Raw genomic sequence first — 115,343 nt, 5'->3', positions numbered from 1 at the left:
CCGGTGGCGAGGAGATGCGTACGTGCACCTCCACCGCACCCGCCTCGCGCAGCATCCGAACGATCGCCCGCTGGGTGTTGCCACGGACGATGGAGTCGTCGACCACCACCAGGCGCTTGCCCCGTACGTTCTCCCGCAGCGGGTTGAGCTTGAGCCGGATGCCGAGCTGACGCAGGGTCTGCGACGGCTGGATGAAGGTACGCCCGACGTACGGGTTCTTCATCAGGCCGGCGCCGTAGGTGATGCCGGACTCCTCGGCGTAGCCGATAGCTGCCGGCGTGCCCGATTCGGGCACCGGGATCACCAGGTCGGCGTCGACCGGGTGCTCCTTGGCCAGTTGACGCCCGATCTGCATCCGGGCGGCGTGCACGTTGCGACCGGCGATGGTGGCGTCCGGCCGCGCGATGTAGACGTATTCGAAGAGGCAGCCCTTGGGCTCAGGGGCCCCGAACCGGCTGGACCTCAGCCCTTCCGCGTCGATCGCGATCAGCTCACCCGGCTCGACCTCGCGGACCACGCTGGCGCCGACGATGTCCAACGCCGCCGTCTCACTGGCCACCACCCAGCCGCGCTCCAGCCGGCCGAGCACCAGCGGGCGTACGCCATGCGAGTCACGGGCGGCGTAGAGGGTCGACTCGTCCATGAAGACGAAGCTGAACGCGCCGCGCAGTCGCGGCAGGACCTCCAGCGCGGCGGCCTCGACCGACAGATCGGGCCGGCTGGCCAGCAACGTGGTGACGAGTGAGGTGTCGTTGGTGGACCCGTCGGAGCTCAGCCCACGCTCGGCCACCTCACGCTGCAACTCGGTGGTGTTGACCAGGTTTCCGTTGTGGGCCAGCGCGATCGTCGTGCCCGACGTGGTCGCCCGGATGGTCGGCTGGGCGTTCTCCCAGGTCGAGGCGCCGGTCGTGGAGTAACGCGTGTGCCCGATGGCGACATGCCCGCGCAGGCTGGCCAAGGTCGGCTCGTCGAACACCTGGGCCACCAGGCCGAGGTCCTTGTAGACCACCACGCCGGAGCCGTCGCTGACCGCGATGCCGGCCGCCTCCTGACCTCGGTGCTGCAAGGCGTAGAGACCGAAGTAGGTCAGGTTGGCGACCTCCTCCCCGGGGGCCCAGACGCCGAAGACACCGCAGGCGTCCTGGGGACCGGGTCGTTGGGGATCAAGGTCGTGGCTCAGCCGGCCGTCGCCTCGGGGCACCTGCCGCTCCCTCTTGCTGGTCTGGACTGGCCTGACGGACCCACGGGGTTGTTCCGCACTCCTCGGCCGGGACCACACTGTCGTCGCCTGACAGTGTACGCGAATCCATGTCGCCACATACAGTCACACTGTCACCGCTTTGTGTCATCCAGTCTCACCTGTCACTCCAGTTCGAGCGGCAGATACCCGGACAGGTCCGCACGCGTACCGCTCGCCTTGACGCGACCCTCCGTGACCGCCCGCGCCCAATCGAGTCGCCCCGTCGCCAACCTGAGCCAGGTTTCCGGATCCATCTCCACCGTGTTCGCCGGAGTACCGCGGGTGTGTCGCGGCCCCGGAACGCACTGAACTGCACCGTAAGGTGGGACACGCACCTCCACCGATCGGCCGGGCACACGGTCCGCGAGGAGGGTCAACATGGCCCTGACCGCCGCGCGGAGCACCGTCCGTTCGGGCGTACGCCCCTCATCGAACGCCGACAGCGCCGCCGAGATCGAGGCGGACTTAATGTACGGAGAGGACACGACGGGACGATACGGCGTGACCGCTCTGGCCGTCACGCTGGCCCTGGGTCGCGCCGATCCAGCCAGACAAGGCATAGTTGCCGACGGCGTATTCGTACCGTGATGTTCCCGCCCGACAACCGCCGGGTCAGGGGAGGTCAGTCCGGAAGGCGGTGGACGTGTCAACACACCGACGAGCCTGGCACAAGCGGGCCGGTGTGGTCGTGGCGCTGACGATCAGCGCCCTGCTCGCCGTCCCAGCCACACCCGCCATCGCCGCCCCCAGCGTGAACAACGTGTCCGCCTCCCCGAGCAGGGTCGAGGCCGGTAAGACCACAGTCGTTCGCTACTCGATCCGCGTCACAGACGATAATCCCGCCGACGTCACGGTGAGCTCCAACAACCCCAAGCTCACCTGCGTCGACGGATGCAGCCAGGGTGGCCTGAACGAGAACGGCAACTTCCAGGCGACCTTCCAGCTGGCGGGGGACGCGGCCGACGGGCAGGCCACGATCACGGTCAAGGCCGTGGACGCCACCGGCGAACAGAGCCGGAGCACGAATGTCACCCTGGTCGGCGCGGCAGCCCCGCCGCCACCGCCGACGACGCAGGCACCGCAGACGGTGCGGTCGATCTCCGGCAAGGTCGTCAACCAGGCCGGTGAGGCGGTTGCGGGGGCGTACGTCCTGCTCAAGGACAGCGCCGGCAAGCAACGGGACACCAGCACCAACGGCGACGGCAACTTCCGATTCACCGGCAGCAGCGACAACCCGATCGCGCCCGGGCGGATCGACATCGGCGCGAGCGCGAACAACCAGACGGGACTCGTGAGCTTCACCGCCAACGCCGGGCAGAGCATCACCGGACGACGGATCACCCTCCCGATCGCGGCCGCCTCGGAGAGCCCGAGCGCCAGCCCGTCGGCGAGCGAGTCGGCGGTGCCGACCGAGGATCCGTTCGAGGAGGAACTCGGCGAGGAGGAAACCCCCGCCGAGAGCGCCGCCGCCCAGGCCCCGGCCTCCAACGAGGACTCCGGCGGCTTCGGCAACTGGCTGCTCATTCTGCTGGGCGGCCTGTTCGTGGCCGTCGGTGTCGGCACGATCGTGCTGCTCTGGATGAAGCGCAAGGAGAACGAGGACGGCGAGCCCGACGGTGATGTTCCCGCCGGTGCTCCGGCCGGCGCGGTCCCGGCGGCCCGCGGCTCCTTCGCCGGTGCGGACGACCAGACCAGGGTGGTGAACCGGGTGGGCGCCGCGCCGGACCCGACAATGGTCGGCGGCCCCGGACTGGCAAACGCGCCGACGATGATGCACCAGCCGGTCGTGGACGACGTGCCGCCGGACCCGTACGGCGCACCGCCGCAGCCCTACGGTGCCGCGAGTGGGCCGGGCGGCTGGTCCGGTGCTGGTGGCGGCTACGGCGACGAGCCGGGCGGTTACGGCGCATCCGGCTACGGCAACGCCCCCTCGTCGGGTGGCGGCTACGGCAACGCTCCGTCCTCCGGCAGCGGGTACGGAACCGGCCCGTCGTCCGGCGGTGGCTACGGCAGCCGCGACTACGGCGCCGGCAACGCCGGCCCGGACTACCCCCCGGCCGGTGGAGCCGCCGGCTACGGCGACCGGTACGACGAGCCGACCGGCCGCTACAAGGGCGAGGAGACCACCTACCCGGCTCCCGCCGACCCGTACGCCACCGGCATGTACCAGCCGGAGGCCGCGCCGGGCTACGGCCAGGGCGAGCCGGGCGGATACGGGCGAGGTGAGGCCGGCTACGGCCAGAGTGATCCGACCCGGGGCTACGGCCAAGGCGAGCCGGCCGGCTACGGCCAGAGCGAACCGACCCGCGGCTACGGCGATGGTGAGCCGGGCGGCGGCTACGGACAGGCCGACCCGAACCACGGCTACCCTCCGGCTCAGTCCGGCGGTGGCTACGGCGCGGCACCGGGCGGCGGATACGGCCAGGAGTCCGGGCATCAGCGCGGCGGCTACGACAACACCAGCTACGACAGCTCGTACGGTCAGGGCGGGTACGGCGGCCCGGCCGGCGGGTACGGCCAGGACGCGCCCGGACATGGTGGCTACGACCAGGGCGGTTACGGAACCGACCCGGCCGGAGGCGGCTACGGCCAGGAGCCGCCACGCCAGCGCGGCTACGACGGTGGCTACGACCAGGGTGGCTACGGCCAGGGCGGCGGATACGGCGACCCGGCACAGGCCGGCCATGCTCGGCCCGACGCCGCACCCCAGGACCGCAGCGGTCGTCGCCTGGACTGGCTGGACGACTAGTCGGACGCAAGGCGGCAGTGGGTGAACGCCCGCTGCCGCACATCGCGCCGGGCGCGACAGTCGGCTGTGGACAGCAGTGGTCAGGCTGCGGTGAAGACGCCCTGACGGAGCAGCGGAACGACGGTGGAGGCGTCGAGGCGTACCGCGATCTCGACGTCCTCGGCGAAGCCGCCCTCGATCAGCTCCCGACCGGAGACACAGCCACGGATCGCCGCCGGTACGTCCGGAATGCTGGCCAGCGCGGCCAGTGCCACGGCCGCCTCCACGGAGAGACCACCGGGTGCACCGGAGAGGGCGTCGAGCACGCTGGCCGCACCGAGCTGGTCCTCCACCGACGGGCGCAACGAGCCGTCCGCCCACCGCTCACCGGCGGCCACCACGCCGATCGGGGCGGTCGTCGAGCCGTACCCCTGGTCGATCAGCCAACGCCCGACGGCGCGGGCGTTGCGCAGGTTGGCCGCGACCACCGGTAGCCCGGTGGCGCTGGCGGCGGCGCTGATGGCCGACCCGTTGGGCGACGGCAGCACCAGGTCACGCACCACAGGTGCCTGGCTCAGCGCGGCCGGCGACAGCGACCACGGGTGTTCGCGGGTGACCTGTCGGCGGCCGGTCGCGGCCACCGCACCGACTCGACGCGCGTAGGCGGCGGCCTGCTCACCCCAGGGAAAGGGGTGTACGCGCATGCCCCGCCCCACCGCGACCTCGACGGTGGTGGTGAACGACAACACGTCCACCACCACCAGTGCCACGCAGACCCGGCTGAGTTCGGCCGCGCCCGCCAGCCCTCAGTCGAACCGGACGCCCGATCCGGGTTGGGCGAACACGGCCGCGGCCAACGCCTCAGCGCTCGTCGGGCTGCTCGGTGTCACCCTGCTGCGGAGCCTCCACCCCGGCGGAGCTGACCGGCGGCGCCGGGTCCGCGGTCTCGGCCGACTCGACACGTTCGGTACGCACCGGCGGGACGGCCCGACCAGCCGACCGGTCCGGCGTCTGCTCGGTCGTCTCCGGGGCCGACTCGGCCTGCTCGCCGTCGACGGCCTGCTCGTCGTCGGTGGCTGGCTCGTCGGTCGGTGCCAGTCCGGTCGACTCGACGGCGAAGCCGGTCGGCTCGACGGCACTGTCGGTCGGCGAGTCGGCGTCCAGGTCGGTGGTCGGCACGTCGACGACGTCCTCGACCTCCGCCGGTGCGGTCACCTCGAACGGCTGCACGCCGCCGAAGAGGGCCGGCAGCGTGCCGGTGTGCGCCTCGCGCAACTCGTCCAGGCCGATCCGGAACTGACCGTGCACCTCCAGCGCACCGCCCGTCGGGTCGGTGACGCCGATCAGCTCCCACGGCACGCCGTGCTCACCGCAGAGCGCGGTGAACGCCTTCTCGTGGCCGCGTGGCACCGAGACGAGCACCCGACCGGCGGACTCGCTGAACAGGAACACGAACGGCATCGAGGTGCCCTCGAAACGCTCCGGCACCGCGATCCGGGCCCCGACGCCGTGCCGCAGGCAGGACTCCACCAGGCTCTGGGCGAGACCGCCGTCGGAGAGGTCGTGCGCGGAGCTGAGGTGCCCGACCCGGGCGGCGTCGGCCAGCAGACCGGCGAGTTGCTTCTCCCGCGCCAGGTCGACCTGCGGGGGTACCCCACCGAGGTGCTGGTGGGTCACCCAGGCCCACTCCGAGCCGGAGAGTTCCACGTGCGTCTCGCCGAGCAGGAAGATCTGATCGTGGTCGCCGCCGGGACGCGGCACGAAGCCGGACGCCACCCGGTCGGCCACGTTGTCCAGCACGCCGAGCACACCGACGACCGGCGTCGGGTGGATGGCCGCCGCCCCGGTCTGGTTGTAGAAGCTGACGTTGCCGCCGGTCACCGGGATGCCCAGTTCGGCGCAGCCGTCGGCCAGGCCGCGTACGGCCTCGGCGAACTGCCACATCACGCCCGGGTCCTCCGGCGAGCCGAAGTTCAGGCAGTCGGTGACCGCGATCGGGGTCGCGCCGGTGACCGCCACGTTCCGGTACGCCTCGGCCAGCGCCAGCTTGGCGCCCTGGTACGGGTCGAGCCGGGCGTACCGGCCGTTGCCGTCCACCGACAGCGCCACGCCCAGCCCGGTGCGCTCGTCGATGCGGATCACGCCCGAGTCCTCCGGCTGGGCGAGCACGGTGTTGCCCAGCACGTAGCGGTCGTACTGCTCGGTCACCCAGGTCTTGTCGCAGAGGTTGGGTGACGCGATCATGCGCAGCACGGTCTCGCGCAGCGTGTCCGGGTCGTTCGGCCGGGGCAGCGTCTCCGCCCGGTCGGCCTGGAGCAGGATCAGGTCCGCCGGCTCGCGCATCGGACGGGCGTAGACCGGCCCGTCGTCCACCAGCGAGCCCGGCGGTACGTCCACCACCAGGTGGTCCCGCCAGGTGATGCGCAGCCGACCCGGCGCACCGTCCGGCTCCGGGGCGGTCACCTCGCCGATCGCGGTGGCCCAGACGCCCCACTTCTCGGCCGTCTTGAGCACCGCCTCCAGCTTCTCCGGCGCGACGACCAGCAGCATCCGCTCCTGGGACTCGCTGGCCAGGATCTCGTGCGGCTCCATCGAGGGCTCGCGCAGCGGTACCCGCTCCAGCCACACCCGCATGCCGGTGCCGGCGGAGGCCGCCGTCTCGGTCAGGGCGCAGGTCAGACCGGCGCCACCGAGGTCCTGGATGCCGACGACCAGCTCGGCGTCGTACAGCTCCAGGCATGCCTCGATCAGCAGCTTCTCCATGAACGGGTCGCCCACCTGCACCGACGGGCGGCGCTTCTCGCTGCCCTCGGTGAAGGTCGCGCTGGCGAGCACCGACACGCCGCCGATGCCGTCCCGGCCGGTCTTGGCGCCCATCAGCACCACCACGTTGCCGGGGCCGGTGGCGTCCTTCTTCTGGAGCCGCTCGACCGGCAGCACGCCGAGGCAGAGCGCGTTGACCAGCGGGTTGCCCTGGTAGCAGGGGTCGAAGACCACCTCACCACCGATGTTGGGCAGGCCGAGGCAGTTGCCGTAACCACCGACACCGGCGACCACACCGGGCAGCACCCGGGCGGTGTCGGGGTGGTCGGCGGCACCGAAGCGCAGCGGGTCCATCACCGCCACCGGACGCGCGCCCATGGCGAGGATGTCGCGGACGATGCCGCCGACACCGGTCGCCGCACCCTGGTACGGCTCGACGAAGCTCGGGTGGTTGTGCGACTCGACCTTGAAGGTCACGGCGAGTTCGTCGGAGATCCGTACGACACCGGCGTTCTCGCCGATGCCGGCGAGCAGCCGGTCGCTCGGTGGCGCCTTCTCGCCGAACTGCCGCAGGTGCACCTTGCTGGACTTGTAGGAGCAGTGCTCGCTCCACATGATCGAGTACATCGCCAGCTCGGACTGGGTCGGCCGGCGGCCCAGGATCTGCCGGATGCGGTCGTACTCGTCGTCGCGGAGCCCCAGTTCGGCGTACGGCTGGAGTTCTTCCGGGGTGCTGGCGGCACGGGGCACGGTGTCTGTCCCATCGGCCCAGTCGGTGGCCTCCGCGACGGCGGCGTGCCGGGCCGGGGCGGCCGACGGAACGGCAGCCGCCTGCGACTGCGCCGGGACCGCCTCCGGGTCCTCCCGTACCGGGTCCGGATGCGTGGTCATGACGTCTCCTTGTTGCGCTCGCCGCCCGACGGGCGGGTGAGCCGACCGATGATCCCGCCGCGGACGGTCACGCCGGGGCCCCCACCAGGTGCTTGAGCACCGAGGTGAAGAAGCCGATGCCGTCGAGGGAGGGGCCGGTGAGCGCCTCCACCGCGTGCTCGGGATGCGGCATGATGCCGACCACGTTGCCGGCCTGGTTGGTGATCGCGGCGATGTCCCGCTGCGACCCGTTGGGGTTGCCGCCGACGTAGCGCGCGACGACCCGACCCTCGGCCTCAAGCGCGTCCAGCGTGGCCGGGTCGGCGACGTAGCAACCCTCGCCGTTCTTGACCGGGATCAGCACCTCCTGACCCGGCTGGAACGCGTTCGTCCAGGCGGTGCCGGTCGCCTCGATGCGCAGGATCTGATCGCGGTTACGGAAGTGCAGGTGCTGGTTGCGGGTGAGCGCCCCGGGCAGCAGGTGGGCCTCGCAGAGGATCTGGAAGCCGTTGCAGATGCCCAGCACGGGCATACCCGCACCGGCGGCGTCGACCACCTTCTCCATCACCGGCGCGAACCGGGCGATGGCACCGCAACGCAGGTAGTCGCCGTAGGAGAAGCCACCGGGCAGGACGACCGCGTCCACCCCGTGCAACTCCGGCTCACCGTGCCAGAGGCGGACCGGTTCGGCACCGGCGATCCGTACGGCTCGGGCCGCGTCCCCGTCGTCCAGCGAACCGGGGAACGTCACCACACCGATCCGGGCGGTCACGGCCGGGCTTCCACGGGCTCGTCGGCCTCGACCAGGCGGACCGTGAAGTCCTCGATGACCGGGTTCGCGAGCAGCTTGTCGGCGATCTCCCGGGCCCGGTCCAGGTCCGGTTCACCGGTGAAGTCGATCTCGATCCGCCTGCCGATCCGTACCGAGGCGACGTCGTTGACGCCGAGCCGGGGCAGCGCGTTTGCGACGGCCTGGCCCTGAGGATCGAGGATCTCGGGCTTGAGCATGACGTCGACGACGACGCGAGGCACTGGGCACTCCTGACTGTGTACGCAGTTGGGTGCCGACCCACAACGGGCGAGCGCAGCCAGCCTACCTGGCAGATGCCGCGCCAGCCGCACCGGCCGGACGCCGCCGGAGTGCCGCTCGACCCTACCTGTTCGGGCCGAACGCCACCGATACAGGTTCGTTGCGATCTCGATACGGCTTTGTTGCCGGCCGACCCCGGTCGGCCCGGTTCACGACCAGCGCAGCGGGGCGCGCCACCGGTCGCGCGTCCGACCGGCCACGGGAAATCCAACTGTTACATCGAGTTGTTCCAATGAACCTCTTGTGAAACACCCTACCGGGCCCTACGGTACATCGTCAGATGTCGATTTAGCGACGTCCCGGGTGGCGGATAACCCCCGTCCGCCGCCACAGGTCGGCCCGGCGAACCCGGGTCATGTGCACCCCGAAGGAGCCCTCCGATGCGCATCAGATCCCTGATCGCGGTCTTCGCCACCGCCATGGCCGGCGTGCTCGGCGCCAGCTCCGGCGCCGTCGCCTCGCCCGTCACCCCCTACATCATCGGCGGCGGCACCGTCTCCTCCGCGCCGTGGGCCGCCGCGGTCTTCAGCAACGGCTCGTTCACCTGCTCCGGCACGATCATCGCGTCGCAGTGGGTGCTCACCGCGCGGCACTGCCTCGGCGGCACGATGTCGGTACGGGTCGGCAGCGTCAACCGCTCCTCCGGCGGCGTCACCCGCACGGTCAGCGCCACCTACAGCCGGTACGACCTGGCGCTGATGCGGCTGTCCAGCTCGGTGAGCACCAGCTACGTCACGCTGGCCTCCAGCAACCCGCCGATCAACTCGACGAACTCGATCTACGGCTGGGGCATGACCTGCTACAGCGGCTGCTCGGCGTCGACCCAGCTCAAGACCGCGAGCGTCCGGGTCACCAGCACGAGCGTGACCGACGCGTACGGCGGGCAGGCGATCCGGAGCACCCGGATCAACGGCAACGCGTGGCGCGGCGACTCGGGCGGCCCGCAGTTCTACAACGGCCAGCAGGTCGGGGTGGCCTCCACCGCCGACGGCCAGAGCATCCAGAACTACGGCAGCGTCGCGTACAACCGTGCCTGGATCCGCTCCGTTTCCGGCGTCTGACGGTTAGCGCCCCCCGGCGGCGCGGATGGTGGGCACTGCGCCTGCCGTCCGCGCCGCGCGGTTTTTCATCATCCGGGCAGGTGAACAGGGCTCACGTTGTGTCGCAGCCACGCCTGCCAGCATCGGAAACGTGCTGGTCGTGACGACGGATCTACTTCCCGGCTATGAGATCCGCCAGATCCTCGGCGAGGTGGTCTCCTCCATGGCCAGGACGCGCAATCCGTACCGCGAAGGGGTGAAGAACCTGCGCGGTGGCGCGTACGACCCGATGGCGCCGGACAACCTCACCCGCTGGCGTACCGACTCGGTCGCCCGCCTCGGCGAGGAGGCCCGGCGGCTCGGCGCGAACGCCGTGGTGGGGATGCGGTTCGACAGCCGCGACTGCGGCGAGATGTGGATGGAGATCTGCGCCTACGGCACCGCCGTGATCGTGGTGCCCAAAGTGCCCGACGTCATGCCTCCCGACCAGCCCCTGGTGGCCGCGGAAACCGCCCAGGACCCGGCCTTCGCCGAGGAACCCGGCGCCATCGCCGAACCGGCGAGCGCGCCCAACCTCTCCACCGCCGCCGAAACCCCCACCCGCGACTAACCCCCCACCACCACCCCCATTGCCGTGTTGATCAAGAAGTTTTCGCCTTCTCACCCGGCGTAGCGCGACCAAAACTTCTTGATCAACGCGGCAATGGGGGTGGGGTGGGGTTAGAGGATGGGGGGTGGGGAGTAGGTGGCGGCGTGGGGGTGGGACTGGACGATCTTGGCGATTCTCGCGGTGACTGCCTGGATCTGGGCGGGGGCGGCGCCGACGAAGGCGGCCCGGTCGGCGACCAGGGCGTCGATCTCGGCGCGGGTGAGGTTGAGGCGGGTGTCGGCGGCGAGGCGGTCGAAGAGGTCGTTGTCGGGGGTGCCCTTCTCGCGCATGGCCAGCGCCACCGCGACCGCGTGCTCCTTGATCGCCTCGTGGGCGGTTTCCCGGCCCACCCCCCGACGGACGGCTGCCACCAGGATCTTCGTGGTGGCCAGGAACGGTAGGAACCGCTCCAACTCCCGGTTGATCACCGCCGGGTACGCGCCGAACTCGTCCAGCACGGTAAGGAACGTCTGGAACAGCCCGTCGGCGGCGAAGAAGGCGTCCGGCAGGGCCACCCGGCGCACCACCGAGCACGAGACGTCCCCCTCGTTCCACTGGTCACCGGCCAGCTCGCCGACCATCGACAGGTAGCCCCGGATGATCACCGCGAAGCCGTTGACCCGCTCGGACGAGCGGGTGTTCATCTTGTGCGGCATCGCGCTGGAGCCGACCTGGCCCGGCTTGAACCCTTCGGTCGCCAGCTCCTGACCGACCATCAACCGGATCGTGGTGGCCAGCGACGACGGTGCCGCGGCGGTCTGCGCCAACGCGGCGAGCACGTCGAAGTCGAGCGACCGGGGGTAAACCTGCCCGACGCTGCTCAGCACCCGACTGAAGCCCAGGTGCTCGGCGATCCGACGCTCCAACTCGGCGACCTTGTCCGCGTCACCGTCGAACAGGTCGAGTTGGTCGGCGGCGGTACCCACCGGCCCCTTGATGCCCCGCAGTGGGTACCGGGCGATCAGGTCCTCCAACCGCTCGTACGCGATCATCAGCTCCTCGGCGACCGACGCGAAGCGCTTGCCCAGCGTGGTGGCCTGCGCCGCCACGTTGTGCGACCGCCCGGCCATCACCACGTCGGCGTACTCGTGGGCGTGCCCGGCCAGCCGGGCCAGCGTCGCCACCACCCGGTCCCGGATCAGCTCCAACGAGCGGCGCACCTGGAGCTGCTCGACGTTCTCGGTGAGGTCCCGGGAGGTCATCCCCTTGTGCACGTGCTCGTGCCCGGCGAGCGCGCTGAACTCCTCGATCCGGGCCTTCACGTCGTGCCGGGTGACCCGCTCCCGCTGCGCGATCGAGGCCAGGTCCACCTCGTCGAGCACCCGCTCGTACGCCTCGACCACCCCGTCCGGCACCGGCACCCCGAGGTCACGCTGGGCCCGGAGCACAGCCAGCCAGAGCCGGCGTTCCAGGCGTACCTTCTCCTCCGGCGACCAGAGGGCGACCAGCTCGGGCGAGGCGTACCGGTGGGCGAGCACGTTCGGGATCGTCGTCACGGGCACATTCTTCCGTACGCGCCCACGGCCGGGCACATCGTGGGTTCCGCGCCAGGGCGCCTCCATCGCCGGGGTCAGGACCGTCTCGTTGTTGCGATCCTCGCCCGCTCCGGAGAGCGGGTGCAGCCCCGTCGCATAGCGGCGGGTTTGCGCGCGTAGAGCGACTCGTTGCGATCCTCACCCGCTCCGGAGAGCGGGTGCAGCTGATCCGGGCACTGCCGTTCCAAGTGGGTGACGTGGTGTTGCGATCCTCACCCGCTCCGGAGAGCGGGTGCAGCCACGAGCTGCGTTACCGACAGGATCTCGCTCCAAGCTGTTGCGATCCTCACCCGCTCCGGAGAGCGGGTGCAGCGGTTTCCGACCTGGAAATATAGCTTGTGGTCGCTGACGAACGAGTCCACTCGCCAACCCATATGCCCGCTTTGCCGACAAATTTCATGTCGGAACCTCCCAGGGGTTCGTGCACACCGGAGGTTCCTAGATCATTAAGGACCCGGAGTCGCGCTACTGCTCAATGCGTTGTGCGCATGTTGAAGCAGAGCAAAGGACGCGAAGCGAAGACAGCAGACCCCGGCCGCATGACGGAGCGTGAACAAGCCCCTGCCACCGCTTCCGCAGAGCTACCCGCCGGCCGGAAGGGGAAGCGGTGCACCGGCGGGAAAAGGTTTACGGCTGGTGGTCAGCGTTCCAGGATGGCGGTGACGCCCTGGCCACCGGCGGCGCAGATGGAGATGAGGCCGCGTCCGCTGCCCTTGGTGGCGAGCAGCTTGGCCAGGGTGGCGACGATCCGACCGCCGGTGGCCGCGAACGGGTGACCGGCGGCCAGCGAGGAACCGTTCACGTTGAGCTTGTCGGTGTCGATGGCACCGAGCGGGGCGTCCAGGCCGAGCCGCTCCTTGCAGAACTCCGGTGACTCCCAGGCGGCCAGGGTCGCCAGCACCTGGGAGGCGAACGCCTCGTGGATCTCGTAGTAGTCGAAGTCCTGGAGGGTGAGCCCGGCCCGGGTGAGCAGCCGGGGCACCGCGTACGCGGGTGCCATCAGCAGACCCTCGTCGCCGTGCACGAAGTCCACCGCGCCCGTCTCCGACCAGGAGAACCAGGCCGACACCGGCAGGTTGTGCTCCCGCGCCCACTCCTCGCTGGCCAGCAGCACGGTGGAGGCGCCGTCGGTCAACGGTGACGAGTTGCCGGCGGTCATGGTGGCCCGTTCGGCGTCCGGTCCCTTGGCACCGAAGACCGGCCGCAGCGCGCCCAACTTCTCCAGGGTGGTGTCGGGCCGGAGGTTCTGGTCGCGGGTCAGCCCCAGGTAGGGGGTCATCAGGTCGTCGAAGAATCCCCGGTCGTACGCGGCGGCGAGCCGCTGGTGCGACCGCAGTGCCAGTTCGTCCTGGGCCTGCCGGTCGATGTTCCAGCGCAGCGCGGTCTGTGCGGCGTGCTCACCCATGGAGAGGCCGGTTCGCGGCTCGGCGTTACGAGGGATCTCCGGCTTGAACGGCTGGGCCGGGCGCAGCTTCGCGGCGATCTTCAGCCGCTCGCCGAGGGTCCGCGCGGAGTTGAGCTTGAGCAGCGTGCGACGCATGTCCTCGTTGACGGCGAGCGGCGCGTCGGAGGTGGTGTCGACGCCACCGGCGATGCCGACGTCGAGCTGCCCGAGGGCGATCTTGTTGGCGACGAGGATGACCGCCTCCAGGCCGGTGCCGCAGGCCTGCTGGATGTCGTACGCCGGGGTACGCGGGTCGAGCTTCGAGCCGAGCACCACCTCACGGGTCAGGTTGAAGTCCTTCGAGTGCTTGAGCACGGCCCCGGCGACGACCTCGCCGACCCGCTGCCCGGCCAGGCCGAACCGGGCGATCAGCCCGTCCAGTGCCGCGCCGAGCATGTCGGCGTTGGAGGCGCTGGCGTAACGCGAGTTGGAGCGGGCGAAGGGGATCCGGTTGCCGCCGATGACCGCGACCCGTCGAACGTTCTGCACGATCCGTCTCCTCGAAGTCTCGCCCGCAGTTTCACCTGGTTGGCATCAGGATGGGCGGGAGGTGGTCCGCCGCCCTGCTGCCAGTCTCTCTTACTCGCCAGTAGGCTACGCCTATGACCGACAGGTATGCGAGCTTCGTCCAGACGGGTGCCGGGCGGGCGCTGGTCAAGCGCCTCGGGCTGCCCGATCCGCCGCGACTGCGCCGGCACACGCCCGGCGAGCCGATCCTGCCCGGGCTGGTCCTGCTCGGTGCCGCCGAGGGCGGGCGGCTCACCGAGCCGGTCGGAAAGGCGCTGGCCGCCGCCGGGCTCGCCCTGCGCGATCCGGCCACCGCCGTGCCCGATCCGGCCACCGGTCGTACGCCGGAGAGCGCCGCCCTCGTCTTCGACGCTACCGGCATCACCGACTCGACCCAGCTGCGTCAGCTGTACGACTTCTTCCACCCGCAGGCTCGGGCCGTGCAGCCCAGCGGCCGGGTGATCGTGCTGGGCACGCCACCGGCGGAGTGCGGCACGCCGCGTGAGGCGACCGCCCAGCGGGCGTTGGAGGGGCTGACCCGCAGCATCGGCAAGGAGTTCGGCCGGGGCATCACCGCGCAGCTGGTGTACGTCACCCGGGAGGCGGACGCGGGCACCTGGACCAGCCTGGAGGCGACCCTGCGGTTCCTGCTGTCCGGTCGCTCCGCGTACGTATCGGGGCAGGTGATCCGGGTCGGTGCCGGCCAGGCCACCGCACCGGCCGACTGGGAACGCCCGCTGGACGGGCAGGTGGTGCTGGTCACCGGCGCCGCCCGGGGCATCGGCGCGGCGTTGGCCCGGGTGCTGGCCCGCGACGGCGCGACGGTGCTGGCGCTGGACATCCCGGCCGCCGGGGACGAGCTGGCCGCGGTGGCCAACGAGATCGGCGGCAGCGCCATCCAGCTCGACCTGACCGCCGCCGACGCGCCGAGCCGCCTCGCCGAGCACCTGGCCAGTCGGCACGGCCGGGTGGACGTGGTGGTGCACAACGCCGGCATCACCCGGGACAAGACCCTCGGCCGGATGGACGCCGACCGGTGGGACCAGGTCATCGACGTCAACCTGTCCAGCCAGGAGCGGATCAACGACCTGCTGCTGGAGCGGGGGCTGATCCCGGCGGGTGGACGGCTCATCGGTGTCTCCTCGATCGCCGGGATCGCCGGCAACCGGGGCCAGACCAACTACGCCACCAGTAAGGCCGGGGTCATCGGGCTGGTCGAATCGCTCGCCCCGGCGCTGCGGGAGCGGCAGATCAGCGTCAACGCGGTCGCGCCCGGATTCATCGAGACCCGGCTGACCGCCCGGATCCCGTTGATGCTGCGGGAGGCCGGACGCCGGATGAACAGCCTCGCGCAGGGCGGGCTGCCGGTGGACGTCGCGGAGACCATCGGTTGGCTGGCCTGGCCGGCGTCCGGCGCGGTCAGCGGCAACGTGGTCCGGGTCTGCGGCCAGAGCCTGCTGGGGGCGTGATGGCCGGACGCAGGAACGGCGAGGAACCGGCCGACGACCTGTCGGTCGGCGAGCTGATCGACGGTCCGACCGAGCCCCTGACACCCGAGATGTTGAACGCCGCCCGGCTTCAGGAGCCGGCCGAGCGGGCCCGGGTGGAGCTGCCGAGGCTGCCAGCGGCCGGTCCGTTGTACCGTCGTGCGCTGCTGAACGCGCTGCCCGGGGTGCGTGGCCGACGTGCTGTCGGGGTGCCGGCGGTCGAGTTGGCCGTGGGCGCGGTGGCGGTGGATCCGGAGCGGCTGGCCGACTACGACCGGGTCTGCGGGTTCCGGCTGGCCGACCGGCTGCCCGCCACCTTCCCCCACGTCATGGGCTTTCCGTTGGCGTTGCGCCTGATCACCATGCCGGAGTTCCCGATCCCGCTGACCGGGGTGGTGCACGTCGGCAACCGGATCACAGTGCGTCGGCCGGTCACCGTCACCGACCGGCTGGACTTCACCACCTGGGCGGAGAACCTGCGCCCACACGACCGGGGTCGGCAGGTGGACGTCGTACTCGTCGGGTCGATCGACGGCGAGGAGGTGTGGCGCGGCGTCTCGACGTACCTCGGGCGGGAGCGCACCTCTGGCGGCGGTGAGCGGCGCGACCCGGCCGACCGCCCCGCGCCACCGGCCGTCACCGCCCGCTGGCAGGTCACGCCCCGGGTGGGTACGGACTACGCGAGGGTCTCCGGCGACCACAACCCGATCCACACCTCACGGCTGGGGGCCCGGCTGCTCGGTTTTCCCCGGCCCATCGCCCACGGCATGTGGAGCAAGGCGCGGTGTCTCGCGGCGTTGGAGAGCCGCCTGCCGGACAGCTACACGGTGGACGTGGCGTTCAAGCTGCCGGTGCCGCTGCCCAGCACGGTGGCTTTCAGCGCCACGGCGGCCCCACCCGGCTGGGATTTCCACCTGCATGACCGGCGTGGTCGCCCACATCTGGTGGGCACCATCAGGTGAGCGGGGCCGGGCACTTGCCCGGCCCTCTCTTTTGGGCTAGGTTCTTCTCAGCTTGAGATGTTCTCCGAATGAGAGTGATTGAACGTGAACGAGCAGGAGTTCCTCGCCGCCTACGACCCGGGTGCCTACCCGTCGGTCGCGGTCACCGTCGACGTCGTCGCCCTGACCATTCGCGACGGCGTTCTGCACCTGCTGCTGATCCGGCGCGGCGAGCAGCCGTACGCCGGGCGCTGGGCGCTCCCCGGCGGATTCGTCCGGCCGGACGAGGACCTGTCCGCAGCCGCCCGGCGGGAGCTGGCCGAGGAGACCGGTCTCGACGGCGAGCCACTGCGCCGCGTCCACGTCGAGCAACTGGCCTCCTACGGTGCGCCCGACCGTGACCCCCGGATGCGGGTCGTCTCGGTCGCCCACCTCGCCTTCGCTCCCGACCTGCCGGACGCGACGGCCGGCACCGACGCCGCCGAGGCGACCTGGGTGCCGGTCACCGAGCTGGACAACCGCCAACTCGCCTTCGACCACGGCCAGATCGTCACCGACGGGCTGGAGCGGGCCCGTTCCAAGCTGGAGTACACCCCGCTGGCCACCCGGTTCCTCGCACCCGAGTTCACCATCGCCGAGCTGCGGGCGGTCTACGAGACGGTCTGGGGGGATCAGCTGCACGCCGGCAACTTCCACCGCAAGGTGCTCTCGGTGCCGGGGTTCGTGGAGAGCACCGGCGCCAGCACCGAGCGCGGCGGCAGCCGGGGCGGCCCCCGGTCCCGGCTCTACCGCGCCGGGGACGCCCGGCTGCTGCACCCCGCGCTGCTGCGCCCGGCGCGGGAGGAGGCGGTGCGATGACCACCGACGAGGCGATCCGCCTGGTCACCACCGCCCGCGACGACGACGAGCTGTTCGGCGTCGACGCGCCGGAGCGGCGCTACCGGGAACTCGTCGTCGCCCTGCACCCCGACCGGCTGGGTTGGGTGGGTCCGGGGATCCGAGCCGCCGCGATCGACGCGTTCCACCGGGTCACCACCCGCTGGCGGGCCCGGCGGGTGACCGTGCTGCGCGGTTACCGGTGCACTCGGCCCGCGTACTCCGGTGATCTCGCCGACCTGTACGACGTCGGCGCGGACCGGCTGCTCAAGCTGCCCCGGGACGCGGCCGACAACGACCTGATGGCCCGCGAGCAACGTGCCCTGCGCACGCTCGCCGAGCGGGCGGACCCGCGCTGGCTGCCGTATGTGCCCCGGCTGGTCGACACCTTCACCCACCGCGACGCCGACACCGGGGCGGAGCGACGGGTCACCGTGCTCGGCACCGCGCCCGGTCTGCACAGCCTGGTCGAGGTGAAACAGGCGTACCCGGAAGGGCTCGACGCCCGTGACGTGGCGTGGATGTGGCGACGGCTGCTGGTCGCCCTCGGCCTGGCACACCGGGCGGGCCTGGTGCACGGTGCGGTGCTGCCGTCGCACGTGCTCATCGACCCCGACGCCCACGGCCTGGTGCTGGTCGACTGGTGCTTCTCCACCGAGCCCGGCGACACCGTGCCGGCGATGGTGCCCGATCACGACACCTGGTATCCGCAGGAGGTCCTCGACCGTGGCCCGGCCGGGCCGGGCACCGACATCTTCATGGCCACCCGCTGCATGACCTGGCTGATGAGCCGCCGCGCGCCGCGTCAACTGCTCGACTTCGCCCAGGGCTGTCGGCAGCGGTTCCTGCGGTTCCGCCCCGACGACGCCTGGCTGCTGCTGCGCGAACTCGACGAGGTGCTGCACCGGCTCTACGGACCGCGCACCTTCCGACCCTTCACCCTCAACCCCTAAGGAGGCTGCCATGGGCAGCGGAGCATGGTCCACCGATGTGTACGACGCCGCCGACCGGTACCGCCGGGCCACCGGCACCAGTGCCTTCTCCTACAGCGACAGCGGAGCCCGGGTGGTGCACCCCGCGCTGGATCCGCGCGGCGTGGTGCGGGAGAGCCGGGACAGCGCGGAACACCCGCACGCCACCCCCGTCGCGGTCCTCTTCGACGTGACCGGCTCGATGGGGCACGTACCCCGCGTTCTCCAGGCCAAGCTGCCGCAGCTGCTGGGGCTGCTGCTCCGACAGGGGTACGCCCGCGACCCGCAGATCATGTTCGGCGCGATCGGCGACGCCACCTGTGACCGGGTGCCGTTGCAGGTGGGGCAGTTCGAATCCGACAACCGGATGGACGACGACCTCGGCCGGATCGTGTTGGAGGGCGGCGGTGGCGGCCAGATGCAGGAGTCGTACGAGTTGGCGCTCTACTTCATGGCTCGGCACACGGTCACCGACAGCTGGGAGAAGCGCGGCCGGCGCGGCTACCTCTTCGTCATCGGCGACGAGTTGGCGTACCCGAAGGTGAAGTCCGGCGAGGTGGCCCGGCTCATCGACGACGACCTGCGCGAGGACGTGCCGTTGCGGCGGATCGTCGACGAGGTCACCCGCCGGTGGGACACCTACTACCTGCTGCCCAGCGGCAGCCACTACTCGGGCAACCGCAAGGTGCTCGACTTCTGGCGCGACCTGCTCGGCCAGCAGGCGCTGGAACTGGACGACCTGGACGCGGTCTGCGAGACCATCGCGCTCACCATCGGTCTCGGCGAGCAGGCCATCGACCTCGACCAGGGTCTGCGGGACCTGGACCGGGCCGGTTCGGCCGCCACCGGCACCGTCTCGAAGGCACTCGCCCGGTTGACCGGACGGTCCCGGACCGAGGTGTCGAGGCTGCCCGCCAACCGGACCAGCGGTCGCGGAGTCATCCGGCTGTGAACGGCGTACGGGTGGCCCCGCGGCACGTGATCGTGGTCGACCTCGGGTACGGCGACGCGGGCAAGGGCACGGTCGTGGACTGGCTCTGCGCCACCCGGCCGGTGCGGACGGTGGTGCGGTTCAACGGGGGTGCGCAGGCGGCACACAACGTCGTGCTGCGCGACGGCCGACACCACACGTTCGCCCAGTTCGGGGCCGGCACCTTCCATCCCGGGGTGCGGAGCCACCTGTCCCGGCACGTGGTGGTGGACCCGCTGGCGCTGGCCGTCGAGGCGGACCACCTCGCCACCGTCGGGGTGCCCGACGCGTTCGACCGGTTGACCGTGGACGGGGAGGCCCTGCTGGCCACCCCGTACCACCGGGCCGCGAACCGGGCCCGGGAGCTGGCCCGTGGAGCCGACCGGCACGGTTCCTGCGGGCTGGGGGTGGGCGAGGCCGTCGCGTACGGTCTCGCCCACCCCGACCAGGCGCCCCGGGTGGCGGACTGCCGCGACCCGGAGCTGTTGCGCCGTCGGCTGACCGCGCTACGCGACCGGCTCAGCGCCGAACTCGGCCCGCTGGACGCCCCGCCGGTCGCCGACTGCCTGCCCGCGTACCTGGCCTTCGCCGAACGGGTGGAGATCGTCGACCGGAGTTGGCTCGCCGGGGAACTGCGGGCCGGGACGTGCGTCTTCGAGGGCGCGCAGGGGGTGCTGCTGGACGAGTGGCACGGCTTCCACCCGTACACGACGTGGAGCACCACCACCACCGCGAACGCCGAAGGGCTGCTGGCCGAGGCCGGTCTGGCGGGGTCGGCGACCCGGCTCGGCGTGCTCCGGACGGTCACCCCCCGACACGGCCCGGGACCGTTGGTCACCGAGGACCCGACGCTCGGGCTGGCCGAACCGCACAACGCGACGAACCCGTGGCAGGGCCGCTTCCGGTTCGGTCACTTCGACGCCGTGGCCCACGGGTACGCCCTGGCGGCCACCGGTGGGGTCGACGGCCTCGCGCTGACCCACCTCGATCTCGTCGACCAGGGTCTCGACCTGCGGATCTGCCGCCGCTACACCGATCTGGACACGCTGCTGCCGGGCCCACCCGGAGACCTTGACCGGCAGGCCGCGCTCACCGCCCGCCTACTGCGGACCAGACCGGTGTACGACGCGGCACCGCCCGCCGACTGGCCCACGGCCGTGGCGCAGGCGTTGGGCGTGCCCGTCGTGCTCACCTCCCACGGGCCGACGGCACCGGACAAGCGGGTACGCGGCGGCCTGCTCGACTCCGTGCACCCAGCCGACGGTGCGGCGGCCCGACCGACCAGGGCAATAGGCGTAAGACCCCATTAGCGGCGATCCGTCCGTCCCGCCCCGACGTGTCCGCCCGACCGCGAGCATGGATCCATGGAGGCCGCCCTTGACCTGCTCCGGCACACGCTCACCTCACCGTGGGTGTATCTGCTGCTGCTCGGGCTCACCGCGGTCGACGCGGTCCTTCCGCTGGTACCGGCCGAGGCGGCGGTCATCACCGTCACCGTCCTCGCCACCGGAGGGGAGCCCAACCTGGTGATGGTGCTCGTGGCGACCACGCTCGGCGCGGTGCTCGGTGACCATGCCTCCTACGCCATCGGGCGAGGCGGCGGATCGCGGCCGCTCGACCGCTCCCCGGCTGACAGCCGACGTCGGGCCGGATCGCAGTGGGCGCGACGGGCGGTGTGCCGACACGGCGGCATCATCCTGACCTCCGCCCGGTTCCTGCCCGGCGGGCGGACGGCGGTCACCCTGACCATGGGCGCGGTGCGCTACCCGCTGCGCCCGTTCCTGCTGTACGACCTGGTCGGTGCCGCGACGTGGGCGCTCTACTGCGTGCTGCTCGGCCTCTTCGGCGGGCTCGCCTTCGAACGCGAACCGCTGTACGGGATCCTGACCGGGATCGGCCTGTCGATCGTGGTCACCGTGCTGTTGCAGGTGGCACGCCACCTGCGGCGTCGCGCCAACCGACCCTGAGGCTCGGGTGTGGTCACCGCTCGGGCGGGTGCCAGGTGACGCCGTGCAGCAGTTGCTCCGCGCCGAGCCAGGCGACGTTCATCATCCGGGTGGCGGTCTTCTCCGGGTCGGCCTCCGGATGAGCGGCCAGCCAGTCGGCCAGTGACTCGCTGGCACCGACCAACGCGTACGCGACGAGCTCCAGTTCACCGCCGGCCACCTCGTGCCCCTCGGCACGCAGCGCGTGGTCGAGCATCCCGGCGACCACCTCCACCAGTCGGGCCCGCATCACGGCCAACTCCTGGGCGAAGGGCTGCTCGGCTCGGGCCTGCCGGTAGAGCACCGCCCAGCCGTCCCGGTGCGCGCCGACGAAGCCGAAGAACGCCCGCAACGCACGCCAGAGCCGCTCGTCGGCGGGTAGATCCGGGGCGGCGGCACCGGCGATGGCCTCCATCATCCGGGTGCTCTCCCGGTGCAGGCAGGCGACGAAGAGTTCCTCCTTGGTGCCCAGGTACGCGTACACCATGGGTTTGGAGATGCCGGCCACCTCGGCGATCTCGTCCATGCTGGCGCCGTGGTAGCCGCGTCGGGAGAAGACCCGCACCGCGGAGTCGAGCATCTGTTGCTCCCGTACGGCACGCGGGAGGCGCTTGAAGGCGGGACCGGTGGACACCTTGCGAGCATACCTACCCATGCGTAGGGTTACGCACGAGTAGCCATTGTCCGAGAGGTGCTTTGCCATGACTGACTTCGACCCGGCCAACTTCGCCGACCTCGGCCCGAAGGAGTTCGCCCAGCTCGTCAAGAAGACTCCGGATAGCAAGTTGGCCGAGGTGATGTCGGGCGACCTGCGCGGCAAGATCCTCGACGAGATCTTCGGGCGGATGCCGCAGTTGTTCCGCGCCGACCGGGCCGGCTCCACCAACGCGGTGATCCACTGGAACATCACCGGTGCTCCCGACGGCGGCAACGACACCTACGAAGAGGTCATCGCCGACGGCACCTGCACGGTCAACCAGCCCCCGCAGCACGACCCCCGGCTGAGCCTGACCCTGGGCCCGGTCGAGTTCCTGAAGATCGTCTCCGGCAGCGCCAACCCGGTCATGATGTTCATGACCGGCAAGCTCAAGGCCAAGGGTGACCTGGGCCTGGCCGCCAACATCGCGAACCTCTTCGACATCCCCAAGGCCTGACATGGTCGAGTTCTCGCTCGACCTGAACGAGGAACAGCGGGATCTGCGTGACTGGGTGCACGGCTTCGCCCGCGAGGTCGTGCGCCCGGCCGCGGCCGAGTGGGACACCCGTGAGGAGACGCCCTGGCCGATCATCCAGGAGGCGGCGAAGGTCGGGCTCTACGGCTTCGAGTTCCTCGCCACCTGCTGGGCCGACCCCACCGGGCTGTCCCTGCCGATCGCCAGCGAGGAACTGTTCTGGGGCGACGCCGGCATCGGGTTGAGCATCTTCGGCACCTCCCTCGCGGTCGCCGCCATCTACGGCTCGGGCACCCCGGACCAACTCGTCGAATGGGTGCCGCAGTGCTTCGGTGACGCCGACTCCCCGGCCGTCGCCGCCTTCTGCACCACCGAGCCGGAGGCCGGCTCCGACGTCGCCGCCATGCGTACCCGGGCCACCTACGACGAGGCCACCGACGAGTGGGTGTTGCGCGGACAGAAGGCGTACGCCACCAACGGTGGGATCGCCGGGGTGCACGTGGTGACCGCCTCGGTCGAACCCGAACTGGGCTCGCGCGGACAGGCCGCGTTCGTCGTACCGCCGGGCACCCAGGGGCTCAACGCCACCCGCAAGCTGCGCAAGCTCGGCCTGCGCGCCTCGCACACCGCCGACGTCTTCCTCGACGACGTCCGGGTGCCGGGCCGCTGCCTGCTCGGCGGCAAGGAGGCGCTGGACGAACGCCTGGCCCGCGCCCGCTCCGGGCAGCGCGCCTCCGGGCAGGCCGCGATGCGTACGTTCGAGCTGTCCCGACCCACCGTCGGCGCGCAGGCGCTCGGCGTGGCCCGAGCCGCCTACGAGTACGCCCTGGACTACGCGAAGGAGCGGGTCCAGTTCGGTCGTCCGATCATCACCAACCAGGCGGTCGCGTTCACGCTGGCCGACATGCGGATGGAGATCGACGCCGCTCGCCTGCTGGTGTGGCGGGCCTCCTGGATGGGCCGCAACAACCGGCCGTTCACCGCCGGTGAGGGCTCGATGTCCAAGCTCAAGGCGGGCGAGGTGGCCGTCTCGGTGACCGAGAAGGCGGTCCAGATGCTCGGTGGTGCCGGTTTCCTGCGGGACCACCCGGTCGAGCGCTGGTACCGCGACGCCAAGATCTACACCATCTTCGAGGGCACCTCGGAGATCCAGCGACTGGTCATCTCCCGGGCGATCTCCGGGATGCAGATCCGCTGACCGCCGGGAGGTACGCGGGCATGGACCTGCCGTTCATCGTCACCACGCTGACTCGGCGGGGCCTGCTCGCCCCGGGCCGCCCCATCCGCGTCGCCTCCCAGCTCAACGCATTGCGGAAATGGGGCTGGAGCCTCGCCGGTGAGCTGCGCCAGGCGGCGGCCCGGGATCCGGGCCGGGTCGCGGTGATCGACGACCGGGGCAACGAGCTGACGTACGCCGAACTGCTCGACCGGTCCATGCGGCTGGCCCGCGCGCTGCGCGCCGGACTCGGCGTCCAGCCCGGCGACCGGGTCGCCGTGCTCTGCCGCAACCACCCCGGCCTGATCGAGACCGTCGTCGCCGCCACCCTGCTGGGCGCCGACGCCGTGCTGGCCAACACCGGGCTCTCCCCGGCGCAGTTGGAGACCGTGGCGCAGGAACAACGGCTGCGGGTTCTGGTGCACGACGACGAGTTCACCGAACAAACCCTCGGGCTGCCGGCGGAGCTGCACCGTCTCGACGAGCAGGCCCGCGAGGACCTGATCGCCACCGCCCTCCCCGGCGAACTCCACCCGCCCGAGCGGGACGGCAGGATCATCGTGCTCACCTCGGGCACCACCGGTGCGCCGAAGGGTGCCCGACGGCCCACCCCGAACGGCTTCGGCCCGCTGGTGTCCATCATCGACCGCATCCCGCTGCACGTACGGGACCGGGTGCTGATCGCCGCGCCCATCTTCCACACCTGGGGGTACGCCGCCCTCCAGGTCTGCTTCGCCCTGCGGGCCACCATCGTGCTGCACCGTCGCTTCGACCCGGCCGCCACGCTGCGCGACCTGACCCGGCACCGCTGTCAGGCACTGTTCGCGGTGCCGGTGATGCTGCAACGGCTGATGGAGACGCCACCACCGGAACCCCGGCCGCCGCTGAAGGTGGTCGCCGTGAGCGGCTCCGCGCTGCCCGGCGGTCTACCGGCGGCGTTCATGGACACCTACGGTGACGTGCTCTACAACCTGTACGGCTCGACCGAGGCATCCTGGGCCTCCATCGCCACCCCGGCCGACCTGCGCCAGGCGCCCACCACCGCCGGGCGGCCACCACACGGCACCCGACTGGAGATCCGCGACGACGACGGTCGACCGGTCACCGTCGGCCGGGTCGGTCGGATCCTCGTCGGCAACGAGATGCTCTTCGAGGGCTACACCTCCGGAGCCGACCGGGAACGCCACGACGGCCTGCTGGACACCGGCGACCTCGGCCGGATCAACCCCGACGGGCTGCTCTTCGTCGACGGCCGGGCGGACGACATGATCGTCTCCGGCGGCGAGAACGTCTTCCCCGCCGAAGTGGAACAGCTGCTCACCCAGCTCCCCCAGGTACGCGAGGCCGCCGTCATCGGCGTACCGGACGCCGACTACGGCCAACGCCTCGCCGCGTTCGTCGGGCTGTATCCCGGCGAGAGACTCGACGCCGAGGCGATCCGCGAGTACGTCCGGCGTTATCTCGCCCGGTTCTCCGTGCCCCGCGACATCGTCTTCGTCAAGTACCTGCCCCGTAACGCCACCGGCAAGGTGCTCACCCGCGAGCTGCGCCGCTACATCGGCTGAGTACCGCGCTGGTGGTAGGCGGCCGTCGGGACTACCGCGACGGGTTGACCCGAGGATCAAACCCGCACCGGATGATTCGCCGCGCCACCGTCCCTAGCGTGTTGGTCGGTGTCCCGGTACGTCGGCGGTGTCGCGGCGAGGTCCAAGCGGCGATCTGGCAAGACGGAATCGGGCCTGGATACCGGTTCGCCGTCTCCCGGCCCGATCCGCCCGCCGCTGTCGCCGGTGGGCGGCCCGGACGACGTTTCCGGACACCGCATCAGGTGGCACCCTGCCCTGCCCGGTGCTACACGGGGGCACCGGGCAGGGTGCCGCATCCGTCGCATCGAGAAGGGTCTGTGCGTGTCAACGGGGAACTGGCTGGACGCCAGGGCGGGCGGAGCACGGTTGTCGAGGCGGGGCGTACTGGTCGGGGGTGGCCTGCTGGTCGGGGGTGGCCTGCTGCTCGCCGGTTGTGGCGGCCGGGAGCGTCCGTCCATCGAGAGCAGGGACGTCGGCTCCGACAGGGACCGGAACAAGCGCCGGCTACGGGAGATCCTCGACCGGCAGACCGAGGCGGTGAAGAACAAGGACGAGAAGGCGTACCTCGCCGACCTGGACAGCTCCAACAGCGACCTGGTCGAGCACGAGCGGATGGTGTTCGCCAACCTGCGCCAGTTCGAGTTCGCCGAGTTCGGCTACAACACCCGTCGGGTGGCCGCCCACGGCGACTACACCTTCGGGCCGGTGTTCCGGATCACCCAGTTGACCGCAGACGAGAGCCCGGTGGGTGCGGCACCGGCAGAGACCTTCCGGTACCGGCTTGCGCCGAAGGACGGCCGGCTGGTGATCGCCGAGATCACGCCGGCGAGCCCGGGTGACCAGAAGGACGCGCTGCTCAGCGGTCCGCCGGCCGACGAGGCGTGGAACATGACCCCGCTGCGGGTGGTGCAGGCCGCCGACAACGTCTGGTTGGTCGGCGACGACAGCGTGCCGGATCTGGAAAAGTTCGCCGCAGCCGCAGCCGCCGAAGCGGCCATCGTGAGAAGGCTGTGGGAGGGCCGGGCCCGCTTCCCCGGCGACGTGATGTACCTGACCCGGGACGACGACAACTATCGGCGGTGGTTCAGCCTCGGCAAGTCGTCGAACTTCCTGCCGGAGATCAGCGGCTTCCAGACGTCACGGACAGGTGTCCGCCAGAACGGCCAGGTCTACTCGGACCAACGCGCCGGCGCCGCCATCTTGATCAATCTGAAGAACATCAGGGACTACTACTCGGGTGAGGACCCCCGGGTCACCATGCACCACGAACTGGCGCACTCGGTGACCGCTCAGCTGCGGGCCACGCCCTCCATCATCTCGGACCTGGGTTCGCCGACCTGGGCGGTCGAGGGCTTCGCCACCTGGGCGACCGGCGTGCGATGGCCGTCGGAGGCGAGCAGATACCGCAGCCAGCTGAGGAACGGCCTGGGCTCGTTCAAGGGCCTGCCGTCCTCGAAGGACTTCTACGGCGCGAAGCGCAGCTTGAACTACCTGTTGGGCTGGTCGGTCTTCGCCTACATCGCCCAGATCAAGGGGCGGGAGGCGGCCGTCGAGTTCTACGCCCAGGTCATCCCGCTCAATGACACGCTGGAGCCGTTCGTGGAGCTACCGATCTTCGACGGCATCTGCGAACGGACGCTCGGCACCTCGGCGGGCGCCTTCCTGGAGGGTTGGCAGCGTTTCGTGCGCAGGGGGGCAGGGGCATGACCGGTCCCGCCGTCTCGCCACCCGGTGGCACCACACCGTCCGACCCGCCACCCGGTTCGCCGGCTGGCCTCCCCGCGACGACGCGGGTACGGAGCTGGCGCCGGGTGCTCATGGTCGCGGCGATCGTCGGTTTGCTCGGCGCACTGGTCGCCGGGGTCGGTGCCTACCTGCCCACCAACCGGTATCAGGCCACCGCGACCACCGTGCCCTGCCGCCGCGTCGTCTGTATCCCGGTCCTCAAGGCCAGTGCCGTGATCGACGCGCTGAAGGCCAAGGGACACCCCTGTGAGCAGGAGCGGGACCACCACTGGAAATGCGAACTGATGGTCGGCACCCTCACCTTCGAGACCACGATCGAGGAGGTCGAGGGGTTGATCTCCGACGTGAGCGTGCTGGTCGTACGCCCGCCCGACGAGGAGCCGACGGAGGCGGTCATGGACTACCTGCTGTGGCTCGCGGCACTGCCCTACACCGCCGACGAGGCGCTGACCGAGGAGATCAACGACTGGGTGGTCGATCGGATCGAGGCCGACGAGGACGCCGAGGCGGAGATCGGTGGCTACAACTATTACGTCGTCACGAGCAATCCGGGGTCCATCCGCCTCCGGGTCATCGGAGCCCTGCGATGAACCAACGACCACCCGTGCACTACTCACCCGACGGCAGGTACTGGTGGGACGGCATCGCCTGGCGTCCGGTCGCCTCCGGCATTCCGGCTCCGCCTGCGCCACCGGCCGCCGGCCCGGCTGTGTCGCCCGCACCGCTTGTGCCGCCGGTCCCACCTCCCCCGCCGGTCCAGCCCGCGATGTCGGTTCCCGGGCCCCCGATGCCGATTTGGCCTCCGGTCCGGTCCACCGGCCCAGGCAAAGCGGTGACCGTGCTGGTGACCGTCGCCGCGCTGCTGGCCGGCATGCTCGGTGGCGGCGCCGTCGGGGCGCTGGCTGGCACAGTCACCGGCACACCGCCGGGCAGCAGCGAGCCACCGCCGATGCCCGAGAACTTCCCCGAGGGGGACAACCGTTACCTGCCGGGCGTCACCGTCACGCTGATCGCGAAGCAGTGGCTGGAGCGGGCAAACTCGTGGACCTGCGCGGCGGAACCGGACCCCGACCTGGAGCGCGGCAAGTACGAGACCCGGTGCGAGGCACCGGGCGCGGACATCTCTGTTTACGCCGTCATCAATCATGACGACGACGCGAAGGTGACGGGCATCTGGGTCGCCTGCCGCTACCGCACCGGCTCGCGGATGTGCCGCAGCCTCTTCGAGAAGTTCGCCGACGCACTCCTGCAGTCGCAGCGAGAGTTGATCAAGCCGGCCACCGAATGGGCGAAGAAGAACGTCGACCGGGACAGCGCAGCCGTCTTCGGTGGCATCCGGATGGAGATATCCCTGTCGCCGCACGAGATGCAGGCCACCCCGTGGGTGTGAGTGTCCGGTCGATCGGATCGTCCTCGGCATCAGTCCGATCGACGCCCGGGTGTCACCAGACCGGTCTCGTACGCGAGGACGACCGCCTGCGCCCGGCTCGCCAGGTCGAGCTTGCCCATGGTCCGGTTCAGATGGGTCTTCACCGTGGCCTCGGAGATGACGAGATGCTCGGCGATCTCGGTGTTCGACATGCCGCGGCCCACCATCTGGAGCACCTCGCGTTCCCGCGCGGTCAACGCGCGCAGCTCCCGCTTCGGCGCGGGCACCGGGCCGGGCTCGGGCAGCGGCCGGTTCACGTACGTCTCGACCAGCCGCCGCAGGATGCTCGGCGCGAACAGCATCGTTCCGGTCGCCACCGCGTTCACCGCGTCGACCAGCCGCTCCGGTGGCGTGTCCTTCAACAGGAAACCGGACGCCCCGGCGCGCAGCGCCTCGTAGACGTACTCGTCCAAATCGAACGTGGTCAGGATGAGCACCTTCGGAGCCCGATCGGCCGCCGACGTGACGATCCGTTCGGTGGCGGCGATGCCGCCCATCCCCGGCATCCGCACGTCCATCAGGACGACATCTGGTGCGGTGCTCGCGGCCAGCCGGACCGCCTCCTCCCCACTGCCGGCCTCGCCCACCACGGCGATTCCGGGCGTTGCCCGCAACAGTGCGGCGAGCCCGCTGCGGATGAGGACCTGGTCGTCCACCACGAGCACCCGAGTCATCCGCTCATTGTGGACGACGGTGCGAACCGGCATCGTCACCGCCGGTCGGCACCTCGGCGTGGGACTCCGGCGGCGACGGCGTGGGCAGGGTCAGCTGGACGGTGAAGCCGCGCTCGTCCTGCTCGACCCGCACCGTGCCGCCGTACTGCCGGGCGCGCTCGGCCATCCCGAGCAGACCGCGACCCCCGCCGGTCGTCGCCGGGCGCGGCAACCGGCGGGGCCGGTGCCGGGGCCCCTCGTCGGCCACGGTGGCGACGAACCGGTCAGCCTGGTGGTCGAGGGTGACGGTGGTCGCGCCACCCGAGTGGTTCAGGACGTTCGTCAGCGCCTCCTGGAGGAACCGGAACGCGCACAGGTCGGGGCCGGGCGGCAGGGCGCGGGGGATGCCGGTCACCACGGTCCGGACGGGCACCCCGGCAGCCCGGATCCGGGCGATCAGTTCGTCGAGGCGGGCCAGCCCCGGCGCGGGCTGCTCCGGCTCGGGCCGGTCGGTCATCTCGGGCTGCCCCGGACGCAGGACACCCAGCATGCCGCGCATCTCGGTGAGTGCCTCGCCGACGGTGTCCACCACGGTACGCAACGCCGAACGCGCGGTCGGCGGGTCGGAGGTCAGGACGTACCAGGCGAGCCCCGCCTGGACTGACACCACCGACAGGTGATGCGCGACGACGTCGTGCAGGTCCCGGGCGATCCGCAGCCGCTCGTCGCTCACCGCCCGCCGGGCCAGTTCCTGCCGGTCACGGCGCAACTCCTCGGTCAACGCCGCGAGTTGCTGACCACGCTCGTTGAGACGCCGGGCCGCGCTGCCCAGATAGCAGACGACCGCCGGCCACACCAGACTCTGCGTGAGCGCGGCGAGGAGCGAGCCCTGCCGGTCGAGCAGACCGCCGTACATCCAGACCACGGCTGGCGCCGACGCGGCGGCGACGGTCGGGCCGGTCGGCCGGACGGCGGCGACCGTGTAGAGCGCCAGCAGAGCACCGGAGCTGTTCACCACCGGGTGGTAGCCCAGGGTGATGTATCCCGCCCAGACCGTGCAGAACAGCAACAGTACGGTCACCGGCGCCCGGCGGCGACCCACCAGGGTCAGGGTCGCCAGGCAGGTCAGCGTCCACGCCAGGACGTCGAAGTCGCGGTACAGCCCGGTGGAGTCACCGGCTCCGATACCGAGGCTGACCGCGCCGGTGGCCGCCGCGAGCGTGCCGTCGAGCAGCCACGGATGGCGGCCACCGAGCCTCCGCAGGCGCGCGTACGCCGTCGACCACCGCCCCCCGGCCGACGGCGGGTGCGGTGGTCCGCCCTCCACCGGGTCGCCTGGAAACCCCTCGTGGCGCTGCCGCATCCGGGCACGGTAACCGGTTCCGGTCACCTGCTCGCCTACACCGGTCACCCGGCGGGAGGGGGCCGGGTTGCTCGGTACGCCGGGCCACGCGTTTGTTAGGAAGGGCCCCCTGCTCTACCGGAGGCGTTAATAAGGTGCCCTTCCTTTCCCGATGGCGGCGGCTACGCCGCTGACGCGGTCGGCGAGGAGGCCCAGGGCGCCGACGGCCCGGTCGACCGGGTCGTCGCCGGATCCGCCGAGCGCCTTCGAGCGCTGGAAGGCCGCCTTGACCTCGGCCCAGCGGGCGGCCTGCTCCGGGGTCAGCCGGCCGCGCAGCTCGGCGAGCTTGAGCAGGTTCGCCTCCGCGCCCGCTGCCAAGGTCTGCGCCTCACCCAGGTAGTGGTCGTCGATCACCGCCTCCAGTTCCTCGTCGGTGAGCACCGGGACGATTCGCTCGGCGAGCTTGTTCATGTTCCGGTACGACCCCTGGAGCTGGAACGGCGGTTCGGTGCGGGCATCGTCGGACTGCGCCGCCGAGGCGATGTACGCCTGGTTGTTGGCCAGCACCACCTGCTGCACCCGCAGCAGCTTGCGCAGCACCGAGACGACCTGCTCCAGTTCCACCGGCTCGTACGGATGGGACAGCTGGTCGGCGCGGGCCGACTCGTCGCCACGGGCCATCCGCACCAGCAGCTCCAGGTCGGCGCGGTCCCGGCCGGAGAGCGGTGCCAGCAGCGGGTTCGAGGTCAGCGCGTTCTCGATGTAACTGAGCGCGAAGACCTCCTCCCGGCCGGAGAGCACGTCGCCGAGGTTCCACACGTCGGCCCGGTTGGCCAGCATGTCCGGCACCCGGAAACGTCGCCCCGACTCGGTGTAGGGGTTGCCCGCCATGCAGACCGCGAACCGCTTGCCGCGCAGGTCGTACGTGCGGGTACGGCCCTCCCACACCCCCTCCATCCGGCGCTGCCCGTCGCAGAGCGAGATGAACTTCTGCAGCAGCTCCGGGTTGGTGTGCTGGATGTCGTCCAGGTAGAGCAGCACGTTGTTGCCGAGTTCCAGCGCGAAGGAGATCTTCTCGACCTCCTGCCGCGCGGTGGCGTCGGGCGCTTCCGCCGGGTCCAGCGAGGTGACCTTCGAGCCCAGAGCCGGCCCGTTGACCTTGACGAAGACGAGGCCGAGCCGACTGGCCACGTACTCCATCAGGGTGGTCTTGCCGTAGCCGGGCGGTGAGATCAACAGCAGCAGGCCCGACTGGTCGACCCGCTTGCCGTCGCCGGTCGCGCCGAGCTGACGGGCCAGGTTGTCACCGATCAGCGGCAGGTACACCTCGTCGAGCAGCCGGTTGCGGACGAAGGCGTTCATCACCTTCGGCCGGTACTCGTCCAGCCGCAGCCGGTCCCGTTCGACCTCGACCAGCGCGTTGCGTCGCCGCTGGTAGTCCCGGTACGCCGGCACCAGTTCGGTGCGGAACGCCCGGGTCCGGGACAGCGTCTCGTCGAGTCGTACGTCCAGCGTGGAGCCCTCGATGCGCGGGTGGGCGCCGAGCAGGCCGCCGACCGTCTCCGTCATCGTCGCCGCGCTGTCCTCACGGGCCAGGTCGGGGCCGCACAGCTCGACGGCGATCGCCTCCGGCAGGTCGTAACCGGACAGGTCACCCTCGGCGGTGGCCAGGAAGGCGGTCAGCCACGCCTCGATCAGCTGGTACCGACCGGCCAGGTCGTCACCGAGCGCCCGGAGATCCTCGTCGAACTCCCGCGAGGAGCGCGACTGCGGGCCGCCCAGCGCCCGGCGGAACCGGTCCAGCAGCGTACGCGCGCCGCTGCCGGTGACGAACCGTACCGGCGGTGCGGCGAGTTCCTGGAACAGGTACTCACCGGCGAGCGCGGTGCCACCGGACGGCACCGGAATCCCGGCATCGCGCAGGAACACCTCGATCGCCTCGCCCAGCTGGCGGCAGAGCAGGTCGGCGGCGTCCGCGCCGTCCGGGCGACCGAACCGGGCCCGAGCCCGGGCCAGCGAGGCGGCCCGCGCCGTCCACGTCGACCGGGCCTGCTCGTCGGTGGCGTACCGCCAGAAGAGCTGGGCGGCAGCGCGGTCAGCGGGCGGGTAGCGCAGCAGCCCGGCACCGGCGTGCAGGCGAAGCAGCACCCGCAGGATCTCCGCCGCGTCGTGATCGTGCACGCCGCGCTCGTAGCCCTCGTCGTAGCGGGTCTCGGCGATGCCCCGGACCAGGTTCCGCAACCCGTCGCCGTCGACCGCCGCCGCGTGCAGCGTGTCCAGGTCCAGCCCGTCGCGGGCCGCCTCGGCGGCAGCGAGGATCGCAGTGGCCAGGTACTCGGCGCGATACACCTGCGCCGACTCGGAGACCAGCAGCTGGTCCCAGAACCGTCGGGTCTGCTGGAACTCCTCGTCGCGTACCGGGGCGCGGTAGTCGGTGCCGGTCACCGCCACCACCATCCGGCCCTCGGCCGGCACCACCGCCACGTCGATCGGCTGGGTGTTCACCGCGAAGCGGTGCCGACCCAGCCGGATCGTCTCACCGCCGTCGGCGTACAGGTCGAGACGGTCGCGCAGGCCACGCCCGGCCTCCTGGCGGGCCGCCCGCACCCGGCCGTCCAGCTCCTCGGCCCGCACCGTGTCGCCGAGGGTACGCAGCTCCTCGACCACCGCGCGCAGCTTGTCCACCATCGGATCGGCGGCGAAGTAGGTGTTGATCTCGTCGAGCGACCCGAGGGTGCCGGCCCGCCGGTGCACACTGACCAGGATCCGTTCGGCGGAGGTGACGAGCCGGTCGGCGCGGCGGGCCCGCTCGTCCAACAACGCCTGCTTGCGGGAGGAGAACGCCTCGTAGATGTCGGTCCGCCGGGTGGCCAGCTCGGCGAGGAAGTCGTCGAACTCGCCGAACCGGGACTCCAGCTCCTCCACCCGCAGCAGCAACCGGCCCAGTTGCTCGTCGCAGCGCTCGGCGGTGTCCGCAGCGGCCAGCGCACCGGTCACCGCCTGCCCGAGCAGGGCGAACTCGGCGGCGAAACCGGCCCGGCCCTCGGCGGCGGCCAACTCCTGGCGGCGCTTGTCCAGCACGGCGCGAGCCCGGTTGACCGCGCCCAACACCTCACCGACGCGGCCCAGGATGCCGGTCCGGACGGTCGCGTCGGCGATGTCCAACCCGCCGACCACGTCGGTGATGGTCTGCAACCCGTCGGTACGGGCGGCCAGTTCGTCGCGGACGGTGGCCGCCTCGGCGACCGTGCCGATCGTGGCCGCCTTGGTGGAGAGCTGCTCCACCTCCTGCTGGTATCCGCTGAGTGCCTCGTCGCGCCGCAGGAACTCCACCGCCCGGCGGCCGGCCACCGCCAGTTCCTCGTCCAGCCGCTCGGCCAGCTCGTCGATCCGGCCGTGGTCGACGTACCGCAGCTCACGCAGCGTCTCCAGGTGCCCCCGGGCGCGCCGCAGCCCGCCCAGCTGGTTGACCCAGTCGTCGGCGGTCAGCGGTGCCTCACCCCGGGCCCGGCGGGCCAGCGAGGCGATCTGCTCGGCGCTGTCGTCCAGGGCGGCGCGGGCCCGCTCGGTGAGCGTACGAACCTTCTCGTGCTCCTCCAGCACGGCGGCTGCGGTGCGGCGCAGCCCGGTCAGCGGCGTGGCCAGGTCACCGAGTTCGTCCTCGCCGAGCCAGTGGTAGTGGTCGACGATCCGGGCACAGGCGGCGATCAACGCCTCGTAGACCCCGGCGGTGGCGGTGCCGTCGACCATCCGGGCCGCCGACAGGCAGTCCGAGATGCCGCGTACCAGGTCGGCGTTGCCGACTCGCTCCAGCGGCCCGGTGCCGGCCGGCTGCGCCGCCGCGTACGCGTCCGAGACGTACGGCGTCTGCCAGACCTGCATCGGGTGCACCCGGGTCGGTTCCTCGGAGACCGCCCGGAACACCACCAACGTGCCGTCGTCGAACAGCGAGAAGCCGTGGCACGGAATCGGTGCGGCGACCTCCTTGCGGATCGCGTTGTACGGCAGCAGCAGGGTGCGCCCGTCGGCGCGGGCGTGGAAGACGTAGAGCACGTCCTCGCCGTTGGGCGAGCGGACCAGCCGCTCGAACTCCAGGTCCGACACGTCGGTGTCGAAGGTCCTGGTGACGCCGGTCGCCAGGTGGTAGCCGCCCGGGAAGATGATGCCGTGGTCCTCCGGCAACCGCTGGCAGGCGACACCGATGCCGTCGAGCCGGACCACCTCCCGGGTGAGCGTGTTGAACACCAGGTGCCGCCACTGCGTCTCCTTGTACGGCCGCAGCCGCAGCAGGATCAGCGGCCCCACCCGGGCCCAGTGGACGTCGGCGTCGGCGAGGCTCTGCAACGGCTCGTCCACCGGCTCGCTGTAGATGCCCTCGCCGACCTCGGTGTTGTTCTCCACCTTCACGGTCAGCGTGCCGCCGACCGTCTCCACGAAGACCTCGCCGTCGATGGAGATGTGCGGGTGCCGGCCGAGGACGTGGTCCTCGCGGGTCGTCTCGATCCACTCGAAGTCGTGCGACGGCGGAAAGACGTGGTCCCGCTCGCCCCGGCTGTCCAGGTACTCGGGTGTGCCGTCGACGCCGACCCGCCACCGCAGCACCCGGATGTCCTCGGTGCGCGGCCCGGTCTGGAACACCGCCAGCAGCCGCCCGTCGACCCGCCGCAGCTGCAACAGGCGGGCCTGGCGGTAGTAGCGGTACAGCTCACCGAAGTCCCGGACGAACTGCGGGTGGCGGAGCAGCCCGGGCAGCTCGTCGTGGCCCGCCGGGTCGAACCGGAACCCGGCCGTCTGCGTCCCATCCGACTCACCGGACTGGCCCGGCTCCCGGCTGAACCGGTGCAGGGAGAAGACGTCATCGACGGAGGTCTCCGGCTTCAACCCGATGAAGACGTTGTAGCCGAACAGCATCAACCCGCCCACCGAGACGATGTCCCGGGGTACGCAGTTGTGCTCCGTACGGATCCGCTCGGTGCTCAGCAGCCGCAGTTCGGTGCTGCCGAAGACCTCCAGTCGGCGGGCGTTGAGCGCCTCCGCCCGCCGGGCCAGTTCGGCCGCCTGGGTGGCGAGCCGTCGGCGCAGCACCTCATAGCTACCGTCGTCCGGTCCCGGCCGGGTACCGACGTCCGCCGCTCCCGGCCCGGTCGGATCCGGGGCGGCCGGCGCCGGTCCGGCGTCGCCGGGCGTACGCCCGACAGCGGCCGGACCGGCGGTCGGCTCACTCACCGGCGGACTGCCGTGGGCCGGCCAGCGCGGCTACCGGGGTTTCCGCCACCCCGAGGCGCTGCGCCGCCTTCAGCAGTTCCTGGAGCTTGCCCTTGTCCGCGCTACCGGAGCGCATCTGCTGCATCAGGAAGGCCGACAGGGTGAGGTTCTGCAGGCCGGCGGTGTCGATCGAGCCGACCATGCGGGCCAGGTCGTCGGTGAAGCTGGCGCTGCCGTCCAGCCACGGCTGGGCCAGGCTCTTCGCCACGTCCGAGTGGGCCACGAACCCGTCCACGCTCTTGCCGAACGAGATGGAGCTGAGCAGCCTGTCGAAGAAGACGCTGTCCCCGCCGACGATGTCGATGTTCGCCTTCTCCAGGCCGGTGGCGACCAGCTTGGCCTGCGCCTCGGCGACCTGACGCTGGGTGTCCAGCCCGGCCAGCCGGACCTCCTTCTCCAGCTCCAGGCGCAGCCGGTACTCCTCGTGCTCCCGGGTCGCCTCGTCCAGCGCGGCCATCGCGGCGGCCTTCTCGGTGAGACCCTCGGCCTCGCCCTTCAGCTTCTCGCGCACCGCCTCGGCGGCGGCCACGGCCTTCTCCCGCTCGACCGCAGCCTCTGCGCGGCCGACCTTCTCGATCGCCTCGGCGCTGCGCTCCTGGACCTGCACGTCGGCCAGACCGGCCGCTGCCGCCTCGGCCTGGGCGCCCTCGGCCAGCCGGATCTTCGCCCGGGTGTCCAGCTCGGCGGCCTGCTGCCGGGCCTCGGCCAGCACCAGTTCCTCGCGGGCCCGGTGCTTCGCCGCCGCCTCGGCGGCCTCCGCGGCCTTGATGTCCTTGACCAGGTTCTCCTGCGCCTCGGCCTCGGCCTGGATGACCAGCGCCTGGCGGGTCCGCTCGGCCTCCTCGACCACCCGCAGCCGCTTGATGTTCTCCTCCTGCTCGGCCACGGTCTTCTCCACCGCGATCCGCTCCCGGACCACCTCGGCGATGGCCCGCTTCTCGGCCTCGACCTCCTTGTCCTTGGCGATCGTGCTCAGCTCGGTCTCCCGGTCCCGGCTGATGACCTCCAGCAGGCGGTCCTTCTCGATCCGCTCGGTCTCGATGGCGATGACCCGCTCGCGGTTCTTCTCCGCGACCGCGATCTCCCGCGCCCGGTTCTCGTGCTGGATACCGAGCTGCTCGTCGGTACGGATGTTCGCGGTCTCGGCGCGCAGCCGCTCCTCGGCGCGTACCCGGGTGATCTCGGCTTCCTCGCGGGCCCGCACGGTCTCGATCTCGCGCTGCTGCTTGGCCTCGGCGTCCGCCTGCCGCCGCTCAAGCTCCAGGATCGCCTCCCGGGCGTCGACGTTCTGCCGGGTGATCTCCTTCTCCTCGCTGCGGCGGAACTCGTTGGTCCGCACGTGCTCCAGCGCGGTCAGCTCGGTGATCTTCCGGATGCCCTGGGCGTCGAGGATGTTCTTCGGGTCGAGCTGCGACATCGGCGTCTGCTCCAGGAAGTCGATCGCCGCGTCTTCCAGGCTGTAGCCGTTGAGGTCGGTGCCGATCACCCGGATGATCTGGTCCCGGAACTCGTCGCGCTTGGTGTAGAGGTCCACGAAGTCGAGCTGCTTGCCGACCGTCTTGAGCGCCTCGGAGAACTTCGCGTTGAACAGCTCCTGGAGCGTCTCCCGGTCGCTGGCCCGCGCGGTGCCGATCGCCTGCGCCACCTTGATGACGTCCTCGACGGTCTTGTTGACCCGGACGAAGAAGGTGATCCGGATGTCGGCCCGGATGTTGTCGCGGCAGATCAGACCCTCGTTGCCGGTCCGTTCGATGTCGATCGTCTTGACCGAGATGTCCATGATCTCGGCCTTGTGCAGGACCGGCAGCACGACCGCGCCGGTGAAGGTCACGTCTACCCGTCGGACCTTCGAGACGATCAGGGCCTTGCCCTGCTCGACCTTGCGGAACAGCCGACTGATCATGAACACCACGCCGAGCGCGACGAGTAGGACGACGGCGAGGAGTACGCCTATACCGGTGGTGATGACATCCATGGGTTGGGCGCGCGTGCGGTGACGACCGGCCAGCGGGCCGGGCGGGACGCCGCGCATCCTCCTTTCGGGGGGCGGCAAGGGGCGGACCGACGGAAGGGGTTTGACCGGCAGCCCGTAGCGGGTCGGTGGTGAGCTATTCGGGGATGTGTCTCATCGGGTCGAAGGCGGGTCCGGCGGGCATCACCCAGAAGAACTCACCGTCGGTGTCGTAGTCGTAGATCAGCGCGGAGCTGCCGGCCGGCATCTTTTCGTCACCCGGTTGTCGGATCTGCACCACGGCCGAAGAACCATCGGCCGCGGTCACCTCCGCCTGACCGAAGTCGGCGGTCACCGTACCGGTCCGCACGACGCAGAGGCGACCGACGAAGGCGTGCCGAGTGGCGTCCGTCTCAGTGGGAAAGAGCCGGCTCAACGGCGCGGCGACCAGGCGGGTCACCAGCCACGCGCAGGCGGCGGCGGCCAGCAGGACACCGACCGACACGGCGATGCGGGTGCCGGAGCCCAGGCCGAGGCCGTCGAGCAGGACGGTGCCGGCCAGGCTGACGAACCAGGCCACCGCCACGAGCAGGGAGAAGATGATCGCACTGGGCACTCCGCCCAGGCCGAGACCGGCCAGCACGGTGCCCGGCACCCCGTCGACGTCGAGGTCGTCGCCGAGATCCAGGACACCCGTCAGCACCAGCAGCCAGTAACCGACGACGACCACCAGAAGGAAGCTGAACAGGACGGTGGGGAAACTGAGCGCCGCACCGAGGAAACCGGTCACCGCGTTCTCCTCCCCGTCCCGATGGGTCCTGGCCAGCCAACGGCACGATGATCGTGACATGGGCTGTCAATGCCCGTGGGTGGCCGATCGGTTGGTCCGGGCGACCTGACCAGCCAAGATCGAACACGATACCCTCAGCGGAGGTTGGCCTTGATCAGGGCATCCAGCGCCGCCGCCCGGACCTCGGCCTCGGTCGCTGTCACCGCCATGAACCAGCTGCACCCGTCCGGTGCCCACGCCGACAGGTAGGCGGTGGACGTCGCCGGTTCGTCGGTGGCCAGGATCTGCGCACCGGACGGCACGCTCACCTCGCGCGGCGTGCCGGGCAGGCCCTGCGGTGCTTCGAAGTCGAACACCACCACCACCCGGGTCACCGGGCCGGTTCCCTCGTACGCCGACCGGATGCCCGCCGGAACGACCTCGGGCCGAGGCATCCGCAGCACCGCCTCCGTAGCGTCGACCCGCCGCAGACCGGGCGGCAGGCCCCGCAGCTCGGGCATGACCGGGCTGGCCGACGGCTCGGCGACAGTGCGCGGGGGATCGCCGTACCACTCGGTCACGGCCATGAACACCGCCAGCCCGACGACCGCGCACGAGGCGAGCGCGGCGGCGGTGGCCCAAACCCGTCGGCGACGACGCAGCCGGGCCCGCACCGCCGGCAGCGGATCCCCGGTGGGCGGCCCGGTGTCGGCCGTCCAGAACTCGCGCAACGTGTCCCGGATGTCGGTCACCCCGCCACCTCCCGTTCCGCACGTACCCGGGTGACCGGCAGCTCGGCCCGCAGGGTGCCGAGGGCGCGATCGCGCAGCGACCGGACGGTCGCCGGGCGACGCCCCGTCGCCGCCGCGATCGACTCGTCGTCCAAGTTGTCGAGGTAGGTCATGACCAGCACCACCCGCTGCATCGGGGGAAGCCCGGCGAGCAGCCCGCGTAGGTGATCGTGGTCTGCCTGGCCGTACTCCCCGGCCGCCGCCGACGGTGGAGCGGCCCCGGCCGACCGCAGCCGGCGGACGACCGCCCGCAGCCGGCTCACCTGCAGCCGGACCATCGTGACCTTCGCGTACGCGAGCAGACCGCCCTCGGCCACGAGCCGGTGCCACCTGGTCGCCATCCGCACGTACGCCTGGTGGAGGAGCGCCTCGGCCTGCTCCGGGTCTGCGGTGACCGCGCGTGCGTACCGCCTCAGCACCGGTGCGGAATCGCGTACGAACGTCTCGAACTCGTCGGCGTCCATGCCACCTCCTCACCGGTAAGTAACGCCACCACCGGTGCGTCGAGTTGCAGTCCGGCCCGACGGGATTTCCCCGACGGGCGGTACAACTCGCGACAGTGCGGAGATGAGCACCATCAGCGCCGAGCGGACGGACCCTGCGGCCTCCCCCTCGACCCGGGCAGACCGTAGCAACGATCAGGGTCGGCCCATCACCCCGAAAGGCATACGAGTCAATGTCGGCATGCGACGCCTATGTACGCACAGCACGGCCACCCCACCGATTCGTGGTGAAGCAACCAAAGTGGACCGTCGGGTACCGGCTTCGGCCGAACCGGCCAGGCACCCGTCCTGGTCAGCGGGGAACGGTGATCCGGCCGTCGACCGCGGCGGCGGCGATGTCCCGGCGGTAGTGCGAACCGTCGAGGGTGATTCCGGAGACGATCCGGTAGGCGGCGTCCCGGGCAGCGGCCAGGTCTCCGCCGGTGGCCGTACCACAGAGGACCCGGCCTCCGGCGGAGATCAGGGCACCGTCGGCGGCCCGGCGCGCGGTGCCGGCGTGGATCACGCCAGGCTGCTCGCCCCCGCTGATCACATCACCGGTACGCGGCCCAGCCGGGTAACCCTCGGCCGCGACCACCACCGTCACCGCGGCACCGGAACGCCAGCGCAGCGGCGGGTGGTCGGCCAGCGTGCCGGTGGCGGCGGCATGCAGCAGCCCGCCCAACGGCGTCTCCAGCAACGCGAGCACCACCTGGGTCTCCGGGTCGCCGAAGCGGGCATTGAACTCGATCACCCGGGGGCCGTCGGCGGTGATCGCCAGCCCGACGTAGAGCAGCCCGGCGAAGGGGGTGCCACGACGGCGCATCTCGGCCAGCGTCGGGTGCACCGTGTCGCGCATGACCTCGTCCACCAGACCGGGCGGTGCCCACGGCAGTGGCGCGTACGCCCCCATGCCGCCGGTGTTCGGCCCGCTGTCGCCGTCGCCGACCCGCTTGAAGTCCTGCGCTGGCAGCAGCGGCACCGCCGATTCGCCGTCGGTCACCACGAACAGCGACACCTCGGGACCGGCGAGGTACTCCTCGACGACGACTCGGCCGCAGGCGCGGGCGTGCGCCTCAGCCGTCGCGCGGTCGTCGGTGACCACCACGCCCTTCCCGGCGGCGAGTCCGTCGTTCTTCACCACGTACGGCGGGGCGAATTCGTCCAGGGCGGCGGCCGTGCTCGCCTCGTCGGTGCAGGTGTGGGCGCGTGCCGTGGGAACACCGGCGGCAGTCATCACCTCCTTGGCGAAGGTCTTCGAGCCCTCCAGCCGGGCGGCCTCAGCCGACGGGCCGAAGACCGCGATGCCCTTGGCTCGGATCGCGTCGGCCACCCCGGCGACCAGCGGCGCCTCGGGCCCGACGACCACCAGGTCCGCGCTCACGTCGACGGCGAGCCCTGCCACCGCCACCGGGTCCACCAGGTCGACGGCTCGCAGTTCCGCCACCGCCGCGATCCCCGGGTTACCCGGTGCCGCGATCAACGCCTCGACGGACGGATCGTCGGCCAACCTCAGCGCGAGCGCATGCTCCCGCCCGCCGCTACCAAGAAGAAGAACCCGCACGCCGAGTCATCCTACCGACCGCCCCGCCAACCCTGTTGATCAAGAAGTTTTCGTCTCGAAAAGGGCGTCCGCGCGACCAAAAGCTCTTGGTCATCTACGCAGGGCGCGGCGTACGGTCTCCGGCACGTAATCGTTTCGGAGCGTGTCGGACCAGGTGAACCGGAGGATCCGCCAACCGGCGTTGACCAGGCGGTTCTGCCTGACCCGGTCCTCGAAGACCGCCTGCGGCGTGCCATGCGGGGCCGCGCCGTCCGCCTCGGCGATCACCCTGGGTCCACGCCAGCCCAGATCGCCGATGCCGAGCAGGTACCCGTCGTCGTCGCGCACCTCCAACTGGAGGACATCGGGCGGGACACCTCCGTCGACGCACCGCAGACGGGTACGGGTCTCCAGCGGGGACTGCGCCCGACCGTCGGCCTCGGTCAGCCGCTGCCGCGCCGCCACCGCTCCCCGGCGGCCGGTGAGCAGCGCCGGGATCGCCGCGAGGTCGGCCTCGGTGAGAAGCCGCCGGTTGAGCGCCGAATCCAGGACACATACCGCCGGGTACCGGCCCACCCGGAGGATGACGTCGGCGACTGTTCGTACGGCACTGGTGACCGGGATCCCGGCGACCGTGCCCACGTCAGCCGGCCCGAGCGTGAGCTGGTGCACCACCAGATCGGGATCGCTGCGGCGCTGCGGTCGAGGGTGGTCCGGCGGTACTGACACGTGGATCGTGGACGTGACCCTGAGGCCGGCGATGCCGTGCAGTTCGGCGGCCGTGTCGAGGACCGCCACCGCCTCGGGGCCCAGGCTGTCCACCGCCGCGCCGATCCGTGCCCGACGATGACGGAGCACGTCCTGCACCGGCCCTGGTACGAAGCGCCCACGCGCCATTCTCGTCCAGCGGCCCGACCTGAGCAGATGCCGGATCTGGTCACGGGTGTAGCCGGCGGACAACGCCTGCGCCGCCGTCACCACCCCGCCTTGGTCGGACGCCAGCCGACCCAACACCTCAGACGCATTCATCCACCCACTCTGTCCACCACCGCCCCCACCCCGCAGCCCATGTGGACAACCACCCACCCCGCCGCAACCCCGCCGTGTTGATCAAGAAGTTTTGGTCAAATCAGCGCGATTTCTAGACCAAAACTTCTTGATCAACAAGGAGGTGGGGGTGGGTGGGGGCTGTTAGGGGAGGAGGGGGTGGCGGGTTACGTTTTCTTCGCGGCCGGGGCCTACGCCCACGACGCTGACCCGGGTGCCGGTGAGTTCCTCGATGCGGGCGATGTAGCGGCGGGCGTTCTCGGGGAGGTCCGCGTCGGTCCGCGCCTTGGTGATGTCCTCCCACCAGCCGGGGTGCTCCTCGTAGACCGGCACGGCGTGGTGGAAGTCCGTCTGGGTCATCGGCATGTCGTCGACCCGCTTGCCGTTGATCTCGTAACCGACGCAGATCGGCACGGTCGGCAGCCCGGTGAGCACGTCCAGCTTGGTGATCACGAGATCGGTGACGCCGTTGAGCCGGCAGGCGTACCTGGCGACGACCGCGTCGAACCAGCCGCACCGGCGTTCCCGCCCGGTGGTCGTGCCGTACTCGTGGCCGACCTTGCGCAGGTGCTGACCGTTGTCGTCGAACAGCTCGGTGGGGAACGGCCCGGAACCGACCCGCGTGGTGTACGCCTTGCTCACCGCGATCACCTTCGTGATCGCGGTCGGCGGGATGCCGGCACCCACACACGCCCCACCGGCCGTCGGGTTCGACGAGGTGACGAAGGGATAGGTGCCGTGGTCCATGTCGAGCATGGTGGCCTGGGCACCCTCCAGCAGCACGATGTCGCCACGGTCCAGCGCGTCCCAGAGCAGCGCTCGGGTCTCCGCGATGTACGGCCGCAGCCGCTCCGCGTACGCCAGGTACTCCTCGATGGTGGCGTCGACGTCGATCGCCTTGCGGTTGTAGACCTTGAACAGCACCTGGTTCTTCTCGCGCAGTGCGAGTTCCAGCTTCTTGCGCAGGATGCCCGGGTCCAGCAGGTCCTGCACCCGGATGCCCATCCGGGCCACCTTGTCGCCGTACGCGGGACCGATGCCCCGGCCGGTGGTGCCGATCCGGGCGCTGCCCAGATACCGCTCAACCACCCGGTCCAGCGCCCGGTGGTGCGGCATGATCAGGTGCGCGTCGCCGGAGATCCGCAGCCGGGAGACGTCCACGCCCCGCTCGGCCAGGCCGTCGATCTCACTGAGCAGCACCTTCGGGTCGACCACCACGCCGTTGCCGATGACGATCACGGCGTTCGGGGAGAGCGCCCCCGACGGCATCAGGTGCAGGGCGTACTTCTGCCCGTCCGGGGTGATCACCGTGTGGCCGGCGTTGTTGCCGCCGGAGAAGCGGACGACGTAGTCGACCCGCTCACCGAGCTGGTCGGTAACCTTGCCCTTGCCCTCGTCGCCCCACTGAGCACCGATGAGCACGATCGCTGGCATCTTCTCGCCTCCAGAAGGCTCGGGTGCCAGATGGCGACCGGTCAGCGAGCCCGGGGTGTCAGGTTAACAAGTAGTGACGGCACGACCGGCAGGGGTCGTGTCAGGAACAGCAGGAGGAGCTACCCGTGTACGACGTGGTGCTGCTCGCCCTCGGCTCCGAGCGGGACGCTCCGGGGGCCGGGTGTGGCAGCGGCGGAGCCTGCTGTGGGGGTGGCACGGACACCGCCACAGATCGCGAGGAACGCTGCGAGACTCCGCGCGTACCGGTGCTGACCTGCTCCGATGCGCTGACCGCCCGAGGGGCCCGGGTCGAGACGGTGACCGCCCGCTCGGACGCGGAGATCGACGAGGTGCTGACCCGGCTGGACGGGCCGCCTCGACCGGACGGCCTCACCTGGCCCGACGCCGACGCCAAGACCCGGCTCGTGGTCGCCGTGGCCGGTGACGCACAGTTGCGCGCCGTATTACGCCGCATGGTCCGGCGGTACGCTCCGCCGCCCAGCCGCCGCCCGACCGACCTGGCCGACAACCGGACAGTGCCGGACCTGCCGGCGGTCGGCGTACTGCCACTCGACCCGGCGCGCGGCACGACGCGCCGCGACCTCGCCGCCCAGCTCGGGCTGCCCCGCGACCCGGCGGCCGTGGCCGCCGCCGTGCTGGACGGCACACCGCGCCGGTTGGATCTGCTGCGTCACGACGGCGGCTCGGTGACGTTGGACGGCGCGCTGCTCGGCGCCGCCGGTGAGGACGGCACCCCGCTGCCCTGGCGTGGCCGGGTGGAGGTGGACGACGCCGTGTTGTCGCACGGTGACGAACCGCTGCTCGCCTGCGCGATCGGCAACGCGGGCGGATACGCCCGGCTCGACGACGTGACGTTGCTGGCCGGACCCGACCCGACCGACGGGCTGGTGGAGGTGGCGGTGGCGGTGCCGGTGGTCACCCGGTCACGGTTGGGTCGACGCCGGGTACGCCTGGAGGTCCGGCGGGCCCGGGGCCGGGCCGCGTCGGTGCTACCTCGCGACGAGGCGGCGCTGCCGTACCTGGACGACGGGGTGACGGGACAGCTGACGCGTAAGCGGTCCTGGTGGACCGAGCCGGGCGCCTGGGCGGTCTGGGCGGCCTGACCTGCCCCGGCCGGCGCACCCCGGGCCCGGGTCGGCCCCGGGGCCTATCCTCGTCAGGAGGAATGGGGAGGACACCGTGGTGGACGACAACGCCGACCGGGTGCACGTGCCCGGTCAGCCAGGGATGCCGGAACGGGACATCGAACCCCTCTGGCCACCGGAGCAGATCGACGGCTTCGGCGCGCCCGGGTGGGATGCTCCGCCACCGGTTCCACCGACCGTGCCGCCTCCGCCGGCACAGCCGTCGCCCGGCCAGCCGACCGCTCCGTCACCGAGCCCAGGACCGGCCTATCCGCCCCCGGCAGCCGGGCCCACGCAGCCACCGGAACGGCCGACACACGCGCCCGGTGCTGCCCGGCCGCCCTCGGCCACGGACTATCCGTCGTTGACCGCGCCGAACGCCGCCGGTTGGGAACCGGCACCGCAGCCCGGGCCCGCCCAGGTCGACCTGGACCTGCCCTTCACCCTGGACCGGCCGACGGCCGCCCCGCCCGCCCGCGACGGCGGGTCGGTCGACCCGCAGGACCGGCCGGACGATGCGGCGACCACCGCCGAAACCGATGCCGGTACGGCACCTGGGCACCGCCCGCAGACGGAGTCGCCGTGGGCGCATCCGCCGCAGCGTTCCGGCTCCGAGCCTGCCGCTGCGGCGGAAAACCCTCAGCAGCAGGCGCCCCCGCCTGCCGAGACCGCGACCGGGACGGCCCGCCCCACCTGGGCCGCACCGGCCCAGCCGCTACCTCCGATTCCGCAGCCACTGCCGCCGACGCCCCAGCAGTCCGGCCCGTACCCGTTCGCGGCATCGCCGTCACCGCACGGCAGCGCGCCGGTGCCACAACCCGGCGCTCCGCTGCCGCCCGTGAGGCCCGAGCCGGTGCCGCCCGTCTCCCCGCCCGCCGGCCCACCACCGGCGGACGCCCAGCCCGCCACACCGCCCCAGAGCGAGTCGGCTGCCGCGCCGCCGGACCTGGCAGCGCCGCCCGGCCCGTTCCCGCCACAGCCGGCCTGGAACCCCGCGCCCTGGCAGCAGAGCCCGCCGCCGGCCGTGCCACCGGCACCTCCGCAGCCCTACCCGGCGACGAACCCCGTGTCCCGGGTGCCACCGGCGTACGCGGACCCGGCCTGGACCCCGGAGGCCGGTACCGCGCCCACCGCCGAGGACTTCGCCCGCCGTCGGCAGGTGCGCCCGGCCGAGCCGGTCGCGACGACAGGGATCCGTGCCGTGGTCAACAAGACCGGCCTGGTGAAGCTGCCGCCCGGGCGGCAGGAGTTGGAACGCAAGCGGGACATCGAGATGGTGCGCCGCAACTTCGGCGGGCTGCGGCAGGTGACCGTGGTCAACCCGAAGGGCGGCGCCGGCAAGACCGTCGCCATCCTGCTGCTCGCCATGACCTTCGGTCAGAACCGTGGCGGATACGTGCTGGCCTGGGACAACAACGAGACCCAGGGCACCCTGGGGATGCGCGCCCAGCAGGACTTCCACTCCCGTACGGTGCGCGACCTGCTACGGGATCTCGGCCAGTTCCACGGTGCCCAGGGGCGGGTCGGTGACCTGTCCCAGTACGTCCGCTCGCAGGGCGAGGGAATGTTCGACGTGCTCGCCTCCGACGAGTCGGCCACCGGCGGTGAGATGCTCACCGCCGCCGCCTTCGGTGAGATCCGCGAGGTGGTCAGCCGGTTCTACAAGCTGATCTTCGTGGACACCGGGAACAACGTCCGGGCGCAGAACTGGCAGGCCGCCATGGATGCCACCGACCAACTGGTGGTCACCATGTCCGCCCGTAACGACTCGGCGGAGACGGCCGCCCGGATGCTCGACCACCTGGAGCAGAGCGGGCGGCAACGGCTGGTCCGGCAGGCGGTCACGGTGGTCTCCATGCCGCCGTCGCGCAAGGAGATCGACCTGCCCGCGATCCAGGAGCACTTCGCCGCCCGCACCCGCGCGGTGCTGCTCGCCCCGTACGAACGCCTCATCGACACCGGCGAGCCACTGCGGTACGCGCAGCTCTCCACCGCCACCCGCGACGCCTGGCTGAAGATCGCCGCCTCGGTGGCCGAGGGCCTCTGAGCGTCAGTTGCTGGCCAACGCGTCGGCGGCGGCGGGATCGCAGTCACGCAGGAACTGCGCGCAACGGGCTGCCTCGTCCGCCTCGGCGATCGCGTCCGCCGCCCGGGACAGCACGTAGAGGCAGCGCAGGAAGCCACGGTTCGGTTCGTGCGACCACGGCACCGGCCCGTGCCCCTTCCAACCGTTGCGCCGAAGCTGGTCCAGACCACGGTGGTAGCCGGTGCGGGCGTACGCGTACGCCGGCACGACCTGGCCCTGCTCGAACGCTCGGGCGGCCAGCGCCGCCCACGCCGCGCTGTGCGTCGGGAACCGGGCCGCCACCTCGGCGAAAGCCTCGTCGCTGCCGGTCTGCTCGGCGCCGGCCAGGGCGGAGTCGGCCTCGACGTGCGCGGGCAGGAGCGTGGCGGGCGGCTCAGGTAGGAGGTTCTGCATCGCCCCATTCAACCCGCTTCGCACAGCGGACCGCGAGGGGGCCCCCGCCGAGCCGGTCGGCTGAACGGCCGAGAGGTCGCTCACGCCTGCGGCCCATGCCGTCCTCCGGCCCCATCCACTACAACTATGGATCCGGAGCCTCCCCAGGAACCGGAACGCGGGAGCCCGGCCAGGCCGCCGGGCTCCCGCGCCAAGATCGGCGTCGCCCGGGGTCCGCTCCACGGCGGTTGCGGCGGCCCGGCAGGATGGCCCGATGCCGACTCCACCCCCCGCGGACGTCATCGAGCCGCACACCTGGACAGACGAGATCCAGACCCGGGCGGAGTTCGACCGGCGGCTGGCCACCGGCAGCTTGGTCGGGCTCACCGTGCAGGGGCTCCGCCTGGATCTGGCACCGGTACCCGACCTCACCGAGGTCGAGGTGGCCGGGACACTCTTCGTCGGCTGCCGCTTCGCCTCCCGGCAGGTCGGCGCCGACCTGGTCCGCCGGGGCGCCAACGTGGTGCCGCCGTTCTCCAAACTGCCGTACCCGACCCAGCCGTCCCACCTCTACACCCCGGAGGACCTCGCCGCCGGCTTCGCCGAGGGCGGTTTCGCGGCGATGTACGACAGCCGGGTGTACGCGCACTTCCGCGCGCACGGCGGGGCGATGCCCGATGTCCGGGAGGCGCTCGGCCAGCGGCTGCACGACCACGGGGTGGACAACGCCCTCGCCGACGCCACTCGCGCCTGGCTGGCCACCCACGGGCCGCAGTCGGTCGTCGGGGTGATGGGTGGGCACGCGGTCCGCCGTGGCAGTGAGGCGTACCGGATGGCCGCGGTGCTGGGCTGGGAACTCGCCCGGGCGCACCGGCTGGTGGTCACCGGCGGCGGGCCGGGCGTGATGGAGGCCGCCAACCTGGGCGCGTACCTGTCGACCCGGCCGACCGAAGACCTCACCGCCGCCATCGACCTGCTCGCCACCGCGCCGGACTACACCGATCACGACCGCTACACCGCCGTGGCGCTGCGAGTACGGGAACGGTACGGGCGGTCGGTCACGCCGCCGGTGAACGGCACCGAGCCGGTGACCGCCTACCGGGCGGACTCGGCCGCGCTGGCCACCGGCGACCTGGACTGGGCGGGCTGCGGAGGACTCGCCGTGCCGACCTGGCTGTACGGCCACGAGCCGGCGAACCTGTTCGCGGGCCGGATCGCCAAGTACTTCTCCAACGCCATCCGGGAGGACACCATCCTGCGGCTGGCCCGGGGCGGCATCGTCTTCGCCCCCGGCCGGGCGGGAACCGTGCAGGAGGTGTTTCAGGCCGCCACCAAGACCTTCTACGGCACCGACGGGGCGAGTGGCGCGTACGTCTTCCTGGACCGCGCGTACTGGACCGAGGAACTGCCGGTGGAGTCGCTGCTGCGTCCACTGTTGGCCAGCTCGCCGTTCGGCGACCTGTCGGACACCGTGCACCTGACCGACGACGTCCACGAGGCCGTCCGCCTGCTGACGGCGTAAGGAAGGGCACCTTGTTAACGCCTGGTGTATAGGAAGGGCCCCCTATTAGCAAGAACGCGACGGGCGGCCGGCCCAAGTCGGGCCGGCCGCCCGTCCGGGCGACGTCAGTACGTCACTTGGTCATCGTGGTGCCGGTGGAGCGCAGGTGCTCGCAGGCCTCCGCCACGCGGGCGGCCATGCCTGCCTCGGCGGCCTTACCCCACACCCGGGGGTCGTACATCTTCTTGTTGCCGACCTCGCCGTCGACCTTGAGCACGCCGTCGTAGTTGCGGAACATGTGGTCCGCCGCCGGACGGGTGAAGGCGTACTGGGTGTCGGTGTCGATGTTCATCTTCACCACGCCGTAGTCGAGCGCCTCGCGGATCTCCGAGAGCAGCGAGCCCGAACCGCCGTGGAAGACCAGGCTGAGCGGCTTCTCCTTGCCGTACTTGGCGCCGACCGCCTCCTGGATGTTGTTCAGGATCTCGGGGCGGAGCTTGACATTGCCCGGCTTGTAGACGCCGTGCACGTTGCCGAAGGTCAGCGCCGCCATGTAGCGGCCCTTCTCGCCCAGGCCGAGCGCCTCGACCATGGCCAGACCGTCCTCGACGGTGGTGTAGAGCTTGTCGTTGATGGCGTTCTCGACGCCATCCTCCTCACCGCCGACGACACCGACCTCGATCTCCAGGACGATCTTGCCCTTGGCGGCCTCGTCGAGCAGCTGGGCCGCGATCTCCAGGTTCTCCGCCACCGGCACGGCCGAGCCGTCCCACATGTGCGACTGGAACAGCGGCTCCTCGCCCCGCTTGACCCGCTCCTGGGAGATGGCCATCAGCGGACGGACGAACTTGTCCAGCTTGTCCTTCGGGCAGTGGTCGGTGTGCAGGGCGATGTTGACCGGGTACTTCTTGGCCACCTCGTGCGCGTACGCCGCGAAGGCCACCGCGCCGGTGACCATGTCCTTGACCGAGGGGCCCGAAAGGTACTCCGCACCACCGGTGGAGACCTGGATGATGCCGTCGCTCTCCGCGTCGGCGAAGCCCTTGAGCGCCGCGTTCAGCGTCTGCGAGGACGTCACGTTGATCGCCGGGTACGCGTACCGGCCGGCCTTGGCGCGATCCAGCATCTCGGCGTAAGCCTCGGGGGAAGCGATGGGCATGTCGAACGCTCCTTACTTGCCGCTGTCGGCCGTACGGCCGCTGTTCTCCGTAGGGGCACGGCCGTGCGGGCCGCCTGTTCTACCTTGATGCGCCGGACCGCGCTGTCCTCCGCGGGGAAGTATCCCGTAGCGGAGCCGGACGGACACAACCGGGCCGGTTCACCGCCGGTCCGCGGTATCCGGCACCACCACACTGATCAGCCAGGTGACCACCGCCATCACGATGGCGCCCCAGAAGGCCGCCCAGAAGCCGCGCACGTCGAAGGGCAGCCCGATCGCCCCGGCGATCCAGTCCGTCAGCAGGAACAACAGGGCGTTGACCACCAACGCGAACAGGCCGAGAGTCAGCAGGTAGAAGACGCAGCCCACGACCCTGATGACCGGCTTGAGTACCGCGTTGACCAGGCCAAAGATCAACGCCACGACGAGCAGGGTGAACGCCGTGTCGTAACCGGTGCGGCCGGTCACCTCGACCCCGGGCACGACCAGCGTGGTGATCCACAGTGCGATGGCGGTCGTCGCCAGTCGGATGAGGAAGCCCACGGCACCATCCTGGCACCGGTGACGCTCGCCGGTGGGCCGATTCGGCCGACTCGCTCACCGCGACGGCGTACCCTCGGCGGCTGCGTGGCGGCCGGTTCCCAGCACCGCGCCAGCACACCCCGTACGGTGGATGGGTACCTGTACGCCGACATCCCGGAGGCATCGAATGGGCCAGCCAGACGAGGACTTCGCCCCCGGCGACCACCTCAGCCCGGAGGAACGTGATCTGGAGGCCGAGCCGGCGGACGCCGTCGAGCAGGCCGCCGTGGTCGACCCGAGCCAGGTCGAGGTCGAGCCGCACCGCGGCCTGGAGGTCGACGACTGGGACGCCATGGAGCAGGCTCGCGTGGTCGGCGCCGACGAGGACGACTACCGCTGACGCACCGATAGATCAACCTTTCGGTCGGAGTTCGTCCCCTACGGCCGGCATGGACAGCGAAGATCTTAAAGGTTTCTTAATATCCGGGGGCTTCACCCGCACCCTTTCGGGAGGAACCCCTTCATGCTCGACCACTCCGCTCGGCGTCGGCTGGCCGGGCTGGCTGTGGCAGGCGCGCTGATCGCCGCCGTCGCCACCCCTGCCGCCCCCGCCGCTGCCGAGGAGTCCCAGGTTTCACTGGGCGTCTACTTCGGCGACACCACCATAGCCGCCGGCTCGGCTGGGAAGATCGACAGCCCGATCCTGTTCGCCTCGTCCACGGTGATGGTGCACGACCTGACCGTGCGCTACGACTTCACCAGCCTCGCCGGCAAGGCGACGGTCACGCCCGAGAGCGACTTCAACTTCTGCTCGACGCCCGAGCCGAACGTCCTGGTCTGCACGGATCCGTTCGAGGTCGAGCTGTACGAGGGTGGCTTCGGCGGTAGCTACTCGGTGGTCATCGCGCCGACCAAGGACGCGAAGGACGGCGACGAGGGCACCGTCAAGGTGAGCCTCAGCGCCACCGGCTACTCGCCCGTCACCCACGAGGCGCGGGTGCGGATCGGCGAGGGCGTCGACCTGGCCGCCGGCCCGTCGACGAAGCGCTCCGGCAAGCCGGGCTCGACGTTCACCGTGCCGCTGCGGATCGGCAACCCCGGGAACACCGTCGTCGAGGGCGCCGTCGCCGTCTTCCACAACGACTACGGGATCCAGCCCGCCAAGCAGTACTCCAACTGCACCTACGAGGGCACCTTCCTGCGCGCCTGTCACTTCGACCGGCCGCTTGAGCCCCGCACCAGCTATGTCGCCACCCTCGCCTACCGGATCGCCAAGGACTCGTTCGCGCCGGGCTCCCACTACGGCGAGATCCTCTGGCTGACCCCGGCCGAATTCGAGGACTACGAGGCGTACGTGACGCGTCGCGGTGCCACGTTCGGCAAGCCGGGCACCGGCGGCCGACTCTGGCTGGACGAGGCCGGGCCGAGCCTGGCCGCGCGTACCTTCCAGGCGGACACCGAGCCGGACAACAACTGGTCGCACCTGTCGGTGACGGTCACCGGCAAGAACAGCACCGACCTCGAAGCGATCGGTGCCGAGATCTCCGGCGCGCAGGGCGACGAGGTCGAGGCCGTCGTCGGGTTCCGCAACAACGGCCCGGCCACCCTGGACAACGGCCGCTCCGGCTCCTCGGTCACCAACCTGGCCGTCGAGGTGCCGAACGGCACCAGCGCGGTACGGGTGCCGGAGAACTGTTTCCCGGTGCGCGGTGAGAACGACTGGGGTGCGCCGGGAGAGCCGGGCGGACGCACGTACCGCTGCTACACCAGTTGGTTCATCAAGGCCGGTGACGAGGAGGCCCTGACGTTCGGGTTCCGGATCGACAAGGTCATCCCGGACGCCACCGGCGAAGTCAAGGTCAACGTCCCGTGCCACTGCGACGGCGGCTTCTACGCCGACCTGAAGCCGGCCAACGACGTCGCCAAGCTCGTCGTCAACCCGAGTGGCGGCCAGGGCGGCGACGGCGGCAGCGACGACGGTGGTGAGCTGCCGATCACCGGCGCCAACACCGCCCTGATCGCGGGCGTCGGTGCCGTGCTGCTCGCCGCCGGTGCCGCGGGCTTCCTGCTGGCCCGCCGTCGCCGTACCCACTTCACCGCGTAGCCCGTACGACAACCGACAGCACGACCGGTGCCCCGCCGACACGCCTCGGCGGGGCACCACCCTTTTCGACACCCCACGCCACTTACCCACTCGCCGCCGTTTCCAGACCCGCCGCAGACCTGGCACCACCGCCGCCAGCCGGACCTCGACAGGTCTGCGGGGCAGCACCACCCGCGCAGGGATCAAGCCTGACCGCCCGGAGCGGGTGGTGCTGCCCCGCAGACCCCGCCGCAACCGTCGAAAAACAGGACGGCGCAAGATCGAAAGAGCTGACACCATGGGCGGGTGCTGCTCACCCTCACCACCACGCACCAGCCGGCGACGGATCTCGGTCACCTGCTGATCAAGCACCCCGACCGGGTGCACACCTTCGACGTGCCCGTCGGCACCGCGCACGTCTTCTATCCGGAGGCAGACGAGCAGCGCTGCACGGCCGCGCTCCTGCTCGACGTCGACCCGCTGAAACTGGCCGCCGCCCGGGGTCGCGGCCGGAAGTCGACCACGACGCCGGAGAGTTTCACTCTCGGGCGGTACGTCAACGACCGGCCGTACGCCGCGTCCAGCCTGCTCGCCTCGGCGCTGTCGAAGGTGTACCGCTCGGCGCTGCGGGGTGCGTCCAAGGAGCGTCCCGAGTTGGCCGCCCGAGGCATCCCGCTGGAGGTCCGGGTTCCGGTGCTGCGCTGCCGTGGCGGCGCCGACGTGGCCACCCGGGTGTTCGGCCCGCTCGGTTGGGCGGTCACCGCCACCGCCATCCCGCTCGATGAGCTGCACCCGCAGTGGGGCGACAGCCGCTACATCGACCTGACCCTCACCGGCACGCTGCGGGTGGCCGACGCGCTCAACCATCTGTACGTGCTGCTGCCCGTGCTGGACGACGCGAAGCACTACTGGGTGGCCCCGGACGAGGTGGACAAGCTGCTGCGGGCCGGCTCAGGCTGGTTGGCCGACCATCCCGAGCGTGGACTGATCATCCGCCGCTACCTGGCGCACCGGCGGGCGTTGGCAGGTCAGGCACTCCAGCGGCTGGACGCTCAGCGACCCACCGACGAGCCGACCGTCGACGACGCGGTGGCGGACCCGGCACCGGCCGAGTCGACACCCCGGGCTCCGCTGGCCGCCCTGCGTCGGGAGGCGGTACACGCCGCGCTTGTCGACGCGGGCGCCCACCGGGTGCTGGACCTGGGCTGCGGTGGCGGTGCGCTGCTGGCCACGCTGATCGGTGACCGCCGGTTCACCGAGATCGTCGGCACCGATGTCTCCACCCAGGCCCTCTCCATGGCCGCCCGGCGGCTGCGGTTGGACCGGCTGCCGGAACGCCAACGCACCCGCGTCACGCTCCAGCAGTCCGCCCTCACCTATCGCGACGATCGGTTGCGCGGGTACGACGCGGCGGTGCTGATGGAGGTCATTGAGCACGTCGACCCGCCCCGGCTGCCGGCTCTGGAGGACGCTGTCTTCGGCTACGCCCGACCTACGACGGTCGTGGTGACCACGCCGAACGTGGAGCACAACGTGCGCTACGAGGGGTTGCCGGCGGGCACGTTCCGACATGCCGACCACCGCTTCGAGTGGACCCGCGCCGAATTCGGCGAATGGGTCCGGCGGGTGGGCGCCACATACGGCTACTCGGCCGTGGTGCACGGCGTCGGTACGGACGACCCGGAGGTCGGAGCCCCCACCCAGCTGGCCGTGTTCACCCGTGCGGAGGCACCCCGATGACCGTCCTCGACATTCCCGAACTGGCGCTGGTGGCACTGGTTGGCATCTCCGGCTCCGGCAAGTCGACGTTCGCCAGCCGCCATTTCATGCCCAGCCAGGTCCTCTCCTCCGACGCCTTCCGGGCGATGGTCGCCGACGACGAGAACGACCAGTCCGCCTCGGCGGAGGCCTTCGACGCACTGCACTACATCGCGGGCAAGCGGCTGCGCGCTGGACGGCTCACCGTGGTCGACGCGACCAATCTCCAGCCACACGCCCGAGCCGCCCTGGTCCGGGTGGCCCGCGAACACGACGTGCTGCCGGTGGCGATCGTGCTGGACGTGCCGGAGACGCTGGCCTGGGAGCGTACCGAGGCCCGGTCCGACCGCACCTTCGGCCGGCAGGTGCTGACCCGGATGTCCCGGGACCTGCGGCGCACCTACTCCCAGCTGGCGCGGGAGGGCTTCCGCAAGGTGCACGTGCTGCGCGGTGTCGACGAGATCGAGGCCGCCGAGATCCGCTACGAGCGGCTGTTCAACGACCGGCGCGAGCTGACCGGTCCGTTCGACATCGTCGGTGACGTGCACGGTTGCCGGGCCGAACTCGAGGCGCTGTTGACCCGGTTGGGCTGGCAGCTGCACCACGACGACGCCGGACGGGCGGTGGACGCGACGCATCCGTCGGGGCGTACCGCCGTGTTCGTCGGCGACCTGGTGGACCGCGGACCGGACTCGCCCGGGGTACTTCGCCTGGTGATGGGCATGGTCACCGCCGGGCACGCGCTCTGCGTGCCCGGTAACCACGAGCAGAAGCTGCTGCGGAAGCTGCGCGGCCGCAACGTGAAGGTGGCCCACGGTCTGGCCGAGACGTTGGCGCAGCTGGCGGCGGAGCCGACCGAGTTCACCGCCGAGGTGGCCACCTTCGTCGACGGACTGGTCAGCCACTACGTGCTCGACGGCGGCCGGCTGGTGGTGGCGCACGCCGGGTTGAAGGAGGAGTACCAGGGCCGGGCGTCCGGGCGGGTGCGCGCGTTCGCGTTGTACGGCGAGACCACCGGCGAGACCGACGAGTACGGCCTGCCGGTGCGCTACCCGTGGGCCCGGGAGTACCGCGGTTCGGCCATGGTCGTCTACGGCCACACCCCCACTCCGGAGCCGGAATGGGTGAACAACACCATCTGCATCGACACCGGCTGCGTCTTCGGCGGTCAGCTGACCGCCCTGCGCTACCCGGAGCGGGAACTGGTGGCGGTGCCGGCGGAGCGCGAGTGGTACGCCCCGGTCCGGCCGCTGACCGCCGCGCCGACCCGGCCCGACGAGGTGCTGGAGCTGACCGACGTGTCCGGTCGGCGGCACGTGGAGCACGCGTACGGTTCGCTGACCGTGCCGGCGGAGAACGCCGCAGCGGCGCTGGAGGTGATGAGCCGCTTCGCGGTCGACCCGCGTCGGCTGGTGTGGCTGCCGCCGACCATGGCGCCCTGCTCGACGTCCGAGTTGGACGGCTACCTGGAGCATCCGGCGGAGGCGTTCGCCGACTACCGGGCGGCCGGCGTGGACCGGGTCGTCTGCGAGGAGAAGCACATGGGCTCCCGGGCCGTGGTGCTGGTCTGCCGGGAGCGGGACGGTGGCCCGTTCGGGCCGGGCGGCGGGGTGGTGCACACCCGGACCGGTCGGCCGTTCTTCGGTGAGCCGCTCGACACCGAGCTGCTGGACCGGGTACGCGCGGCGGTGACAGGTGCCGGGCTCTGGGACGAGCTGGCCACCGACTGGCTGCTGCTCGACTGTGAGCTGCTGCCGTGGTCGGCGAAGGCCGCCGGCCTGATCCGCGAGCAGTACGCGGGGGTCGGCGCGGCTGGCCGGGCCGTCCTGCCGGTGGCATTGGCGACGCTGGACGCGGCCATCGGTCGCGGGCTGGACGTGACCGAAGTACGGGACCGGACCGCGCGCCGCCACGACAACGTGTCGGCCTACACAGCGGCGTACCGGGCGTACGTGGGACCGACCGATGGGCTGCGCGGCGTGCGACTCGCGCCGTTCGCGGTGCTCGCCGGGGCGAAAGCCAGCCACAGCGACCGGGATCACGGCTGGCACCTGGCGTTGGCCGATCGGCTCTGCGCGGCCGACCCTGAGTTCTTCACGCCTACCCGGCGTCGGATCGTCGAACTGTCCGACGACGGCTCGGTACGGGAGGCGACCGACTGGTGGCTGGCGCTGACCGCAGCCGGCGGCGAGGGCATGGTCGTCAAGCCGTACGCGGGCCCGGCCGCCCGTAGCGAGCGTGGCTCGCTGCTCCAGCCGGGGATCAAGTGCCGGGGCCGGGAGTACCTGCGGATCATCTACGGTCCGGAGTACACCGAACCGGAGCAACTGGCCGCCCTGCGGCGCCGTTCCCTGGGCCGCAAGCGGGGCCTGGCGCTGCGCGAACACGCGCTCGGCCTGGCCGCCCTGGACGCTCTGGTCGACGGTGCCCCGCTGTGGCGTCGGCACGAGCTGGTCTTCGCCATCCTGGCCTGCGAATCGGAGCCGGTCGACCCGCGGCTGTGACCTGGCCGGGCGGGCGGAGACGACCCCGGTAGCCTGAGTGACCGTGGCGGTCGCCACACGGGCCAGCGATCGAGCGATTCACGGAACGGAATCTTCATGGCATTGGGCGAACGAGTAGGCCACGTCCTGCGCGGCACGGCCATCGGTGTGGCCGAGGCCGTGCCGGGCATCAGCGGCGGCACGATCGCGCTGGTGACCGGCGTCTACGAGCGGCTCATCGCGTCCGCCGGGCATGTGGTGAACACGGTGCGGTACGCGGTCTCCGACATCCCGCGTGGACGCGGCTGGACGCGGGCGGGACACCAGCTACGGCAGGTGCACTGGGAGGTGGTGATCCCGCTGCTGATCGGTATGCTGCCCGGCCTGCTGATCGCGGCGAAGGTGCTCGAACCGCTGCTGGTCGACTATCCGGAGCAGACCAGGGGGCTCTTCTTCGGGCTGGTCCTCGCCTCGGTGCTGGTGCCGATCTCGATGATCGGCAAGCCGTGGCGCGGGCTGGAGGTGGCCGCGCTGGTCACCGCCGGAGTGGCGGCGTTCCTGATGACCGGGTTGCCACAGGCCACCATCGAGCCGCACCCGCTGGTCGTGCTCGTCGCGGCGGCGGTCGCGGTCTGCGCCCTGGTGCTGCCCGGGATCTCCGGGTCGTTCCTGCTGCTGACCGTCGGCCTGTACGAACCGACCATCAGTGCCGTCAACGACCGCGACTTCGGTTACCTGGCCATCTTCGCGACCGGCATGGTCATCGGGCTGTCCCTCTTCGTCAAGCTGCTTCAGTGGCTGCTTGAGCGCCACCGCCGGATGACCCTGGCGGTGATGACCGGCGTGATCCTGGGCAGCCTGCGGGCCCTGTGGCCGTGGCAGTCCGAGGACCGCGACCTGCACGCACCGGGCGACCACGTCGTGTCCATCGTGGCCCTGGCGCTGCTGGGCGTCGCGGTGGTCTCGGCAATGATCATCGCCGAGCGTCGCCGGTTGCGCCGGGCCACCCGGGACCTCACCGAGGAGACGTACGAGACGCCGCACGTCGGCTGACACCCACCGCTTGGTGGCTGCCCTGCCGGGCGGCCACCAAGCGGTTCTGGTTCAGCGAGCCTTCTTGGTGGCCCGCTTACGCGGCGGAGTCAGCAGGTCGGCGATCGTGGCGATCGCACTCGGTACCAGGCGGTAGTAGGCCCACACACCGCGCTTCTCCCGCTCCAGCAAGCCGGCCTCGGTGAGGATGCGGAGGTGGTGGCTGACCGTCGGCTGGGAGAGTCCGAGCGGCGCGGTGAGGTCACACACGCACGCCTCCCCCTCGGGTGCCGACTGGATCAGGCTGAGCAGCCGCAGCCGAGCGGGATCGGCAAGGGCCTTGAGGACCCCCGCCAGACGCTCGGCGTCGGCGCGTTCGATCGGCTCGCCGGCAAGCGGCGAGATCTGAGGCATAGTCATTTCGGCCAACGCAGTTCCCACGTATTCCATCCTTCCACCAGCAGCATCGATCCGCCTGCATATCAGCAGATCCGAATAGGCAGACTTTTACGCCACAAGGCCGAGGTCAGCCAACGTATAGGCCGCCCGATAGGGCAATCCGGCGGCTCGCACCGCGTCGCCGGCGCCACGATCAACGATAACCGCCACCCCCACGACCTCGGCTCCCGCCTCGCGAAGGGCCTCGACCGCGGTCAACACGCTTTCCCCGGTTGTGGAGGTGTCCTCTACCGCGAGCACTCGACGCCCCGCCACCTCAGGGCCTTCGATTCGACGTTGCAGCCCGTGTGTCTTGCCCGCCTTGCGGACCACGAACGCGTCCAGCGAACGCCCGGCGGCGTGCAACATCGCGCAGGCGATCGGGTCGGCCCCCAGGGTCAGGCCACCCACCGCGTCGTACGACCAGTCGGCGGTCAGCTCCCGCATCACCCGTCCCACCAACGGTGCCGCCCGGTGATGCAGCGTGACGCGACGCAGATCTACATACCAGTCGGCCTCCCGCCCCGAGGAGAGCACCACCCGCCCATGGACCACAGCCAGGTCGGAGATGAATTTACGCAGGTCGTCGTGGTCCCCCATGGCGATAGAGGGTACTGCGCAAGTCTGTGTGCCGGGTGTGCGGGCCACCCCGGTCAACCCTTCCGGGGGACAGATGAGTGGCGATGTCCGGTTACGCTACGTCGATCATATTGGCGGATCGAGTGACGTCACCGCCACCGTCGCGTCGGAGCCGCCTCAGCGACGGTCGCGGCCGATGCGTCCACGGGTGTCCCGGGAGACCACCTCCAGCAGCCGACGCGGAGCGTGCCGCATCCCCGCCACCGCCAGCTTGTACTTCCACGACGGAACGCTCACCAGCTTGCCTTTGCGCAGGTCACGCAGGGCTTCGTCGACCACATCGGTCGCGTCGAGCCACATCCAGTCGGGGGTTTTCGACATGTCGATGCCGGCGCGTTGGTGGAATTCGGTACGGGTGTAGCCCGGGCAGAGCGCCATCACGCGTACGCCGAACGGGCGGGCGGACTGCCCGACGGACTCACTGAAGTTGGTGACCCACGCCTTGCTGGCCGAGTACGTCGAACCGGGCATCACCGCGCCGAAGCCGGCCACGGAAGAGACATTAATCACTGCCCCGCTGCGTCGTTCGGTCATCGTGGCCAGCGCGGCCAGGGTCAGCCGCAGCACCGCCTGCACGTTCAACCGCAGCAGCCGGGTCTCGTCCTCGACGGTCGAGCGGAGGAACGGCTTGTTCAGGCTGATGCCGGCGTTGTTGACCAGCAGCTCGACGGGCGGCCCGTCGGCCAGCCGTCGTTCGACAGCGGCGCAACCGTCGTCGGTGGACAGATCGGCGCTGACGATCTCGGTCTGTACGCCGTGCCAGCCGGTCAACTCGGCGGCCTGGTCCGCCAGCCGCGCCGAGTCCCGGGCGACCAGCACCAGATGCCATCCGTCGGAGGCGAGCCGGGTGGCGAACGCCGCCCCGATGCCGGCCGTCGCGCCGGTGATCAGCGCCCATCGATCGCTGGTCGTCCGGTCGGGCGTCACGGGCGTCATCACCTCGGTGGTACGGGGGCGGGTGCGCCCCGGAACAGCGGTCAGGGTTGGTGCGGCGGCGTCGCCGGTGGGTCTCCGAAGGGTGGGTTGGGTGGCTGGTACGCGAATACCGGTGGCCGGGGTGCGGGCGGTCGCCGGAACCAGGCGTTGGCCGCAGGCATCGCCACCAGCACGGCTACCACAAGGTAACCGAGCACCTGGGCGATCGAAAGGGCGACGGTGAGCGGAATCCACCAGGACGGGTGGGCGTCCGACGAGAGGTTGAGCAACTCGGCGGTGTCGTGGTCGCCCTGGAACTCCAGGGGCACTGCGCGCTGGACGATGAGCATGACCAGCCCACCACACCCACAGAACACGCCCAACCCGGCGACCACCCAGGTCACCACCCGTGCGGCAGGCCGACCGGCGGCCACTCCCAACGCCAGGCTGACCAGGAGCAGGCCGGCGAAGATGCTCAGCACCGCCGACACCACGACCGAGGCCCGCAGCAACGCGGCCAACGCGTCGACCTGGCCGGAGTCGACATCGGTACCGGCCGTCGAGCGGAACCGGTCCACCGTGCCCTGGACGGACGCGAGCCCGAGCACCGCGTACGTGAGTGCGCCGAGCCCCATCACCGCCAGAGTCGCCGCAGCCAACGTGACCGCAACCGGCCGGCGGGCCGGTGCCTGTTCGGGGTACGACACGACGAGTCCCTCCGGTAGGCGTCGGAAGCAACCTACTCGGAGGGACCGTCGCGGTCGTGCCTGACGCGGGTGTCGACGTCCGTCGGCCTGGACACCGGCACCCGCCGCCGGACCGAGTCAGCTGGGGCGATCGGTGGGCGGCTGCCCGCCGGGCTGGTCCGGGCCGCCGGACGGCGGCGTCTGACCGCCCTGGTCACCGGCCGGAGGCTGACCCCCGGTGGCCGGGTACCCGGGATCGGCCGGCTGCTGCGGGGTGCCCGGGTAGCCGGGGGCCGACGGGTAGCCGGGCTGGCTCGGGTACGCGGCGCCGGGAGTCGGCGGCTCCCACTGCTGCGTCGGCTTACGGAAGAACTCGTTGGCCTTCGGCAGCGCCAGCAGGATCAGCGCGACCAGCAGCGCGATCAGGCTGATCACCCCGAGGAGGATGCTGACCGGCGTGATCCAACTCGGCAGCGCGTCCTCCAGTCGGCGCTGGATCTCCTCGCCACTGGGCATGTCACCACTGCTGTCACCGGGCGTGCTGAGGTTGCCGGCGAGTCCGCTGAGCAGGTTCAAGCCGGTGCAGCAGAAGAGGATGCCACCGACGATCCAGGTCGCGATCCGGGAGCCGTTCTTGCCCCGCAGGTTCAGCAGTCCCAGGCCGGCCGTCGCGAAGGCCATCACCAGCAGGAAGATCACGGTGACGACGGTGATCACGACGGTGATGTCGGCGACGTTCTGCGCGCCCTCGACGGTGGAGTCCCGGTAGGCGTCCTCCATCACCTCGCGCACGGTGCCGATGGTGGACAGCGAGATGATCACGCTGATCAGTTGACAGAGCGCGAACAACAACAGCAGGTAGGTGGATATCGTCACCACGCCCGGCCGTGGCCGGGTCGGGGTGTTCTGAGGGTCGACCATGGTTCTCCCTTCCTGGAACGCGCTTCACCGTATCGGCAACCAGCCAGTCCGGCACGGTGCGACGCCGAGTGGTGGGCGCAGCCCAGCCACCCGGTCGATTGGGACGTCAGTGTCGGCTCTGCGGGTGGACGGTCACCTCGTCGCTGTCGAGCCGCTCCCCTCGGGCCATCTCCCAGCCCGCCTCGCCGTACGCCTCGAAGGTGAGCCGCGCCCCGCCCGGGCCCCGGTAGTCGTGGTAGCGCATGGTGCCGCTCGGTGCCAGCGCAGCGACCTCGGACGCGGTGTACCGGGCCTGACCGGACTCGTGCCAGCTGTAGCGCAGGTCGCCGAACTCCACCACCGGCGCGCCCGGCGTGACGGTGGCGTCGCGTGGTGCCGTCTCCCACAACACCAACTCGAACCCGGGGCTCTCCGCCACCGAGAGTCGCCGTCGGCCACCATGCTCGTCCAGGTCGTCGAGGAGGTGTTGGGCCCACCGCCACTCGCCCTCCACCAGGCGGATGGAGCCCTGCACGGCGTACGTGGTGTCGCCGATCTCCACGATGTCGCCGACCTCGATCCGGCGCGGATCGGGTCGCGGCCCGCCACCGTGGCGCTGCCGCCCGGCCACCGACGCCCCTGACCGGTTGCGCCACCAGCGCAGCGCGAACCCGACCACGGCCAACCCGACCAGGCAGCCGGCCGCCAGGTACGCCGATGTGCCGTCCACCAGGTCACCTCCCGAACAGTTCAGCGGGGACGTCGACCATGATCCGGGCAGGTCACGCCGTTCGCCAACCGGCTACCGGTCCGCCTGACCCGGTCCGCCGGAGGTGGCACCCCCCGGCTCGCCACCGTCGGTGGCAGTCGGACCGTCGGACGCCGGTGTGTCCTGGGCGGTCGGCGCAGCCGCCGGGGGATGCCCGGCCGGATCCGGGCCGCCCACGGCACCGGGCGCGACATACCCGGGCACCGCATACCCCGCGCCGGGCACCCCATACCCCGGCGGCGGATACCCCGGCGGCGACGGGAAGCCAGGCGGTGGAAAGCCAGGCGGTGGGTAGGCCGACGGTGCTGGGTAGCCGGGCGGCATCGGGTAGCCGGGCGGCGTGGGAGCAACGGGAGGGGCCATGAGCATGGGGTAGCCGACCAGGTAGGTGTTCGGGATGTCGCCGCCGGTGGGCCAGGCCGCCACCGGCCCGGTGCGGGGCACGAACCAGCGGTGGGCCGGAGGCAGCGCCAACAGCAGCACCACCGCGGCCGTGAGCAGGAACACCAGCAGCACGCCGAGTCCCGCCAGCGGCAAGAGGACGTCGAACGAGTCCCGTTGGCTGTAGAGCGCCTCGGAGAAGTCCGACTCCGGCCAGATGTCGTTGTCCGGCGGCGGCATGCCCTCCGGGTACGACTCGTCGATGTACGGCGCCTCGGCCATCGTGATCATCACGCCGGCCGGGATCAGGAACGCGCCGATGCATCCCTGGGCGACGCAGAGCAGCAGTTGCACGCCACCGGCCACGAAGACCATCGTCCGGGCGGTGTTGCTACCGGCGCGTACCCGGGGTGCGGTCAGGCCCAGCCAGAGCGCCAGCAACAGGGCGGGCAGCCCGAACACCGTCGCCATCACGACGCCGCCCCAGCGCTCTGCGCTTACCTCGTCGGGGTCTGCGGAGGGCACCCGCTGCACGGCGCGGTCGATCGCGGCGTCCCACCGGACCGCCTCGACCACCACCAGGGCGACCAGGCCGAGCAGGATCAGCACGGCCGCGAGTTGCAGCCAGAAGGCCACCGTCACGGTGCCGGGACGGGGCGGGCGGGGCGAGGGAACGGCTGCCGACGATTCGGCGGTCGCGGTCATAGCCCGGACGGTACGGTCCGCAGGCAAGCACCGGCAGCACCGTTCGGGCTGACCCGACCGGTGGTCGGATCATGCTCCGGCGAGCCGCTCGGCGGCGTACTCCCCAACGGTGGTGCTGCCCATCACGCATCCGCTGATGGTTCGCACCTGCGCCAAATCCCCGCGCAACGACGTCCAGGCCGCCCGCCCGGTCGCCGGATCCAGCAGTTCCAGCAGGGTGGCGGCGTACACGCGACCGGCGGGACCGCCGGTGGTGAGCAGCCGGTCGAGCAGGTCGCGTACGGACGCCGGGTGGTCGGTCACGGCCGCCGCCACCCGTTGGTACGCCTCGGTCTCGGGCAACAACCGGCCTGCGATTCCGACCCCGCCGAACGCCACCGTGGTGGCCTGACCGAGATCGGTGACCGCCTTCGCCAGCTCCGATTCCTTCTTGCGCCGAGTCCCGAACATGTCTCCATCCTCACCCCGCAGCCCTGCCGCCGCTCGTCGGAGGCGGGGCTGCGGGGGACGGACGGGTCAGCTGGCCGTGACCGACAGGCCGTCCTTGCCGTCCCGGAGGTCGACCCGCACCGTGTCGCCGTCGCGGACGTCGCCGGCGAGCAGGGCCCTGGCGAGCTGGTCGCCGATCGCCGACTGGACGAGGCGCCGCAGCGGGCGAGCGCCGTAGATCGGGTCGTACCCGTGCTCGGCGAGCCATCCACGGGCGGCGTCGGTGACCTCCAGCGTCAACCGACGGTCCGCGAGACGCTGCCGCAACCGCTCCAGCTGAATGTCCACGATGGCCCGCAGGTCGTCACCGTGCAGGGCGGCGAAGACCACGATGTCGTCGAGCCGGTTGAGGAACTCCGGCTTGAAGTGCGACCGGACCACCGCCAGGACCGCCTCGCGGCGCTGCTCCTCGGCCAACGTCAGATCGCTGATCACCGCCGAGCCGAGGTTCGAGGTGAGGATGAGGATGGCGTTACGGAAGTCGACCGTACGCCCCTGACCGTCGGTGAGCCGGCCGTCGTCGAGCACCTGGAGCAGGATGTCGAAGACGTCCGGGTGGGCCTTCTCCACCTCGTCCAGCAGGATCACCGAGTAGGGCCGACGGCGTACCGCCTCGGTGAGCTGACCGCCCTCCTCGTAGCCCACGTAACCGGGCGGGGCACCGACCAGGCGGGCCACGGAGTGCTTCTCGCCGTACTCGCTCATGTCGATGCGGACCATCGCCCGCTCGTCGTCGAAGAGGAACTCGGCGAGCGCCTTGGCCAGCTCGGTCTTGCCGACACCGGTCGGGCCGAGGAAGAGGAAGCTGCCGGTCGGGCGATCCGGGTCGGCGACTCCGGCGCGCGCCCGGCGGACGGCGTCCGAGACCGCGGCGACCGCCTCGCGCTGGCCGACCACCCGGCCGGTCAGCGACTCCTCCATGCGCAGCAGCTTGGCGGTCTCTCCCTCCAGCAGCCGACCGGCGGGAATGCCGGTCCAGGAGGCGACCACGGCGGCGATGTCGTCCGCGCCGACCTCCTCCTTCAGCATCGCTCCGGCCGACTGGAGCCGGGCCAGTTCCTCCTCGGCGGTGGCCAGCTCGGCCTGCAGCGCCGGAATCCGGCCGTACCGCAGCTCGGCGGCGCGTTCCAGCTCGCCGTCGCGCTCGGCCCGCTCGGCCTCACCACCGAGCCGCTCCAGCTCCTCCTTGGCGGTGGAGAGCTTGGTGATGTGGCTCTTCTCCAGCTGCCAGCGCTCGGAGAGGGCGGTGAGCTGCTCCCGCTTGTCGGCCAGTTCCCGGCGCAGTCGCTCCAGGCGCTCGGCGGACGCGGCGTCCGGCTCCTTGGCCAGCGCCATCTCCTCGATTTCCAGCCGACGCACCGCCCGCTCGATCTCGTCCACCTCGACCGGGCGTGAGTCGATCTCCATGCGCAGCCGGGAGGCGGACTCGTCCACCAGGTCGATCGCCTTGTCGGGCAGGAAACGGTCGGTGATGTACCGGTCGGACAGGGCGGCGGCGGCGACCAGGGCGGCATCGGTGATGCGTACGCCGTGGTGCACCTCGTAGCGCTCCTTGAGCCCACGCAGGATGCCGATGGTGTCCTCCACGGTGGGCTCACCGACCAGCACCGGCTGGAAGCGGCGCTCCAGCGCCGGGTCCTTCTCGATGTGCTCGCGGTACTCGTCCAGCGTGGTGGCGCCCACCATGCGCAGCTCGCCACGGGCCAGCATCGGCTTGAGCATGTTGCCGGCGTCCATCGAGCCCTCGCCCTTGCCGGCACCCACGACGGTGTGCAACTCGTCGAGGAAGGTGATGACCTGCCCGTCCGAGTTCTTGATCTCCTCCAGGACGGACTTCAGCCGCTCCTCGAACTGCCCCCGGTACGACGCACCGGCGACCATGGCCCCGAGGTCGAGCGAGACCAGCTTCTTGTCGCGCAGCGACTCCGGCACGTCGCCGGCCACGATCCGCTGGGCCAGGCCCTCGACGATCGCGGTTTTACCGACGCCGGGCTCACCGATCAGCACCGGGTTGTTCTTGGTACGCCGGGACAGCACCTGGATCACTCGGCGGATCTCGGAATCCCGGCCGATCACCGGGTCGATCTTGCCGTCGCGGGCGCTCGCGGTCAGGTCGACGCCGTACTTGCTCAGCGCCTGGTAGGTCTGCTCCGGATCGGCGCTGGTCACCCGGCGGTCCCCGCCGCGTACCGTCGGGAAGGCCGCCACCAGGCTCTCCTCGGTGGCACCGACGGCCCTGAGCGCGGCGGACACGGCACCGCCGACCCGGGCCAGCCCGGCGAGCAGGTGCTCGGTTGAGGTGTACTCGTCGCCCAGCGGACGGGCGATCTGCTCGGCGGCGCCGATGGCGTTGACGAACTCGCGGGCCAGCGTCGGCTCGGCGATGCTGGAACCGCGTGCGGCGGGCAACGCGTCGACGGCCCGCTGTGTGGTCCGGCGCAGCTCGGCCGGGTCGGCCCCGACGGCGCGCAACAGGCCGGCAGCGGTCGAACCCTCGGTGTCCAGCAGCGACAACAGCAGATGCCACGGTTCGACGGTCGCGTGCCCGCGCTGGTTCGCCAGGGCGACGGCACCGGTGATGGTCTCGCGGCTGCGGGTGGTGAGGCGTTCGGTGTTCATGGGCTCCCCTGGATCGGTGTGTCCACTGGTACCGACAGAACCAGAGTTGAGTCTATTCCACTCAACTCAACCGGTGTGATCTACACCACCAGTTGACACACTCAGTCGCTCACCAGGTGGATCCCCACCCAGTCCCGCTGGGTGTAGCGACCCGCACCGAGCAGCACACTGCCCGGTGCCGCCGCGAACAGGGTGCCGTCGGCCAGCACCCTCAGCGAGTGCTCGGCGGTGACCGGCCAGGGCAGGTCCACATACCGACCGCCGATGACCGCGCCCGCACCCCGCGGGCCGATCACCGCTGCCGTGCCGCCACCCAGCGGCACCACTCGCCCCTCGTCAGGGTGCCCCTCGGTCGGCACCCGGGACCAGTTGGCCATGCCGCTACGCCGCCACAACACCGGGAAGGACCTCGGATCGGGTCGCTCGCCGATCAGCCACATGTCGTCCCGCGTCACCGCCGCGCGCAGCACGCCGATCTCCCCCTCGGGCGGCAGGGTCACCCCCTCCCAGGTGCTGCCGTCCAACGTCGTGGCGACCGCCGGTCCGCCGTCCTCGGTCAGCCCGGTCACGACGACCGGGTGGTAGGTCGAACTCAGCACGTTGGCGCTACTGTCCAGCACCGTCTGCACCACGGGCACCGGCGGCTGGGTGGGCAACGGGCGCAGCTTCCCGGCGTCCCAGCGCCCCACCTTCCCCGTCCCTTCGATGAGCTGGATCGTCCCCTGGGCCTGCTGCCACTCGGCCGGAGCGGCCTCTCCCGGGCTGCGCCGGAAGGTCTCGCCGCCGTCGACCGAGGTCCACCAGCCGTGCGGCTCGGCCCAGAGGGCGAGCATGCCGATCGTGGCGTACAACTGCTGGTTGTCCGCCACCGGTCTGGGATGGCGCAGTCGTTGCCAGGAGCGCCCGCCGTCGCGGGTCGACCAGAGCAGGGCGGGGCAGTCCGAGCCACCGGGCGGACGGCCGTCACAGGTGGCGAACAGGGCGTACCCGCGCTCGGCGTCGACGAACTCGACGTACGCCGGGTCGTACCGCTCGGGGACCGCCAGCCTGGTGACGCGGGTCTCCACGACGACGCTGCTCTCGGACGGCGTCGGGGAGGCACTGTCCGACGGCGTCGGCTCCGGTCCCGGCGGAGTGCGCCGGATGTCGCCGATCGAACAGCCGGCGAGTGTCACCACCAGCGCGGACACGAGCAGAATGCGGAGCCGACGAGAAATTCGGCCGCCGTCGCCAGCCCCAGCACATGCGGGCACGCGACAGTGACGGCCGTGCCGTGGATCGGCGTACATCACGCCATGATGACTGAATCCGAACGGCGAGCGGGGGGCGTAGCGCCAGCCGCACGGCCGCTGTGACGCCTCGGCCGAAGGTGGCGGACGTCGGCCTGCTCGACCGTCCGGTGGAGCCCGGTCGACCAATAGATGCCGAATTGCTTCCCGCAGGGGCTACCGGTACTCACCAGTACCGCGTTAACGTGTCGCCCCAGCAGCCAGGGTTCGCGGTGGGCGGACGCCCCCGCGGGCGAAATGCGGAAGGTTGGCCGGTGAGCGTGCAGGAGTCAGCGTTCCACGGCTTCGCCAACCCCGTCGACCCGACCCCGGCGGAGTTGCGAGCGTGGGCCTATCACCCTGATTCGGTCCCGTTGACGTCGATGCCACCCGACTGGGACCTGCTCGTCTCCGGTGACCGGTTGGTGATGACGCTGTTCGACCTCGCCATGGACCCGCACTGTCCGGCTCGTCGCTTCGCGCTGCACTGCCTCTACATCTACGCCGCCGACGGAATCCGGACGAACTTCCGGGCACACCCGAAGCGCCGCTTCCGCAAGCTCGTCGACCAGGCCGAGCGCAACGGGGACGAGATGATGCGTACCTGGGCGCACAACAGCCGGGTCCTGCTGACCCGCCCGGAGCTGTTCGTGTACCGGGAGTGGTGCGAGGGCGGCCTGGTGCGGGAGAACCGCCGGCTCTGACCTGCCGAACGGGCCGGGACCCCCCGTGGCTCCCGGCCCGCACGTCGGCGGATCCTCAGCGCGCCCCGCCCCGTTCGCTGGGCAGCTCGTCGGCGTCACGGCCGACCGAACCGCCTTCCGCGGCATCCTGATCGCCGCTGAACCTGCCGGCCCGGATCTGGTCGGCGAAGCGTCCCTCGGTGATCCGGTCGAACCGGTTCTGGATGGCCTCCGCCAGGTCGTCGAGGCGTTGCTCCATCTCTTCGGCCACCAACTTCGCCGATTCCGTCATGGCTCCCCCCGCCACCGGAGTCCGGATTGAGATGGTTTGTACCTGATTTCTGAAGGCTAGTCGAGACAACCTGTCCCGCGCTCGGATTCGCCGAAAACACGAAGACGCGACACGGGGTGTGGCTCCCTCGGGCGGGCGCCACACCCCGTGTCGACAGTGCCGACGTCAGCGTCCGGAGCTGCGTCGGGGACGCCAGACCACCAGGGCGGTCGAGGTCTGGTTGGTGGGCACGAGGTCACGGCCGGGGAAGCGGGCCAGCGACTCCAACTCGGCGATCCGGCGGTACGCGGCGTCGAGTTCGGCCTCCATCTGGGCCACCCGCTGCTGCGCCTGCTCCAGCAGGCGTTCCAGCCCGATGATCCGTTTGATCCCGGCGAGGTTGACGCCGTCGTCCTGGCTGAGCCGCTGCACCTCGCGCAGCAGCACCACGTCCCGGACGCTGTAGCGCCGCCCGCCACCGGCCGCCCGACCGGCCTGCACCAGGCCGAGCCGGTCGTACTGGCGCAACGTCTGTGGATGCATCCCCGCCATCCGCGCCGCAACCGAGATCATCAGCACCTTGGCCTCGTATGCCGGGTCATCCGCTCCGACGGCCCCGTCCATCCCGCTCACCTCCGCACCGCTTCACCGCTCAACCGAATCGACGCACCCGCGCGTCGAGATGTTCCCGGGCCGCCGGCGGAGTCTGCTCGGCGAACGTTTCCAGGGCAGCCCGTGCCTCGTCGGAGATCCGCGCCGGCACCACCACGTCGAGGGTGACCAGCAGGTCGCCGCTCTGCCCGTCCCGACGGCTGACGCCCTTGCCCCGGGCACGCAGGACGCGACCGCTCGGCGTACCGGGCGGCACCCGCAGGGTCACCGCGCCGTCCAACGTCGGCACCCGCAGATCGGTGCCGAGGACAGCCTCCGCGAACGTGATCGGCACAGTCAGGGTGAGATCGTCACCGGTGCGTCCGAAGACCTCGTCCGGCCGCACCTTCACGTGCACGAACAGGTCACCCGCCGGCCCGCCGCGTTCACCCGGCTCGCCTCGCCCGGCCAACCTGATCCGCTGGCCGTCGGCCACCCCGGCGGGGAAGCGTACGTTGAGTGTCCGGGTCTTGGTGACCCCGCCGGTGCCCCGGCACTCCGGGCACTTCTCGTCCACCACCGTGCCCACACCCTGGCAGTTGCGGCAGGGCTCGGAGAAGCTGAAGGCACCCTGGTTCCGGGTGGTGACCCCGGCACCGTGGCAGACCGGGCAGGTGCGGGGCGACGTCCCTGGCTTGGCGCCGTTGCCGTGGCAGGTTTCGCAGACACCCGGTGCCCGCAGCGTCAGGGGGAGGGTCACGCCGCGTACCGCGTCGTCGAAGTCGAGCACCACCTCGGTCTCGACATCGCGGCCCCGGGCCGGACCCGGTGCGCCGCCGCCCCCACCGGAGAAGATCGAGCTGAACAGGTCGGAGATGTTGCCACCGGCGAACCGCCCGCCACCCGCCTGTGCACCGCCGAACAGGTCGGAGACGTCGAACGGGGCACCGCCCGGCCGACCCGCCTGGCGGGCACCGCGCCGGAACGCCCCCGAGCCGAACAGGGAGCGCATCTCGTCGTACTCGCGACGCTTCGCGTCGTCGCCGAGCACCGCGTACGCCTCGGACACCGCCTTGAAGCGTTCCTCGGCCTTGGGGTCACCGGGATTGTGGTCCGGGTGTGACTCGCGGGCCAGCTTGCGGTACGCCTTCTTGATCTCATCAGACGGCGCGGTCTTCGACACGCCCAGGACCGCGTAGTAGTCCTTCTCGATCCAGTCCTTCGAACTCACCCGTACACCTCCTCCCCGCCTGCGGGCCCGGTCCGCCCCGCCCACCGGGTATCGGCGAGCGGGGCGGCCGGGTCACTGTCGTGCACTACTCCGGATCGGCGACCGCGACCATCGCGGGCCGCAGCAGTCGTTCACCGACCTGGTAGCCCCGACGCATGACCTGCACGCAGGTCGGCTCGGTCACGTCAGGCGAGGTCTGGTGGGCCACCGCCTCGTGCCGCGTCGGGTCGAACGGGTCGCCCTGCTCACCGAACGGGGTCAACCCGAACTTGCCCAACGTGGTGATCAACTGCTCGGCCACCGAGCCGAACGGGCCGACCAGGTCGCCGTGCTCCCGGGCCCGGTCGAGATCGTCCAGGATCGGCAGCAGAGCGGCGAGGACGGACGCGGTGGCCTGCTCGGTGACCAGGCCACGGTCGCGCTCGACCCGCTTGCGGTAGTTGGCGTACTCGGCCGAGACCCGCTGCACGTCGCGGGTGCGCTCGTCCAACTCGGCGCGGACGGCCGCCAACTCGGCCCCCAGCCCACCGTCGGCCGACGCCTCGCCGACCGGCCGCGCCGGCGAGTCCACCACCGGCGGGCCGTCGGCGGACGGCTCGTTCAGCGCGCTCGCCTCCACCTCGATCGAGTCGACCACGACCTCGGCCTCCTCGACCAGGCCCTCCGCCGACACGTCCGGTCCGGCGTCGGCCGCCGTACCGTCGGGCTCCCGGATCTGGCTGATCTTGCGGTTGTTGCGGATGACGACCTTCGGTGTGTCGTCGGCGGCCGGCTCGGACGCCGAGCCATCCGGCGTCGACCCGGTGTCAGCCGAGTCGGCGTCTCGTGGCTTCTCCGTCATACGACTACCTCATCCCTTTGCCGTGAGCTCGGTGACCAGGACTGTCACTTCTTGTCCTCGTCCACGATCTCCGCATCGACCACGTCGTCCGCACCGGGTCGCGCGCCGCCGGCCTGCGCCCCACCGGCCGCACCGGCCGCTCCGGCACCGGCCTCGCCGCCGGCCTGGGACTGCTCGGCCTGCTGGGCGTAGAGCAGCGAACCGGCCTCCTGGGAGACCTGCGCGAGCTGCTCGTGCGCCGACTTGATCTTCTCGATGTCGCTGCCACCGAGCGCGCCCCGCAGCTCACCGAGGGCCTCGTTGAGCTTCTCGCGGTTCTCGGCCGGGAGCTTCTCGCCGTTCTCGGCGAGGAACTTCTCGGTCTGCCACTGGAGGGCCTCGGCCACGTTGCGGGTCTCGGCCTCCTCGCGGCGGCGCTTGTCCTCCTCCGCGTGCTCCTCGGCGTCGCGGCGCATCCGCTCGATGTCGTCCTTCGGCAGCGAGGAGCCGCCGGTGATCGTCATCTTCTGTTCCTTGCCGGTGCCCAGGTCCTTGGCGTGGACGTTGACGATGCCGTTCGCGTCGATGTCGAAGGTGACCTCGATCTGCGGCACGCCGCGCGGGGCCGGCGGGAGGCCGGTCAGCTCGAAGGTGCCGAGCTTCTTGTTGTACGCGGCGATCTCGCGCTCGCCCTGGAAGACCTGGATCAGCACCGACGGCTGGTTGTCATCGGCGGTGGTGAACACCTCGGACCGCTTGGTCGGGATCGTGGTGTTGCGCTCGATGAGCTTGGTGAAGATGCCGCCCTTGGTCTCGATGCCCAGGCTCAGCGGGGTCACGTCGAGCAGCAGGACGTCCTTGACCTCGCCCTTGAGCACACCGGCCTGGAGAGCGGCGCCCACGGCGACGACCTCGTCCGGGTTGACGCCCTTGTTGGGCTCCCGGCCGGTGAGCTGCTTGACCAGCTCGGTCACGGCCGGCATCCGGGTCGAGCCACCGACGAGGATGACGTGCTCGACGTCGGAGACCTTGATGCCCGCGTCCTTGACGGCCTGCTCGAACGGGCCCTTGCAGCGGTCCAGCAGGTCCTGCGTCATCCGCTGGAACTCGGCCCGGGTGAGCGTCACGTCCAGGTGCAGGGGGCCGGACGCCCCGGCGGTGATGTACGGCAGGTTGATGTTGCTGGTGGTGGCGGCGGACAGCTCGATCTTGGCCTTCTCGGCCGCCTCCTTGAGCCGCTGCATCGCCATCTTGTCCTGCGACAGGTCGATGCCGTGCTCGCCCCGGAAGGTCTTCACCAGGTGGTCGATGATCCGCTGGTCCCAGTCGTCACCACCGAGCAGGTTGTCACCGCTGGTCGACTTGACCTCGATGACACCCTCGGCCAGCTCCAGCAGGGACACGTCGAAGGTGCCGCCACCGAGGTCGAAGACCAGGACGGTCTGCTCCTTGGAGCCCTTGTCCAGCCCGTACGCCAGGGCCGCCGCGGTCGGCTCGTTCACGATCCGCAGCACGTTGAAGCCGGCGATCTCACCGGCCTCCTTGGTGGCCTGACGCTGGCCGTCGTTGAAGTAGGCCGGGACGGTGATCACCGCGTCGGTGATCTGCTCGCCCAGGTAGGCCTCGGCGTCCCGCTTGAGCTTCATCAGCGTCCGGGCCGAGATCTCCTGCGGGGTGTACTTCTTCCCGTCGATGTCCACGGACCAGTTGGTGCCGATCTCCCGCTTGACCGAGCGGATCGTCCGGTCCGGGTTCGTCACCGCCTGGCGCTTGGCTACCTCACCGACGAGCACCTCGCCGTTACGGGCGAACGCGACGATCGACGGGGTCGTCCGCGAGCCCTCAGCGTTGGCGATGACGGTAGGCTCACCGCCCTCCAGAACGCTGACGCAGGAGTTCGTCGTGCCGAGGTCGATACCGACCGCACGTGCCATCTTCGCTTCCTCGCTTCGTTACGTTGAGCAGGTGACGGGCCCTCCCGTCGCGCTGCGCGGCAGGTGCCGCCCACAGCGACCCCACCTCAAGTTGAGTGGACTTGACTCAATAGTGCCACGCCCCCGGAAATCGTCAAGTCAAGGTTGAGTCGAACCGACGCAACCCGGCAGTCCTACTGACTGGTTGTCTTACTTGTGTCGGTCGGGCACGCTTTAGCGGTGACGACGCACGGCGATTTCGCCTCACCTCCCGGCGCGCCCGCCGTCGCAGCCCGCACCGGACATACCGGCGCCGGGGAGGACCGACCCGCGGTCACCGGGGACGACACCCTGCCGGACGCCCTGACTGGCCTGCGTGCCGCGATCGGGGCGGCCCGGTTCCCACTGGCCCTACCCTCGGCCGAGCCTGCGACGCGTACCGTCGCCTCCCTCGCCAACCAGCTCGACGACTACCTCCTGCCCCGCCTGGCCCGCCTCGACGCACCACTGCTCGTGGTGGTCGGCGGGTCCACCGGTGCCGGCAAGTCGACACTTGTCAACAGTCTGGTGCAGGCCCGGGTCAGCGCTGCCGGGGTGCTGCGACCCACCACCCGATCCCCGGTCCTGGTCTGCAACCCGGCCGACTCCGCCTGGTTCCGTCGGGGGGAGTTGCTGCCCGGTCTGACCCGCACCAACCAGCCCGGCGACGATCCCCGCACCCTGCACCTGGTCACCGCCCCGGCGCTTCCCCCGGGGCTGGCGTTCCTGGACGCCCCCGACATCGACTCGGTGGTCGACGCCAACCGGGCGCTGGCCAGCCAACTGCTCGCCGCCGCCGACCTCTGGCTCTTCGTCACCACCGCAGCCCGCTACGCCGACGCCGTCCCCTGGGAACTGCTGCACGGCGCGCGGGCCAGAGGCGCGGTGCTCGCCCTGGTGCTCAACCGGGTGCCCGCCGAGGCGACCGACGAGGTGGCCACCCACCTGGCCGAGATGCTCGCCGAACAGGGCCTCGACTCGGCACCGCTGTTCGTACTGCCGGAGACCTGGGTCGACGGGCAGGGCCTGCTACCGGGCCGGAGCACCGCACCGCTGGCCGACTGGTTCGCCCGGCTCGCCGCCGACGCGGACGCCCGCTCGGCCGTGGTCCGCCAGACGCTGGGTGGCGCGCTGGCCCTCCTGCAACCCACCATCGAGAGCCTCGCCGCCGCAATCGACGAGCAGGTCGCCACCGCCGACGCGATGGACGATCGGGTACGCGCGGCGTACCGGGCCGCGAACCGGACCGTCGAGCAGGGGCTACGCGACGGACGGCTGCTCCGCGGCGAAGTCCTCGCCCGCTGGCAGGAGTTGGTCGGCACCAGCGACATCTTCCGCACCCTCGAGGCGCGCATAGGCCGCCTACGGGACCGCGTGGTGGCCGCGTTCTCCCGCCGCCCGGCCCCCGCCGTGGAGCTGCGGGAGGCACTCGAATCGCAACTGGTCACGCTGTTGCGCGGCGTAGCCGCGGAGGCTGCGGAGCACGCGTACACCGGGTGGAAGGCACACCCGGCGGGCGCTGCCCTGCTCGACCCTGACCTGGCTCACCACTCCGCCGACCTGCCACAGCGGGCCGAGCGACTGGTCCGGGACTGGCAGCGCGGCGTGCTGGAGCTGGTCCGGGCCGAGGGCGGCGACCGACGCTTCGTGGCCCGGACGGCCGCGTACGCGGTCAACGCGACCGGGCTCGCCGTGATGATCGCGGTCTTCGCCTCCACCGCCTTCATCCCGACCGGGCTGGAGGTCGCCACCGGGGCCGGCACCACCCTCGCCGGACAGGCGGTGCTCCAGGCGATCTTCGGCGACCAGGCCGTACGTACTCTCGCTCGGAAGGCCCGGGAGGACCTGTTGGGGCGGGTGGCGGTGCTGCTGGACGAGGAGGCCACCCGCTACCTCGCGCGGACCAGACAGGCCCGACCGGCGGCCGACACCGCCACAGCCCTGCGCCAGGCGGCCGAACGGGTGGAGGCGGCCCGATTGCACAGCGGCTTCGCCGAAGCCGCTGGCGCGCTCAGCGTCCAGACCACGGGTCTCGACGCCCCGGCGGCCGACGGGGAACAGCCGTGACCGGCATGGGCGGACGCCTCCGGGAGGCGTTGCGGATCGCCGACGGGCGGGTGGACGCGGACCAGCTGGTCGCCCGGCTGGAGGCGGTACGGCGGTTCCTCGGCATCGTCGACGGCCACCTGCCGGACACTCCGCTGGTGCCGGCACGCACCCTGGTCGAACGGGCCGGCACCCGACTGGCGCTGTCGCGCGATCACACCGTGGTTGCGTTGGCCGGCTCCACCGGCAGCGGCAAGTCGAGCCTGTTCAACGCCATGGCCCGGATGGACCTCTCACCCGTCGGGGTACGCCGACCCACCACCGGCGTCACCCACGCCTGCGTCTGGGGCCCGCTCGACGGCGGCAACCGACTGCTCGACTGGCTCGGCGTGCTGCCCCGCCACCGATTCATCCGGGAGAGCCTGCTCGACGGCGACGACGAGTCGACCCTGCACGGGCTGATCCTGCTCGACCTGCCGGACTTCGACTCCGTCCAGCACGCGCACCGGCTGGAGGTGGACCGGCTACTCGGCCTGGTGGACCTGGTGGTCTGGGTGGTCGACCCGCAGAAGTACGCCGACCGGGTGATGCACCGCGGCTACCTCCGCGATTTCCACCGGCATCGGGACGTCACCGTCGTCGTGCTCAACCAGACCGACCGGCTGCCCCCCGCCGAGGTGCCCCGGGTGCTGGCCGACCTGCGCCGCCTGCTCGACGCGGACGGGCTCGACGGGGTGCCCCTGGTGGCGACCAACATCGCCGAGCCGGACGGCCCGGAGGGGTTGCGACGAGCACTGGAACGCACCGTCGCCGAACGGCAGGCGGCGCTGCGTCGTCTCTCCGGTGACGTGGACGCCGTCGTCGCCGCGCTGGACGAGATGGTCGGTGAGCCCCGCACCGCGCTCGCCGCAGACGATCCCGCAGTCGCCGCGCTGGAACGTGCGCTGGGTGCGGCGGCAGGGGTGCCCACCGTCGTCGAGGCGGTCGAGCAGGCGTACCGGCACCGCGCGGCGGCGGCCACCGACTGGCCGCTGCTGCGGCTCTGGCGGCGGCTACGCGCCGACCCGCTGCGCCGCCTGCACCTGCCCGAACGACGGGCGGGCACAGATCCGGAGGAGAGCCTGGTGGCCGCGACCTCCGTACCGGAGCCCAGCGCGGCCGACAAATCGGCGCTGGCGCTGGCCCTGCGGACGGTGGCGGAGCAGGCCGGTGCCGGGCTGCCGAACGCCTGGCCGGACGCGATGGCCGCAGCGGCCCGGTCCCGCCTCGGCGACCTGCCGGACGCCCTGGACGGCGCGCTCGCCACCACCGACCTCGGGATGGATCGCCCTCGCACCTGGTGGCGGCTGGTCGGCGGGGTGCAGTGGCTGGTGACGCTTGCCTCGGTGGTCGGGTTGGGCTGGCTGCTCCTCGGCTACCTGGTACGCGCGCTGGGCCTACCGGAACTGCGCCACCCGATGGTCGGTGAGGTGCCGGTACCGACCCTGCTGCTGCTCGGTGGAGTGTTGACCGGGTTGCTCCTCGCCGCGCTGACCCGTCCGTTGGTGCGCTGGGCCGCCCGGCAGGCCCGCCGACGGGCCGAGGCGCACCTGGTCCGAGCCATCGCGAGCGTCGGCGAACAGTACGTGCTCAACCCGGTTCGTGCCGTGATCGCCGCGCACGCTGACGCGCGTACCGTCCTGGAGGTCGCCCGACACCGCTGAACCGGCCCGCCGAACGTTCCTGGACGCCACGCGATCGGCGTAGGGTCGGGTCATGGCCACGCCAGAAACCCCTTACGACGCGGTGCTGCACGCCGCCCGCGACGTGACCAAGCTCGACTCGGCCTTCGATGCCGAGATGCTCGGCGCGGCACTGCTGGGCAGCGTGTACGAGGTCGCCGAGACGGATCGGGAGGGGGCGGTCCGGGACTTCGTCGGCGGCTTCCTCGCCGCCACCTCGCGACGGCGGGCGGTCGCCGCGACGACCGTCCGGGCCATCTTCGCCGCCCTGGTACCCGACGCGGTCGGCGCGGACCGGGTCCGACCCGGCGCGACCGCACCGGCCTGGTCCGGACAGCTCGGCAAGGTGCACCTCACCGGCACCTGGGCGTACGGCGACGTGTACGGAGACCAGACCTCCTACCTGGCCACATTCGCCTACGACGACGCCACGGGAGGGCCGGAACACGCCCTCGTGGCCTTGATCGACCACAACATCGGCATCACCAAGGACGTCTTCGTCGGCGGGCCGGCAGACCGGATCCTGGACCAGGTCCGGCAGTTGTGCGCCGAGGACGAGCTGACCTGGTTCCGGGAGGAGAGCCCGACCCGGATGCGTGGCGAGGTGAGCCGGCACCTGGCCGTCACCGATCACCTGGGGCAGCTGCCCGGTGCCGCCTCGCTGGCCACCGACCGGGCGCTGGTCGGGGCCCGGCTGGCGATCCTGCCGGCCGCGACCGCGCCACCGCCCCGGCGGGCCGACGACCCGCTGCCCGACGCCGAACGAGCTGCGGAGATCCGCCGCTTCCTGGCCTCACCGGACGCGGCTCGGGCCGGACTGGACGCGGTCGAGGACGCCGAGCTGGCCTCCCTGCACTTCTGTCTGGGTCTGCTGCTCGACCACGCGGCCACCTTCCCCGACGCCGATCCGCTGCGGTGGAGCCCGACCGTCGCCGGCCTCTTCCTGCTCGACTGGGTGCACCGCCGGGCGGTGCTCGACATGGACGACGCGGCGATGCTGCCCCGGGTGCTGCGCGCCTGGGCCGGGTACGCGGCACATCGACGCGGGCTGCCCGAGTCGGCCGCCACCGCCACGGACTCCGCGATCGAGGAGATGGTGCCGGAGTTCGTCCGGCTCTACGCGACCGGCGAGCGGCGCAGCCCGGCCACCGCCGCAGTGGCGCAGTTGATGGCGGACGGCGTCGACCCGGACGACCCGGCTGCCCTGGACGCCTGGATCGAGGCCAACCGACACCGCCTCGCCGACGACGGCTGAGCAGGCTACGGGTCAGCCGTCGGTATCGGTCGCACCAGGGTCAGCGATCGGTGTCGGTCGAACCGGTGGCGGGCAGGCACCGGTCGCGCAGCCGGATCCGGGCCCGGAGACGGGCGCTGCCGTTGCGTTCCGGCGCGCCGGGCAGCACCGGCTCGGTGATCGCGCTGGTCGGCGAGGCGTCCGACGTGGGATCGACGTCAGCCGGGGCCGTCGGACTCACCGAAGCGGTCGGCACGGCAGGCCCGGACGGTGAACTCGACGCGGTCGGGTCGCTCGTCGGGGACGGGTCACTCGACGCGGTCGGGTCGACGGACGCCGAGGGATCGCCGGACGGGCTCGGCTCCGTGGTCGGCGGTTCGCTCGACGGAACCGGATCGGCGGCGTCGCTCGGATCGGCCGAGGCGGTCGGCGGGTCCGGGTCGTCGGTCGGCGAAGGCGGACCGCTCGTCGGGGTCGGATCGCCGGTCGGCGAGGGTGAGCCGCTCGTCGGGTTCGGCGACGGCGTCGGGGTGCGGGTCGGGGTCGGTGCCGGACGCGGGGCCGGGGTGCTGCTCGGTGGCCGGGGAGCCGGTACGGTCGTCGGCGCGCCGGGACGGCGGACCGGAGCGTGTTCGACAGGTGTGCCGGCGGTCGTCAGCCGTGGCGCCGGCACCACCGGGCTGACCGGCGACGCGGCCGGCTCGACCGAGGGCACCGAGGTCGTGGTGGCGGGCACAGCGGTGGGCGGCGGCGGAAGCACCACCGGACCGACGGAGGGGGTCGGGATGAACGGCGTACCGCTGTCCGGCAACGCCGTGCTGCCGACCGTCGCGGAGCCGGTGCTGATGGCGGCGAGGACCGGCATCGAGGCCGTGCCGGCGAGCAGCGCCACCGTCAGCAGATAGCCCCGGCTGGGTCCGGCGGTACGCACCGCCCGGTGCGCGCCCACCACGCGGCGGTAGCCGGATGCCCGGTGCCGTCCGAGGAACGGAGTCCCGGGACCTTCACCTGGTTCGGACACCACGCACTCCTCGTCGTCGCCCTGGACCGGGGAAACCGACGGAGACCCCGGCGGGCCGACCGACAGCCGACTCAGGCCCGCGCGATCAGCCTGGGGCAGTTACTCTGCGTCAGCCAACCCCACACCGCGTGTCGACACGCGTATCTGGCCGAATGGTGACGAACCATCACCGGATCGGTCGCGCGTCGCTCGACCCGACACTCCGGCATTTCAGGTAACGAAGCGGGCCGCCACCAGGACGCGGGGCAGGCAGGGTGTGGGACGCCTCACCTCTGATGCGAGACTGGACGGTACGGCGGCAGCGCAGCCGCGACCTCCGCGCACCCACGCGGTAGGCGCGACTGGGCGCCGGCGCTCCCGAACCGGGTTCGGCCAGAATCCGGCTCATGCCGCGCGGCAACCCCTACCGGGGTCAGGCGCGGCCGCCAGGAACCATCCCGGCACCAGCCGGGGCGGGCGCACGAGTCGCGCGGCCGGGTAACCCCCCGGTGCCGACGCAGACACGACAGGGAGAGACGGATGGCAAAGGGCGACCCCGGGGCACCGGCCCGCGGCCGACGAGCCGCGCCCCGATCCAGGAAGGCCACGACCGGCGATCCGGAGTTGGTGCAGCTGCTCACGCCGTCGGGCGAGCGGATCGAGAGCGTCACCGGTCCGGACGGCACCGAGTACCGTGTCGACTTCACCGACGAGGAGTACCGCGGCCTCTACCGCGACCTGGTTCTCGTCCGGAAGTTGGATGCCGAGGCGACCGCCCTGCAACGGCAGGGCGAACTGGGCCTGTGGGCCAGCCTGCTGGGCCAGGAGGCCGCGCAGGTCGGTTCCGGTCGGGCGCTGCGCGCACAGGACATGGCCTTCCCGACCTACCGGGAGCACGGCGTGCTCTACTGCCGTGGCATCGACCCGATCATGCCGTTGGGCCTGTTCCGCGGCGTCGACCAGGGCGGCTGGGACCCGAACGAGTTCAAGTTCAACATGTACACGATCGTGATCGGGGCGCAGACCCTGCACGCGACCGGGTACGCCATGGGCGTCGCGATGGACGGCAAGACCGGCACCGACGACGGCGAGGCGGTCATCGCCTACTTCGGTGACGGTGCCACCAGCCAGGGCGACGTCAACGAGGCCTTCGTCTGGGCCAGCGTCTTCAACGCCCCGCTGGTGTTCTTCTGCCAGAACAACCAGTACGCCATCTCCGAGCCACTGGAGCGGCAGACCCGGGTTCCGCTGTACCGGCGGGCCGCCGGCTTCGGCTTCCCCGGCGTACGGGTGGACGGCAACGACGTGCTGGCCACGTACGCGGTGGCCCGGCACGCCCTGGACAACGCCCGGCAAGGGCAGGGCCCCAGCCTGATCGAGGCGTACACCTACCGGATGGGGGCACACACCACCTCCGACGACCCGACCCGCTACCGCATCGCCAGCGAGGTCGAGGCCTGGCAGGCCAAGGACCCGATCGCCCGGATGAAGGTGTTCCTGGAGCGCGAGCAGCTCGCCGATGCCGATTTCTTCGCCGACGTCGACGAGCAGGCCCGCCGGGAGGCGCTCGACCTGCGCGAGCGGGTGCTGGCCATGCCGAACCCGGCACCGGTCACCATGTTCGACCACGTCTACCCCAACGGGTCGCCGCTGCTCGATGAGCAGCGCGCACAGTTCACCAAGTACTTCGACTCGTTCGAGGGGAGCGCGCACTGATGGCCACGGAGACGCTCACCCTCGGCAAGGCCCTCAACATCGGCCTGCGTAAGGCCCTGGAGAACGACCCCAAGGTCGTCATCATGGGCGAGGACGTCGGCAAGCTCGGCGGGGTCTTCCGGATCACCGACGGGTTGCAGAAGGACTTCGGTGACCAGCGGGTGATCGACACCCCGCTGGCCGAGTCCGGCATCATCGGCACCGCGGTCGGCCTGGCCATCCGGGGCTACCGGCCGATCTGCGAGATCCAGTTCGACGGCTTCGTCTACCCGGCGTACGACCAGATCGTGTCGCAGGTGGCGAAGATGCACTACCGCTCGGGCGGCAAGCTGCGCATCCCGTTGGTCATCCGGATTCCCTTCGGTGGCGGCATCGGCGCGGTGGAGCACCACTCGGAGTCACCCGAGGCGTACTTCGCGCACACCGCCGGGCTCAAGGTGGTCTCCTGCGCCAGCCCGCAGGACGCCTACGTGATGATCCAGCAGGCCATCGCCTCCGACGACCCGATCGTGTTCCTGGAGCCCAAGCGGCGCTACTGGGAGAAGGGGCCGGTCGACCTCGACGCTCCGCTGTCCGAGGCGTACCCGCTGCACGCCGCCCGGATCGCGCGGGCCGGTACCGACGCCACCCTGCTCGCGTACGGCCCGATGGTGCGTACCTGCCTCGACGCGGCGACCGCCGCCGCCGAGGACGGGCGGAACCTGGAGGTCATCGACCTGCGTACGCTCTCCCCACTGGACCTGGGTGTGGTGTACGAGTCGGTGCGGCGTACCGGCCGCGCGGTGGTGGTGCACGAGGCACCGTCCAACGTGGGTCTGGGCGCGGAGATCGCGGCCCGGGTCACCGAGGAGTGCTTCTACTCCCTGGAGTCGCCGGTGCTGCGAGTGACCGGCTTCGACACCCCCTACCCGGCCGCCCGGGTGGAGGAGGAGTACCTTCCCGACCTCGATCGGGTGCTGGACGCTGTCGACCGCACCTTCGGCTGGTGAGCGGCATGTCGCGGATCAAGGAGTTCAACCTGCCCGACCTGGGCGAGGGCCTGACCGAGGGCGAGATCCTCGCCTGGCTGGTCAAGGTGGGCGACACGATCGAGTTGAACCAGCCGATCGTCGAGGTGGAGACGGCCAAGGCGGCCGTGGAGATTCCGGCGAAGTGGGCCGGCCAGGTCCAGGCGATCTTCCATCCGGAGGGCGCCACAGTCGAGGTCGGTACCCCGATCATCGCGATCGACACCGACCCGGGCGCCGGTCCGGTCGAGCAGTCCACCACCGGTGCATCCGCCACCGACCTGCCCACCCCGTCGGCGGCGTCGTTGGCCGCCGTGGAGGTCGCGCCGACCGAGGGCGCGGTCGAGCCGGGCCTGATCGGCGGTCCCGCCCCGGGTGGCCGCACCGCCGTTCTCGTCGGCTACGGGCCGCGTACCACGGCGGCGAAGCGTCGCCCCCGCAAGAGCTCCGCCCCGGCACCGACCGCACCGGTGCGGGTCGTGCCGGCACCGGTCCAGGCCACCGTGCCCGGCAACGGCCGAAGCAACGGGGTGCTGGCCAAGCCGCCGGTGCGCAAGCTCGCCAAGGACCTCGGCGTCGACCTGAGCACGCTGACCGGCTCCGGCCCGTCGGGCTCGATCACCCGGGAGGACGTCCAGCGGGCGGCGGCCCCTGCGGCCACCGCCCCGGCGACGGTCACCACCGTGGCCGGTTCGACCGCGAGCTTCGGCACGGACCGCGAGCAACGCATTCCGGTCAAGGGAGTACGCAGGCTCACCGCCGAGAACATGTCCCGCTCGGCCTTCACCGCTCCGCACGTCACCGAGTTCCTGACCGTGGACGTGACCCGGGCGATGAAGGCGCTGGACCGGCTGCGCGAGCGGCGGGAGTGGCGTGACGTACGGGTCTCGCCACTGCTGCTGGTCGCCAAGGCGGTGCTGCTGGCGGTCCGGCGGCACCCGATGGTCAACTCCAGCTGGGCCGGCGACGAGATCATCGTCAAGGACTACGTCAACCTGGGCATCGCGGCGGCCACCGAACGTGGCCTGATCGTGCCGAACATCAAGGACGCCGGCCGGTTGCCCCTGCGCGAGCTGGCGGACGCGATGACCGACCTGGTGCAGACGGCCAAGGCCGGGAAGACCTCACCGGCCGACATGTCCGGTGGCACCCTGACGATCACGAACGTCGGGGTGTTCGGAGTCGACACCGGAACTCCGATCCTGCCGCCGGGTGAGTCGGCGATCCTGGCCTTCGGCGCGGTCCGCCAACAGCCCTGGGTCCACAAGGGCAAGGTCAAGCCGCGCCTGGTCACCACGCTCGGTCTCTCCTTCGACCACCGGATCATCGACGGCGAGTTGGGGTCGAAGTTCCTGCGCGACGTGGGTGACTTCCTCACCGATCCGGAGGCGGCGCTGCTCGCCTGGACCTGACACCTCACGACGGCGACGGCCGGTGTGCAGGGGGTTGCTCCCCGGCACACCGGCCGTTTCCGTTGGTCGAAGGAAAAGTGTGGCCGCTGCCACCCCTGGCCGAAGATTCGTAGGCTGGTGGCCCAACTCACCTACTAATCGGTGGCAATCTACGGTGCGCTGCGCTTCAATGGAGAGGACGACGGGACGACAACCGAATAGTCCAGGAGGAGAACCCCCATGAGCATGATCGAGCGAATCCGCAACCGCCGCGACGCCAACCGCCGCGCCCGCGCCATCGAGCGGGCCCTGCGTTCCGCCAGTTCGCCCGCGGTCCGTGACGAGATCCTCGCCATCGCCCAGCGTCACATGCACTGACGCCACACGACGTTATCCGCCTCCTCCAGATCGACGACCCGCCCGGTGTACCGGGCGGGTCGTCGGCGTTACGACCGGGCGTTGACACCGGGATACCGCCCCGCCGCAGCGCCCGGTACGGTGGGGCTCGGTCGTCGTCCGTGCTCGGGGACAGACCGAGGCGACAGAAGCACCTCGACACCGCCCGGCGACGGACAGTGACAATCGAGCTCCCCGGAAGCCCACCAGCGGCTACCGGGTTACGGTGCGGGGAGCCGGCACGGCCGGTACGCCGGCACCGCCGGCTGTCCTGCCGAGACCATCGGCAACGGCGGCCGACATGTGATGGAGGAGGCGCACACATGACGTCCGAGGGCCCGCACCGCCCCGGCCAGGAGCCGGACGAGGTGCCGCCGGGCGGCAGCGGACCGGCACCGTACGGCGACCGACCAGCTCAGCAGGGCAACGGGTACGACGCATCCGCCCCCGACCTCGGTTGGGCCCCACCGCCACCCGCCCGGCCGGACACATCCGCACCAGCCTGGGCGAACCAGCCGGGCAACGCGTGGGGCAGCGCCCAGGCGACCCGGCAGGCAGAAGCCACGCCCGGCGGTTGGGACCAGCCCGCCGGTAACCAACCGGCCTGGGCGTCCCCCGGCGACCAGCCGCAGCAGCCCGGCCCGGGATGGGCCCCGGGCGCACCGCCCACATCGGATCAACCTGCCTGGGCAAACGGCGCCCAGGCCGGGCCTGCCTGGGCCAACGGTCCCGCCACTGGAGACAACGGGCAGTCTCCGGACTGGTCGTCGAACCAGCCCGCCGCGAGTCAGCCCGACTGGGCTGCCAACCAGCCCGCCGCGCGACAGCCCGACTGGAACGGCGGACAGTCCGCACCGGAGCAGTCGGCACCCAACGGGTGGGCCGGTGCGCAGCAGCCGGACTGGGCCAACCCACCGCGCCCCGACCAGCAGGCTCCCGACTGGGCTTCGGCCCCAGGGCAACCCGAGCCCGCCCAGCCCGCCTGGGCACAGGCCGACCAGCCGATGCCCACCCGCGAGCCGGTGGCCCGGGCCAGTGCCCAGGTGCCGATTCCCGACGCGGGTCAGCAGCAGCGGCCCACCGACGGGCCGTCCCGTACCGAGGCATGGCCGTCCGAGCAACCGGAACAGCCCGGCTGGGCGACCGGCCAGCGCCGAGAGCCCGCCGCCGGTGGCTGGGGCGGCGAGCAGCAGGCCGAGGGCTGGCAGCCGGGCGGTGACCGACCGGCACAGCCCGAGTGGGCCACGCCGCCACGGGAGGAGCCGACCGGCTGGGCCGGTGGCAACCCGGCGCAGCCGTCCTGGACTCCGTCGGCCGAGCCGCTCCCCTCCCGCAACGCCGCCGACCGGCCCTCCACGCCCGACATTCAGCCGTGGGCGCCAGGTGAGGCGTGGGGCCAGGCAGCGGCGGAGCCTGGCACGCCTCGGACCAACCCCGAGGCCGACGCCGGTCGGTCCGATGCTGCCCCGGTCTACCAGCCCGCACCGGCACCGGGCATCTCTCCGGCGAACAAGGTGCCGTTGCCGCCGCAAGAGCCACGAGTGCCGGGTGCCAGCCTGGCCGCCACACCACCGGCGGATTTCGCCCCGCCCGCGCCGCACACCGACGAACCCGCCAGCCCAGCGGCCGACCAGGCGGCTGGCTGGGGCCAGCCGGAGACCCGGTCCGACGATCCGCAGTCCCCGGCCATCCCGGCGCCGCGCACCTCACCGGAGGCCGAGGGCCGAGCCACCCCGGGCGCTGGCAGCGGCGTCGCGGCGAGCGCCTCCGTGCCGCTGTCCAGTCGGGTCATGCCCCCGGCGGACCACGCGGTTCGGCCGACCGGCTCACCCGCACCACAACCCCGGGTGTACGGCCGACCGGCCCGGACCGAGCACACCGAGGAGCCACCCCAGGAGCACGGCGAACAGCCGCTGGTGCCCCGCTTCGACCAGAGCCCGGGTCGGTTCGACTTCAACCAGGGTCCGGAGCGCAGCGACCAGGGCCCGGAGCGGTTCGAACCGGCACCGGAGCCCCACTTCCCCGACCGGGAAGCACCAATGGGTGGGCCCAACGCCTTCGCGGGTTCGGCCGCCCCGGCCTCACCGGCCGCCCCACCCGCCTTCCCGCCCGGGATTCCGTCCTTCGTGGACGCCCCGGCCACCAACCGTCCGGTCAACGGGGTACGCCCGCACGCGGACCCGCCGGCCGACCCGTTCGCGGGCACGCCGCGTGACCCGTTCGGCGGCCCGGGTAACGACCCGTTCGGTGGGCCGCCCGAGCACCCGGGCGGCACCTACGGCTCTCCCGTCCGCTCGGAGCCGGGTGGCGAGCACAACCCGGCGTTCCCCCCGCCGCCGCAGTCCGCGCCGCCGTGGAGCCCGGGGCCGGGTGCCGGGGCAGACGATGGGGAGCAGGGCCGCTTCGACGCGTTCAAGCCGGTCGCCGAGCCGACGCCGGAGGCACCGACGCCCAAGGTACGCAACGGCCGGGTGCTCGCCGCGGTGCTGGTCGCCGCCGTGCTCATCCTGGCGATCCCGCTCGGCCTGCTGATGCTCCTCGGCATGATCGGCGGATCGGACGACGCGAACGCCTTCGACCCGCCGGTCGGTTCCTGCGTCAAGCGCTCCGGCAACACCGCCGTGGCCGCCGACTGCGCCGAACCGGAGGCGTTCAGCGTGGTGTCCAAGGTCGAGTCGAAGGACAAGTGTCCCGATCCGGCCATGCCGCACGTCGACCTCCGGGGTGCCACCGCCAACCCGGTGCTCTGCCTCAAGGAGGCGGCCGCCGGCTGAGCCCGTGTGATCGTCGGCGGGGTCACGGGCGACCGTGGCCCCGCCTCGTTCTGTCCGACGAACCGCGACGAGATTCCACGGCGATGTCGGGTACGCCTCTCCGACCTGCCTTCAAGCCGGTTGCCCGCCGCTGGTAGGGCACGATGGGGTCATGAGTGCACGTGTACGGGCTCCCGAGCTTCGAGGTCGGGCCTGGTTGAACACCGGCGGACGAGAGCTGACCCTCGCCGACCTGCGCGGCAAGATCGTCATCGCCGATTTCTGGACCTTCTGCTGCATCAACTGCCTGCACGTCCTGGACGAGCTGCGTCCCCTGGAGCAGAAGTACGCCGACGTGCTGGTGGTGATCGGCGTGCACTCGCCGAAGTTCGAGCACGAGAAGGACCCGGACGCGCTGGCCGCCGCCGTGGAGCGGTACGGCGTACACCACCCCGTGCTCGACGACCCCGAGCTGGACATGTGGCAGCAGTACGCGGCCCGCGCCTGGCCGACCCTCGCGGTGATCGACCCCGAGGGATACGTGGTCGCCACCATGGCGGGCGAGGGCCACGCGGACGGGCTGGCCCGGCTGATCGACGAGCTGATCGCCACGCACGAGGCGAAGGGCACCCTGCACCGGGGAGACGGTCCGTACGTCCCGCCCGCAGAGCCGGAGACCACGCTCCGCTTCCCGGGTAAGGCGGTGGCCCTGCCCGACGGCAACCTGTTGGTCTCCGACTCGACGCGGCACCGCCTGGTCGAGTTGGGCACCGACGGGGACACCGTCGTGCGTACCATCGGCTCCGGCGAGCGGGGTCGGACCGACGGCTCCGCCGCTGCCGCGACCTTCTCCGAGCCTCAGGGGTTGTGCCTGCTGCCGCAACAGGTGGCCGAGGTCGCCGGTTACGACCTGGTGGTCGCCGACACCGTCAACCATCTGTTGCGGGGAGTACGGCTGTCCACCGGCGAGGTGCACACCGTCGCGGGCAGCGGGCGGCAGTGGCGCTCGACGGTCGACGACCACGCGCACGACGCCCTCTCGGTCGACCTCTCCTCGCCCTGGGACCTCGCCTGGTACGACGACAAGATCATCATTGCCATGGCGGGTATCCACCAGCTCTGGTGGTTCGACCCGATCAAGCGCACCGCCGGGATGTACGCCGGCACCACAGTGGAGGCGCTGCGTGACGGGCCGCTGGCGCAGGCGTGGCTGGCCCAGCCGTCCGGGCTCGCCGTCGCCACCGACGGCAGCCGGCTCTGGGTGGCCGACAGCGAGACCAGCGCCATCCGCTACGTCGAGAACGGCGTCCTGGGTACCGCCGTCGGTCAGGGCCTGTTCGACTTCGGCCACGTGGACGGCCCGGCGGCGAACGCTCTGCTTCAGCATCCGCTCGGGGTCTGCGCCCTGCCCGACGGCTCGGTGCTGATCGCCGACACGTACAACGGCGCGGTGCGCCGCTACAACCCGGCCGACGATCAGGTCGCCACCGTCGCCACCGGGCTGGCCGAGCCGAGCGACCTGGTCCTCACCGCCGACGGCGCGGTGCTGGTGGTGGAGTCGGCGGCGCACCGGATCACCCGGCTGGCTCCCGGTGCGCTGTCGGCGGCGGGTGCGGAGACCGTCGACGGTCCCCGGCACCGCACCGAGCGCAAGCCGACGGATCTGGCCGTGGGCGAGGTCGTCCTGGATGTCGTCTTCACCCCGGCACCCGGACAGAAGCTGGACGACACCTTCGGGCCGTCGACTCGGCTCGTCGTCTCGGCGTCCCCGCCGGAGCTGCTGGTCGAGGGTGCCGGCACCGGCACGGAGCTGTCCCGCCGTCTGGTGATCGACGGTTCGGTGTCCGGCGGGGTGCTTCAGGTGACCGCCCAGGCGGCGACCTGTGACGCCGATGTGGAGCACGCGGCCTGCCACCTGACCCGGCAGGACTGGGGCGTACCGGTGCGGGTGGTCGACGGCGGTGCCGCGCGGCTGCCGTTGGTCCTGCGGGGCATGGACGCGGGCTGAGGACCCGCTCTCAGCTGAACGGGGTGGGGGTGACGCCGGCGTCGAGGAGCGCGGCGCGGACGAGTTCCGCGGCGGCCACCGCGCCGGGACTGTCGCCGTGCAGGCACACCGACTCCACCGCGCACGGGACCGTGCTGCCGTCGACGGTCACCACGACCCGCTCGGTGGCCATCCGTACCGCCCGGCGCGCCACCTCCTGCGGGTCGGTGACCAGTGCGTCCGGTGCGGTGCGCGGCACCAGGCGGCCGTTGGGCAGGTAGTTGCGGTCGGCGAACCCCTCGGCCACCACCCGGATGCCGGCGCCCTGAGCGAGCTGGGCCAGCACGGATCCGGGTGGGCAGAGGACCGGCAGCTCCGGGTCGTAGTCGTCGAGCGCGGCCACCAGGGCCGCTGCGGGCATCTCCTCGCTGGCCGCCGCGTGGTAGAGCGCGCCGTGCGGCTTGAGGTAGCGGACCCGGGTCCGGTACGCCCGGCAGAAGGCGTCGAGCGCGCCGAGCTGGTAGAGCACCTCGTCGCGTAGTTCGGCGAACTCGTACGCGATGTGCCGCCGACCGAAGCCGGCCAGGTCCCGATATCCGACCTGGGCTCCGACGGCGACGCCCCGCTCCGTTGCGGCGGCACAGACCCGGCGCATGGTGGCCGGGTCTCCGGCGTGGAAGCCGCAGGCGACGTTGGCGGAGGTGACCAGGTTCAGCAGGGCCTGGTCATCGCCGAGACGCCAGATGCCGAAACCCTCACCGAGGTCAGCGTTGAGGTCCATGGAACCTGACCGTAGTGCCTGGCCCGGCCTGCGCGAGCGGCGTCACGTCGTCCACCACCGCGATGACCGGGTATCCGCCGGTGGTCGGGTGGTCGGCGAGGAAGACCAGTGGCTGACCGTCCGCCGGCACCTGCACCGCACCGAGGACGAGCCCTTCGCTGGGCAGTTCCCCGGGCACCGCGCGGGGTAGCGGTGCGCCGCTGAGGCGTACGCCGACCCGGTTGCTCAACGGACTCACCTGGTACGCCGTACCGAGCAGCGTCTTCAGCGCCGCCGGGGTGAACCAGTCGTGCCGGGGTCCGAGCCGGACGGTGAGCGACAGCTCTGCGGGGGCTGCCACGGGCACGGTGACGTCGACCGGGGCGGGTGGTCCGGCGGGGGTGCCGAGCGGCAGCAGGTCGCCGTCGCGCAGTGGGGCCGGTCCGATCCCGGCGAGGGTGTCGGTGGCGCGGCTGCCGAGCACCGGCGCGACGGCGATCCCGCCGGCCACCGCGAGCCAGCAGCGCAGGCCCCGTCGGGCGGGACCGATGCGCAGCACCGCCCCGCCCGGTACGGCCAGCGGACGCCCGGTGTCGCCGGGACGGTGGCCGACCCGTACGTCGGCCTCGGCGCCCACCACGGCGACGGTGGTGGCCCGGGTGGGGCGCAGCTCGCAGCCGGTCAGGGTGATTTCCAGTCCGGCGGCGGTCTCCGGGTTGCCGACGAGACGGTTGGCCAGCCGCAGGGCCGCCGGGTCGAGCGCACCGGATCGGGGTACGCCGAGATGCGCCCAACCGGGTCGGCCGAGATCCTGCACGGTGGTCAACGCCCCGGCCCGGAGCACCTCGACCTGGCCGGTCACTGCTGCACCAGCCGGACCCGGGTGCCGGGGCTGAGCAGTGCCGGTGGGTCCGCGGTCACGTCGAACAGGGTTACTTCGGTCCGTCCGACCAGCATCCAGCCGCCGGGGGAGGCGGAGGGGTAGATCCCCGCGTACCGCCCGGCCAGGGCCACCGACCCGGCCGGTACCCGGGGACGGGGCGTCGGCAGCCGAGGCACCGTCAGTTCGGCGGGCAGCCCGGTGAGGTACCCGAAGCCGGGTGCGAAACCGCAGAACGCGACCTGGAACTCGGTCTCCCGTAGGCGGCTCACGACGTGCGGTACGTCTGTGCGCCAGTGTTCCGCCACCCGGTGCAGGTCCGCTCCGTCGAAGGTCACCGGTATCCGGACGAGGTGGGCGGCGGTGGCACCGGGCTCGGCCGCCTCGGTGTCGGCGGACGGTGCGACGGTCCAGCCGGCGATCCGGGCGGCGGTGGCCGACGGATCCGCGACGCCGTCGAGCAGCACGGTGGTGGCCGCCGGAACGATCTCGACGGCGGACAGTTCGCCCAGCTCGCGCCGTCGCCACAGTTCCGCCCGCCACGCCTCGACGATGGCGCTCACGTCGGTGTCACGGCGGGGCGCGGCGGGGGGATCGGTCTCCTCCGGCAGGGTGAGGTCGAGCAGGAGGGCGTGCGTGCCGACCCGTCTGATCCGCATTCCGCTATCTTCTCGTAAACGCCTCCGCTGCCGCGTCGTCCGCTGGTCGCGGGGGCGTGACCAGATGCACTACCCGAAAGTAACCTACGCTGCCGTAACCTATTGACGTGACCACCTCAGCACGCCCCCGGCTCAAGCCGGTCGACATCGGGAAACCCCGGATGCGCGGCTGGCTGCACACGTACGCCTTCTTCGTCGCCCTGGTCTGCGGCATCGTGCTCTGCTCGATCGCCGCCACCCGTCCCGGCTGGACCCCGCTGATCAGTGCGGCCGTCTACAGCTTCACCGTCTGCGGTCTCTTCGGCACCAGCGCGCTGTACCACCGTCGGGTGTGGTCCCCGCGCGGCTACGCGGTCATGCGCCGGATGGACCACTCGATGATCTTCCTGTTCATCGCCGGCACGTACACGCCGTTCTGCCTGCTGCTGCTGGAGACCCGGGCCGCCGTCATAATGCTGTCGATCGTCTGGGGTGGCGCGCTGGGAGGGGTGGCGCTGAAGCTGATCTGGCCGCACGCCAACCGGTGGGTCTCCGCCCCGCTGTATCTCGCCCTGGGCTGGGTGTCCGTGGCGATGCTGCCCGACATCCTCCGCCAGGGCGGGGTCACCGCGCTGGTGCTGCTCGCCGTCGGTGGCGCGATCTACACCGTGGGGGCGGTCTTCTACGCGCTGCGTCGCCCCAATCCGTGGCCCACCGTCTTCGGACACCACGAGTTCTTCCACGCCTGCACGTTGGTCGCCGCGATCTGCCACCACATCGCCATCTACTTCGCACTCTTCGCCTGACCTGGGTACGACGACAGCGGGGGTGGTGAGCCTCGTTGCTCACCACCCCCGCTGAGTCCGTCGGGTCGGGGTCAGATCGTGGGGCCGGGCCGGCGCACCTCGCGGTACTCCTGGACCACCCGGTCCTCCTGGACCGGCACCGCGCGATCGGCCATCACCCGTTCCTCGCGCACCGGCGCGACGACCGGGCGCCGACGCGAGTTCCAGAAGTAGAGGGTCACCAGCAGCCCGGCGACGCCCGCGAGCATCAGCACCCAGCCGACGACGCTCAGGTCGAGCCAGCCCAGGTTCGCCTCCACGGCAAACGCGAAGATCGCACCCAGTGCGATCAGGAAAATACTGCCACCGATGCCCATCTCGTCGTCTCCTTGGCTATCGAAGCTGGTTCCACTCCGCCGCGGCCACGGATGAGGTTGCGGCATCGACCCACTTACCCCGGCACACCGATCGTCAATCGGGCAAGCTGGAACCATGGCGGACGACGCGCACCACGAGCGGACACTGGTGCTGTTGCGGCACGCCAAGGCCGAAGCACCCGCCCCGGGCCGTCCTGACGTCGAACGCCCGCTGGCCGCTCGCGGTCGGGCGGACGCCGCAGCCGCAGGGGTGTGGCTGGCTCAGCACGGGCTGCTGCCCGACGTGGTGCTCTGCTCAGCGGCGGTACGCACCAGACAGACGTGGCACGACGTCCAGGCGGGCATGACCGGCTCATGGTCGGAGAACGGCCCCACCGGTTCGGCCCCGGCGGTCAGCTACGAACCGGATGCCTACGAGGCTCGCCCGGAGGATCTGCTGGGCCTGATCCGCCAGGTGTCGCCGAGCGCGGCGACGGTCCTGCTGATCGCCCACAACCCCGGCATCTCGCTGCTGTCCGAACTGCTCGACCCGCTCCGGGCGGATCCGGAGGGACTGCGCACCAGCGGCCTCGTGGTGCACCGGACGGCCGTGTCCTGGGCGCGCCTGGGCCGTGGCGCGGCCGAGATCGAAACACGGCACACCGCACGCGGTTGACGCGTGCGGTGTGGGCTGAGGCGGACGCTCAGCTCGGTGGCGCGGTCGGCGGCGGTGGATCGGGCGGCGGCGGCATCATCGCGGTCGGATGCGACAGCCGGTTCTCCTCCACGATCAGGGTCCGTGCCCGCTTTCGACGGTCCTGCCAGAACCACAGTGTGGTGAGCAGCACGGCCAGCCCGGCCAGGATGAAGACCCAGCCGACGGCCCGGAGGTCGATCCACCAGACGTTGGCCCGGATGGCGAAGGTCAGGATCGCGCCGATCGCGATCAGGAAGATCCCACTACCAATGCCCATGTGCGCGGCACTCCCCCGTGCGGTTGCTCTGGGCCTACTCGGACTGGTCAGCCACGGATACCCGCCGCCGGGGGATTTACCCACTCCCCGGACGACCACGGCCAGCACGACGACAGCCGGCAGGGCGAACCCTGCCGGCTGTCGGCTACCACGGGCCGCGACGCGCCGCTATCGCGCGTCGCGGTGGGGAATCCCGTGGCTCAGAACGCTTCCTCCGGGACATCCATGACGTCCAGGTCGGTGTTCTCGATGATCCGTCGGTCCGCGCCGACGCGGGGCAGCACCTCGCGGGCGAAGAACCGGGCGGCGGCCACCTTTCCGGTGTAGAACGCCTTGTCCGCCGCCGTCACCTCGCCGGCGAGGGCCTTCAGCGCCACGTCGGCCTGCTTCTGCAACAGCCAGCCGACCACCACGTCGCCGATCGCCAGCAGGAACCGCCGGCTGCTGAGTCCGACCTTGTACAGCGCCCGGGCGTCACCGCCCTGCGCCTCACCCAGCCAACCGGTCATCACGCCGATGATGTTCTGAATCTCGGCGAGTGCCTTGCCGAGCGCCTGCCGCTCCTCCTTGAGCTGGCCGTTGCCCGCCTCGGTGGTGATGAACTCCTGGATCTCGCCGGCCACGGCCATCAGGGCCTTGCCGTTGTCGCGGACGATCTTCCGGAAGATCAGGTCGAGGCTCTGGATCGCCGTGGTGCCCTCGTACAGCGTGTCGATCTTGGCGTCCCGGACGTACTGCTCCAGCGGGTAGTCCTGAAGGAAGCCGGAGCCGCCGAAGGTCTGCAACGCCTCGTGCCCGAGCAGCTCGTACGCCCGCTCCGAGCCGACGCCCTTGACCAGGGGCAGCAGCAGGTCGTTGACCCGCTTGGCCAGCTTGGTGGCCTGCTCGTCACCGGCCGCCTCGGCGATGGCGACCTTGTCCTGCCAGGAGGCGGTGTAGCAGACCAGAGCCCGCAGGCCCTCGGCGTACGACTTCTGCAGCAGCAGCGAGCGCCGCACGTCGGGGTGGTGGGTGATGGTGACCCGGGGCGCGGTCTTGTCCGTCGACTGGAGCAGGTCAGCGCCCTGCACCCGGTTCTTGGCGTACTCCAGGGCGTTCAGGTAGCCGGTGGAGAGGGTGGCGATCGCCTTGGTGCCGACGAGCATCCGGGCGTACTCGATGATCATGAACATCTGCCGGATGCCGTCGTGCTTGTCGCCCATCAGCCAGCCCTTGGCCGGCACACCGTGCTCGCCGAAGGTCAGCTCGCAGGTGTTGGAGACCTTGAGGCCCATCTTGTGTTCGACGTTGGTGGCGTACACGCCGTTGCGCTCGCCCAGCTCGCCGGTCTCCTCGTCGAAGTGGTACTTCGGGACGACGAAGAGCGACAGACCCTTGGTGCCGGGCCCACCGACGCCCTCTACGCCGACCGGACGGGCGAGTACGTAGTGGACGATGTTGTCGGTCAGGTCGTGCTCACCAGAGGTGATGAAGCGCTTCACGCCCTCGATGTGCCAGGAGCCGTCCGGCTGCGGGATGGCCCGGGCCCGGCCAGCGCCCACGTCCGAGCCGGCGTCCGGCTCGGTGAGCACCATGGTCGAGCCCCACTGCTTCTCGACGAAGAGCTTCGCCCACTTCTTCTGCTGCTCGGTGCCCTCGACGCTCAACACGTGTGCGAAGGACGGGCCGGAGGCGTACATCCAGATCGGCGCGTTCGAGCCGAGCACCAGCTCGGCGAGCGCCCACCACAGCATCCGGGGGGCGTTGCTGCCGTCCAGCTCGTTGGGGAGGTCCAGCCGCCAGAACTCGGAGTCCATGAACGCCTGGTACGACTTCTTGAACGACTCCGGCAGCGGCGCGGTGTGGGTGGCCGGGTCGAAGACCGGTGGGTTGCGGTCGCTGTCGGTGTAACTGGCGGCCAGGTCCTCGCGTGCCAGGCGGTCCATCTCGGCGAGGAAGGTCCGGGCCGTCTCGACGTCGAGGTCGGAGTACGGCTCCTGGCCGAACGCCCGGTCCGCTCCGAACACCTCGAACAGGTTGAATTCGAGGTCCCGAAGGTTGCTCTTGTAGTGGGTCATGTCGCTGGCCCCGCTTCCGGACAGGTGTTACCGATCAGTAACCCTGACTCTATTACTCGCGGGTAGGAAGCGACAACCCGGTCTTGATAGTGACAGGCATTACACACCTGCCGTTCCGGTTCACGTCGCCCCTGGTCGTGGGGAGTTCTCACCCCTCGGCCGCGCCGACCTCCCAGCTCGGCACCGCCGCCGTCGCATCCCCCGGTGAGCCCGTGTACTCCATCAGGACCAGTGCGATGTCGTCGTCGAGTCGGCCGTGCACCCATTCGACCAGTGCGGTCTCCAGCGAGGCGAGGCCGTCGCCGACCGTACCGTGACCGAGCAACCGCCAGGCCCGGTCCGTGGTGGGGAAGAACTCGCCGTCCCGACGCGCCTCGCCGAGCCCATCGGTGAACAGCAGCAACCGATCGCCCGGCTCCAGTCGTTCCACCCGTGGCCGGACCACCGGCATGAAGCCCAGCGGAGGCGCCGGCGCCGGCGGCTCAAGGGAGATCACCGCACCGCGACGCAGCAACAGCGGCGCGGGGTGCCCGCAGTTGACGATGGTGAGCGTGCCACCGCGTTCCTCGACCAGCGCGGCGGTGACGAAGTCCTCGTCGCCGACGTTACGCGCCACCGCCCGGTCCAGGTCCGTGACCACGGCCCGCAGATCGGCCCGCTCATAGGCGACGTGCCGGTACGAGCCGAGCACGATGCTGGCCAACCGGACCGCCTCAAGGCCCTTGCCGCGTACGTCACCGATGATCATCCGTACGCCGTACGGCGTCTCGATCGCCTCGTAGAGGTCACCGCCGATCTCGGCCGTGGCGGTCGACGATATGTACCGTCCCGCCACCGACAGGGCACCCACCTGCGGGCCGAGCGGGCGTAACACCGCCTGCTGGGCCACCATGGCGAGCTTCGACAACTCGGCGATCTGCTCCGCCTGCCGTTGGCGTACCGCCGCGACCGCCCCCGCGATGCCGGTGCCCAGCGCGATGCCGGCCACCGCGACCGCCGTGGACAGCGAGACCGGCCACTCCGCCAGGGCGAAGGTCGCCCCCAGCACGGAGGCGGTGATCCCCACGCCGAGTACGACCCGCCACGAGGCCAGCGCCGCGGCCAGGAACGGAGCGGCCACCATCAGCGCGATGTGGTTGGCGGTACGACCATCCGCCAGCTCGACCGCCGAGACGATTCCGAGCAGGCCGAGGGCCGCGCCGAGGCCGGCGCGGGATCCGGGGCTCAGCGGGCCGCGGCCCGGCTGGAGGAGTTGCGTGCGTACATCCGACAGCATGCCCGATGTACGTGTACGAAAGAATGAGCCTGGCCCCTCGAACGAGACTGTTCTGGCCACGAGGACCCCGCGCCGGAGCCGATCGCGGCGCTCCACCGCCTCAGCCGAGCACCTCGTAGCGAACTTCGATGTGGCCGAGGTCGAGCGACGCGATCTCGGCGAACGCGGCGCGCGCCAGGTCCAGGCAGCGTCCTTCGATGAACGGACCACGATCGTTGATCCGGACGGTGACCGACTTACCGTTGGCCGGGTTGATCACCCGGACCTTCGTGTCGAAGGGCAGCGTCTTGTGCGCGGCCGTCATCGCCTCCGGGTTGAACGTCTCGCCGTTGGCGGTCATCTGGCCCTGCCAGTAGAAGGAGGCGCCGCAGGAGCCGGTGTCGACCACCGGGCGGGCCGTCGTCTTCTTGGCCGTCGGCTTCGGCGTCGGGCTGGCCGTACGCGGCTTGCTGCGGGAGGGCGCCTGGGTGGTGCGGCTCGGCGTCGGACGCACCGTCGGGCTCGGCGACGCGGTGACACTGGCGCTGGCGCTCGGCGACGCGCTCGGCGAGCCGGACGGAGCAGCGCTCGTCTCGGTGGTGGGCGCGAGGTCGATCGCGGCCGGTCGTACCGGCTCCGACCCGGCGGTCAGCCGAACCGCACCGACGGTACCGCCGACGGCGAGCGCGACCGCCACCACGGCGCTGGCCGTGAGACCGGCCGGTGAGGTGATCCTGCGGGTACGGGAGTGCTTGCCAGCCACCAGCCCGGTCCTTTCTCAGCGGGTCAAACCGGCTCGGACCATAACGAGAGAAGCACTTCCGAAGTCAACGTGATCATGATGGTATGCCCGCAATTAGGGTGATACGTGAAGCCGATCATCCGATCGGTGGTGGGCCAGGCGGTCCCGTGCGCAACGCGCCTGGCGCAGGATGGAGACATGCCCGCTGAGCTGAGAGAACGCCTCGTCGAGCTGTTCGGATGGGTCGACCCCGGCCCGGGTTCGACCCACCTGGTCAGCGATATCTCCGGATGGTGGCGAGACCCGGCGACGCTCACCGCGCTGGGGCCCGCGCTGGTCGCGCCGTTCCGGGCGGCCCGGCCCACCGTGGTGGTGTCCCCCGCCGTCACCGGATTCCTCCTCGGCCCGCTGGCAGCCACCGCCCTCGGCGTGGGATTCGTGGCCGCGCACAAGCCAGGTGACGGACGGCTGCCCGCCGGGCCGTTGACCTGGGCGCAGAGTCCCCCCGACTTTCGCGGTCGGCGGGTGGACCTCGCGGTCCGTGACCGGCACCTGGGACCGGGCGACCGGGTACTGGTGGTGGACGACTGGGTGGACACCGCCGCCCAGGTACGCGCCGTCTACGAGATCTGCTGCGCCCGAGGAGCCGAACCGGTCGGCACCGCCGCCGTGGTCGCCGACTGCCCATCGACAGTGGCGGCAGAACTGCGCATCACGGCCCTGCTGACCTCCACCGATCTCCCGGCCTGACAGCCGTGGCCCACGACCTCGCCGATCGACGACCTCGCGGCCGACGACCGGGAGGGGTCAGCGGACGAAGTCCTCGACCACGGTGCAGACCTGGCCGAGCGCCTCAGCGGAGCGGGCCAGCGGGCCAGGCACCATCAACGCGTGGTCGGCACCCGGGATCTCCAGCACGTGCGGGGTCAACTGCCGGGCGATCCGACCGTCCCAGGACGAGTCTGCGGTGCCGCCGACCAGGATGAACGGTGCCGAGGCGCGACGCAGCGCGTCGACCACCTCACCCCGGTGCAGCAGCGGGGTGAGCCAGACGGCAGGCAACCCCCGGCTGGCCGCGAGCGGCGCGGCGAGGGTGCCGAGCGACTTGCCGACCAGCAGGTCCGTCCGCTCGTGCAGGGTCGGGGCGACGTGGTCACACACCCACCTGTCGATGGTGTCGATGTCGAAGTTCTCCGGCACCTGCCAGGAGATCCCGTGCAGCCCGAAACCGAGCCGGCGGAGCGCTTCGCCCAGGTAGAGGAAGAGGGGGTACCGGGTGTCGTACCCGCGTCCCGGGATGAGCACCGCACGTCGGCCCGCCATCGGCATCTCCTTGTCGTCGGCCATCGACCGTACCCCCTCAAACCCGGCCGGCACGGTTGAAGCGACACCGGATCCCCGCGAGCGGGCGATAACCTCGGCAGGATGTGGCCACGGATAGGCGGACTCCGCACGTTGGACCTCGGCACCCCGGGTGAACTACGGACCCGCCTCAACACCCTCGTGCTGGCTGGCGTGAAGACCGCCACCGCCGGCCTGCTGCGCGAGTACGTCGACGAGGGTGAGGAACTCGAGCACGTCGGAGAGCACCTGGCCCTCGTCGACGACGCGGACTCACTCCTGGCCGTCGTCCAGGTGACCGGAGTCGAGGTGACCCGGTTCGCCGAGGTGCCGTGGGACTTCGCCCGCGCAGAGGGGGAGGGCGACCGGTCGATCGAGGAGTGGCGGGCCGGGCACGCCGCCTACTGGGCCCGCGCCGGCACACCGGTCACCGACGACAGCGAGATCGTGTGCGTACGCTTCCGCCTGGTCTCCGCCGGAGTCGGCGACATCCCCACCGGCGACCTCGGCACCTGAGTGCCCCAGCGGGTAGTGACCGGCGGGTTCAGCCGCGCAACTCGGGCAGCAGACGGGTGGCGACCTCCGTCAGGACCGCCTCGTCACCGGCGTACCAGCTGCTCTCCCTCGGCCAGTGCGTGATCACGTCGGTGAAACCGAGCTTCGCCGCGCGTTCCACCTGGTCGGCGAAGAACCGTGCGCTACTCAGCGAGAAGACCGGTGCCGAATCCAGCGACAGGTAGCGGTCCAGACTCGCCGGGTCACGCCCCTCGGCCGCCAAGGCCCGGTCCAGACGTGTGGTCACCTGCGCCACTCCCGACCACCAGTCGTCCAGGTCCTCCCCGCCGACACCGGTGGTCACCCACCCCTGACCGAAGCGGACCACGGTCCGCATCGACCGGGGGCCGTTGGCGGCCACCACGAACGGCACCCGGGGCCGTTGCACGCATCCCGGATTGCTCCGCGCGTCCACCGCCGCGAACCAGTCCCCCCGCCAGGTGGCCCCGTCCTGCCGCAGAATCGTGTCGAGCAACTCGGTGAACTCGGCGAACCGGTCGACCCGCTGCCGTGGCGTCAGCGGTTCACCGCCGAGCACAGCCGCGTCGAACCCGATGCCGCCGGCTCCGAGGCCGAGCAACACCCGCCCGCCTGAGATGTCGTCCAGCGCGGTCACCTGCCGGGCGAAGGCCGCCGGGTGCCGGAAGTTCGGCGAGGCGACCAGAGTGCCGAGACGGATCCGGGTGGTCACCGTCGCGGCGGCGGTCAACGTCGTCATCGAGTCGAACCAGGGACCGTCCACGAGATCGCGCCAGCCCAGATGGTCGTACGTCCAGGCGTGCTCGAACCCCCAGTCGTCGGCCTGTCGCCAGCGGTGCCGGGCCACCGACCAGCGCTGGTCGGGCAGGATCACGATGCCAACCCTCATGATCACCAGCGTAGGGGCTCACCTCGGTCGCAACGCGCGTTACCGCAGAGACCCGGCCAGGGGGTGAGCAGTGAGCCGACACTCCGACGGGCAGGGGACAGTTGCCGCTGCACAGCCGCGCGCCAGACCTCTGAAGCATCGAAGGCCCTGGTCAGGACTTACGTCCCGGCCAGGGCCTTTCGCGTTGGAGCGGGTGACGGGAATCGAACCCGCACTGTCAGCTTGGGAAGCTGATGTTCTGCCATTGAACTACACCCGCAGGCGAGGTCACTCTACCCGAGCATCCCCCGCCGGTGCATCTAGGGCTCCACCGCGCCGCACGAGCCCGACCCGAACCACATCCCACACGACGCCGACCCGCGCCACAGGATGCCGTCGCACGGCGTGGTCGCTCCGCGACAGGGCCGCCTAGACGTCGCTACGCCACGATCACCCAGACAGGCCATATGCCCGAAGTTGCCCGATTCGCTTCCAGGGCGGGCGAGGCCAGGGCGGATGCGGGAGAAAGTTTCACCCTCGCGCAACATATGGCCGTGTTCAAATGCTTCGATGGGTTGTAACGTCTGCCCCACGTTTTCCGCACGACGCGACACAACCCCGGTCGCGTCGCCAGAAAGAGGTGGGCTTATGGGACCGCGTCCCGTCCTGCTGAACCGGCGCATGGCCGGCATCGCATCGACGTCGTTCGCCCTGCTGCTCGGCGTGGCCATGGTCGGCGTGCTGCCGGCCTCCACCACGACCGCGGCCCCTGCGGCGGCGGCCGTCACCGCCGACGAGGTGTGTGAGGATCACCTGGGCTCCCTGGCGCGGGCCAAGGGTGGCAGCGTCGTCGACCACGATCCGAACCACCTGACCCCCGCGCAGGTGCACCAGCGCGAGGCCGAGTTCGCCGACATCCTGCAGGAGCGCGCCAAGCGAGTTGGCCAACGCACGCTGAGCACCCAGGCCGCAGCAGCCTCTGTCACCATCCCGGTGGTGGTGCACGTGATCCGTCGGGACACGACCCGGGCCGGCGGAAACATCCCCGACTCGATGATCCACTCGCAGATCAACGTGCTGAACCAGTCGTTCAGCGGTGCGACGGGTGGTGCCGCCACCGCCTTCGCGTTCCAGTTGCAGAGCATCAACCGGGTCACCAACTCGTCGTGGTACCCGATCCGGCAGGGCTCGTCGGCCGAGCGGCAGATGAAGACCCAACTGCGTCAGGGCAACAAGTCGACGCTCAACATCTACCTCGGTGCGCTCAGCAACAACCTGCTCGGCTGGGCGACCTTCCCGCAGAACACCCTGAACGTCATGGACGGCGTGGTCGTGCTGAGCGAATCGCTGCCGGGCGGCACCGCCACCAACTACAACCACGGTGACACCGGCACCCACGAGGTCGGCCACTGGTTGAACCTGTACCACACCTTCCAGGGCGGCTGCTCAGGCAGCGGCGACCAGGTCTCGGACACCCCTGCCGAGGCTTCGCCGGCCAGCGGGTGCCCGACCGGTCGGGACACCTGCTCAAGCCCGGGCCTGGACCCGATCACCAACTTCATGGACTACTCGTACGACTCCTGCATGTACCAGTTCACGCCGGGTCAGGCCACCCGCATGATCAACGCCTGGAACGCCTACCGCGCATAGCAGCGCTCGCAGCACCGCGTACTCAGGTGCCGGCTCCGTGGGACGGGCCGGCACCTGCGTGTGCGGGTCAGGCGGCGCAGCGGTGATGCCGCCCGGGGCGGGTCGGCACCGGGCGGGTCGCCTGATGGGCGCCGCCGGCCGGGTCGAGCCAGACCTGAACGGCCGGGCGGGACGCCAGGCCGCTCGTCCCACCCACCGACTGCTCACGACGGGCCAGCATCGCCACGTCGACCGTGAACTCGAAGAGACGCCAGTCGGCGTGCGGGGCGGCCCGCGAGGCGAGCGCCAGCCGGGCGACGGTGGCGTCGTCGGTAACGGGTCGGGCCCGACCAGCGACGTACGCCTCGTCGTCGCTCTCCTCCGGCGGGAACGAGTGCAGTGCGTAACGGCCGTCGCGTTCCAGGTCGCGTCGCTTCGGTGAGTCGATCACGAAGCAGTAGAGACCGTCGTCGGTGATCACCGGGGAGACCGGGTGCACCCGGGGCCCGCCGTCGGCGCGGACCGTGGCCAGATAGCCGAAGCCAGGGCCATACTGCTGCATGAGAAGGCGGATCCCGTCGGCGAGTCGAGGCTCGTCAGCGGCGAATTCGGACCAGGAAGCCATGGGGACATCCTATCGAACACACGTTCGAAGCGGGTAGTCGAACACGCCGATCGCATACGGACAGCTATGGTGTGGCGATGCTGCTCTCCGACCGCGACCTGGTCTCCGAGATCAAGGCGGGCACCCTGGCCCTCGAACCGTTCGAGCCCACTCTGGTGCAGCCCTCCAGCATCGACGTACGCCTGGACAAGCTGTTCCGGGTCTTCAACAACCACCTCTACACCCACATCGACCCGGCGACCCGGCAGGACGACCTCACCTCTCCCGTCGAGGTGCCCGACGGCCAGGCCTTCGTGCTGCACCCGGGTGAGTTCGTGCTCGCCTCCACGCTGGAGGTCATCTCCCTGGGCGACCAGCTCGCCGGCCGCCTCGAAGGCAAGTCCAGCCTGGGCCGACTCGGCCTGCTCACCCACTCCACCGCCGGCTTCATCGACCCAGGCTTCTCCGGTCACGTCACCCTTGAGCTGTCCAATGTGGCCAACCTGCCGATCACCCTGTGGCCGGGCATGAAGATCGGCCAGCTCTGCATCTTCCGGCTCTCCTCACCGGCCGAGCACCCGTACGGATCGGCCGTCTACGGCTCCCGCTACCAGGGTCAGCGCGGGCCGACGCCGAGCCGCGCCTGGCAGAGCTGGCGCACCTGGCCCACCCGCTGACGCTCGCGCGGGCAGGCCAGGTCCACATTCGGGCGGTACGAGCCCAGCCGGGTCACCGAAGTCGGTGGGCGAGCGGCTAACCGGGTCTACCGAAGCTGTGCACCGGGCTGCTGTCCAGCCGCTTCATCTTGACCGGCTGACCCGCCCGGGAGGCGTGCACCACCCAGCCACCGCCGACGTACATGCCCACGTGGTGCAGGTCGCGGTAGTAGAAGACGAGATCGCCGGGGCGCAGCTCGGCGCGGCTGACCGACGCGGTGACCCGACGCTGCCGCGCGGCGTTGTGCGGCAGCGAGACCCCGGCCCGTGACCACGCGGCCAACGTCAGCCCGGAACAGTCGTACGCGTGCGGGCCCTCGGCACCCCACGAGTACGGCTTGCCGATCTGTGCGCAGGCGAAGGTGACCGCCTCGCCGGCCGCCCCGCCGGGATACCTGGCCGGGCAGGGGGCGGGTCGCAATGGCCCACCGCCTCCCTTGCCGTACGCCCGCAGCCGGAGCCGCTGCAACCGGTCGATCTCGGCGTCGATCTGGTGCCGCTTACGCGCCAGCTCGGCCTCGGTGCGGGTGAGCTGGTCGATGGTGCTGTCCAACCTGGCCTTGGCGGCGGCGAGTTCGTCGCGCAGGTCACTCGCGTGCCGGATGTCCTCCTGCTGGAAGCGGGCGTAGCGGTCGAGCAGGCCGATGTGCTCGACGACCTCACCTGGTGACCGGGCCCCGAGCAGCATGTTGACCGCCCGTACCTGGTCTCCCTTGTACGCCCCGGCGGCGAGCTTGCCGACCCGGTCCAGGGCCTCGTCCACCTGGCGTTGCAGGGGCATGATCCGGGCGTCCAGGGCCTCCGCCTCCCGCCGCCTGCCGGCCAGGTCCTGCCGGGTGGCGTTGTGCTGTTCGATGACGGCTTCGAGCCGGTTCCAGTCCTTGTCGATCCGGCTCTCGATGTCGGCGACCCTCGGGTCGGCCCACGCCACCGCGACCCCGCCGCTCAGCAGCACGGCGGTCGTGGTCAGGGCGGCCAATGTGTAGCGGTACCAGCGGAAACGCGGCGCAGCCGTCGCTCGGCCGGGAATGCCCGGCTGCGGTGACGGTCGCCGAGGGGCATGGTGTGCCACCGGGCTCCGTGCTCCTTCCTCCGTACCGCCTACCGGGTTAGCTGACGGGTTCGGGCGGGAAGGGACGCCCTACCGTGACCCTCACGGATTCACCCCGGGCACCTGGGTCCCCGGCTCGCTCACGAGCGACTCGGCGGTGTCAGACCGTTACCACCCGGGCTGGGCGGATCTGCCAGCGGCCGACGATTGCCCAGCGTAGGGACGATCGCCATCGATACGCAACACAACCGCACCGTCACTGTGGGTGCTGACATCCGACAATGACGAGGGCCCCCGTCGACTTGACCGGGGGCCCTCGGGAGTTCCTGTGCGACCGCTCAACCAGCGCGGCGGTGGCGCCTCAGCCGGGTCGACGGAATCCGGCGATCGGCATGGTGGTGATGGGCGAGACGTTGACCGGCTTGCCAGCCCGTGGCGCGTGCACCATCTGGTTGTTGCCCAGGTAGAGCCCGACGTGGCTGACATCGCTGCGGAAGAAGACCAGGTCGCCGGGGCGTGCCTCGGACCGGGAAACGGCCTTGCCCTCGTTCCACTGGGCACCGGTGAAGTGGGTGAGGTAGATACCGGCGGCCTTGTACGCGTACTGGGTGAGCCCGGAGCAGTCGAACGAGTTCGGCCCGGTGGCACCCCACACGTACGGCTTGCCCACCTGTGCACAGGCGGTCTGGATGGCCGTCCGCGCGGCGGCGCTGACCACGTCCTTGACGGTCGGGCAGTTGGTCGTCTTGACCACGGTCACCGGCAGCGACTTCTCCAGCCGCTTGATCTCGGCGTCGATCTGCTTCTTCTTCGCCGCCAGCTGCTTTTCCTTCGCCTCCTGGTCGGCGATCAGCGCGTCGAGCTTGGCCTTCTGGGCGTCGTACTTCTTGCGGATCTTCATGACGCCCTCAAGTTCGCGGCGCTCCTGCGCGGCGAGCCGGTTGAGGAGGGCCATCTGCTCACCGAGTTCGTCGGGCTTCGCGTTGAGCAGCACGACGCCGATCTCCTGCGACGGCCCGGTGATGTAGTAGCGGGAGGCGAGGTCGGCCACCCGGTTCATCGCCAGCTCGGTTTCGAGGGCCAGCGGCTGGATCTTCTTCTCCAGGCTCTTCGACTTCTGCCGATTGACCCGCAGCTGGGAGCGCACCTTGTTGTACTGCTCGATGGTGGGTTCGAGCTTCTGCCACTGCTTGTCGATCTGTGCCTCGATCTCCTCGACCGAGGGAGCGGCGTACGCGGGGGCGGCGAGTAGGCCGGCACCGACCGCGGCGGCGGCGACGAGGACCACCAGCCCACGCGCGGCCCGGCGCAGCGCGCCCGGACGGGTTCGTCCCGGCGCGTGACGATGGAGGGGCATGGTTGCCACCGGCAGCGTCTCCTTTGCAACCGACCACCCGGGCGTCCCGCGAGCGGTAGAGACGGGAACAGGCGACCCACGGCGGTCGGTGCCCAACATTAGGGAAGGCCCGGCGGGTAAATCAAGGCGACCATCGGCTCATTCACCTTTGTGCGACGGTACGCACACTAAGGGTGTCGACCAATTCGTGACAGTTATGCATGCCAATACAAAACCGGGCCGGACGGCACCGTTGAAGGTGCCGCCCGACCCGATGCGTACGCGCTGGTCAGCCGGCCACGGGCGCGCTCTCCGCAGCGCCTGCCGCCTGGTCGGGCTTGACCGACCGAAGCAGCACGGTAGCCACGTCGATGACCTCGACCTGCTCACCGGCGCCCTTGCCGTTCACCCCGTCGGTGAGCATGGTCGAGCAGAACGGGCAGCCGACGGCGACCGTCTTCGCCCCGGTGGACATGGCCTCCTCGACCCGATCCACGTTGATCCGCTTCCCGATTCGCTCCTCCATCCACATGCGGGCACCACCGGCACCGCAGCAGAAGGACCGTTCGCTGTTACGTGGCATCTCGGTCAGCTCACCCTCGATCGCGCTGCCGAGCACCTCGCGTGGCGGGGTGAAGACCCGGTTGTGTCGCCCGAGGTAACAGGGGTCGTGGTAGGTCACCCCACCGTCGACCGGCTGGACCGGAGTGAGCTTGCCGGTGGCGACCAGGTGGGCCAGCAACTGGGTGTGGTGCACCACCTCGAACTCACCACCCAGCTGTCCGTACTCGTTGCCCAGGGTGTTGAAGCAGTGCGGGCAGGTCGCGACGATCTTGCGCTTGGCCTTCTCCCGGCCCTCGAACGCCTCGTTCAAGGTCTCGACGTTCTGCTGGGCCAGCATCTGGAAGACGAACTCGTTGCCGATCCGCCGGGCCGGGTCGCCGGAGCAGGTCTCGCCCTCGCCGAGGATGGCGAAGGAGACACCGGCCTCGTTGAGCAGGGTCGCGACGGCCCGGGTGGTCTTCTTCGCCCGGTCCTCGAACGCTCCGGCGCAGCCCACCCAGAAGAGGTACTCGAAGTCGGAGACCTCACCGACCCGGGGAACCTCGAAGTCGAGACCCTTGGTCCAGTCCTCACGGGTGTTCTGCGGTGCGCCCCACGGGTTGCCCTTGTTCTCCAGGTTGCGCAGCATCACCCCGGCCTCGGAGGGGAAGCTGGACTCGATGAGCACCTGGTAGCGGCGCATGTCCACGATGTGGTCGACGTGCTCGATGTCCACCGGGCACTGCTCCACGCAGGCGCCGCAGGTGGTGCAGGACCAGAGCACGTCGGGGTCGATGACGCCGCCGGACTCCGCGTCACCGACCAGCGGCTTCTCCGCCTCGGCGAGGGCCAGCACGTCGACGTGGGCGAGCTGCGCGGCGGTGGCCTTCTCCTCGCCGGTGAGGTCCTTGCCGCCGCCGGCCAACAGATAGGGCGCCTTGGCGTACGCGTGGTCGCGCAGGCTGAGCACCAGCAGCTTCGGCGACAGTGGCTTTCCGGTGTTCCACGCCGGGCACTGCGACTGGCACCGGCCGCACTCGGTGCAGGTGCTGAAGTCCAGCAGGCCCTTCCAGGTGAACTGCTCGACCTGAGCCACCCCGAACTGGTCGGACTCGGGGTCGGCCTCCTCGAAGTCCAGCGGCTTGCCGGCGCTCATCATCGGCCGCAGCGCGCCGAGACCGGAGCCGGCCACGCCCGGCTTGCGCTTGAAGAAGATGTTCGGGAAGGCGAGGAAGCGGTGCCAGGCGACACCCATCGTCACGTTCAGCGAGATCACGATGACCCAGGCCATCGAGATCGAGATCTTGATGAGCGCGGCCACGCTGACACCGGACTCCCAGCCCGGCAGCAGGGCACCGACCGCGTGACTGAGCGGGGTGGCCCAGGCGGGGTACTCGAAGTGGTCGGTGGCCACCTTGAAGCCACGGATCACAAAGCCCATGACCAGCACGGCGAGGACGACCGCCTCGACGAAGTAGCCCTGCCACATGGTGGAGCCGGTGAACCGCGACCGGCGGCCCGCCCGGTTCGGCCGGTTCGCCAATCGGATCGCGATCAGGACCGCGATACCGATGATGCCCAGAATGCCGATCCACTCGGTGACCAGCCCGTAGAGCGTCCAGGTGCCGATCAGCGGCAGCCCGCCGGTCGACGACACGACCTCGAAGTAGGCTTCGAGCACCAGCAGTGACAGCACGATGAAGCCGACCATCACGAACCAGTGCGCCGCGCCGACCACGCTCCAGCGGAGCATCCGCGTGTGCCCGGCGGTCTCCGCGAGCATCGTCTTGGTACGGCTGACCTTGTCACCGGAGCGGGTCGGATCGGGCTGACCCAACCGGATCACTGCCGTCATCTTCATGACCGCACGTACCGCAAGCCACACCGCAACGGCGGTGATGGCGGCCGCGAGGATCGTGGTGACGATCTGGACGCTGCCCATCGAGTTGGCCTCCCGGTCTGCTGCCTGTCGAGCGGCTCGGCGACCGGGGCGTCGGTGCGATCAGTCGAACCACCGCCGACGCACCTCAACCTGATCGGTCGATGACCTCGCTCCGCTCGGTCATGCAGTGCAGCCTACGCGCAAGGTTACCCAGCAGTAACGTGAGTCATCTCGCACTCGGGGGCCACGCTGCCCTCCGCATACCTTAGGAGGCCGGCGGCACCGCCGCTCGGGCGGGCCGCCGGGGTGCTGGGCAGCCGTGGCGTCGCGCCGTGGATCAGCGCCAGCGGGACAGCACGATCAGCGAGGCGACCATCGCGCCGAAGCCGACCGCCAGGTTCCAGTACCCGAGCTCCATGACCGGGTACTCCTGCTCGGAGAGGTAGTAGACCACCAGCCAGCCGATGCCGAAGACGATCAGCGACACCGCCAGGACCGGCAGCCACACCGGGCTGGGCTTGTTGGCGGCTGCGGTCGTCGCTGTCGGGCGGACGTCCGTAGGCGGGGTGTACACCTTCTTCTTGCGGACCTGAGACTTGGGCACGGCGCTCTCCAGAGGGGTTACGACCTCGTCCGGCCTGACAACCGGGCGCGAAGGCGACGGTCCATGGCCAATAATGTTCGACAGCTAGCGTAGTCCGGAAGACCCGTCCGATCCACGAATGAGGCGAGACCGGTACCGGGCAGCACCGGAAAACAGGGTAGGACGGCTGTCGATCCGGGGCGTACCGGGCGACCCGGAGCACAGCGACGAGGGGGAACTGGCCCGTGGAGTACACGTCCGGCGCAGCGTCGTGGCAGAAGGCGCTGCGACGACTCGTCGCCGGGCTGTTGCCCCGGCGGCCCCGTCAGCGCCGTCCGGGCTGGTCGATCGGCGTGCCGCTGATCGCCCTCGCGGCAGGACTGCTCTTCACCACCACGGCCACCACGGCGGGCGGCACCGCGCTGCGCGAGGATCGTCGGCCCCAGCTGACCGAGTTGATCGAGGATCGCCGCGAACAGGTGGCGGCGAACGAGAAGCGGGCCGCCACGCTCCGCCGGGAGCTTGAGAGCCGGACGGCCGTCCTCGCCAACTCCGACGGCCCGATCAGGGAACAGCAGCAGCGAGCCGACTCCAGTCGGGCCGCTGCCGGCTTCACCGCCCTCACCGGTCCCGGCCTGACCGTCCAGCTCAACGACGCGCCGCAGCTGAGCAACCTGCCCGAAGGTGCCACCAACGACGACCTGGTCGTCCATCAGGGCGATGTGCAGGCGGTGGTCAACGCGCTGTGGGCCGGCGGCGCCGAGGCGATGTCAATCATGAACGTGCGTGTCCTGGCAACCAGCGCGGTACGCTGCGTGGGTAACACCCTGCTGCTACACGGGCGGGTGTACTCCCCACCTTTCAAGATCGTAGCAATTGGCGACCCCGCCGCACTTCGGCAGGCCCTCGCCGCTTCTGAGGGAGTCCGGTGGTTCAGGGACGCGGTCGACAACTACCAACTCGGCTACTCCGAGATTCCTGGCACCGTCACTGTGCCCGCCTTCGAGGACTCCACCACCCTGCGTTCCGCGACGGTGCCAGAGTGAGCCCCCGGTGAGTCCGCAGTCCGACGGTCGACACCGCGACCAGACCGACGAACCCACCGCCTTCCTGCCCAAGGTGGAGCGGGCGGAGCCGGCAGCCGCCCGTACGACGGGTGCCTGGCCGGACCCGGTGCCGCCCACCCGGTCCGGGCCGACCCCGGCCCCGCCACCGCAGGAGCCGCCCACCGCCTCGCGTCCAACCGAGCAGGCACCCGGCAGCGGCTGGTCGCCACCGGACGGCCAGCGGCCGACCAACTCCGGCCGCTTCGACGGGCCCCCCGAGGTCAATCCGCCCGGCGGCCCCGGCCGGTGGGATGCGCCACCGGTGGCGGACCCGTCCGCCCGGACCCCCGGGGTCTCGACCGGCTGGAACGCGACGCCGGGACCGGAACGGACGGGAACGGCACCCGGACCCGAACGGACGGGCGCGATGCCGGGACCGGACGGGAGAAGCGCGCCGACGGGCGACCGTTGGCGTGCCGGCGGCCAGGAACAACCGACCTCACCTGCCGGACGGTGGGACACCGCGCCGGTCACGGACCAGCGGGCGCACCAGTGGGACGCCGCGACGACCACCGGCCGTACCGCCGACCAGTGGGATCCGGCGCCGGGCCCGCAACGGGCGGCCGAGCCCGCCCGCCCGGCCGACCAGTGGGATCCCGCGCCCGATCCCGGTCGCGCCGCCACGGGCCAGCAGCACGGCACGGGAAACAACGAGCAGTGGCACGGCGTACCCCTGCCGTCGGGTCAACCGGACATCCCGGTGACGACGACACCGTGGCGGGGTGCCTTCCAGCCGACCCGCAGCGCGGGTGACACCGAGCAGTCGAACAGCACCCGGCCCGGCGGCGCGGACGCCGGGGCAGCCCAACCCGCCCCGGTACGACCAGCCGCGCCACCGCCCGGAGCCTCGCCTCAGCCGACCCCCGCTCCGCCGTACGGAGCGCCCTACGGCGAGCACGCGTCGCGCCCCGGGTCCGGGCAGGCAGGCCGCGTACCACCCGCACCGCAACCGCCCCGGCCCGCACCGGGACAGCCCGACGCCCCGGCACCGCAGTTCGGACCGGCGACCACCAGCGGGCCCGCACCGCAGCCGCTGACCTATCCCGGCGATCCGACTGCGCAACCGCAGCGCCAGACACCGACGGGCCAGGACCGGCCACCGGTCTACGGGCCGCGCCCGGCGCAACCAGGCCAGGACCGGTTGGCCGCACAGCCGCCACACCAGGCCGCACAGCCGCCACACCAGGCGCAGACCGGCCAGAACCTGCCGCCAGCGCAACCGCCACAGCACGCGCAAGCCAGCCAGAACCTGCCGCCAGCGCAACCGCCACAGCACGCGCAGACCGGCCAGGACCGGTTGGCAGCGCAGCCGCTCCGGGCCGCGTCGCCTGACCAGGACAGGTCGGCCGGGAACGGCCCGGCATCCGGCCAACCGCCGACGACGCCGTCCTGGTCGCTGGAGGGCCGGGGCACCCCGGGCGTCGAACCACCACGGCAGTCGCCGGAGCAGTCACCGGGCCGGGCTGACTGGTCCGGTGATGGTCCGACCGCGCTGATGCCGAAGATCACCGGTTCGGCAACCGGTGGGCGGGGCACGGAGCCGGGCCAGGCCACCACGCCGGGCCAGGCAGCCACGCCCGGACCGACCAATACGCCCGGACCGGCCAACACGCTGGGACAGGCCGCGCCGGGACAGGCGGCTACGCCCGGATCGGCCACCGCGCCCGGACAGGCCATTACGCCTGGGCAGATGTCCACGCCGAACCGATCGGTCGACCCGGCGGCCACCGCCCTGATCCCGGCGATCACCGGAGCGCGGCCGAGCACACCGCCCGCACTGGACTCGACCGCCCTGATGGGTGCCGTACCTCGGCCACCCAAGGGTGAGGAACCGCCCGCCGACCAGGCAACCGAGGCACCGAAGCCGAGGCGCGGCGACCGGGTGGTGCAGCTGCGCCCGCACCAGACGGGTGAGGGCTACAAGAGCGTCTACTCGGAGCTGACCCGCCCGTCCGTGTGGTCCAGGGTGCGTACCGGTCTGCGGTTCAGCGGCGAGCTGCTGATCACCTTCGGCCTGGTGGTGCTCCTCTTTGCCGGGTACGAGATCTGGGGCAAGTCGGCGATCGTCGACGCCCACCAGGGCGAGCTGAGCGAGCAACTGGCCCAGGCGTGGGCCCCCGAACCGGAGACGGACCCGACGGTGACTGCGTCAGCCAGCCCGTCCGCCAAGCCGAAGCCCGCGGTGCACGGCACCCCGATCGCCGGCCTCTACATTCCGAAGTTCGACAAGGAATGGATCGTGGTCGAGGGTGTCGGCCAGAAGGACATCCGGTACGCGCCGGGCCACTACCCGGACAGCGCCGGGCCGGGCGAGGTCGGCAACTTCTCCGTGGCCGGGCACCGGAACCGGGCCACCTTCTGGCGGTTGGACGAGCTGCGCAAAGGCGACCCGATCGTGGTCGAGGGGCGCAACGACTGGCACGTCTACCAGGTCACCGAGAGCCTGATCGTCAAACCAACGCAGGTCGAGGTGGTGGCTCCGGTGCCAGGGAAGCCGGGTGCGAAACCGACCAAGCGGATGCTGACCCTGACCACCTGCAACCCGAAGTTCGACAACTACGAACGGTTGATCATCCACGCCGAGTTGACGCGTACGCAGCCGAAGGCCGAAGGACGCCCGGCGGAGTTGGGGACCTGACGATGTACGCCTGGATCTGGCGCAAACTACCGTTCGGGCTGCCCGGCAAGATCGTCGGCAGCCTGCTACTCGCCACCACCATGGTGGCGTTGCTGTGGTACGTGGTGTTTCCCTGGGCGGAGCCGCTGCTCCCCTTCGACGACGTGCAGGTCACCCAGGAGGACTCCGGCGTGCCGGGCGCGCCCGACGGTGACCTCGATACCGGGGACGATGGCGCGGTCGACGACGCGCCACCCGGTGACGAGCACGACCTGCCGTACGAGACCGACCGGAACAACACTCCGCCACCCGACGAGGACGAGTGAGGCCGATGCGCGTCTTGGTGATCGACAACTACGACTCGTTCGTCTTCAACCTCGTGCAGTACCTCGGCCAGCTCGGCGTGGAGTGCGAGGTACGGCGCAACGACGAGATCGAGGTGGGCGAGGTAGGCCGGGTCGGCGCGGCCGGCGTCCTGCTCTCGCCCGGTCCGGGCACACCCGACCGGGCCGGCATCTGCCTCGACGTGATCCGCGAGTACGCGGGCAAACTGCCGATCTTCGGGGTGTGCCTGGGACACCAGGCCATCGGTGAGGCGTTCGGCGCGACCGTCGCCCGCGCCCCGGAGCTGCTGCACGGCAAGACCTCCGAGGTCCGGCACGACGGCGTCGGCGTCCTCGCCGGTCTACCCGATCCCTTCACCGCGACCCGCTACCACTCGCTCGCCGTACTGCGGGAGACGCTGCCGACCGAGCTGGAGGTGACCGGCTGGACCGCCTCCGGCATCGTGATGGCGATGCGGCACCGCACGCTGCCGATCGAGGGCGTCCAGTTCCATCCCGAGTCGGTGCTCACCGAGGGTGGTCACCTGATGCTGGCCAACTGGCTCGCCGCCTGCGGCCACCCGGAAGCGCTGGACCGCGCCCCGGAACTGGCCGCCGAGGTCGACGCCCGCCGCCGGGCTGCCTTCGCCGCCACCTGAGGGTCAGGACTCGGGACGCTCCGCTCCGCTCCGGCGCCGGTCCCGGGTGATCAGGAGCGTCACGGCCAGGACCGTCAACGCCGTTACGCCGACGGCCTGTCCGATCCGGTCGATCCGCTTGGCGGTGCAGGATTGGAAGGCCCGCTCGCGGTAGGGCCCGTCCGCAGAGTCCACCCAACGGTCGAGGTCCATCGCCAGGGTGTTGCCGCAGGTGGTCCCCTCGTGGTTGCCGGCCACCCTGATCTCGATCGGGAAGAGCAGCAGAAGCACCACAACGATGGCGCCGAGCAGCGCGACTCGGGACGGCGTCACCAGGGTCTCGATCCTGGATCTGGTCGGTGCTGCCTCAGTCCCCATCGGGCACATCGTAGGGCATGATCGACGGCTGTTGACCCGTCCCAGCTCCGCCTTCGAGAGAAGACAGTACGCCTCGCCTGCCGCAGACGGTCAGCCGGCGAGTGCGTCCGCGACGGCCGAGTTCGCCGGTGATTCCACGGCGGCCGGCCTACGTCGACTCACGTCCCAGGCCGCCTTGCCGCTGGCAACATAGTCCCGTGCCGCCTTCCGCACGAGCATCGCGTGCCCGCAGCCCGAGCAGCGGGCGGGCACCCCGGCGGCCTCGATGCCGAGATGCCGGCACAGCGTCACCGCCCGGGACAGGTGATAGGACTGCGTGACGATCAGAGCCTGCTCGATCCCGTAGATCTCGCGCGCCCGGCGGCAACTGTCGTATGTGTCCAGGCCGTGCGGGTCGGCGACGACTTGCCGGGAAGGGATGCTGAGTCGCCCGGTCAGATAGGCCGTCATTGCCGTTGGCTCGTCCCCGGACACCCCGTCTCCGTCGCCCGACACGAGCACCACCCGCGCCCGGCCGTCATGGATCAGCGCGGCGGCGGTTTCCAGGCGGCCGGCCAGCCGTGTGCCGGGCCGGCGTCCGTCCTCCGTCACAGCGGTGCCCAGCACGATCACGACGTCGACGGTCGGTGCTTCCGTCTCCGCGTACAGGTGGCCGCGAGCGCTGATCGTCGTCCAGAGCCAGGGAATGCTGACGAGCAGCAAGGTGCCCAGTCCCAGGGCGGCCGTCCGGGCCATGCGTCGGCGCCACCAACTCGCCCGGGCCACCGGCTGGGCCACCCGTCGTAACCACGCGGAGCGCCTGACAACCACCACTGCCCCCTACGCCGGCAAGCCGCCAGCCTAGTGCCGGCGGTGCGGGCGGCTGATTCGACCCCGAGACTTGGCGAATTGGAACAAAGGTCCGAAATGCCTCCCCCCGCCATGAACGGACGTGCCATAGGATCAAGGCATCGATGTGCTGCAATAATAATCGCGTCGATGGTCAATTCTTCATGCGGAAGCCCAGGCAGAACGGGGGGATTTGCTCGGCGGATTGGAGCCGGCACACCGGCGCATCATGAGGCATTCGCTGGCGGAGATGAAGTGCTGTAATTCGCACCCCTGTCGAATCGGTCCATCAGGTGAAACGAGGAGCAATGCTCGTCACTATCCAAAATCGCTCTACCTGGGGAGTCTATGCGCCCGAAGACTTGCGGGCGCATGCAATGGCACCGCCCCGTCCCAACCTGGATAACGCGTGGAATCCGGTCGGCGGCGTATTCATCCACTACCGGGGCGCGGACCGCCCGTGGCACCGCGACTACAACACGGAAGAGGACTGCCGGCGGGACATCGCCGACGTCTACGAGGGCGACTACAACGACTCAACCACCAACAAGGACATCTGGTACAACTTCCTTATCTGCCCGCACGGCAACATCTACGAGGGTCGGGGCTACGAGCGAGGCGAGGCGAACTACGGCGACGGCCCGCTCATCGACGGGCTGGGCCGCAACGCCGGGTTCTACTCCATCTGCGCCCTCCTGCGCGGCGGCCAGATGCCCACCGAGGCGATGCTGCAGTCGTACCGATTGCTCATCCAGCACCTGCGTGAAGAAGCTCCGAGAAGGACCGGCAACCACATCCTGCCGCACTCGCACCAGTACGGCACCGACTGTCCCGGGACGTTGCACGTGTACGCGCAACCCGGCTCGACGATCGACCCGTCCGCACCCTGGACCGGCTTCGCCGACATCCACGTCTATGCGGCTCAGAAGTGGGTGAACGCCACCTACGCGAACGCCCCGGGGTATATCCGGTGCCCTGAACTCGGGCGCACCGGATGGTCCACGGTCCTCTCGCTCACCCAAGCTCTTCAGCACGAACTCGGCATCTCGCCGACGGTACAGAGCTTCGGTCCCGGCACCTTCGACGCCGTCAAGAGGCGAAACCGGCAGCCGAGCCGCGAGGTCAACGGAAACCTGATCCGCATATACAACAGTGCCCTTTTCTGCAAGGGCTACTGGGCGTCCACAGTGTACGACAACTGGGGTGTCGACTCGCAGATCGCACTTGAGCGGCTCTACAGCGATGCCGGTCTGACGTATGTCGACCAGGACAACAACGCGATGTGGCCGCACATCGTCAAGGCGCTGATGCGGATGGACCAGTTCCGTCTCGTGCCACGGGGCGACATCAACATCCAGAACATCCAGAAGCGGCTCAACTCCCGCTACGTCGCAGGCATCGGCATCCCGGCGATGGGCCTGGTGCCCTGCGACGGCATCTACTCGCGGGACGTCCAACAGGGCTTCATGATGGCGATCCAGTACGAGATCGGTATCGCTCTCAACTCGATCAACGGATACTTCGGCCCGGGTACGCAGGCCGGGCTGCGGGGAGTCGGATCCGGAACACTCAGAGCGTGTTTGAGAAGGTCTGTTTTGGACGGCGTGGCGGCGTGACATGCACCGTTGGGGCGGGCAGGGTGGCGCGG

At 71.0% G+C, this 115,343-nt stretch carries 101 protein-coding genes, 1 tRNA gene, 1 CRISPR repeat array and 1 riboswitch (1 of these 104 running past the window's edge); of the genes, 47 read left to right on the top strand and 55 right to left on the bottom strand.

The genetic code is table 11. From position 1 onward, the window contains the following. Positions 1 to 1,201, bottom strand: the 5' portion of a protein-coding gene (gene purF, locus FF096_RS11245) for an amidophosphoribosyltransferase (RefSeq protein ID WP_309223085.1). 362 nt of this gene lie to the left of the window's left edge; the window shows 1,201 of its 1,563 coding nt (coding positions 1-1,201); the start codon lies at positions 1,199 to 1,201; its stop codon lies beyond the left edge, outside the window. Positions 1,202 to 1,362: 161 nt separating this feature from the next. Next, entirely contained in the window at positions 1,363 to 1,695 is a 333-nt protein-coding gene (locus tag FF096_RS11240; RefSeq protein WP_309223184.1) for a sterol carrier family protein, read from the bottom strand. Between FF096_RS11240 and FF096_RS26615 the strand changes: the two genes are divergently transcribed. Next, the gene (locus FF096_RS26615) at positions 1,619 to 1,828 is read left to right on the top strand and encodes a hypothetical protein (RefSeq protein WP_230462568.1); all 210 of its coding nucleotides are present in this window, start codon (positions 1,619 to 1,621) and stop codon (positions 1,826 to 1,828) included. The genes FF096_RS11240 and FF096_RS26615 overlap by 77 nt on opposite strands. Positions 1,829 to 1,883: 55 nt before the next feature. Next, positions 1,884 to 3,989 carry a carboxypeptidase-like regulatory domain-containing protein gene (locus tag FF096_RS11235; protein ID WP_309223084.1) on the top strand — a complete coding sequence of 702 codons (2,106 nt, stop codon included), beginning with the start codon at positions 1,884 to 1,886 and terminating at the stop codon, positions 3,987 to 3,989. 80 nt (positions 3,990 to 4,069) lie between these two features. Here FF096_RS11235 and FF096_RS11230 read toward each other — a convergent pair whose 3' ends face one another. The 4 genes from FF096_RS11230 to purS all read right to left on the bottom strand — a co-directional run bounded on the left by FF096_RS11230 (position 4,070) and on the right by purS (position 8,633). Further along, positions 4,070 to 4,771: a 2-phosphosulfolactate phosphatase gene (locus FF096_RS11230; protein ID WP_155217182.1), complete on the bottom strand. Its 702-nt coding sequence runs from the start codon at positions 4,769 to 4,771 to the stop codon at positions 4,070 to 4,072. 58 nt (positions 4,772 to 4,829) lie between these two features. Beyond that, positions 4,830 to 7,622 (bottom strand): phosphoribosylformylglycinamidine synthase subunit PurL, encoded by a 2,793-nt coding sequence (gene purL, locus FF096_RS11225; protein WP_230462517.1) that lies wholly within the window; start codon positions 7,620 to 7,622, stop codon positions 4,830 to 4,832. 67 nt (positions 7,623 to 7,689) lie between these two features. Further along, positions 7,690 to 8,373, bottom strand: coding sequence for a phosphoribosylformylglycinamidine synthase subunit PurQ (gene purQ, locus FF096_RS11220; protein ID WP_309223083.1), 684 nt, complete (start codon positions 8,371 to 8,373; stop codon positions 7,690 to 7,692). Then, complete coding sequence (gene purS, locus FF096_RS11215; protein ID WP_309223082.1) at positions 8,370 to 8,633, bottom strand: phosphoribosylformylglycinamidine synthase subunit PurS; 264 nt, start codon at positions 8,631 to 8,633, stop codon at positions 8,370 to 8,372. The genes purQ and purS overlap by 4 nt, the downstream gene beginning before the upstream one ends. Positions 8,634 to 9,071: 438 nt before the next feature. Between purS and FF096_RS11210 the strand changes: the two genes are divergently transcribed. Continuing rightward, complete coding sequence (locus FF096_RS11210; RefSeq protein ID WP_155217180.1) at positions 9,072 to 9,752, top strand: DUF1986 domain-containing protein; 681 nt, start codon at positions 9,072 to 9,074, stop codon at positions 9,750 to 9,752. A gap of 25 nt (positions 9,753 to 9,777) precedes the next feature. Continuing rightward, positions 9,778 to 10,341 carry a YbjQ family protein gene (locus FF096_RS11205; protein WP_155217178.1) on the top strand — a complete coding sequence of 188 codons (564 nt, stop codon included), beginning with the start codon at positions 9,778 to 9,780 and terminating at the stop codon, positions 10,339 to 10,341. A 110-nt stretch (positions 10,342 to 10,451) separates the two neighbouring features. On the opposite strand, the gene purB is transcribed toward FF096_RS11205, so the two are convergent. Continuing rightward, positions 10,452 to 11,876 (bottom strand): adenylosuccinate lyase, encoded by a 1,425-nt coding sequence (gene purB, locus FF096_RS11200; protein ID WP_309223081.1) that lies wholly within the window; start codon positions 11,874 to 11,876, stop codon positions 10,452 to 10,454. An 89-nt stretch (positions 11,877 to 11,965) separates the two neighbouring features. Further along, positions 11,966 to 12,228: a CRISPR direct-repeat array (repeat unit 37 nt; unit sequence GTTGCGATCCTCACCCGCTCCGGAGAGCGGGTGCAGC). Positions 12,229 to 12,555: 327 nt separating this feature from the next. Beyond that, positions 12,556 to 13,848, bottom strand: coding sequence for an acetyl-CoA C-acetyltransferase (locus tag FF096_RS11195; RefSeq protein WP_309223080.1), 1,293 nt, complete (start codon positions 13,846 to 13,848; stop codon positions 12,556 to 12,558). Positions 13,849 to 13,961: 113 nt separating this feature from the next. Between FF096_RS11195 and FF096_RS11190 the strand changes: the two genes are divergently transcribed. The 7 genes from FF096_RS11190 to FF096_RS11160 all read left to right on the top strand — a co-directional run bounded on the left by FF096_RS11190 (position 13,962) and on the right by FF096_RS11160 (position 21,078). After that, positions 13,962 to 15,335 carry a 3-oxoacyl-ACP reductase gene (locus FF096_RS11190; protein ID WP_155217174.1) on the top strand — a complete coding sequence of 458 codons (1,374 nt, stop codon included), beginning with the start codon at positions 13,962 to 13,964 and terminating at the stop codon, positions 15,333 to 15,335. 89 nt (positions 15,336 to 15,424) lie between these two features. Further along, a complete protein-coding gene (locus tag FF096_RS11185) occupies positions 15,425 to 16,315 on the top strand; it encodes a MaoC/PaaZ C-terminal domain-containing protein (RefSeq protein ID WP_230462536.1) in 891 nt (296 codons plus the stop codon). Positions 16,316 to 16,393: 78 nt separating this feature from the next. Next, complete coding sequence (locus tag FF096_RS11180; protein ID WP_155217170.1) at positions 16,394 to 17,152, top strand: NUDIX domain-containing protein; 759 nt, start codon at positions 16,394 to 16,396, stop codon at positions 17,150 to 17,152. Then, a complete protein-coding gene (locus FF096_RS11175; RefSeq protein WP_155217168.1) occupies positions 17,149 to 18,123 on the top strand; it encodes a serine/threonine protein kinase in 975 nt (324 codons plus the stop codon). Before FF096_RS11180 ends, FF096_RS11175 begins: the two co-directional genes overlap by 4 nt. A gap of 10 nt (positions 18,124 to 18,133) precedes the next feature. After that, on the top strand, positions 18,134 to 19,093 hold the full coding sequence (locus FF096_RS11170) for a hypothetical protein (protein ID WP_155217166.1): 960 nt from the start codon (positions 18,134 to 18,136) through the stop codon (positions 19,091 to 19,093). Continuing rightward, a complete protein-coding gene (locus FF096_RS11165) occupies positions 19,090 to 20,421 on the top strand; it encodes an adenylosuccinate synthetase (protein WP_309223079.1) in 1,332 nt (443 codons plus the stop codon). The genes FF096_RS11170 and FF096_RS11165 overlap by 4 nt, the downstream gene beginning before the upstream one ends. A 54-nt stretch (positions 20,422 to 20,475) precedes the next feature. After that, positions 20,476 to 21,078 (top strand): DedA family protein, encoded by a 603-nt coding sequence (locus FF096_RS11160; protein WP_155217164.1) that lies wholly within the window; start codon positions 20,476 to 20,478, stop codon positions 21,076 to 21,078. 13 nt (positions 21,079 to 21,091) lie between these two features. Here FF096_RS11160 and FF096_RS11155 read toward each other — a convergent pair whose 3' ends face one another. Further along, positions 21,092 to 21,730, bottom strand: coding sequence for a TetR/AcrR family transcriptional regulator (locus FF096_RS11155; protein ID WP_309223078.1), 639 nt, complete (start codon positions 21,728 to 21,730; stop codon positions 21,092 to 21,094). 67 nt (positions 21,731 to 21,797) lie between these two features. Between FF096_RS11155 and FF096_RS11150 the strand changes: the two genes are divergently transcribed. From FF096_RS11150 to FF096_RS11125, 6 genes are all read left to right on the top strand, one after another. Then, positions 21,798 to 22,250 (top strand): SCP2 sterol-binding domain-containing protein, encoded by a 453-nt coding sequence (locus FF096_RS11150; RefSeq protein WP_155217160.1) that lies wholly within the window; start codon positions 21,798 to 21,800, stop codon positions 22,248 to 22,250. A 1-nt stretch (position 22,251) separates the two neighbouring features. Further along, positions 22,252 to 23,466, top strand: a complete 1,215-nt coding sequence (locus tag FF096_RS11145; RefSeq protein WP_155217158.1) for an acyl-CoA dehydrogenase family protein — start codon at positions 22,252 to 22,254, stop codon at positions 23,464 to 23,466. 20 nt (positions 23,467 to 23,486) lie between these two features. Then, positions 23,487 to 25,049 (top strand): AMP-binding protein, encoded by a 1,563-nt coding sequence (locus FF096_RS11140; protein ID WP_155217156.1) that lies wholly within the window; start codon positions 23,487 to 23,489, stop codon positions 25,047 to 25,049. Between the two features lie 342 nt (positions 25,050 to 25,391). Continuing rightward, positions 25,392 to 26,777: a hypothetical protein gene (locus tag FF096_RS11135; RefSeq protein WP_155217154.1), complete on the top strand. Its 1,386-nt coding sequence runs from the start codon at positions 25,392 to 25,394 to the stop codon at positions 26,775 to 26,777. Further along, positions 26,774 to 27,406 carry a hypothetical protein gene (locus FF096_RS11130; RefSeq protein WP_155217152.1) on the top strand — a complete coding sequence of 211 codons (633 nt, stop codon included), beginning with the start codon at positions 26,774 to 26,776 and terminating at the stop codon, positions 27,404 to 27,406. Before FF096_RS11135 ends, FF096_RS11130 begins: the two co-directional genes overlap by 4 nt. A gap of 242 nt (positions 27,407 to 27,648) precedes the next feature. Then, entirely contained in the window at positions 27,649 to 28,206 is a 558-nt protein-coding gene (locus tag FF096_RS11125) for a hypothetical protein (protein ID WP_155217150.1), read from the top strand. Positions 28,207 to 28,235: 29 nt separating this feature from the next. Here the strand turns inward: FF096_RS11125 and FF096_RS11120 are convergent, their stop codons facing one another. The 10 genes from FF096_RS11120 to FF096_RS11075 all read right to left on the bottom strand — a co-directional run bounded on the left by FF096_RS11120 (position 28,236) and on the right by FF096_RS11075 (position 43,522). Further along, positions 28,236 to 28,919 carry a response regulator transcription factor gene (locus tag FF096_RS11120; protein WP_155217148.1) on the bottom strand — a complete coding sequence of 228 codons (684 nt, stop codon included), beginning with the start codon at positions 28,917 to 28,919 and terminating at the stop codon, positions 28,236 to 28,238. Between the two features lie 4 nt (positions 28,920 to 28,923). After that, positions 28,924 to 30,261, bottom strand: coding sequence for a sensor histidine kinase (locus FF096_RS11115; protein ID WP_155217147.1), 1,338 nt, complete (start codon positions 30,259 to 30,261; stop codon positions 28,924 to 28,926). Between the two features lie 126 nt (positions 30,262 to 30,387). Beyond that, positions 30,388 to 35,466: a DNA repair ATPase gene (locus tag FF096_RS11110; protein WP_309223077.1), complete on the bottom strand. Its 5,079-nt coding sequence runs from the start codon at positions 35,464 to 35,466 to the stop codon at positions 30,388 to 30,390. Continuing rightward, a complete protein-coding gene (locus tag FF096_RS11105; protein WP_155217145.1) occupies positions 35,459 to 37,480 on the bottom strand; it encodes an SPFH domain-containing protein in 2,022 nt (673 codons plus the stop codon). The genes FF096_RS11110 and FF096_RS11105 overlap by 8 nt, the downstream gene beginning before the upstream one ends. 133 nt (positions 37,481 to 37,613) lie before the next feature. Then, positions 37,614 to 38,246: a hypothetical protein gene (locus FF096_RS11100; protein WP_309223076.1), complete on the bottom strand. Its 633-nt coding sequence runs from the start codon at positions 38,244 to 38,246 to the stop codon at positions 37,614 to 37,616. Positions 38,247 to 38,380: 134 nt separating this feature from the next. Continuing rightward, positions 38,381 to 38,977, bottom strand: coding sequence for a hypothetical protein (locus FF096_RS11095; protein WP_155217141.1), 597 nt, complete (start codon positions 38,975 to 38,977; stop codon positions 38,381 to 38,383). Next, positions 38,974 to 39,480 (bottom strand): sigma-70 family RNA polymerase sigma factor, encoded by a 507-nt coding sequence (locus tag FF096_RS11090; RefSeq protein ID WP_155217139.1) that lies wholly within the window; start codon positions 39,478 to 39,480, stop codon positions 38,974 to 38,976. Before FF096_RS11090 ends, FF096_RS11095 begins: the two co-directional genes overlap by 4 nt. A 331-nt stretch (positions 39,481 to 39,811) precedes the next feature. After that, positions 39,812 to 41,062: a phosphoribosylamine--glycine ligase gene (purD, locus tag FF096_RS11085; RefSeq protein ID WP_309223075.1), complete on the bottom strand. Its 1,251-nt coding sequence runs from the start codon at positions 41,060 to 41,062 to the stop codon at positions 39,812 to 39,814. A 90-nt stretch (positions 41,063 to 41,152) separates the two neighbouring features. Then, complete coding sequence (locus FF096_RS11080; RefSeq protein ID WP_155217137.1) at positions 41,153 to 42,070, bottom strand: type IV toxin-antitoxin system AbiEi family antitoxin domain-containing protein; 918 nt, start codon at positions 42,068 to 42,070, stop codon at positions 41,153 to 41,155. A gap of 162 nt (positions 42,071 to 42,232) precedes the next feature. Further along, the gene (locus tag FF096_RS11075; protein ID WP_155217135.1) at positions 42,233 to 43,522 is read right to left on the bottom strand and encodes an adenylosuccinate synthase; all 1,290 of its coding nucleotides are present in this window, start codon (positions 43,520 to 43,522) and stop codon (positions 42,233 to 42,235) included. A gap of 125 nt (positions 43,523 to 43,647) precedes the next feature. Between FF096_RS11075 and FF096_RS11070 the strand changes: the two genes are divergently transcribed. Together FF096_RS11070 and FF096_RS11065 are read left to right on the top strand one after the other, a co-directional pair. After that, positions 43,648 to 44,646, top strand: coding sequence for a hypothetical protein (locus tag FF096_RS11070; RefSeq protein ID WP_309223074.1), 999 nt, complete (start codon positions 43,648 to 43,650; stop codon positions 44,644 to 44,646). Positions 44,647 to 44,770: 124 nt separating this feature from the next. Beyond that, on the top strand, positions 44,771 to 46,714 hold the full coding sequence (locus tag FF096_RS11065) for a chromosome partitioning protein (RefSeq protein WP_155217569.1): 1,944 nt from the start codon (positions 44,771 to 44,773) through the stop codon (positions 46,712 to 46,714). Between the two features lie 3 nt (positions 46,715 to 46,717). On the opposite strand, the gene FF096_RS11060 is transcribed toward FF096_RS11065, so the two are convergent. Further along, positions 46,718 to 47,146, bottom strand: a complete 429-nt coding sequence (locus tag FF096_RS11060) for a DUF3151 domain-containing protein (protein WP_155217133.1) — start codon at positions 47,144 to 47,146, stop codon at positions 46,718 to 46,720. Positions 47,147 to 47,399: 253 nt separating this feature from the next. On the opposite strand from FF096_RS11060, the gene FF096_RS11055 reads away from it, so the two are divergent. Beyond that, positions 47,400 to 48,647: an LOG family protein gene (locus FF096_RS11055; protein WP_155217131.1), complete on the top strand. Its 1,248-nt coding sequence runs from the start codon at positions 47,400 to 47,402 to the stop codon at positions 48,645 to 48,647. A gap of 112 nt (positions 48,648 to 48,759) precedes the next feature. Here FF096_RS11055 and fbaA read toward each other — a convergent pair whose 3' ends face one another. Together fbaA and FF096_RS11045 are read right to left on the bottom strand one after the other, a co-directional pair. Beyond that, complete coding sequence (gene fbaA / locus FF096_RS11050) at positions 48,760 to 49,785, bottom strand: class II fructose-bisphosphate aldolase (RefSeq protein ID WP_155217129.1); 1,026 nt, start codon at positions 49,783 to 49,785, stop codon at positions 48,760 to 48,762. A gap of 159 nt (positions 49,786 to 49,944) precedes the next feature. Next, entirely contained in the window at positions 49,945 to 50,328 is a 384-nt protein-coding gene (locus tag FF096_RS11045) for a phage holin family protein (protein ID WP_309223072.1), read from the bottom strand. Between the two features lie 166 nt (positions 50,329 to 50,494). On the opposite strand from FF096_RS11045, the gene FF096_RS11040 reads away from it, so the two are divergent. The 5 genes from FF096_RS11040 (at position 50,495) to FF096_RS11020 (ending at position 57,684) form a co-directional block, all read left to right on the top strand. Beyond that, positions 50,495 to 50,707: a hypothetical protein gene (locus tag FF096_RS11040; protein ID WP_155217127.1), complete on the top strand. Its 213-nt coding sequence runs from the start codon at positions 50,495 to 50,497 to the stop codon at positions 50,705 to 50,707. 123 nt (positions 50,708 to 50,830) lie between these two features. After that, on the top strand, positions 50,831 to 52,411 hold the full coding sequence (locus FF096_RS11035) for an LPXTG cell wall anchor domain-containing protein (protein WP_155217125.1): 1,581 nt from the start codon (positions 50,831 to 50,833) through the stop codon (positions 52,409 to 52,411). Positions 52,412 to 52,696: 285 nt separating this feature from the next. Beyond that, the gene (locus tag FF096_RS11030; RefSeq protein WP_309223071.1) at positions 52,697 to 54,130 is read left to right on the top strand and encodes a 3' terminal RNA ribose 2'-O-methyltransferase Hen1; all 1,434 of its coding nucleotides are present in this window, start codon (positions 52,697 to 52,699) and stop codon (positions 54,128 to 54,130) included. Beyond that, on the top strand, positions 54,127 to 56,652 hold the full coding sequence (locus FF096_RS11025) for a polynucleotide kinase-phosphatase (protein WP_155217123.1): 2,526 nt from the start codon (positions 54,127 to 54,129) through the stop codon (positions 56,650 to 56,652). The genes FF096_RS11030 and FF096_RS11025 overlap by 4 nt, the downstream gene beginning before the upstream one ends. Before the next feature lie 96 nt (positions 56,653 to 56,748). Beyond that, positions 56,749 to 57,684, top strand: a complete 936-nt coding sequence (locus FF096_RS11020) for a DUF368 domain-containing protein (protein ID WP_155217121.1) — start codon at positions 56,749 to 56,751, stop codon at positions 57,682 to 57,684. Between the two features lie 51 nt (positions 57,685 to 57,735). Here the strand turns inward: FF096_RS11020 and FF096_RS11015 are convergent, their stop codons facing one another. From FF096_RS11015 to FF096_RS10970, 10 genes are all read right to left on the bottom strand, one after another. Next, the gene (locus FF096_RS11015) at positions 57,736 to 58,113 is read right to left on the bottom strand and encodes a helix-turn-helix transcriptional regulator (RefSeq protein WP_007454255.1); all 378 of its coding nucleotides are present in this window, start codon (positions 58,111 to 58,113) and stop codon (positions 57,736 to 57,738) included. A 57-nt stretch (positions 58,114 to 58,170) separates the two neighbouring features. Next, complete coding sequence (locus tag FF096_RS11010) at positions 58,171 to 58,701, bottom strand: orotate phosphoribosyltransferase (RefSeq protein WP_155217119.1); 531 nt, start codon at positions 58,699 to 58,701, stop codon at positions 58,171 to 58,173. A 156-nt stretch (positions 58,702 to 58,857) separates the two neighbouring features. Then, the gene (locus FF096_RS11005) at positions 58,858 to 59,676 is read right to left on the bottom strand and encodes an SDR family oxidoreductase (RefSeq protein WP_155217117.1); all 819 of its coding nucleotides are present in this window, start codon (positions 59,674 to 59,676) and stop codon (positions 58,858 to 58,860) included. A gap of 41 nt (positions 59,677 to 59,717) precedes the next feature. After that, positions 59,718 to 60,362: a hypothetical protein gene (locus tag FF096_RS11000; protein WP_309223070.1), complete on the bottom strand. Its 645-nt coding sequence runs from the start codon at positions 60,360 to 60,362 to the stop codon at positions 59,718 to 59,720. 117 nt (positions 60,363 to 60,479) lie between these two features. Further along, entirely contained in the window at positions 60,480 to 61,262 is a 783-nt protein-coding gene (locus FF096_RS10995; protein ID WP_155217115.1) for a hypothetical protein, read from the bottom strand. A gap of 106 nt (positions 61,263 to 61,368) precedes the next feature. Continuing rightward, complete coding sequence (locus FF096_RS10990; protein WP_309223069.1) at positions 61,369 to 61,971, bottom strand: DUF4178 domain-containing protein; 603 nt, start codon at positions 61,969 to 61,971, stop codon at positions 61,369 to 61,371. A 72-nt stretch (positions 61,972 to 62,043) separates the two neighbouring features. Then, a complete protein-coding gene (locus FF096_RS10985; RefSeq protein ID WP_155217110.1) occupies positions 62,044 to 63,096 on the bottom strand; it encodes a hypothetical protein in 1,053 nt (350 codons plus the stop codon). 69 nt (positions 63,097 to 63,165) lie between these two features. Continuing rightward, entirely contained in the window at positions 63,166 to 63,546 is a 381-nt protein-coding gene (locus tag FF096_RS10980; protein WP_155217108.1) for a hypothetical protein, read from the bottom strand. 66 nt (positions 63,547 to 63,612) lie between these two features. Next, positions 63,613 to 66,204: an ATP-dependent chaperone ClpB gene (gene clpB / locus FF096_RS10975; RefSeq protein WP_155217106.1), complete on the bottom strand. Its 2,592-nt coding sequence runs from the start codon at positions 66,202 to 66,204 to the stop codon at positions 63,613 to 63,615. 101 nt (positions 66,205 to 66,305) lie between these two features. Continuing rightward, positions 66,306 to 67,394 (bottom strand): hypothetical protein, encoded by a 1,089-nt coding sequence (locus FF096_RS10970; protein WP_155217104.1) that lies wholly within the window; start codon positions 67,392 to 67,394, stop codon positions 66,306 to 66,308. Positions 67,395 to 67,747: 353 nt separating this feature from the next. Here FF096_RS10970 and FF096_RS10965 point away from each other — a divergent pair, with 353 nt between their 5' ends. Continuing rightward, entirely contained in the window at positions 67,748 to 68,176 is a 429-nt protein-coding gene (locus FF096_RS10965) for a hypothetical protein (RefSeq protein ID WP_309223068.1), read from the top strand. Positions 68,177 to 68,231: 55 nt separating this feature from the next. On the opposite strand, the gene FF096_RS10960 is transcribed toward FF096_RS10965, so the two are convergent. The 5 genes from FF096_RS10960 to dnaK form a co-directional block, all read right to left on the bottom strand. Further along, positions 68,232 to 68,447, bottom strand: a complete 216-nt coding sequence (locus FF096_RS10960) for a hypothetical protein (protein WP_155217102.1) — start codon at positions 68,445 to 68,447, stop codon at positions 68,232 to 68,234. 165 nt (positions 68,448 to 68,612) lie between these two features. Then, entirely contained in the window at positions 68,613 to 69,050 is a 438-nt protein-coding gene (locus FF096_RS10955; protein WP_155217100.1) for a heat shock protein transcriptional repressor HspR, read from the bottom strand. Positions 69,051 to 69,078: 28 nt separating this feature from the next. After that, positions 69,079 to 70,248 carry a molecular chaperone DnaJ gene (gene dnaJ / locus FF096_RS10950; RefSeq protein ID WP_309223067.1) on the bottom strand — a complete coding sequence of 390 codons (1,170 nt, stop codon included), beginning with the start codon at positions 70,246 to 70,248 and terminating at the stop codon, positions 69,079 to 69,081. An 85-nt stretch (positions 70,249 to 70,333) separates the two neighbouring features. Then, positions 70,334 to 71,089, bottom strand: coding sequence for a nucleotide exchange factor GrpE (grpE, locus tag FF096_RS10945; RefSeq protein ID WP_155217099.1), 756 nt, complete (start codon positions 71,087 to 71,089; stop codon positions 70,334 to 70,336). A 44-nt stretch (positions 71,090 to 71,133) separates the two neighbouring features. Further along, positions 71,134 to 73,002 (bottom strand): molecular chaperone DnaK, encoded by a 1,869-nt coding sequence (dnaK, locus tag FF096_RS10940; RefSeq protein WP_155217097.1) that lies wholly within the window; start codon positions 73,000 to 73,002, stop codon positions 71,134 to 71,136. Positions 73,003 to 73,221: 219 nt separating this feature from the next. On the opposite strand from dnaK, the gene FF096_RS10935 reads away from it, so the two are divergent. The 10 genes from FF096_RS10935 to FF096_RS10895 all read left to right on the top strand — a co-directional run bounded on the left by FF096_RS10935 (position 73,222) and on the right by FF096_RS10895 (position 88,292). Further along, entirely contained in the window at positions 73,222 to 75,087 is a 1,866-nt protein-coding gene (locus FF096_RS10935; protein ID WP_309223066.1) for a GTPase domain-containing protein, read from the top strand. A gap of 5 nt (positions 75,088 to 75,092) precedes the next feature. Further along, entirely contained in the window at positions 75,093 to 76,769 is a 1,677-nt protein-coding gene (locus FF096_RS10930) for a GTPase (RefSeq protein ID WP_155217555.1), read from the top strand. A gap of 52 nt (positions 76,770 to 76,821) precedes the next feature. Then, positions 76,822 to 78,042 (top strand): hypothetical protein, encoded by a 1,221-nt coding sequence (locus tag FF096_RS10925; RefSeq protein ID WP_155217093.1) that lies wholly within the window; start codon positions 76,822 to 76,824, stop codon positions 78,040 to 78,042. A 50-nt stretch (positions 78,043 to 78,092) separates the two neighbouring features. After that, positions 78,093 to 78,926 carry a hypothetical protein gene (locus FF096_RS10920; RefSeq protein ID WP_155217091.1) on the top strand — a complete coding sequence of 278 codons (834 nt, stop codon included), beginning with the start codon at positions 78,093 to 78,095 and terminating at the stop codon, positions 78,924 to 78,926. Positions 78,927 to 79,561: 635 nt separating this feature from the next. Continuing rightward, complete coding sequence (gene pdhA / locus FF096_RS10915; protein ID WP_155217090.1) at positions 79,562 to 80,737, top strand: pyruvate dehydrogenase (acetyl-transferring) E1 component subunit alpha; 1,176 nt, start codon at positions 79,562 to 79,564, stop codon at positions 80,735 to 80,737. Then, positions 80,737 to 81,726, top strand: coding sequence for an alpha-ketoacid dehydrogenase subunit beta (locus tag FF096_RS10910; protein WP_155217088.1), 990 nt, complete (start codon positions 80,737 to 80,739; stop codon positions 81,724 to 81,726). The genes pdhA and FF096_RS10910 overlap by 1 nt, the downstream gene beginning before the upstream one ends. Before the next feature lie 5 nt (positions 81,727 to 81,731). Further along, complete coding sequence (locus FF096_RS10905) at positions 81,732 to 83,156, top strand: dihydrolipoamide acetyltransferase family protein (protein WP_155217553.1); 1,425 nt, start codon at positions 81,732 to 81,734, stop codon at positions 83,154 to 83,156. 219 nt (positions 83,157 to 83,375) lie between these two features. Next, on the top strand, positions 83,376 to 83,513 hold the full coding sequence (locus FF096_RS26320; protein WP_165521953.1) for a hypothetical protein: 138 nt from the start codon (positions 83,376 to 83,378) through the stop codon (positions 83,511 to 83,513). Positions 83,514 to 83,854: 341 nt separating this feature from the next. Beyond that, positions 83,855 to 86,305: a hypothetical protein gene (locus FF096_RS10900; RefSeq protein WP_155217086.1), complete on the top strand. Its 2,451-nt coding sequence runs from the start codon at positions 83,855 to 83,857 to the stop codon at positions 86,303 to 86,305. A gap of 151 nt (positions 86,306 to 86,456) precedes the next feature. Further along, complete coding sequence (locus tag FF096_RS10895; protein ID WP_155217084.1) at positions 86,457 to 88,292, top strand: NHL domain-containing thioredoxin family protein; 1,836 nt, start codon at positions 86,457 to 86,459, stop codon at positions 88,290 to 88,292. 10 nt (positions 88,293 to 88,302) lie between these two features. Here the strand turns inward: FF096_RS10895 and FF096_RS10890 are convergent, their stop codons facing one another. From FF096_RS10890 to FF096_RS10880, 3 genes are read right to left on the bottom strand one after another with little or no spacing between them, the layout of a single operon-like run. Then, a complete protein-coding gene (locus FF096_RS10890; RefSeq protein WP_155217082.1) occupies positions 88,303 to 89,052 on the bottom strand; it encodes a LamB/YcsF family protein in 750 nt (249 codons plus the stop codon). Beyond that, a complete protein-coding gene (locus tag FF096_RS10885) occupies positions 89,036 to 89,893 on the bottom strand; it encodes a biotin-dependent carboxyltransferase family protein (protein WP_309223065.1) in 858 nt (285 codons plus the stop codon). Before FF096_RS10885 ends, FF096_RS10890 begins: the two co-directional genes overlap by 17 nt. Further along, complete coding sequence (locus FF096_RS10880; protein ID WP_155217080.1) at positions 89,890 to 90,570, bottom strand: allophanate hydrolase subunit 1; 681 nt, start codon at positions 90,568 to 90,570, stop codon at positions 89,890 to 89,892. The genes FF096_RS10885 and FF096_RS10880 overlap by 4 nt, the downstream gene beginning before the upstream one ends. Before the next feature lie 107 nt (positions 90,571 to 90,677). On the opposite strand from FF096_RS10880, the gene FF096_RS10875 reads away from it, so the two are divergent. Next, positions 90,678 to 91,355 carry a hemolysin III family protein gene (locus FF096_RS10875; RefSeq protein WP_309223064.1) on the top strand — a complete coding sequence of 226 codons (678 nt, stop codon included), beginning with the start codon at positions 90,678 to 90,680 and terminating at the stop codon, positions 91,353 to 91,355. Positions 91,356 to 91,426: 71 nt separating this feature from the next. On the opposite strand, the gene FF096_RS10870 is transcribed toward FF096_RS10875, so the two are convergent. Further along, positions 91,427 to 91,711 carry a DUF6458 family protein gene (locus FF096_RS10870; protein ID WP_155217078.1) on the bottom strand — a complete coding sequence of 95 codons (285 nt, stop codon included), beginning with the start codon at positions 91,709 to 91,711 and terminating at the stop codon, positions 91,427 to 91,429. Positions 91,712 to 91,826: 115 nt separating this feature from the next. Between FF096_RS10870 and FF096_RS10865 the strand changes: the two genes are divergently transcribed. After that, positions 91,827 to 92,366 (top strand): histidine phosphatase family protein, encoded by a 540-nt coding sequence (locus FF096_RS10865; protein WP_155217076.1) that lies wholly within the window; start codon positions 91,827 to 91,829, stop codon positions 92,364 to 92,366. Positions 92,367 to 92,394: 28 nt separating this feature from the next. Here the strand turns inward: FF096_RS10865 and FF096_RS10860 are convergent, their stop codons facing one another. From FF096_RS10860 to FF096_RS10845, 4 genes are all read right to left on the bottom strand, one after another. After that, positions 92,395 to 92,664 (bottom strand): DUF6458 family protein, encoded by a 270-nt coding sequence (locus tag FF096_RS10860; protein WP_088996804.1) that lies wholly within the window; start codon positions 92,662 to 92,664, stop codon positions 92,395 to 92,397. Between the two features lie 200 nt (positions 92,665 to 92,864). Continuing rightward, positions 92,865 to 94,721: an acyl-CoA dehydrogenase gene (locus FF096_RS10855; RefSeq protein WP_155217075.1), complete on the bottom strand. Its 1,857-nt coding sequence runs from the start codon at positions 94,719 to 94,721 to the stop codon at positions 92,865 to 92,867. A gap of 148 nt (positions 94,722 to 94,869) precedes the next feature. Then, positions 94,870 to 95,997, bottom strand: a complete 1,128-nt coding sequence (locus FF096_RS10850) for a PP2C family protein-serine/threonine phosphatase (protein WP_155217073.1) — start codon at positions 95,995 to 95,997, stop codon at positions 94,870 to 94,872. 100 nt (positions 95,998 to 96,097) lie between these two features. Further along, positions 96,098 to 96,739 (bottom strand): septal ring lytic transglycosylase RlpA family protein, encoded by a 642-nt coding sequence (locus FF096_RS10845; RefSeq protein WP_309223063.1) that lies wholly within the window; start codon positions 96,737 to 96,739, stop codon positions 96,098 to 96,100. Between the two features lie 177 nt (positions 96,740 to 96,916). Here FF096_RS10845 and FF096_RS10840 point away from each other — a divergent pair, with 177 nt between their 5' ends. Then, positions 96,917 to 97,468 (top strand): phosphoribosyltransferase family protein, encoded by a 552-nt coding sequence (locus FF096_RS10840; protein WP_155217069.1) that lies wholly within the window; start codon positions 96,917 to 96,919, stop codon positions 97,466 to 97,468. 57 nt (positions 97,469 to 97,525) lie between these two features. On the opposite strand, the gene FF096_RS10835 is transcribed toward FF096_RS10840, so the two are convergent. After that, positions 97,526 to 98,041, bottom strand: coding sequence for an alpha/beta hydrolase (locus FF096_RS10835; protein ID WP_155217547.1), 516 nt, complete (start codon positions 98,039 to 98,041; stop codon positions 97,526 to 97,528). A 102-nt stretch (positions 98,042 to 98,143) separates the two neighbouring features. Here FF096_RS10835 and FF096_RS10830 point away from each other — a divergent pair, with 102 nt between their 5' ends. Then, positions 98,144 to 98,575 carry an ASCH domain-containing protein gene (locus tag FF096_RS10830; protein WP_155217067.1) on the top strand — a complete coding sequence of 144 codons (432 nt, stop codon included), beginning with the start codon at positions 98,144 to 98,146 and terminating at the stop codon, positions 98,573 to 98,575. A gap of 28 nt (positions 98,576 to 98,603) precedes the next feature. On the opposite strand, the gene FF096_RS10825 is transcribed toward FF096_RS10830, so the two are convergent. Together FF096_RS10825 and FF096_RS10820 are read right to left on the bottom strand one after the other, a co-directional pair. Beyond that, positions 98,604 to 99,488 carry an LLM class flavin-dependent oxidoreductase gene (locus FF096_RS10825; protein ID WP_309223062.1) on the bottom strand — a complete coding sequence of 295 codons (885 nt, stop codon included), beginning with the start codon at positions 99,486 to 99,488 and terminating at the stop codon, positions 98,604 to 98,606. A gap of 179 nt (positions 99,489 to 99,667) precedes the next feature. Next, positions 99,668 to 99,741, bottom strand: a tRNA-Gly gene (locus FF096_RS10820). Positions 99,742 to 100,109: 368 nt separating this feature from the next. Here FF096_RS10820 and FF096_RS10815 point away from each other — a divergent pair. Then, positions 100,110 to 101,111: a zinc metalloprotease gene (locus FF096_RS10815; protein ID WP_155217063.1), complete on the top strand. Its 1,002-nt coding sequence runs from the start codon at positions 100,110 to 100,112 to the stop codon at positions 101,109 to 101,111. Positions 101,112 to 101,178: 67 nt separating this feature from the next. On the opposite strand, the gene FF096_RS10810 is transcribed toward FF096_RS10815, so the two are convergent. Beyond that, the gene (locus tag FF096_RS10810; protein ID WP_155217061.1) at positions 101,179 to 101,715 is read right to left on the bottom strand and encodes a pyridoxamine 5'-phosphate oxidase family protein; all 537 of its coding nucleotides are present in this window, start codon (positions 101,713 to 101,715) and stop codon (positions 101,179 to 101,181) included. Between the two features lie 77 nt (positions 101,716 to 101,792). On the opposite strand from FF096_RS10810, the gene dcd reads away from it, so the two are divergent. Beyond that, positions 101,793 to 102,371 (top strand): dCTP deaminase, encoded by a 579-nt coding sequence (gene dcd, locus FF096_RS10805; RefSeq protein ID WP_155217059.1) that lies wholly within the window; start codon positions 101,793 to 101,795, stop codon positions 102,369 to 102,371. A gap of 76 nt (positions 102,372 to 102,447) precedes the next feature. Here dcd and FF096_RS10800 read toward each other — a convergent pair whose 3' ends face one another. The 4 genes from FF096_RS10800 to FF096_RS10785 form a co-directional block, all read right to left on the bottom strand. After that, positions 102,448 to 103,389 (bottom strand): NlpC/P60 family protein, encoded by a 942-nt coding sequence (locus tag FF096_RS10800; protein WP_155217057.1) that lies wholly within the window; start codon positions 103,387 to 103,389, stop codon positions 102,448 to 102,450. A gap of 104 nt (positions 103,390 to 103,493) precedes the next feature. Next, positions 103,494 to 103,628, bottom strand: a riboswitch (cyclic di-AMP (ydaO/yuaA leader). Between the two features lie 194 nt (positions 103,629 to 103,822). Then, positions 103,823 to 104,833, bottom strand: a complete 1,011-nt coding sequence (locus tag FF096_RS10795) for a C40 family peptidase (RefSeq protein WP_230462532.1) — start codon at positions 104,831 to 104,833, stop codon at positions 103,823 to 103,825. A 253-nt stretch (positions 104,834 to 105,086) separates the two neighbouring features. Continuing rightward, positions 105,087 to 107,282 carry a (Fe-S)-binding protein gene (locus FF096_RS10790; protein ID WP_155217053.1) on the bottom strand — a complete coding sequence of 732 codons (2,196 nt, stop codon included), beginning with the start codon at positions 107,280 to 107,282 and terminating at the stop codon, positions 105,087 to 105,089. 277 nt (positions 107,283 to 107,559) lie between these two features. After that, positions 107,560 to 107,826: a cell division protein CrgA gene (locus FF096_RS10785; RefSeq protein WP_203998879.1), complete on the bottom strand. Its 267-nt coding sequence runs from the start codon at positions 107,824 to 107,826 to the stop codon at positions 107,560 to 107,562. Positions 107,827 to 108,050: 224 nt separating this feature from the next. Here FF096_RS10785 and FF096_RS10780 point away from each other — a divergent pair, with 224 nt between their 5' ends. The 4 genes from FF096_RS10780 to FF096_RS10765 are packed head-to-tail and all read left to right on the top strand — an operon-like array spanning position 108,051 to position 112,510. Then, positions 108,051 to 108,851 carry a DUF881 domain-containing protein gene (locus FF096_RS10780; protein ID WP_309223061.1) on the top strand — a complete coding sequence of 267 codons (801 nt, stop codon included), beginning with the start codon at positions 108,051 to 108,053 and terminating at the stop codon, positions 108,849 to 108,851. A gap of 7 nt (positions 108,852 to 108,858) precedes the next feature. After that, positions 108,859 to 111,549 (top strand): class E sortase, encoded by a 2,691-nt coding sequence (locus FF096_RS26610; protein WP_309223060.1) that lies wholly within the window; start codon positions 108,859 to 108,861, stop codon positions 111,547 to 111,549. Between the two features lie 2 nt (positions 111,550 to 111,551). Next, on the top strand, positions 111,552 to 111,854 hold the full coding sequence (locus tag FF096_RS10770) for a hypothetical protein (RefSeq protein ID WP_155217049.1): 303 nt from the start codon (positions 111,552 to 111,554) through the stop codon (positions 111,852 to 111,854). A 5-nt stretch (positions 111,855 to 111,859) separates the two neighbouring features. Further along, positions 111,860 to 112,510, top strand: a complete 651-nt coding sequence (locus FF096_RS10765; protein WP_155217047.1) for an aminodeoxychorismate/anthranilate synthase component II — start codon at positions 111,860 to 111,862, stop codon at positions 112,508 to 112,510. A gap of 3 nt (positions 112,511 to 112,513) precedes the next feature. Here FF096_RS10765 and FF096_RS10760 read toward each other — a convergent pair whose 3' ends face one another. Continuing rightward, entirely contained in the window at positions 112,514 to 112,867 is a 354-nt protein-coding gene (locus FF096_RS10760) for a hypothetical protein (RefSeq protein ID WP_155217045.1), read from the bottom strand. A gap of 90 nt (positions 112,868 to 112,957) precedes the next feature. Next, positions 112,958 to 113,602: a vancomycin high temperature exclusion protein gene (locus tag FF096_RS10755; RefSeq protein WP_155217043.1), complete on the bottom strand. Its 645-nt coding sequence runs from the start codon at positions 113,600 to 113,602 to the stop codon at positions 112,958 to 112,960. 401 nt (positions 113,603 to 114,003) lie between these two features. On the opposite strand from FF096_RS10755, the gene FF096_RS10750 reads away from it, so the two are divergent. Continuing rightward, the gene (locus FF096_RS10750) at positions 114,004 to 115,311 is read left to right on the top strand and encodes a peptidoglycan recognition family protein (protein ID WP_155217041.1); all 1,308 of its coding nucleotides are present in this window, start codon (positions 114,004 to 114,006) and stop codon (positions 115,309 to 115,311) included. Positions 115,312 to 115,343 lie beyond the last annotated feature (32 nt).

The organism is Micromonospora sp. CP22, assembly GCF_009712475.1.
Lineage (GTDB): Bacteria > Actinomycetota > Actinomycetes > Mycobacteriales > Micromonosporaceae > Micromonospora.
Note: the sequence above shows the minus strand (reverse complement) of the source record. Positions and strands in the feature narration are given on the sequence as shown.

Coding starts and splice junctions, on each gene's coding strand:
- FF096_RS26615 (WP_230462568.1), top strand. CDS start 1,619: ATGGCCCTGACCGCCGCGCGGAGCACCGTCCGTTCGGGCGTACGCCCC.
- purL (WP_230462517.1), bottom strand. CDS start 7,622: ATGACCACGCATCCGGACCCGGTACGGGAGGACCCGGAGGCGGTCCCG.
- FF096_RS11210 (WP_155217180.1), top strand. CDS start 9,072: ATGCGCATCAGATCCCTGATCGCGGTCTTCGCCACCGCCATGGCCGGC.
- FF096_RS11205 (WP_155217178.1), top strand. CDS start 9,778: ATGGTGGGCACTGCGCCTGCCGTCCGCGCCGCGCGGTTTTTCATCATC.
- FF096_RS11190 (WP_155217174.1), top strand. CDS start 13,962: ATGACCGACAGGTATGCGAGCTTCGTCCAGACGGGTGCCGGGCGGGCG.
- FF096_RS11185 (WP_230462536.1), top strand. CDS start 15,425: ATGTTGAACGCCGCCCGGCTTCAGGAGCCGGCCGAGCGGGCCCGGGTG.
- FF096_RS11175 (WP_155217168.1), top strand. CDS start 17,149: ATGACCACCGACGAGGCGATCCGCCTGGTCACCACCGCCCGCGACGAC.
- FF096_RS11170 (WP_155217166.1), top strand. CDS start 18,134: ATGGGCAGCGGAGCATGGTCCACCGATGTGTACGACGCCGCCGACCGG.
- FF096_RS11160 (WP_155217164.1), top strand. CDS start 20,476: ATGGAGGCCGCCCTTGACCTGCTCCGGCACACGCTCACCTCACCGTGG.
- FF096_RS11150 (WP_155217160.1), top strand. CDS start 21,798: ATGACTGACTTCGACCCGGCCAACTTCGCCGACCTCGGCCCGAAGGAG.
- FF096_RS11145 (WP_155217158.1), top strand. CDS start 22,252: ATGGTCGAGTTCTCGCTCGACCTGAACGAGGAACAGCGGGATCTGCGT.
- FF096_RS11140 (WP_155217156.1), top strand. CDS start 23,487: ATGGACCTGCCGTTCATCGTCACCACGCTGACTCGGCGGGGCCTGCTC.
- FF096_RS11130 (WP_155217152.1), top strand. CDS start 26,774: ATGACCGGTCCCGCCGTCTCGCCACCCGGTGGCACCACACCGTCCGAC.
- FF096_RS11120 (WP_155217148.1), bottom strand. CDS start 28,919: ATGACTCGGGTGCTCGTGGTGGACGACCAGGTCCTCATCCGCAGCGGG.
- FF096_RS11115 (WP_155217147.1), bottom strand. CDS start 30,261: ATGCGGCAGCGCCACGAGGGGTTTCCAGGCGACCCGGTGGAGGGCGGA.
- FF096_RS11105 (WP_155217145.1), bottom strand. CDS start 37,480: ATGGATGTCATCACCACCGGTATAGGCGTACTCCTCGCCGTCGTCCTA.
- FF096_RS11090 (WP_155217139.1), bottom strand. CDS start 39,480: ATGGACGCCGACGAGTTCGAGACGTTCGTACGCGATTCCGCACCGGTG.
- FF096_RS11080 (WP_155217137.1), bottom strand. CDS start 42,070: ATGAATGCGTCTGAGGTGTTGGGTCGGCTGGCGTCCGACCAAGGCGGG.
- FF096_RS11075 (WP_155217135.1), bottom strand. CDS start 43,522: ATGCCAGCGATCGTGCTCATCGGTGCTCAGTGGGGCGACGAGGGCAAG.
- FF096_RS11065 (WP_155217569.1), top strand. CDS start 44,771: ATGCCGGAACGGGACATCGAACCCCTCTGGCCACCGGAGCAGATCGAC.
- FF096_RS11060 (WP_155217133.1), bottom strand. CDS start 47,146: ATGCAGAACCTCCTACCTGAGCCGCCCGCCACGCTCCTGCCCGCGCAC.
- FF096_RS11055 (WP_155217131.1), top strand. CDS start 47,400: ATGCCGACTCCACCCCCCGCGGACGTCATCGAGCCGCACACCTGGACA.
- fbaA (WP_155217129.1), bottom strand. CDS start 49,785: ATGCCCATCGCTTCCCCCGAGGCTTACGCCGAGATGCTGGATCGCGCC.
- FF096_RS11040 (WP_155217127.1), top strand. CDS start 50,495: ATGGGCCAGCCAGACGAGGACTTCGCCCCCGGCGACCACCTCAGCCCG.
- FF096_RS11035 (WP_155217125.1), top strand. CDS start 50,831: ATGCTCGACCACTCCGCTCGGCGTCGGCTGGCCGGGCTGGCTGTGGCA.
- FF096_RS11025 (WP_155217123.1), top strand. CDS start 54,127: ATGACCGTCCTCGACATTCCCGAACTGGCGCTGGTGGCACTGGTTGGC.
- FF096_RS11020 (WP_155217121.1), top strand. CDS start 56,749: ATGGCATTGGGCGAACGAGTAGGCCACGTCCTGCGCGGCACGGCCATC.
- FF096_RS11015 (WP_007454255.1), bottom strand. CDS start 58,113: ATGGAATACGTGGGAACTGCGTTGGCCGAAATGACTATGCCTCAGATC.
- FF096_RS11010 (WP_155217119.1), bottom strand. CDS start 58,701: ATGGGGGACCACGACGACCTGCGTAAATTCATCTCCGACCTGGCTGTG.
- FF096_RS11005 (WP_155217117.1), bottom strand. CDS start 59,676: ATGACGCCCGTGACGCCCGACCGGACGACCAGCGATCGATGGGCGCTG.
- FF096_RS10995 (WP_155217115.1), bottom strand. CDS start 61,262: ATGGTCGACCCTCAGAACACCCCGACCCGGCCACGGCCGGGCGTGGTG.
- FF096_RS10985 (WP_155217110.1), bottom strand. CDS start 63,096: ATGACCGCGACCGCCGAATCGTCGGCAGCCGTTCCCTCGCCCCGCCCG.
- FF096_RS10980 (WP_155217108.1), bottom strand. CDS start 63,546: ATGTTCGGGACTCGGCGCAAGAAGGAATCGGAGCTGGCGAAGGCGGTC.
- clpB (WP_155217106.1), bottom strand. CDS start 66,204: ATGAACACCGAACGCCTCACCACCCGCAGCCGCGAGACCATCACCGGT.
- FF096_RS10960 (WP_155217102.1), bottom strand. CDS start 68,447: ATGACGGAATCGGCGAAGTTGGTGGCCGAAGAGATGGAGCAACGCCTC.
- FF096_RS10955 (WP_155217100.1), bottom strand. CDS start 69,050: ATGGACGGGGCCGTCGGAGCGGATGACCCGGCATACGAGGCCAAGGTG.
- grpE (WP_155217099.1), bottom strand. CDS start 71,089: ATGACGGAGAAGCCACGAGACGCCGACTCGGCTGACACCGGGTCGACG.
- dnaK (WP_155217097.1), bottom strand. CDS start 73,002: ATGGCACGTGCGGTCGGTATCGACCTCGGCACGACGAACTCCTGCGTC.
- FF096_RS10930 (WP_155217555.1), top strand. CDS start 75,093: ATGGGCGGACGCCTCCGGGAGGCGTTGCGGATCGCCGACGGGCGGGTG.
- FF096_RS10925 (WP_155217093.1), top strand. CDS start 76,822: ATGGCCACGCCAGAAACCCCTTACGACGCGGTGCTGCACGCCGCCCGC.
- pdhA (WP_155217090.1), top strand. CDS start 79,562: ATGGCAAAGGGCGACCCCGGGGCACCGGCCCGCGGCCGACGAGCCGCG.
- FF096_RS10910 (WP_155217088.1), top strand. CDS start 80,737: ATGGCCACGGAGACGCTCACCCTCGGCAAGGCCCTCAACATCGGCCTG.
- FF096_RS10905 (WP_155217553.1), top strand. CDS start 81,732: ATGTCGCGGATCAAGGAGTTCAACCTGCCCGACCTGGGCGAGGGCCTG.
- FF096_RS26320 (WP_165521953.1), top strand. CDS start 83,376: ATGAGCATGATCGAGCGAATCCGCAACCGCCGCGACGCCAACCGCCGC.
- FF096_RS10900 (WP_155217086.1), top strand. CDS start 83,855: ATGACGTCCGAGGGCCCGCACCGCCCCGGCCAGGAGCCGGACGAGGTG.
- FF096_RS10895 (WP_155217084.1), top strand. CDS start 86,457: ATGAGTGCACGTGTACGGGCTCCCGAGCTTCGAGGTCGGGCCTGGTTG.
- FF096_RS10890 (WP_155217082.1), bottom strand. CDS start 89,052: ATGGACCTCAACGCTGACCTCGGTGAGGGTTTCGGCATCTGGCGTCTC.
- FF096_RS10880 (WP_155217080.1), bottom strand. CDS start 90,570: ATGCGGATCAGACGGGTCGGCACGCACGCCCTCCTGCTCGACCTCACC.
- FF096_RS10870 (WP_155217078.1), bottom strand. CDS start 91,711: ATGGGCATCGGTGGCAGTATTTTCCTGATCGCACTGGGTGCGATCTTC.
- FF096_RS10865 (WP_155217076.1), top strand. CDS start 91,827: ATGGCGGACGACGCGCACCACGAGCGGACACTGGTGCTGTTGCGGCAC.
- FF096_RS10860 (WP_088996804.1), bottom strand. CDS start 92,664: ATGGGCATTGGTAGTGGGATCTTCCTGATCGCGATCGGCGCGATCCTG.
- FF096_RS10855 (WP_155217075.1), bottom strand. CDS start 94,721: ATGACCCACTACAAGAGCAACCTTCGGGACCTCGAATTCAACCTGTTC.
- FF096_RS10850 (WP_155217073.1), bottom strand. CDS start 95,997: ATGCTGTCGGATGTACGCACGCAACTCCTCCAGCCGGGCCGCGGCCCG.
- FF096_RS10840 (WP_155217069.1), top strand. CDS start 96,917: ATGCCCGCTGAGCTGAGAGAACGCCTCGTCGAGCTGTTCGGATGGGTC.
- FF096_RS10835 (WP_155217547.1), bottom strand. CDS start 98,041: ATGGCGGGCCGACGTGCGGTGCTCATCCCGGGACGCGGGTACGACACC.
- FF096_RS10830 (WP_155217067.1), top strand. CDS start 98,144: ATGTGGCCACGGATAGGCGGACTCCGCACGTTGGACCTCGGCACCCCG.
- FF096_RS10815 (WP_155217063.1), top strand. CDS start 100,110: ATGGGACCGCGTCCCGTCCTGCTGAACCGGCGCATGGCCGGCATCGCA.
- FF096_RS10810 (WP_155217061.1), bottom strand. CDS start 101,715: ATGGCTTCCTGGTCCGAATTCGCCGCTGACGAGCCTCGACTCGCCGAC.
- dcd (WP_155217059.1), top strand. CDS start 101,793: ATGCTGCTCTCCGACCGCGACCTGGTCTCCGAGATCAAGGCGGGCACC.
- FF096_RS10790 (WP_155217053.1), bottom strand. CDS start 107,282: ATGGGCAGCGTCCAGATCGTCACCACGATCCTCGCGGCCGCCATCACC.
- FF096_RS10770 (WP_155217049.1), top strand. CDS start 111,552: ATGTACGCCTGGATCTGGCGCAAACTACCGTTCGGGCTGCCCGGCAAG.
- FF096_RS10765 (WP_155217047.1), top strand. CDS start 111,860: ATGCGCGTCTTGGTGATCGACAACTACGACTCGTTCGTCTTCAACCTC.
- FF096_RS10760 (WP_155217045.1), bottom strand. CDS start 112,867: ATGGGGACTGAGGCAGCACCGACCAGATCCAGGATCGAGACCCTGGTG.
- FF096_RS10755 (WP_155217043.1), bottom strand. CDS start 113,602: ATGGCCCGGACGGCCGCCCTGGGACTGGGCACCTTGCTGCTCGTCAGC.
- FF096_RS10750 (WP_155217041.1), top strand. CDS start 114,004: ATGCTCGTCACTATCCAAAATCGCTCTACCTGGGGAGTCTATGCGCCC.